This is a genomic window from Streptomyces sp. NBC_00234 (assembly GCF_036195325.1).
Classification (GTDB): domain Bacteria; phylum Actinomycetota; class Actinomycetes; order Streptomycetales; family Streptomycetaceae; genus Streptomyces.
In genome coordinates, this window is sequence record NZ_CP108101.1 from 6520103 (window position 1) to 6632838 (window position 112736).

The 112736-nt window shown below is 70.6% G+C and carries 105 protein-coding genes and 1 pseudogene (2 of these 106 running past the window's edge); 65 read left to right on the forward strand and 41 right to left on the reverse strand.

All coding sequences use genetic code 11. The features are described 5' to 3' along the window. On the forward strand, positions 1–2112 hold the 3' portion of the coding sequence (locus OG230_RS28655) for a M9 family metallopeptidase (RefSeq protein WP_328906617.1). Its footprint begins 264 nt before the window's first position; 2112 of the gene's 2376 nt are visible here — the last part of the coding sequence; the start codon falls outside the window, past its left edge; it ends in the stop codon at positions 2110–2112. A 123-nt stretch (positions 2113–2235) separates the two neighbouring features. On the opposite strand, the gene OG230_RS28660 is transcribed toward OG230_RS28655, so the two are convergent. Together OG230_RS28660 and OG230_RS28665 are read right to left on the reverse strand one after the other, a co-directional pair. Beyond that, positions 2236–2625, reverse strand: coding sequence for a barstar family protein (locus tag OG230_RS28660; protein WP_328906618.1), 390 nt, complete (start codon positions 2623–2625; stop codon positions 2236–2238). 46 nt (positions 2626–2671) lie between these two features. Next, positions 2672–3070: a ribonuclease domain-containing protein gene (locus tag OG230_RS28665; protein WP_328906619.1), complete on the reverse strand. Its 399-nt coding sequence runs from the start codon at positions 3068–3070 to the stop codon at positions 2672–2674. A gap of 288 nt (positions 3071–3358) precedes the next feature. Between OG230_RS28665 and OG230_RS28670 the strand changes: the two genes are divergently transcribed. Next, positions 3359–3718, forward strand: a complete 360-nt coding sequence (locus OG230_RS28670; RefSeq protein ID WP_328911566.1) for an ATP-binding protein — start codon at positions 3359–3361, stop codon at positions 3716–3718. A 62-nt stretch (positions 3719–3780) separates the two neighbouring features. Here the strand turns inward: OG230_RS28670 and OG230_RS28675 are convergent, their stop codons facing one another. Both OG230_RS28675 and OG230_RS28680 read right to left on the reverse strand, forming a co-directional pair. Beyond that, positions 3781–4890 (reverse strand): DUF2637 domain-containing protein, encoded by a 1110-nt coding sequence (locus OG230_RS28675; RefSeq protein ID WP_328906620.1) that lies wholly within the window; start codon positions 4888–4890, stop codon positions 3781–3783. A 192-nt stretch (positions 4891–5082) separates the two neighbouring features. Then, positions 5083–5931, reverse strand: a complete 849-nt coding sequence (locus OG230_RS28680; RefSeq protein WP_328906621.1) for a (2Fe-2S)-binding protein — start codon at positions 5929–5931, stop codon at positions 5083–5085. A gap of 146 nt (positions 5932–6077) precedes the next feature. Between OG230_RS28680 and OG230_RS28685 the strand changes: the two genes are divergently transcribed. Beyond that, positions 6078–6827 (forward strand): GntR family transcriptional regulator, encoded by a 750-nt coding sequence (locus OG230_RS28685; RefSeq protein WP_328906622.1) that lies wholly within the window; start codon positions 6078–6080, stop codon positions 6825–6827. A 130-nt stretch (positions 6828–6957) separates the two neighbouring features. Here OG230_RS28685 and OG230_RS28690 read toward each other — a convergent pair whose 3' ends face one another. Both OG230_RS28690 and OG230_RS28695 read right to left on the reverse strand, forming a co-directional pair. After that, a complete protein-coding gene (locus OG230_RS28690) occupies positions 6958–7773 on the reverse strand; it encodes a hypothetical protein (protein WP_328906623.1) in 816 nt (271 codons plus the stop codon). A 163-nt stretch (positions 7774–7936) separates the two neighbouring features. After that, positions 7937–9691, reverse strand: a complete 1755-nt coding sequence (locus OG230_RS28695; protein WP_328906624.1) for a PucR family transcriptional regulator ligand-binding domain-containing protein — start codon at positions 9689–9691, stop codon at positions 7937–7939. A 258-nt stretch (positions 9692–9949) separates the two neighbouring features. Between OG230_RS28695 and OG230_RS28700 the strand changes: the two genes are divergently transcribed. From OG230_RS28700 to OG230_RS28730, 7 genes are all read left to right on the forward strand, one after another. Beyond that, positions 9950–10840 carry an FAD binding domain-containing protein gene (locus OG230_RS28700; protein ID WP_328906625.1) on the forward strand — a complete coding sequence of 297 codons (891 nt, stop codon included), beginning with the start codon at positions 9950–9952 and terminating at the stop codon, positions 10838–10840. A 2-nt stretch (positions 10841–10842) separates the two neighbouring features. Further along, positions 10843–11439, forward strand: a complete 597-nt coding sequence (locus OG230_RS28705) for a (2Fe-2S)-binding protein (protein WP_328906626.1) — start codon at positions 10843–10845, stop codon at positions 11437–11439. 2 nt (positions 11440–11441) lie between these two features. Further along, a complete protein-coding gene (locus OG230_RS28710; protein ID WP_328906627.1) occupies positions 11442–13859 on the forward strand; it encodes a xanthine dehydrogenase family protein molybdopterin-binding subunit in 2418 nt (805 codons plus the stop codon). Positions 13860–14108: 249 nt separating this feature from the next. Beyond that, positions 14109–15566, forward strand: a complete 1458-nt coding sequence (locus OG230_RS28715; RefSeq protein ID WP_328906628.1) for an NCS2 family permease — start codon at positions 14109–14111, stop codon at positions 15564–15566. Positions 15567–15604: 38 nt separating this feature from the next. Beyond that, positions 15605–16744: an XdhC/CoxI family protein gene (locus tag OG230_RS28720; RefSeq protein WP_328906629.1), complete on the forward strand. Its 1140-nt coding sequence runs from the start codon at positions 15605–15607 to the stop codon at positions 16742–16744. A gap of 207 nt (positions 16745–16951) precedes the next feature. Continuing rightward, on the forward strand, positions 16952–20605 hold the full coding sequence (locus tag OG230_RS28725; protein WP_443051605.1) for a S8 family serine peptidase: 3654 nt from the start codon (positions 16952–16954) through the stop codon (positions 20603–20605). A gap of 166 nt (positions 20606–20771) precedes the next feature. Beyond that, positions 20772–21449 carry a hypothetical protein gene (locus OG230_RS28730; RefSeq protein ID WP_328906631.1) on the forward strand — a complete coding sequence of 226 codons (678 nt, stop codon included), beginning with the start codon at positions 20772–20774 and terminating at the stop codon, positions 21447–21449. A 70-nt stretch (positions 21450–21519) separates the two neighbouring features. On the opposite strand, the gene OG230_RS28735 is transcribed toward OG230_RS28730, so the two are convergent. The 3 genes from OG230_RS28735 to OG230_RS28745 all read right to left on the reverse strand — a co-directional run bounded on the left by OG230_RS28735 (position 21520) and on the right by OG230_RS28745 (position 24517). After that, positions 21520–23073 (reverse strand): N-acetylmuramoyl-L-alanine amidase, encoded by a 1554-nt coding sequence (locus tag OG230_RS28735; RefSeq protein ID WP_328906632.1) that lies wholly within the window; start codon positions 23071–23073, stop codon positions 21520–21522. Between the two features lie 218 nt (positions 23074–23291). Then, positions 23292–24023 (reverse strand): nitroreductase family protein, encoded by a 732-nt coding sequence (locus OG230_RS28740; protein ID WP_328906633.1) that lies wholly within the window; start codon positions 24021–24023, stop codon positions 23292–23294. A 47-nt stretch (positions 24024–24070) separates the two neighbouring features. Then, a complete protein-coding gene (locus tag OG230_RS28745) occupies positions 24071–24517 on the reverse strand; it encodes a nitroreductase family deazaflavin-dependent oxidoreductase (RefSeq protein ID WP_328906634.1) in 447 nt (148 codons plus the stop codon). Between the two features lie 231 nt (positions 24518–24748). On the opposite strand from OG230_RS28745, the gene OG230_RS28750 reads away from it, so the two are divergent. Genes OG230_RS28750 through OG230_RS28760 form a run of 3 tightly spaced genes read left to right on the forward strand, consistent with a single transcriptional unit; the run spans position 24749 to position 27185 of the window. Further along, on the forward strand, positions 24749–24982 hold the full coding sequence (locus OG230_RS28750; protein WP_328906635.1) for an acyl carrier protein: 234 nt from the start codon (positions 24749–24751) through the stop codon (positions 24980–24982). After that, complete coding sequence (locus tag OG230_RS28755; protein WP_328906636.1) at positions 24979–26247, forward strand: beta-ketoacyl-[acyl-carrier-protein] synthase family protein; 1269 nt, start codon at positions 24979–24981, stop codon at positions 26245–26247. The genes OG230_RS28750 and OG230_RS28755 overlap by 4 nt, the downstream gene beginning before the upstream one ends. Before the next feature lie 17 nt (positions 26248–26264). Continuing rightward, positions 26265–27185 (forward strand): alpha/beta fold hydrolase, encoded by a 921-nt coding sequence (locus OG230_RS28760; RefSeq protein ID WP_328906637.1) that lies wholly within the window; start codon positions 26265–26267, stop codon positions 27183–27185. Positions 27186–27197: 12 nt separating this feature from the next. Here the strand turns inward: OG230_RS28760 and OG230_RS28765 are convergent, their stop codons facing one another. Next, on the reverse strand, positions 27198–29597 hold the full coding sequence (locus OG230_RS28765; RefSeq protein ID WP_328906638.1) for an endonuclease/exonuclease/phosphatase family protein: 2400 nt from the start codon (positions 29595–29597) through the stop codon (positions 27198–27200). Positions 29598–29975: 378 nt separating this feature from the next. Here OG230_RS28765 and OG230_RS28770 point away from each other — a divergent pair, with 378 nt between their 5' ends. The 3 genes from OG230_RS28770 (at position 29976) to OG230_RS28780 (ending at position 33747) form a co-directional block, all read left to right on the forward strand. Continuing rightward, positions 29976–31484 carry an MFS transporter gene (locus OG230_RS28770; RefSeq protein ID WP_328906639.1) on the forward strand — a complete coding sequence of 503 codons (1509 nt, stop codon included), beginning with the start codon at positions 29976–29978 and terminating at the stop codon, positions 31482–31484. Then, a complete protein-coding gene (locus OG230_RS28775; protein ID WP_328906640.1) occupies positions 31481–32536 on the forward strand; it encodes a glutathione S-transferase family protein in 1056 nt (351 codons plus the stop codon). The genes OG230_RS28770 and OG230_RS28775 overlap by 4 nt, the downstream gene beginning before the upstream one ends. 77 nt (positions 32537–32613) lie before the next feature. Then, positions 32614–33747, forward strand: coding sequence for a winged helix DNA-binding domain-containing protein (locus OG230_RS28780; protein WP_328906641.1), 1134 nt, complete (start codon positions 32614–32616; stop codon positions 33745–33747). Between the two features lie 61 nt (positions 33748–33808). Here OG230_RS28780 and OG230_RS28785 read toward each other — a convergent pair whose 3' ends face one another. Further along, the gene (locus OG230_RS28785; RefSeq protein ID WP_328911567.1) at positions 33809–34651 is read right to left on the reverse strand and encodes a response regulator transcription factor; all 843 of its coding nucleotides are present in this window, start codon (positions 34649–34651) and stop codon (positions 33809–33811) included. A 110-nt stretch (positions 34652–34761) separates the two neighbouring features. Here OG230_RS28785 and OG230_RS28790 point away from each other — a divergent pair, with 110 nt between their 5' ends. Continuing rightward, positions 34762–36438, forward strand: coding sequence for an AMP-binding protein (locus OG230_RS28790; protein ID WP_328906642.1), 1677 nt, complete (start codon positions 34762–34764; stop codon positions 36436–36438). After that, on the forward strand, positions 36435–38042 hold the full coding sequence (locus OG230_RS28795) for an AMP-binding protein (RefSeq protein WP_328906643.1): 1608 nt from the start codon (positions 36435–36437) through the stop codon (positions 38040–38042). The genes OG230_RS28790 and OG230_RS28795 overlap by 4 nt, the downstream gene beginning before the upstream one ends. A gap of 137 nt (positions 38043–38179) precedes the next feature. Here the strand turns inward: OG230_RS28795 and OG230_RS28800 are convergent, their stop codons facing one another. The 6 genes from OG230_RS28800 to OG230_RS28825 all read right to left on the reverse strand — a co-directional run bounded on the left by OG230_RS28800 (position 38180) and on the right by OG230_RS28825 (position 44531). Continuing rightward, positions 38180–38842, reverse strand: a complete 663-nt coding sequence (locus tag OG230_RS28800; protein WP_328906644.1) for a response regulator transcription factor — start codon at positions 38840–38842, stop codon at positions 38180–38182. Next, positions 38839–40041 (reverse strand): sensor histidine kinase, encoded by a 1203-nt coding sequence (locus OG230_RS28805; protein WP_328906645.1) that lies wholly within the window; start codon positions 40039–40041, stop codon positions 38839–38841. The genes OG230_RS28800 and OG230_RS28805 overlap by 4 nt, the downstream gene beginning before the upstream one ends. A 292-nt stretch (positions 40042–40333) precedes the next feature. Then, positions 40334–42553 (reverse strand): MMPL family transporter, encoded by a 2220-nt coding sequence (locus tag OG230_RS28810; RefSeq protein ID WP_328906646.1) that lies wholly within the window; start codon positions 42551–42553, stop codon positions 40334–40336. A gap of 362 nt (positions 42554–42915) precedes the next feature. After that, positions 42916–43146, reverse strand: a complete 231-nt coding sequence (locus OG230_RS28815; RefSeq protein ID WP_328906647.1) for a hypothetical protein — start codon at positions 43144–43146, stop codon at positions 42916–42918. Between the two features lie 96 nt (positions 43147–43242). Then, positions 43243–43761 carry a GNAT family N-acetyltransferase gene (locus OG230_RS28820; RefSeq protein WP_328906648.1) on the reverse strand — a complete coding sequence of 173 codons (519 nt, stop codon included), beginning with the start codon at positions 43759–43761 and terminating at the stop codon, positions 43243–43245. Between the two features lie 62 nt (positions 43762–43823). Beyond that, positions 43824–44531, reverse strand: a complete 708-nt coding sequence (locus OG230_RS28825; RefSeq protein ID WP_328906649.1) for a hypothetical protein — start codon at positions 44529–44531, stop codon at positions 43824–43826. Positions 44532–44753: 222 nt separating this feature from the next. Here OG230_RS28825 and gcl point away from each other — a divergent pair, with 222 nt between their 5' ends. Further along, positions 44754–46538, forward strand: a complete 1785-nt coding sequence (gene gcl / locus OG230_RS28830; RefSeq protein ID WP_328906650.1) for a glyoxylate carboligase — start codon at positions 44754–44756, stop codon at positions 46536–46538. A 569-nt stretch (positions 46539–47107) separates the two neighbouring features. Here the strand turns inward: gcl and OG230_RS28835 are convergent. From OG230_RS28835 to OG230_RS28845, 3 genes are all read right to left on the reverse strand, one after another. Beyond that, positions 47108–48565 (reverse strand): catalase, encoded by a 1458-nt coding sequence (locus tag OG230_RS28835; protein WP_328906651.1) that lies wholly within the window; start codon positions 48563–48565, stop codon positions 47108–47110. A 189-nt stretch (positions 48566–48754) separates the two neighbouring features. Further along, positions 48755–49648, reverse strand: coding sequence for a 2-hydroxy-3-oxopropionate reductase (locus tag OG230_RS28840; protein ID WP_328906652.1), 894 nt, complete (start codon positions 49646–49648; stop codon positions 48755–48757). Between the two features lie 48 nt (positions 49649–49696). Next, complete coding sequence (locus OG230_RS28845) at positions 49697–50536, reverse strand: TIM barrel protein (RefSeq protein WP_328906653.1); 840 nt, start codon at positions 50534–50536, stop codon at positions 49697–49699. 241 nt (positions 50537–50777) lie between these two features. Here OG230_RS28845 and OG230_RS28850 point away from each other — a divergent pair, with 241 nt between their 5' ends. From OG230_RS28850 to OG230_RS28885, 8 genes are all read left to right on the forward strand, one after another. Next, positions 50778–51029: a hypothetical protein gene (locus tag OG230_RS28850; RefSeq protein WP_328906654.1), complete on the forward strand. Its 252-nt coding sequence runs from the start codon at positions 50778–50780 to the stop codon at positions 51027–51029. Beyond that, positions 51026–51403 (forward strand): helix-turn-helix domain-containing protein, encoded by a 378-nt coding sequence (locus OG230_RS28855; protein WP_328906655.1) that lies wholly within the window; start codon positions 51026–51028, stop codon positions 51401–51403. Before OG230_RS28850 ends, OG230_RS28855 begins: the two co-directional genes overlap by 4 nt. 155 nt (positions 51404–51558) lie before the next feature. Then, positions 51559–52071 carry a 2-oxo-4-hydroxy-4-carboxy-5-ureidoimidazoline decarboxylase gene (gene uraD / locus OG230_RS28860; RefSeq protein ID WP_328906656.1) on the forward strand — a complete coding sequence of 171 codons (513 nt, stop codon included), beginning with the start codon at positions 51559–51561 and terminating at the stop codon, positions 52069–52071. After that, on the forward strand, positions 52071–52478 hold the full coding sequence (gene uraH, locus OG230_RS28865) for a hydroxyisourate hydrolase (RefSeq protein ID WP_328906657.1): 408 nt from the start codon (positions 52071–52073) through the stop codon (positions 52476–52478). Before uraD ends, uraH begins: the two co-directional genes overlap by 1 nt. Positions 52479–52484: 6 nt before the next feature. After that, positions 52485–53408: a factor-independent urate hydroxylase gene (gene pucL / locus OG230_RS28870; protein WP_328906658.1), complete on the forward strand. Its 924-nt coding sequence runs from the start codon at positions 52485–52487 to the stop codon at positions 53406–53408. Between the two features lie 68 nt (positions 53409–53476). Continuing rightward, positions 53477–54868: a nucleobase:cation symporter-2 family protein gene (locus tag OG230_RS28875; RefSeq protein WP_328906659.1), complete on the forward strand. Its 1392-nt coding sequence runs from the start codon at positions 53477–53479 to the stop codon at positions 54866–54868. Between the two features lie 45 nt (positions 54869–54913). Further along, positions 54914–56302: an 8-oxoguanine deaminase gene (locus tag OG230_RS28880; protein WP_328906660.1), complete on the forward strand. Its 1389-nt coding sequence runs from the start codon at positions 54914–54916 to the stop codon at positions 56300–56302. A gap of 298 nt (positions 56303–56600) precedes the next feature. Further along, positions 56601–58028 (forward strand): nucleobase:cation symporter-2 family protein, encoded by a 1428-nt coding sequence (locus OG230_RS28885; RefSeq protein ID WP_443051397.1) that lies wholly within the window; start codon positions 56601–56603, stop codon positions 58026–58028. Positions 58029–58108: 80 nt separating this feature from the next. On the opposite strand, the gene OG230_RS28890 is transcribed toward OG230_RS28885, so the two are convergent. The 3 genes from OG230_RS28890 to OG230_RS28900 form a co-directional block, all read right to left on the reverse strand. Next, the gene (locus OG230_RS28890) at positions 58109–58981 is read right to left on the reverse strand and encodes a chitosanase (protein ID WP_328906661.1); all 873 of its coding nucleotides are present in this window, start codon (positions 58979–58981) and stop codon (positions 58109–58111) included. A gap of 173 nt (positions 58982–59154) precedes the next feature. After that, the gene (locus OG230_RS28895) at positions 59155–59451 is read right to left on the reverse strand and encodes an SH3 domain-containing protein (protein ID WP_328906662.1); all 297 of its coding nucleotides are present in this window, start codon (positions 59449–59451) and stop codon (positions 59155–59157) included. A gap of 202 nt (positions 59452–59653) precedes the next feature. Continuing rightward, complete coding sequence (locus OG230_RS28900) at positions 59654–60478, reverse strand: chitosanase (RefSeq protein ID WP_328906663.1); 825 nt, start codon at positions 60476–60478, stop codon at positions 59654–59656. A gap of 64 nt (positions 60479–60542) precedes the next feature. Here OG230_RS28900 and OG230_RS28905 point away from each other — a divergent pair, with 64 nt between their 5' ends. Beyond that, positions 60543–61226, forward strand: coding sequence for an alpha/beta fold hydrolase (locus tag OG230_RS28905; protein WP_328906664.1), 684 nt, complete (start codon positions 60543–60545; stop codon positions 61224–61226). Between the two features lie 98 nt (positions 61227–61324). Here the strand turns inward: OG230_RS28905 and OG230_RS28910 are convergent, their stop codons facing one another. Together OG230_RS28910 and OG230_RS28915 are read right to left on the reverse strand one after the other, a co-directional pair. Continuing rightward, positions 61325–61783 (reverse strand): MarR family winged helix-turn-helix transcriptional regulator, encoded by a 459-nt coding sequence (locus tag OG230_RS28910; RefSeq protein WP_328906665.1) that lies wholly within the window; start codon positions 61781–61783, stop codon positions 61325–61327. Positions 61784–61831: 48 nt separating this feature from the next. Then, positions 61832–62437 carry a TIGR03086 family metal-binding protein gene (locus tag OG230_RS28915; protein ID WP_328906666.1) on the reverse strand — a complete coding sequence of 202 codons (606 nt, stop codon included), beginning with the start codon at positions 62435–62437 and terminating at the stop codon, positions 61832–61834. Between the two features lie 163 nt (positions 62438–62600). Between OG230_RS28915 and OG230_RS28920 the strand changes: the two genes are divergently transcribed. Beyond that, positions 62601–63563 (forward strand): fibronectin type III domain-containing protein, encoded by a 963-nt coding sequence (locus OG230_RS28920; protein ID WP_328906667.1) that lies wholly within the window; start codon positions 62601–62603, stop codon positions 63561–63563. An 18-nt stretch (positions 63564–63581) separates the two neighbouring features. Here OG230_RS28920 and OG230_RS28925 read toward each other — a convergent pair. Continuing rightward, positions 63582–64211, reverse strand: a pseudogene (locus OG230_RS28925) (TetR family transcriptional regulator). A gap of 108 nt (positions 64212–64319) precedes the next feature. Between OG230_RS28925 and OG230_RS28930 the strand changes: the two are divergent. Beyond that, complete coding sequence (locus tag OG230_RS28930) at positions 64320–65597, forward strand: ABC transporter substrate-binding protein (RefSeq protein WP_328906668.1); 1278 nt, start codon at positions 64320–64322, stop codon at positions 65595–65597. A gap of 64 nt (positions 65598–65661) precedes the next feature. On the opposite strand, the gene aceB is transcribed toward OG230_RS28930, so the two are convergent. Together aceB and OG230_RS28940 are read right to left on the reverse strand one after the other, a co-directional pair. After that, positions 65662–67281, reverse strand: coding sequence for a malate synthase A (aceB, locus tag OG230_RS28935; protein WP_328906669.1), 1620 nt, complete (start codon positions 67279–67281; stop codon positions 65662–65664). 291 nt (positions 67282–67572) lie between these two features. Continuing rightward, positions 67573–68178 (reverse strand): nucleotidyltransferase family protein, encoded by a 606-nt coding sequence (locus OG230_RS28940; protein WP_328906670.1) that lies wholly within the window; start codon positions 68176–68178, stop codon positions 67573–67575. A gap of 190 nt (positions 68179–68368) precedes the next feature. Between OG230_RS28940 and OG230_RS28945 the strand changes: the two genes are divergently transcribed. Then, a complete protein-coding gene (locus OG230_RS28945; protein WP_328906671.1) occupies positions 68369–68683 on the forward strand; it encodes a DUF5955 family protein in 315 nt (104 codons plus the stop codon). 21 nt (positions 68684–68704) lie between these two features. On the opposite strand, the gene OG230_RS28950 is transcribed toward OG230_RS28945, so the two are convergent. Further along, complete coding sequence (locus OG230_RS28950) at positions 68705–69337, reverse strand: response regulator transcription factor (protein WP_328906672.1); 633 nt, start codon at positions 69335–69337, stop codon at positions 68705–68707. Further along, positions 69334–70530 (reverse strand): sensor histidine kinase, encoded by a 1197-nt coding sequence (locus OG230_RS28955; protein ID WP_328906673.1) that lies wholly within the window; start codon positions 70528–70530, stop codon positions 69334–69336. The genes OG230_RS28950 and OG230_RS28955 overlap by 4 nt, the downstream gene beginning before the upstream one ends. A gap of 110 nt (positions 70531–70640) precedes the next feature. On the opposite strand from OG230_RS28955, the gene OG230_RS28960 reads away from it, so the two are divergent. Continuing rightward, complete coding sequence (locus OG230_RS28960; RefSeq protein WP_328906674.1) at positions 70641–71729, forward strand: ABC transporter permease; 1089 nt, start codon at positions 70641–70643, stop codon at positions 71727–71729. Beyond that, positions 71726–72415: an ABC transporter ATP-binding protein gene (locus tag OG230_RS28965; RefSeq protein ID WP_328906675.1), complete on the forward strand. Its 690-nt coding sequence runs from the start codon at positions 71726–71728 to the stop codon at positions 72413–72415. The genes OG230_RS28960 and OG230_RS28965 overlap by 4 nt, the downstream gene beginning before the upstream one ends. 62 nt (positions 72416–72477) lie before the next feature. Here the strand turns inward: OG230_RS28965 and OG230_RS28970 are convergent, their stop codons facing one another. Next, the gene (locus OG230_RS28970) at positions 72478–73278 is read right to left on the reverse strand and encodes an IclR family transcriptional regulator (RefSeq protein WP_185297506.1); all 801 of its coding nucleotides are present in this window, start codon (positions 73276–73278) and stop codon (positions 72478–72480) included. 327 nt (positions 73279–73605) lie between these two features. On the opposite strand from OG230_RS28970, the gene allB reads away from it, so the two are divergent. From allB to OG230_RS28985, 3 genes are all read left to right on the forward strand, one after another. Continuing rightward, complete coding sequence (allB, locus tag OG230_RS28975; RefSeq protein WP_328906676.1) at positions 73606–74949, forward strand: allantoinase AllB; 1344 nt, start codon at positions 73606–73608, stop codon at positions 74947–74949. A gap of 2 nt (positions 74950–74951) precedes the next feature. After that, complete coding sequence (alc, locus tag OG230_RS28980) at positions 74952–76067, forward strand: allantoicase (protein WP_328906677.1); 1116 nt, start codon at positions 74952–74954, stop codon at positions 76065–76067. A gap of 94 nt (positions 76068–76161) precedes the next feature. After that, positions 76162–76491: a putative quinol monooxygenase gene (locus OG230_RS28985; RefSeq protein ID WP_328906678.1), complete on the forward strand. Its 330-nt coding sequence runs from the start codon at positions 76162–76164 to the stop codon at positions 76489–76491. Positions 76492–76582: 91 nt separating this feature from the next. Here OG230_RS28985 and OG230_RS28990 read toward each other — a convergent pair whose 3' ends face one another. Both OG230_RS28990 and OG230_RS28995 read right to left on the reverse strand, forming a co-directional pair. After that, a complete protein-coding gene (locus OG230_RS28990; protein ID WP_328906679.1) occupies positions 76583–77413 on the reverse strand; it encodes an aldo/keto reductase in 831 nt (276 codons plus the stop codon). 123 nt (positions 77414–77536) lie between these two features. Further along, a complete protein-coding gene (locus tag OG230_RS28995; RefSeq protein ID WP_328906680.1) occupies positions 77537–78274 on the reverse strand; it encodes an SDR family NAD(P)-dependent oxidoreductase in 738 nt (245 codons plus the stop codon). Positions 78275–78591: 317 nt separating this feature from the next. On the opposite strand from OG230_RS28995, the gene OG230_RS29000 reads away from it, so the two are divergent. Then, entirely contained in the window at positions 78592–79521 is a 930-nt protein-coding gene (locus tag OG230_RS29000; RefSeq protein ID WP_328906681.1) for a DMT family transporter, read from the forward strand. On the opposite strand, the gene OG230_RS29005 is transcribed toward OG230_RS29000, so the two are convergent. Next, positions 79511–79714 carry a hypothetical protein gene (locus tag OG230_RS29005; RefSeq protein WP_328906682.1) on the reverse strand — a complete coding sequence of 68 codons (204 nt, stop codon included), beginning with the start codon at positions 79712–79714 and terminating at the stop codon, positions 79511–79513. The genes OG230_RS29000 and OG230_RS29005 overlap by 11 nt on opposite strands. A gap of 146 nt (positions 79715–79860) precedes the next feature. Between OG230_RS29005 and OG230_RS29010 the strand changes: the two genes are divergently transcribed. The 5 genes from OG230_RS29010 to OG230_RS29030 are packed head-to-tail and all read left to right on the forward strand — an operon-like array spanning position 79861 to position 84657. After that, on the forward strand, positions 79861–81078 hold the full coding sequence (locus tag OG230_RS29010) for a sensor histidine kinase (protein WP_328906683.1): 1218 nt from the start codon (positions 79861–79863) through the stop codon (positions 81076–81078). After that, positions 81075–81797, forward strand: coding sequence for a response regulator transcription factor (locus OG230_RS29015; protein ID WP_328906684.1), 723 nt, complete (start codon positions 81075–81077; stop codon positions 81795–81797). The genes OG230_RS29010 and OG230_RS29015 overlap by 4 nt, the downstream gene beginning before the upstream one ends. Positions 81798–81824: 27 nt before the next feature. Then, positions 81825–82997, forward strand: coding sequence for a cytochrome P450 family protein (locus OG230_RS29020; protein WP_328906685.1), 1173 nt, complete (start codon positions 81825–81827; stop codon positions 82995–82997). Between the two features lie 14 nt (positions 82998–83011). Then, the gene (locus OG230_RS29025) at positions 83012–83431 is read left to right on the forward strand and encodes a PaaI family thioesterase (protein ID WP_328906686.1); all 420 of its coding nucleotides are present in this window, start codon (positions 83012–83014) and stop codon (positions 83429–83431) included. Positions 83432–83442: 11 nt separating this feature from the next. After that, positions 83443–84657 (forward strand): cytochrome P450 family protein, encoded by a 1215-nt coding sequence (locus OG230_RS29030; RefSeq protein ID WP_328906687.1) that lies wholly within the window; start codon positions 83443–83445, stop codon positions 84655–84657. A 24-nt stretch (positions 84658–84681) separates the two neighbouring features. Here OG230_RS29030 and OG230_RS29035 read toward each other — a convergent pair whose 3' ends face one another. Then, complete coding sequence (locus tag OG230_RS29035) at positions 84682–85683, reverse strand: Gfo/Idh/MocA family protein (RefSeq protein WP_328906688.1); 1002 nt, start codon at positions 85681–85683, stop codon at positions 84682–84684. A gap of 118 nt (positions 85684–85801) precedes the next feature. Here OG230_RS29035 and OG230_RS29040 point away from each other — a divergent pair, with 118 nt between their 5' ends. From OG230_RS29040 to OG230_RS29085, 10 genes are all read left to right on the forward strand, one after another. Beyond that, positions 85802–86560: a GntR family transcriptional regulator gene (locus OG230_RS29040; RefSeq protein ID WP_328906689.1), complete on the forward strand. Its 759-nt coding sequence runs from the start codon at positions 85802–85804 to the stop codon at positions 86558–86560. Positions 86561–86683: 123 nt separating this feature from the next. After that, the gene (locus OG230_RS29045) at positions 86684–87676 is read left to right on the forward strand and encodes a sugar ABC transporter substrate-binding protein (RefSeq protein ID WP_328906690.1); all 993 of its coding nucleotides are present in this window, start codon (positions 86684–86686) and stop codon (positions 87674–87676) included. Between the two features lie 152 nt (positions 87677–87828). Next, positions 87829–88839, forward strand: a complete 1011-nt coding sequence (locus tag OG230_RS29050; RefSeq protein ID WP_443051398.1) for a substrate-binding domain-containing protein — start codon at positions 87829–87831, stop codon at positions 88837–88839. Next, complete coding sequence (locus OG230_RS29055; RefSeq protein WP_328906691.1) at positions 88836–89894, forward strand: ABC transporter permease; 1059 nt, start codon at positions 88836–88838, stop codon at positions 89892–89894. The genes OG230_RS29050 and OG230_RS29055 overlap by 4 nt, the downstream gene beginning before the upstream one ends. Beyond that, positions 89861–90688 (forward strand): ATP-binding cassette domain-containing protein, encoded by an 828-nt coding sequence (locus OG230_RS29060; protein ID WP_328906692.1) that lies wholly within the window; start codon positions 89861–89863, stop codon positions 90686–90688. The genes OG230_RS29055 and OG230_RS29060 overlap by 34 nt, the downstream gene beginning before the upstream one ends. A gap of 112 nt (positions 90689–90800) precedes the next feature. Continuing rightward, positions 90801–91967 (forward strand): ROK family glucokinase, encoded by a 1167-nt coding sequence (locus tag OG230_RS29065; RefSeq protein ID WP_328906693.1) that lies wholly within the window; start codon positions 90801–90803, stop codon positions 91965–91967. Between the two features lie 64 nt (positions 91968–92031). Beyond that, the gene (locus OG230_RS29070; RefSeq protein WP_328906694.1) at positions 92032–92622 is read left to right on the forward strand and encodes a hypothetical protein; all 591 of its coding nucleotides are present in this window, start codon (positions 92032–92034) and stop codon (positions 92620–92622) included. A 36-nt stretch (positions 92623–92658) separates the two neighbouring features. Next, a complete protein-coding gene (gene pcaDC / locus OG230_RS29075) occupies positions 92659–94353 on the forward strand; it encodes a bifunctional 3-oxoadipate enol-lactonase/4-carboxymuconolactone decarboxylase PcaDC (RefSeq protein WP_443051399.1) in 1695 nt (564 codons plus the stop codon). 12 nt (positions 94354–94365) lie between these two features. Continuing rightward, entirely contained in the window at positions 94366–95013 is a 648-nt protein-coding gene (locus OG230_RS29080; RefSeq protein ID WP_328906695.1) for an MBL fold metallo-hydrolase, read from the forward strand. Between the two features lie 59 nt (positions 95014–95072). After that, the gene (locus tag OG230_RS29085) at positions 95073–95852 is read left to right on the forward strand and encodes an exodeoxyribonuclease III (RefSeq protein ID WP_328906696.1); all 780 of its coding nucleotides are present in this window, start codon (positions 95073–95075) and stop codon (positions 95850–95852) included. A 15-nt stretch (positions 95853–95867) separates the two neighbouring features. Here the strand turns inward: OG230_RS29085 and OG230_RS29090 are convergent, their stop codons facing one another. Then, complete coding sequence (locus OG230_RS29090; RefSeq protein ID WP_328911649.1) at positions 95868–96035, reverse strand: hypothetical protein; 168 nt, start codon at positions 96033–96035, stop codon at positions 95868–95870. 374 nt (positions 96036–96409) lie between these two features. After that, positions 96410–96793, reverse strand: a complete 384-nt coding sequence (locus OG230_RS29100) for a GntR family transcriptional regulator (RefSeq protein ID WP_328906697.1) — start codon at positions 96791–96793, stop codon at positions 96410–96412. Between the two features lie 246 nt (positions 96794–97039). Between OG230_RS29100 and OG230_RS29105 the strand changes: the two genes are divergently transcribed. After that, the gene (locus tag OG230_RS29105) at positions 97040–99202 is read left to right on the forward strand and encodes a DNA methyltransferase (protein ID WP_328906698.1); all 2163 of its coding nucleotides are present in this window, start codon (positions 97040–97042) and stop codon (positions 99200–99202) included. On the opposite strand, the gene OG230_RS29110 is transcribed toward OG230_RS29105, so the two are convergent. Then, a complete protein-coding gene (locus tag OG230_RS29110) occupies positions 99189–100109 on the reverse strand; it encodes a hypothetical protein (RefSeq protein WP_328906699.1) in 921 nt (306 codons plus the stop codon). The genes OG230_RS29105 and OG230_RS29110 overlap by 14 nt on opposite strands. Positions 100110–100670: 561 nt before the next feature. Then, a complete protein-coding gene (locus OG230_RS29115; protein ID WP_328906700.1) occupies positions 100671–101450 on the reverse strand; it encodes an SDR family NAD(P)-dependent oxidoreductase in 780 nt (259 codons plus the stop codon). Between the two features lie 151 nt (positions 101451–101601). Between OG230_RS29115 and OG230_RS29120 the strand changes: the two genes are divergently transcribed. The 5 genes from OG230_RS29120 to OG230_RS29140 all read left to right on the forward strand — a co-directional run bounded on the left by OG230_RS29120 (position 101602) and on the right by OG230_RS29140 (position 105354). Then, positions 101602–102042 carry a DUF6278 family protein gene (locus OG230_RS29120; protein ID WP_328906701.1) on the forward strand — a complete coding sequence of 147 codons (441 nt, stop codon included), beginning with the start codon at positions 101602–101604 and terminating at the stop codon, positions 102040–102042. 124 nt (positions 102043–102166) lie between these two features. Continuing rightward, on the forward strand, positions 102167–102910 hold the full coding sequence (locus OG230_RS29125; RefSeq protein WP_328906702.1) for an amino acid ABC transporter ATP-binding protein: 744 nt from the start codon (positions 102167–102169) through the stop codon (positions 102908–102910). 11 nt (positions 102911–102921) lie between these two features. Then, on the forward strand, positions 102922–103836 hold the full coding sequence (locus OG230_RS29130) for a glutamate ABC transporter substrate-binding protein (protein WP_328906703.1): 915 nt from the start codon (positions 102922–102924) through the stop codon (positions 103834–103836). A 16-nt stretch (positions 103837–103852) separates the two neighbouring features. Then, the gene (locus OG230_RS29135; RefSeq protein ID WP_328906704.1) at positions 103853–104497 is read left to right on the forward strand and encodes an amino acid ABC transporter permease; all 645 of its coding nucleotides are present in this window, start codon (positions 103853–103855) and stop codon (positions 104495–104497) included. Beyond that, positions 104494–105354: an amino acid ABC transporter permease gene (locus OG230_RS29140; RefSeq protein ID WP_328906705.1), complete on the forward strand. Its 861-nt coding sequence runs from the start codon at positions 104494–104496 to the stop codon at positions 105352–105354. Before OG230_RS29135 ends, OG230_RS29140 begins: the two co-directional genes overlap by 4 nt. 192 nt (positions 105355–105546) lie before the next feature. On the opposite strand, the gene OG230_RS29145 is transcribed toward OG230_RS29140, so the two are convergent. Continuing rightward, complete coding sequence (locus OG230_RS29145) at positions 105547–106293, reverse strand: hypothetical protein (RefSeq protein WP_328906706.1); 747 nt, start codon at positions 106291–106293, stop codon at positions 105547–105549. Positions 106294–106482: 189 nt separating this feature from the next. Here OG230_RS29145 and OG230_RS29150 point away from each other — a divergent pair, with 189 nt between their 5' ends. The 3 genes from OG230_RS29150 (at position 106483) to OG230_RS29160 (ending at position 109623) form a co-directional block, all read left to right on the forward strand. Continuing rightward, complete coding sequence (locus OG230_RS29150; RefSeq protein ID WP_328906707.1) at positions 106483–106818, forward strand: hypothetical protein; 336 nt, start codon at positions 106483–106485, stop codon at positions 106816–106818. 167 nt (positions 106819–106985) lie between these two features. Beyond that, positions 106986–108785: a gamma-glutamyltransferase gene (ggt, locus tag OG230_RS29155; protein ID WP_328906708.1), complete on the forward strand. Its 1800-nt coding sequence runs from the start codon at positions 106986–106988 to the stop codon at positions 108783–108785. Positions 108786–108927: 142 nt separating this feature from the next. Then, positions 108928–109623: a glycoside hydrolase family 75 protein gene (locus OG230_RS29160; RefSeq protein WP_328906709.1), complete on the forward strand. Its 696-nt coding sequence runs from the start codon at positions 108928–108930 to the stop codon at positions 109621–109623. Positions 109624–109635: 12 nt separating this feature from the next. Here the strand turns inward: OG230_RS29160 and map are convergent, their stop codons facing one another. After that, positions 109636–110403 (reverse strand): type I methionyl aminopeptidase, encoded by a 768-nt coding sequence (gene map / locus OG230_RS29165; protein ID WP_328906710.1) that lies wholly within the window; start codon positions 110401–110403, stop codon positions 109636–109638. 41 nt (positions 110404–110444) lie between these two features. Here map and OG230_RS29170 point away from each other — a divergent pair, with 41 nt between their 5' ends. The 4 genes from OG230_RS29170 to OG230_RS29185 form a co-directional block, all read left to right on the forward strand. Further along, positions 110445–110768 (forward strand): helix-turn-helix domain-containing protein, encoded by a 324-nt coding sequence (locus OG230_RS29170; protein WP_328906711.1) that lies wholly within the window; start codon positions 110445–110447, stop codon positions 110766–110768. 100 nt (positions 110769–110868) lie between these two features. Further along, on the forward strand, positions 110869–112101 hold the full coding sequence (locus OG230_RS29175; RefSeq protein ID WP_443051401.1) for an alginate lyase family protein: 1233 nt from the start codon (positions 110869–110871) through the stop codon (positions 112099–112101). Positions 112102–112111: 10 nt separating this feature from the next. Next, positions 112112–112492 carry a PPOX class F420-dependent oxidoreductase gene (locus OG230_RS29180; RefSeq protein WP_328906712.1) on the forward strand — a complete coding sequence of 127 codons (381 nt, stop codon included), beginning with the start codon at positions 112112–112114 and terminating at the stop codon, positions 112490–112492. A 143-nt stretch (positions 112493–112635) separates the two neighbouring features. Then, positions 112636–112736, forward strand: the beginning of a protein-coding gene (locus OG230_RS29185) for a hypothetical protein (RefSeq protein WP_328906713.1). Its footprint extends 1291 nt past the window's final position; the window shows 101 of its 1392 coding nt (coding positions 1–101); it begins with the start codon at positions 112636–112638; its stop codon lies beyond the right edge, outside the window.

Here is a 112736-nt window from a genome sequence, read left to right on the forward strand (position 1 = left end):
TCCGCGTCGAAGGACGCGCTCAGGCGGGACTACGACGAGCCCGGAAGCGCGAACCCGAGTCACCCCGCCCCCTCCATGAAGGCCGCGGCGCGCGCCAAGGCGAAGTCCGCCGGAATCGCTGCCGTTGCAGCGTGCAATGTCACCGACTTCACCAGCCGCACCGGCAGCGCCCTCGTCCAGCAGGTCAAGGCGTCGACCACCGACTGCGTCAACACCCTGTTCGGCGTGAAGGGCAACGACGGCTATCTCGCCTTCCGCGAGGCGCAGATGGTCACCATCGCCGACGCCCTGCGCGACACCTCGGCGTCGTACCCCGGCGACAGCAGCACCGGAATGCCGCAGCTGGTGCTCTTCCTCAGGGCCGGTTACTACGTCCAGTACTACGACCCGTCGACGGTGGGCAGCTACGGCCCCGCGCTGAACACCGCCATCCGCGGCGGGCTGGACGCCTTCTTCGGCTCCTCCCACGCCTTCGACGTCACCGATGCCAACGGGGAGACCCTCTCCGAGGCGGTCACGCTGATCGACAGCGCCGTGCAGAACGCCCGGTACATCCACGTGGTCAAGCGGCTGCTGGCGAGCTACAACTCCTCGTACAACAGCTCCTGGTACATGCTGAACGCGGTCAACAACGTGTACACGGTGACATTCCGCGGCCACCAGGTACCCGAGTTCGTCCAGGCGGTGGAGGCCGACCCCAGCCTGCTCACCGCACTCCACGACTTCGCCTCCGCCCATCTGGACCTGCTGGGCACCGAGCGCTCGTACCTGACCTCCAACGCGGGCCGTGAGCTCGGCCGCTTCCTCCAGGAGGCTTCACTGCGCGACAGGACCGCACCGCTGGCCGCGGCACTGCTCAAGCAGAGCTCCATCACCGGCCGCACGGCAGCCCTCTGGGTCGGCGTCGCCGAGATGACCGACTACTACGACAGGGCCAACTGCGCCTACTACGACACCTGCAACCTGGCCGAACGCCTCAAGAGCGCGGTCCTGCCCGTCGACTACACCTGTAGCGACAGCATCCGTATCCGGGCCCAGGAAGTGTCGACGACCGATCTCGCCGCCAGTTGCACGAGCCTGCGCAACCAGGATGCCTACTTCCACGACATCACCAGGGACGGCGGCCCGGTCAGCGAGGACCGCAACAGCACCATCGAGGTCGTCGTCTTCGACTCGAGCACCGACTACCAGACCTACGCCGGAGCGATCTTCGGAATCGACACCAACAACGGCGGGATGTACCTGGAGGGAGACCCCTCCGCGGCGGGGAACCAGCCGCGCTTCATCGCCTACGAGGCCGAGTGGGTCCGGCCCGTGTTCCAGATCTGGAACCTCAACCACGAGTACACGCACTACCTCGACGGCCGCTTCAACATGTACGGGGACTTCGGCGCCGGCCTCACCACGCCGACCATCTGGTGGGTCGAGGGCTTCGCGGAGTACGTCTCCTACTCGTACCGCAATGTCACCTATGACGCTGCAATATCACAGGCCGCGAAGCGCACCTACACCCTGCGCACCCTCTTCGACACCACCTACGAGAACGCCGACCAGACGCGGATCTACAACTGGGGTTATCTGGCGGTCCGATACATGCTCCAGTCGCACCGCGCGGACGTGGACAGGCTGCTCGGGTTCTACCGCACCGGGGACTGGAACGCGGCCCGCACCCTGCTCACCTCCACCATCGGCAGTCGCTACGACGCCGACTGGAACTCCTGGCTGACCGCCTGTGGGGCAGGGGACTGCGGCAGCATCGGTACTCCGCCCGTCGACCAGGGGCCGGAGTGCACGGCCGCCGACACCCGTCAGCTGGACAAGGACTGCAAGCGCAGCGGGCTGACGGCGACGGCGGGCAACTACGCCTACCTCTACATCTACGTTCCCGCGGGCACGACGGAGCTGAAGATCACCGCGGCGGGCGGCACGGGTGACGGCGACCTCTACTACAACGCCAACGGCTGGGCGATGGTCTCCAGCTACACGTCCCGGGCGTCCGGCGCCGGGAACGAGCACACCCTGACCGTGCCGAATCCGAAGGCGGGCATCAACTACATCAGCATGTACGCCGCCCAGGGCTTCGGTGGCGTGAGCGTCTCCACCCGGTACTGATCGCCGTACCGGCCCCGGAGCGACCGGGCCGGGCGACGGCGGCAGCCGGCGGATCCACCGCCGTCGCCTCCGTCGCCCGCCTGGACCGCTTCCTCCGCGAGCACCGCGCCCGGTCAGGTCAGGTCACATCAGGCGCAGCGCATCCGGGCCCGCCCGTTCCCTGATGATCTCCACCAGCCGGTCGAAGAGGGTCGGACCCCGGCCTGCCAGGGCCTCACCGAGTTCCGCCTGGAGTCGGATCCGCGAGGTGGGGTGGGCACGTTGCGCGAGGCGCCTCAGATAGCGCGCCGTCTCCGGGTGGCCCAGGGCTTCGGCGGACCGTGTGTGGTCGCGCCACTCGATGACGAAGTCCTCGTCGTCCGGGGTGCCCATTCCGCCGCTGAGGCAGTCCGCGAACGCGTCGAGGTTGCGGCCGAAATAGCCACCGGGTCCGTTCACGGCTTCGCCGATCACCTCCCAGAACCGCTCCAGGCCGGTGACCTCGGAGCCTTCGATCACATAGGTCACGGTCATGCCCGGAGCGTACAAGTCCGGACCGGGGACGGGAGGTGGCCGGTGGTCAGCAACCGTGGTCGACCAGGTCGAACGACTCGTAGTGGTCGGCGGTGTAGTAGTCCTCCCGGACCTCTTCACCGGTGACGATGCGGCGGGCGCCGCGGGTCGGGGAGCCCGGGGTGATGACGGTGTACTCGTGGTAGTAGCCGGTGCCCTGACTCGGCAGGATGCCTTCGCGGTTCTGGAAGACGGTGCCGTCCTGGTCGTACGGGAAGGGCCCGCCCGCGTCGATCAGGTCGAGGGTGTCGTGTGCCTGGGAGGGGAGGTCGGAGTAGCAGATGCTGCCGACCGACAGGGCGGCCGGCGGAGTCGCGGCCGATGCGGTGACCGGGCCGCCGACGAAGAGGGCCGACAGGATGGCGGCGCAAGCGCCGAGCGTGGTGATCCGTGGGGGGAATCGCATGCCCACCATGATGACGCGCGTAGATCGGGTCCCGTCAACGCCAACTCCTGTGAATTTTTTGGAAGTTAACGGGGAGTACGGAAATGTAACGCGTTCGCCTCCCGTCCGGGCTTGCGGATGGGCCCTGTTCACTTATTGACGAGTCGACAAGCGTGAGTGTCCGCGTGCGGGGCATGCATCCCCGTGAAGGTGTTCGAGTGGTTATGAGGTGAAGGAGGTCGATTCACTGTGCGCGCGGGGGAAGCGATGAAGCATCGAGGAGGCGAGTCGGTCCAGCTGCGTCGCAGGCTGGGGCATGCCGACCTGTCGGCGGTGGGGGATGTACGCCGTGATCTGAGGGAGTTCCTGCGGTACCGGTCGCCCGCCGAGGCGGCCGAGGTGGCGGAGCTGCTGCTGAGCGAGATCGTCACGAACGCGCTGATTCACACGCGCCACGGCGCGGTCGTCACCGTGACCGCGGGCCCGGAGAAGGTGCGCGTGGAGGTCCGGGACTTCATGTCGGATGCCCCCAGGCCGTACGTACCGAACGCCGACGACGGTACGCACGGCAGGGGTCTCGTCCTGGTACGCAGCCTGGCGGACGCCTGGGGAGTCACGGCGCAGGCGCTGGGCAAGGTGGTCTGGTTCGAGCTGAGCGGTACGGGCTGAGCCGGACGACCCGCCGAACCGGAGCGTGGGAGGCCCCGTCGGGGCCTCCCACCGGGCCGAGTTCAGCCGAACTGCTGCTCCAGATCCTTCAGTTTCTGCTCCAGCGAGTCGAGCCGGGGCAGGGTCTGGGTGTCGTCCTCGGCGGTGAGGTCGACGGTCCTGGGGTCACCGCTCGCGGTCTGGCCCGAGGGGCCCGGAGAGCCCGAGGGGTTCTTGGCCCCCTTGGCGCCCGGGCCGTTCACGGCTTGCAGGGATGGCCGGGGTCGCAGGGGCAGCTGTCCCGGCTCTGCTATGGCGGGCTCCGCGACGCCCTGCGCGGCACCCTGCGACGGCGCGATGGCCTGGACCTCGACCTGCTGTCCGCCGCGGCCACTGCGCCCCCAGACCCGGTTCTGCCGGTTCAGGGCCTTGATGTGGGCCCGGTCCAGCTTCTCCTGGCCCCTTCTGCGGAGCCGGTCCTGCTCCTTCTCCCGCCGGTCCTCGCGGACCTCGTCGACCGCCTCGTCCAGGGTGCGTACGCCTTCGAGGAGCATCAGCGACCAGGCGCCGAAGGTCTCCCGGGGCGCACGCAGCCACCGGACGATCCGGATCTGCGGCAGCGGGCGGGGCACCAGGCCCTGTTCGCGCAGTGCGGCCCTGCGGGTCTGCTTCAGCGCGCGGTCGAAGAGCACCGCGGCCGAGAGCGACATGCCCGCGAAGAAGTGCGGGGCGCCCGCGTGGTCCATGCCGCGCGGCGCGTGCACCCAGTTGAACCAGGCGGCGGCGCCGGCGAACGTCCACACCAGCAGCCGGGAGCCGAGTGCCGCGTCGCCGTGGCTGGCCTCCCGTACCGCCAGCACCGAACAGAACATCGCGGCCCCGTCGAGGCCGAACGGGACCAGGTACTCCCAGCCCCCGGAGAGGCTGAGGTTTTGCCGGCCGAAGCCGACGAGCCCGTGGAAGGAGAGTGCGGCGGCGACCGCGGCGCAGCAGAACAGGAGGACGTACGAGGCGGTGGCGTAGAGCGCCTCCTTGCGCCGGCGGCGGTCCTCGCTGCGTTCCCAGTTGTCGTCGGCCGATGCCTTGCCGGCGGCGCGCCTGCCACGTGCGACCACCGTCACCGCCGCCATGACCCCCACGAGCAGTACGGCGCCCGGAAGCAGCCAGTCAAGCGATATGTCGGTCAGTCTCATGCGCGGTCCCTTGCGTCGCGTAGGGCGTTTCGGGCGCCATCGTGACGGAAACGCCGCCCGGCTCAGGCGGTTTCGGGGCAAGAGAACGCCATTGGGGTGGCGAGGCGTGCGGATGAGCGGAATGTTCTCGAATGACCGTACGGCGAAGCGTGGTTGCGTTCGAATCCCTGTCACTGGGACGGGGGGTGTGGATCAGGGGGCGGGCGTCAGCTTCCGTACGCGGTCGGCATCGCACGTGCGGGGGCAGGTGACGCAGGTGTCCTCGGGGCGCAGCGTGTAGAAGAGGCAGCAGCTCGCCCGGTCGCGGGTCGGCAGCGACTCGCCGTCGGGGCCGGTCAGTTCGCGGAAGCCGGCGGTGCCCACGTACGGCTTGGTGGTGCCCGGCAGCAGCAGCGCCAGCTCGGCCATCGCCCGGCGCTCCTCGCCCAACAGGTGGGCGATGTACCAGAGTCCTTCGACGACCTCGTCCGTCGCCATGCCCCACAGGGCCCGCTTGCCGCGCCGCATGCGCGGTCCGAAGCCGTCCAGCACCGGGCCGAGGTGTTCCGCGACGGCGTCCAGCACCTCGGCGCGCAGGGCGGCCTCGTCGGGGACGACCCGGGCGCCCGGCAGGGAGGCCGCGGGATCGTCCGGCAGGCAGGCGAACTCCCGTACGCGGAGGGTGAGATGACCCAGCGCGCGTTGGAAGGCGACGTCCTGGACGGGGACGCGCGGCACCCGGCGGTGCAGGAACCACGGCACGGTCACCAGCAGGCAGGCGGGCCAGGAGTAGCGGTGCAGTCCGAAGCTGGCCACCACGTCGGGGCGGGCCTCCTGCCCGTAGTCCCGGAGCACCTGCGCGTTGTCCCACGCCAGGAAGGCGTCCAGGGCCGCGCCGCCCTCGGCGAGCTCCGCGGCGCCCACCCAGCCGGCGCCGGAGGGGGCGGCGGCGTCCTCGGCGAGCACCTCGGCGCGGAGCCCGGGAAAGACCTCGGCCAGACGTGCGTACGCGGGGGTCACGGAGGACGCCGCGGTACCGGTGAGCAGAGCGGAGACGGTCATGCAGGGACCACCGAATCGGGATCGTTAGCAGGTTAGCCTTACCTTACCCGACCTGATCGATGTTTGAACTGGAGCCTCCTCCGCCTATCGTGCACACGGGGGCAAGGCGCACGCGAGCCGCGCCCGCGGCAGGCCGAGGAGGTCCAGTGGAGCAGGGCAGTGCGCGTGAGGACACCTGGCTGTCGTACGCAGCCGCGGCCGTCCCGCCTTCGGTACGGGTCCCCGAACAGGCGCGGGGAGAGCACACCCACAGTGAGCCACCCGCCCCCCGTGCGGTGCAGCGGCACTCGGTGCGCGGGCAGATCCTGGACGCCCTGCGCGCCGCCCTCGTCGACGGTGAGCTGGCTCCCGGCCAGGTGTACTCTGCCCCGGCGCTCGGGGCCCGGTTCGGCGTCTCCGCGACGCCGGTGCGCGAGGCGATGCAGCAGCTGGCCATCGAGGGCGCCGTCGAGGTCGTACCGAACCGGGGTTTCCGGGTCAGTGAGCGCGGGCCGCGCGAACTCGCGGAGCTGGCGGAGGTGCGGGCCCTGATCGAGGTCCCCGTCATGCTGCGGCTCGCCCGTACCGTCCCCGCGGGCCGCTGGACGGCCCTGCGCCCGCTCGCCGACGCGACCGTCGCGGCAGCCGCTGTCGGCGACCGTGCCAGCTACGCCGAATGCGACCGGGCCTTCCACCGGGCCGTCCTGGCGCTCGCCGGCAACGAACAGCTGGTGCAGGTCGCGGACGACCTGCACCGGCGTTCCCAGTGGCCGCTGGTCAGCAACCCCGCGACCCGCCGTGCCGACCTCCTCGCGGACGCCGTGGAGCACACCGCGCTGCTCGACGCGCTGATCGCCCAGAATCTCGGCGTCGTGCAGTCGCTGGTACGGGAGCACTTCACCGGCGCGGACGGCTGACGGTTACGTCACCGGGTGACCGCACCGGTCACCCGACGACCCGACCGCCGCGTCCCCCGACGACCCGACTGCCCCGTCCCCCGACGACCCGACCGCCGCGTCTCGCGAAGACTGACGCCCCGCCCCCCCGTCACCGGACCCGCCAGCCCGCCGCTTCGTCGTCCGGTGCCGGTCTGCTCTGGCTCGGCAGGGCAGGTTCCAGTTGCGGGGCGAGCCAGGTGGGTACGCCGCCCAGCAGTCGGAAGAGCCGCCCCGCCTCGGCGCGCAGCCGAGCGGCCTCCGGCTCGGGCTCGGCGTCGGCCAGGGACATGAGCGCCGGGGCCGTACCGACCAGGTAGCCCAGTTCCTCCCTGATCCGCAGCGACTCCGTGAAGCCGTGCCGCGCCTCGGCCAGCTCGCCCTCGCGCAGGGCGAGCGAGGCGAGGTGGCGCCAGGTGAAGGAGAGCAGCAGCTCGTCCCCCTGGGCCGTGGCGCCCGCGTGGGCCCTGCGGTAGGCGGCCCGTGCGGACTGCGGGGAGTCGGCGATGTTCTGCGCGATCAGGCCCCGGCGGAAGTCCAGGAGCGGCCGGCCTGCCGCTGCGGGGGAGAGCAGGGCGGCGGCCCGGCTCAGGGCCACGCTGGCCTCGTCGGCCCGGTCCCGTACGCCCAGGAGTGTCGACGCGTAGGCGAGGTGGCCGCGCTCGCAGGCGGCGGCCCCGCGCTCGGCGTCGTCGTGGGCCAGGGCCTCGGCGTTGCGCAGGGCGTCCTCGGCGTCCGTCCAGCCGCCGCCGGTGTACAGGCACCGCTCGGTCAGCAGCGCGGTCCGCTGGAGCGCGGCTGCCGGGTCGGTGGCCGCGTGCGGTTCGAGCAGAGCGGCCGCGTCCGTCCAGCAGGCGCGTGATCGCAGTCGCCATACCGCTGTCTGGAGCGGCGGATCGTCATCTGCTGTCGTTCCGGAACCAGACATGGCGGTATGCGCCACATTGCCCTCCCCGAGCACGCCATCGAGCTGTTGAGTGTGGCCGCATCTCAGCACGGAATGGCACGCCGGGCCAAGGGGTCCGGTCAATGTCAGGTGAAAGATTTCACAATCGACCGGATCTCCGCGCCGCGGCCCGATCCCCGGGGAGTCAGCTCATACGCAGGGCGAGGAAGAAATCGAGCTTGTCCTCGAGGCGCGAAAGGTCACGCCCCGTCAACTGCTCGATTCGCCCGACGCGGTAGCGCAGTGTGTTGACGTGCAGATGCAGCCGGGCCGCGCAGCGCGTCCAGGAGCCGTCGCAGTCCAGGAACGCTTCCAGGGTCGGAATCAGCTCCGCCCGGTGGCGCGTGTCGTAGTCGCGCAGCGGGTCCAGCAGCCGTGCGGTGAACGCCCGGCGCACGTCGTCCGGGACGAACGGCAGCAGCAGGACGTGCGAGGCCAGCTCGTGGTGGCCGGCCGCGCAGACCCGGCCCGGCCGGGCGGCGGCGACCCGGCGGGCGTGCCGGGCCTCCTCCAGGGCGCCGCGCAGTCCTTCGGCGGAGTGCACGGCCGCACTGACACCCAGTGTCAGCCGGCCGTCGTCGGCGAGGCCCGCGGCGAGGGGTTCGCGGACCGCGGCGAGCAGCACGTCGGCGTGCAGCGCGGGGTCCTGCCGCTTGCCGGCGGGATCGCCGGTGGCGTCGTCGGGACCGGCGGAGTCCTCGGCGCCGGCGCCGGGCGACGGCAGGGCGGGGAGCGGTACGAGGGCGATGGCCTCGTCGCCCGTGTGCGCGACGGCGATCCGGTCCGCGGAGTCGGGGCCGGTCACCGCCGGATCGACGAGGATCTCCTCCAGCAGGGCCTGGGCGACCGGGCCGCTCGCGATGTCCGCCGCCGGGCCCGTGCCGGTGCCCGGTGCGCCCTCGGCGGCCCAGTCGACCCGGGCCACGACGACCTGCCAGTGCGGCGCCGAGCCGACACCGGGCAGGAGGACCGGGGCGGCGACCCGCAGCCGGGCCGCGATCTCGGTGGGGGCGGCGCCCGCCTGGACCAGCTCCAGGACCTCCTGGGCGAGCCTGCGGCGTACGGTACGGGCCGCGTCGCGCCGGTCCCGCTCGACGGCGATCAGCTGGGTGACGCCCTGGAGCAGATCGAGCCGGGCGGCCGGCCAGTCGCCCGCGTCGGCCTCGACGGCGAGCAGCCAGTCGGAGAGCACCGACTCGCGGACGTCGCGGGAGGCGGGTGCGGCGCCCCGCCCGGTGTTCCGGATCGGGAACAGCGAATACGTCGTACCGTCCACCGTCGTCCGGTGCGGGCCTCGGCGGCCGGTACGGGTCGCGGCCAGGTGCCGGCCGGCCAGCGCGGCGCCGACCGGGCCGGGCAGCACCTCGCCGGCCCCCGCGATCCGGCGGCCGGTGGGGGAGAGCACCCAGGCGCGTAGGTCCAGGTCGGAGGTGAGCAGGTCGAGGACGACCTCGGGTCCGCCCCCTGCCGGGCCGGACGTCATGAGTCTGCGGTGCCGGTCCACGACGGCGGCGAGGTCGCCCGCCCGCTCGCCGGAGACCTGGCGCACCACGTACTCGGTGATGGTTGCAAATGCCACGGTCTCGTTCACGGCGAAGAGTGGGAGTCGGTGGTGCAGGCACGCGTCGACCAGATCGGCCGGGATGTCGCCGAGCTCCGCCTCTCCGGCCGCGAGTCCGGCGACCCCGGCGCCCGCCAGGATCCGGACGAACGGCTCGGAGTCCGAGGCGTCACGGTGCCAGGCCAGCCCCGTGAGCACCAGTTCGCCGCCGGAGAGATAGCGGCTGGGGTCGCGGAGGTCGGTCGTCATGACACCCCGGACGGTGCGGTCCAGCTCGTCGTCGCCGCCGAGCAGCCGCAGGCCCAGCGCGTCGGTTTCCAGCAGTGCGCGCAGCCGCATCTCGTTGCCGCCGATCTTTTTCGTTGGTGAGGGGGATACCTGTGAATTGCGGTGAGGTTACTGATCCCCGCCATTCGTTCGAATCTACAAGACCAGAGAGGAGACCAGCCAACTCCTTCATGGTTTCGGTGACTGCACTGGCCGGATCCTGGCTTGTGTACTGGGTCACACACCGCGTTAACAGCAGATGAACGACCAGTCGAGGGCCGGCCGTCCCCAGCCCCAGCGAACGACCGATTGAGAAGAAGAGAGCCACTCATGGACTTCCTTCGCCCCGCCAGCTGGGAGGAGGCGCTCGCCGCCAAGGCCGAGCACCCGACGGCTGTGCCCATTGCGGGCGGCACCGATGTGATGGTCGAGATCAACTTCGACCACCGGCGGCCCGAGTACCTCCTGGACCTGAACCGCATCGGTGAGCTGGCCGAGTGGCAGGTGGGCCAGGACGACGTACGCCTCGGCGCCTCCGTCCCGTACAGCGCGATCATGGAGCACCTGCGGGCCGAGCTGCCCGGACTCGCGCTCGCCTCGCACACCGTCGCCTCGCCGCAGATCCGTAACCGCGGCGGCGTCGGCGGCAACCTGGGCACCGCGTCGCCCGCGGGAGACGCGCACCCGGCGCTGCTCGCCGCGGGAGCCGAGGTCGAGGCCGAGTCCGTACGCGGAACCCGGATGATCCCCATCGACGCCTTCTACACCGGCGTCAAGCGCAACGCCCTGGCCCCGGACGAGCTGATCCGGGCCGTGCACATCAAGAAGGCCGACGGGCCCCAGCAGTACTCCAAGGTCGGTACGCGCAACGCGATGGTCATCGCCGTCTGCGCCTTCGGCCTGGCCCTGCACCCCGAGACCCGTACGGTCCGCACCGGCATCGGATCGGCCGCCCCGACACCCGTCCGGGCGAAGGAGGCCGAGGAATTCCTGAACGCCGCGCTCGACGAGGGCGGGTTCTGGGAGAGCGGAAAGATCATCACCCCGTCGGTGGCCAAGCAGTTCGCGGAGCTCGCCTCCGGCGCCTGCAACCCCATCGACGACGTGCGCGGCACCGCGAGGTACCGCAGGCACGCGGTCGGCATCATGGCCCGCCGCACGCTGGGCTGGACCTGGGAGCAGTACCGCGGCGCCGGCCGCACCCTCGAAGGAGCTGCGTAACCATGCGAGTGAATTTCACGGTCAACGGCCGTCAGCAGGAAGCCGACGACGTCTGGGAGGGCGAGTCCCTCCTGTACGTCCTGCGTGAGCGCATGGGCCTGCCCGGTTCCAAGAACGCCTGCGAGCAGGGCGAGTGCGGTTCCTGCACGGTGCGCCTCGACGGGGTCCCCGTGTGTTCGTGTCTCGTCGCGGCAGGCCAGGTGGAGGGCCGCGAGGTCGTCACCGTGGAGGGCCTCGCCGACTACGCGAAGCACCGCGAGGACGTCCACCCCGGCGGAGGCTGTGCCTCCGGTGCCTGCGGTACGACGCTCGACGCGGCCAAGCGCTGGCAGGCCAGGCCCGCGGACGGGCAGAGCGGCGAGGCGGCCGAGCTGTCGCCGATCCAGCAGGCGTTCATCGACGCCGGCGCCGTGCAGTGCGGTTTCTGCACCCCTGGCCTCCTGGTCGCGGCCGACGAGCTGCTGGAGACCCACCCCTCGCCGTCCGACCAGGACATCCGCGAGGCGCTCTCCGGCAACCTCTGCCGCTGCACGGGTTACGAGAAGATCCTCGACGCGGTCCGCCTCGCGGCCGCCCGTCAGGAAGAGACGGTGCGATAGCCATGGCGCTGCATCCACGAGCCGCCTCCGTGCCGGCCGGTACCCCCACCAAGATCACCCAGGGCTCGAATACCAGGGGCGGCATCGGCGAGTCCACGCTGCGCCCCGACGGCACCCTGAAGGTCACCGGAGAATTCGCGTACTCCTCGGACATGTGGCACGAGGACATGCTGTGGGGCCACACGCTCCGCTCCACCGTCGCCCACGCCGAGATCCGGTCGATCGACATCGGCGAGGCCGTCGCGATGCCCGGCGTCTACGCCGTGCTCACCTACGACGACCTGCCCGCCGCGGTCAAGAACTACGGCCTGGAGATCCAGGACACCCCGGTCCTCGCCCACGGCAAGGTCAGGCACCACGGTGAGCCGGTGGCGCTCGTCGCCGCCGACCACCCGGAGACCGCCCGTCGCGCCGCCGCGAAGATCAAGATCGACTACGTCGAGCTGCCGGTCATCACGGACGAGGCGTCCGCGACCGCACCCGACGCGATCCTGGTCCACGAGGGCCGTGACGACCACCACATCGGTCACGTCCCGCACCCGAACATCGTCCACCGCCAGCCGATCGTCCGCGGTGACGCCGAAGCCGCCGCGAAGCGCGCCGACGTGATCGTCCGGGGCGAGTACACCTTCGGCATGCAGGACCAGGCGTTCCTCGGCCCGGAGTCCGGCCTCGCCGTGCCCTCCGAGGACGGCGGCGTCGAGCTGTACGTGGCCACCCAGTGGCTGCACTCCGACCTCAAGCAGATCGCCCCGGTCCTCGGACTGCCCGAGGACAAGGTCCGCATGACGCTCTCCGGCGTCGGCGGCGCCTTCGGCGGACGCGAGGACCTGTCGATGCAGATCCACGCCTGCCTGCTCGCGCTCCGCACGGGCAAGCCGGTCAAGATCGTCTACAACCGCTTCGAGTCCTTCTTCGGACACGTCCACCGGCACCCGGCGAAGCTCTCCTACGAGCACGGCGCGACGAAGGACGGCAAGCTCACGCACATGAAGTGCCGGATCGTCCTGGACGGTGGCGCCTACGCGTCGGCCTCCCCGGCGGTCGTCGGCAACGCCTCCTCGCTCTCGGTCGGTCCGTACGTCGTCGAGAACGTCGACATCGAGGCGATCGCGCTCTACTCCAACAACCCGCCCTGCGGTGCCATGCGCGGCTTCGGCGCCGTCCAGGCGTGCTTCGCGTACGAGGCGCAGATGGACAAGCTCGCGGCGAAGCTGGACATGGACCCGGTCGAGTTCCGGCAGCTCAACGCCATGGAACAGGGCACCCTCCTGCCGACCGGGCAGCCCTGCGACTCGCCGGCCCCGGTCGCCGAGCTGCTGCGCCGGGTCAAGTCCCGCCCGCTGCCGCCCGAGCGGCAGTGGCTGGCCGTCGACGCCGGAGGCAGCACCGTCGATGTGCGCGCCCTGCCCGGCGGGCTGTCGAACACCACCCACGGCGAAGGCGTCGTACGCGGTGTCGGCTACGCGGTCGGCATCAAGAACGTCGGCTTCTCCGAAGGCTTCGACGACTACTCCACCGCCCGGGTGCGGATGGAGGTCATCAACGGCGAGCCGGTCGCGACCGTGCACACCGCGATGGCCGAGGTCGGACAGGGCGGCGTCACCGTGCACGCCCAGATCGCCCGTACCGAACTCGGTGTCAACCAGGTCACCATCCAGCCGGCCGACACCAAGGTGGGCTCGGCGGGATCGACCTCCGCCTCCCGCCAGACGTACGTCACCGGCGGCGCCGTGAAGAACTCCTGCGAGGCCGTACGGGAGAAGGTGCTGGAGCTCGGCAGCCGCAAGTTCGGTACGTACCACCCGGCCTGGGCCACCGCCGAACTCCTCCTGGAGGGCGGCAAGGTCGTCACCGACGGCGGCGAGGTACTGGCCGACGTGGTCGACGTACTGGAGGACGAGGCGATCGACATCGAGCTGGAGTGGCGCCACCGGCCCACCGAGGCGTTCGATCTGCGGACCGGCCAGGGCAACGGCCACGTCCAGTACTCCTTCGCCGCCCACCGCGCGGTCGTCGAGGTCGACACCGAACTCGGCCTGGTCAAGGTCATCGAACTGGCCTGCGCCCAGGATGTCGGCAAGGCGCTCAACCCGCTCTCCGTCGTCGGGCAGATCCAGGGCGGCACCCTCCAGGGCATGGGCATCGCCGTCATGGAGGAGATCATCGTCGACCCGAAGACCGCGAAGGTGCGCAACCCGTCCTTCACGGACTACCTGCTGCCCACGATCCTCGACACGCCGACCATCCCGGTCGACGTGCTCGAACTCGCCGACGACCACGCCCCGTACGGGCTGCGCGGCGTCGGCGAGGCCCCCACCCTGTCGTCCACCCCGGCCGTCCTCGCGGCGATCCGGAACGCGACGGGCCTCGAGCTCAACAGGACGCCGGTACGACCCGAGCACCTCACCGGCAACTGAACCAGCTCCCACGAACTCTCCGGACGGTGCGTGTTGCCGTGAACGTCACACTTCCCCGCGTACCGCGCCGTCCGGAGACACCGAGTACCGCACCGCTCGCGGTTCTCGGCACTGCCTCAGTACTTCTGTACCTGCACGATCAGTTCGCCTCGGGCCGTCCCCCGGGTGTGCTGCCGACGCAGCTATCCCAAATCCCGCAATCGGTTCTCTTCACGCGGGTGCCCCTGTGAACCTTGGGAGTCAGGCAACATGACCCAGCAGTCAGTGGAGCCCAGGACCGGTGCGGAGGACGCGGGCCACGGCTCGCGCGTCCCCGCCGGACGGTCTTGGCTCGACCGGTACTTTCACATATCCGACCGGGGATCGACCGTCGCGCGTGAGCTGCGCGGAGGCGTCACCACCTTCATGGCGATGGCGTACATCCTCCTGCTCAACCCGCTGATCCTCGGCGGCAAGGACGTGGACGGCAACCTCCTCAGCCAGCCCGGCCTCATCACCGCGACGGCCCTCGCGGCAGCCGCGACGACCCTGCTCATGGGCTTCGTCGGCAAGGTCCCGCTGGCCCTCGCCGCCGGCCTCAGCGTCTCCGGCGTCCTCGCCGGGCAGGTCGCCCCGGCCATGACCTGGCCGCAGGCCATGGGCATGTGCGTGATCTACGGTGTGGTGATCTGCCTCCTGGTGGTCACCGGCCTCCGCGAGCTGATCATGAACGCGATCCCGCTCGCGCTGAAGCACGGCATCACCATGGGCATCGGCCTCTTCATCGCCCTGATCGGCCTCTACAAGGCCGGCTTCGTCCACAAGGGCACGGCGACACCCGTATCGCTCGGCCCCGCCGGTGAACTCGCCGGCTGGCCCGTCCTCATCTTCTGCGTGACCCTCCTGCTCATCTTCATGCTCCAGGCGCGCAACATCCCCGGCGCGATCCTGATCGGCATCGTGGCCGGCACCGTCCTCGCGATCGTCATCAACGCGATCGGCGACATCCCCGCCAAGTCCTGGAGCAGCGGCCCGCCGGAGCTCCACGGGAGCGCGGTCTCCGCACCGGACTTCTCGCTCTTCGGGGACGTGGAGTTCGGCGGCTGGGGCGACGTCGGCGTGATGACGGTCGGCATGATCGTCTTCACCCTCGTGCTGGCCGGCTTCTTCGACGCGATGGCCACCATCATCGGCGTCGGTACGGAGGCCGGGCTCGCCGACGACAAGGGCCGGATGCCCGGCCTCTCCAAGGCGCTGTTCATCGACGGCGCGGGCGGTGCGATCGGCGGTGTCGCCGGAGGCTCCGGCCAGACCGTCTTCGTCGAGTCGGCGACCGGCGTCGGCGAGGGTGCCAGGACCGGACTCGCGTCCGTCGTCACCGGTCTCTTCTTCGCGGCCTGCCTCTTCTTCACCCCGCTGACCGCGATCGTGCCGACCGAGGTGGCGTCCGCCGCCCTCGTCGTCATCGGCGCCATGATGATGCAGAACGCCCGGCACGTGGACTGGGGCGACCGTTCCGTCGCCATCCCGGTCTTCCTCACCGTCGTCCTGATGCCCTTCACCTACACCATCACCACCGGTGTCGCGGCAGGCGTCATCTCGTACGCCGCCATCAAGCTCGCCCAGGGCAAGGCCCGCGAGGTCGGGGCCTTCATGTGGGGTCTGACGGCGATCTTCATCGTCTACTTCGCGCTCAATCCCATCGAGAGCTGGCTGGGCGTCCACTGACGCCCGCCCCCTCCGCACTCTGTCTAAGGAGAAACGCCATGCTGGACATCGCCGAAGAGCTTCACCGGTGGGTCGGGCAGGGACGCGAGTTCGCCGTCGCCACCGTGGTGGCGGTCGGCGGCAGCGCGCCCCGGCAGCCGGGCGCCGCCCTCGCCGTCGACCGCGACGGCACGGCGATCGGATCGGTCTCCGGCGGATGTGTGGAGGGCGCGGTCTACGAGCTGTGCCAGCAGGCACTCGACGACGGCCGGACCGTCCGGGAGCAGTTCGGCTACAGCGACGAGGACGCCTTCGCGGTCGGTCTGACCTGCGGCGGCGTCATCGACATCCTGGTCACACCGGTGCGTGCGGACGATCCCGCGCGCCCGGTGTTCGCCGCCGCGCTCGCTGCCGCCGCGGAGGGGACGGCGGCAGCGGTCGCGCGGATCACCGAGGGGCCCGCCGAGCTGCTCGGCCGTCCGCTCCTCGTCCACCCCGACGGTTCGTACCAGGGCGGGCTCGGCGGTCATGCCGACCTCGACCGCACCGTGGTGGCCGAGGCCCGCGCGATGCTCGACGCGGGCCGCACCGGCTCCCTCGTCATCGGGGCCGAGGGCTCGCGGTGCGGGGAGCCCGTCACCCTGCTCGTCGAATCGAGCGTTCCGCCACCCCGCATGATCGTCTTCGGGGCCATCGACTTCGCCTCCGCACTGGTCCGGGCCGGCCGTTTCCTCGGCTACCGGGTCACCCTCTGCGACGCCCGGCCGGTCTTCGCCACCGCGGCCCGCTTCCCGGAGGCCGACGAGATCGTCGTCGAGTGGCCGCACCGCTACCTCGCGTCGACCGAGGTCGACGCGCGGACCGTCCTGTGCGTCCTCACGCACGACGCCAAATTCGATGTGCCGCTGCTCGAAGCGGCCTTGAAGCTGCCCGTCGCCTACGTCGGCGCGATGGGCTCGCGCCGTACCCACCTCGACCGCAACGAACGACTGCGCGAGGCCGGGGTCACCGAGAGCGAACTGGCCAGGCTGCACTCGCCGATCGGCCTCGACCTCGGAGCCCGTACGCCCGAGGAGACCGCCCTCTCGATCGTCGCCGAGATCGTCGCCGAGCGGCGTGGTGGCAGCGGGCGCCCGCTCACCGGTGCGCACACCCCGATCCATCACGAGAACGGGCCCCCGCTGGCCTCGGTGGCCTGAATCGCCCTCTTGTTCCCGGTCGTTCCCGGGCGGTTAACCGCCACGGCGGCTTCACGCCAGCCGTGGACCCGGCCGCAGCTGTGCTTTTACCGGTAGATCAGCTGCATGACATTTTCCCCCTCCTCCGTTTCCGGCCGGGCGAGACCCGCTCGCGCGGGACGCAGAGCCCTGCTCATAGCGACCTCGGTCGCCCTCGTGAGCGGTGTGATGCTTCCCGCGGCGGGTTCCGCTTCCGCTGTCCCCCAGCCGAAGGCCGTCGCAGACCGCCAGCAGGCGCAGCCCGAGAGCCACGACCTCACCCTGATCACCGGCGACGTCGTGCACTACGTGGACGGCGCGGGGAACCAGGACACCGTCACGGTGGACCGGCCCGACGGTGCGACCGGCGGCGTCCACGTGCAGCAGGCGGGCGACGACATCTACGTCCTGCCCGACGAGGCGACCGCGCTGCTCGCGGCGGGCAAGCTCGACCGTCGCCTCTTCAACGTCTCCGCCCTGGTGGAGATGGGCTACGACGACAAGAGCTCGGGCGCCATCCCGCTGATCGCCACGTACCCGCGGAGCACGGCGCGCGCGCTGCCCGCCGCCCCGAGCGGGAGTGAGACCGTCCGCCGGCTGGCCTCCATCAACGGCGCCGCGCTCAAGGCCGACAAGGGCGAGGCGCGGGCCTTCTGGAACGACATCGCCCGTACGGAGACGGCCCGTTCGCTGGACAACGGCCTCGCCAAGCTGTGGCTGGACGGCCGCGCCGAAGCGCTGCTCGCGGACTCGGTGCCGCAGGTCAACGCCCCGCAGGCCTGGGCCGCCGGCTACGACGGGAACGGCACCAAGGTCGCCGTGCTCGACACGGGCATCGACATGACGCACCCCGATGTCAAGGACCGCATCCTCGGCACGAAGAGCTTCGTGCCCGGCGAGGAGGTCGACGACAAGCACGGCCACGGCACGCACGTCGCCTCGACCATCGCGGGCTCGGGCGCCGCGTCGGGCGGCGCGAACAAGGGTGTGGCACCCGGCGCCGGCCTGCTCGTCGGCAAGGTCCTCAGCGACGGGGGCTCGGGCGCGGACTCCGGGATCATCGCCGCGATGGAATGGGCGAAGGCCGAAGGGGCCGACGTCGTCTCCATGAGCCTCGGCTCGCCGGTGCCGGACGGCGGCACCGACCCCATGTCGCAGGCGGTCGACGCCCTGTCGGCCGACGGCGGTCCGCTGTTCGTGATCGCCGCCGGAAACGCGTACGGCGCGGGCACCATCGGCTCGCCCGGCTCGGCGCAGAAGGCACTCACGATCGCCGCCGTCGACAAGACGGACGGCCGTGCGCCCTTCTCCTCCATGGGCCCGCTGGTCAACTCCTACGGTCTGAAGCCCGACCTGTCGGCCCCGGGCGTCGACATCAACGCGGCCGCCTCGCAGTCGATCCCCGGCATCGAGGGCATGTACCAGCAGATGTCCGGTACGTCGATGGCCACCCCGCACGTCGCGGGCGCCGCCGCCGTACTGAAGCAGCGCCACCCCGACTGGAGCGGCCAGCGCATCAAGGACGCGCTGATGAGCTCGTCGAAGGAACTGCCCGACTACACCCCGTACGAGCAGGGCACGGGCCGCCTGGACGTGAAGGCGGCGATCGACACGACGATCGAGGCCACCGGCTCCGTCGAGGTCGCGTCCTACGACTGGCCGCACGCGGCCACCGACCCGGTCGCCGAGCGGAAGATCACCTACCGCAACTCCGGTTCCGAGGACGTCACGCTGGACCTGTCGACGGGCACGGACTCGGCGGCGTACACGCTCTCCACCTCGAAGCTCACGGTCCCGGCGGGCTCCACCGCCGAAGCCGTCCTCTCGCTGGACCCCTCGAAGGTCCCGAACAACACCCTGTTCTCCGGGCAGGTCACCGCCAGGAACGCGGCGGGCACCACCGTCGCGCACACCGGCTTCGCGCTCAACAAGGAGCAGGAGCTCTACGACCTGACGCTCCGCCTCCGTGACCGTGCGGGCGAGCCGATGGACGGGTACGTCGTCTTCGCGGCACTGGGCGACCTCAACCTCGGTGTCGTCGCGGTCTCCGGCGAGACCACGCTGCGGCTGCCTCCGGGCAACTACACCGCGTGGAGCTCCGCGGACATCGACGGCGACCGCGCGGACTCGAAGGCCGTTGCCTTCCTCGCGGCTCCCGAGACGATCCTCGACAAGCCCACCACCGTCACCCTCGACGCCTCCAAGGCCCGCAAGGTCAGTGTGCGGACGCCGAAGGAGACGGAGACGCGCCAGTTGCGGTATGACATGGCACGCACCGCCCCGGACGGCACCGTCCAGCGCGACGCGTTCCAGATCCCGCTGACGTACGACCAGCTGTGGGCGAGCCCGACCGAGAAGGTCACGCAGGGCAGCTTCAGCTTCCTCACGCGCTGGCGGCAGGGCGAGGAGCTGATCGACGTGTCGACCGGCGGCCGTGACGTCCCCGTCACCGTCCAGGGCGGCTCGGTCGTCTCCGAGAACAGCGAGCGCGAACTCACCGGTGTCTTCGCCGGCAACGGCGCCGCGGCCGACTACGCCGGCCTGAACGTCAAGGGCAAGGCCGTCGTCGTCAACCGCAGCGACGCCGTCGCCCCCGCCGACCGGCTGGCCAACGCGGTCGCCGCGGGCGCCGCGGCGCTCTTCGTCGTCAACGACGGGCGCGGGGTCGCCATGGAGACCTACGTCCCCTGGGGCGAGGAAGCCGCCATCCCGGTCGCCTCCGTCCAGCGCATCGCCGGACAGACGCTGATCGACGCCGCGAAGCGCGGCAAGGACATCGACGTCGACCAGCGGAGGTTCGCGAGCTACGTCTACGACCTGGTCGACCGTCACGACGGCACCATCCCGGACCGTTCGCTGGCCTTCGCCCCGGACACCGACGAGCTGGCGAAGGTGGAGAACACCTTCTACGGCCACAAGGCCACGCTCGGCGGCGGCTTCCGCTACGACATCCCGGACTACGGCCCCGGTCTCGGCTTCGAGGAGTACGAGAAGTTCCCCGGCGTCCGCACCGAGTGGGTCAACCCGCTGCCGGGCGACTCCTTCTGGTACGAGAACCACTCGGTCCTCAACGCCGACGCCTCCGGCACGGCCGCCGAGATGCGCTCCACCGACCTGGACTACCGGGCGGGCCGCAGCTACAAGGCCGAGTGGTTCGCGCCGGTCACCCGTCCGCGGCTCGGTACCGGCTACTGGGGTCCGTTCCGCACGACGTACAACGACATCCAGTTCAACATCACACCGTGGACGGACTCCGGTGCGGGCCACTCCGGTTCGATGCCCGAGGACGAGTACGACACGACGTCGTACGGCTTCTACCAGGGCGACACACTGATCAGGAAGGGCGCGGGCCGCGCCGGATTCGCCTGGGACCTGTCGCCCGAGAAGCTTCCGTACCGGCTCGTCATCGACTCCGCCCGTGACGGCGAGCTGTGGAAGACCTCCACGCGGACCCACAGCGAGTGGAACTTCGTCTCGGGCGCCCTGGACGAGAACGGCCCGTACCAGGCCGACATCCCGATGCTCCAGCTGGACTTCGACGTCGACACCGACCTGGCCGGTGACGTCGAGGCCGGCCGGTGGACCGAGCTCGGACTCGCCTCCGGCACGCAGGAGTGGCTGGACGGCGCGGTGAAGGCCGACAAGGCCACGCTGTCGGTCAGTTACGACGACGGCAAGAACTGGGCGCCCGTGCAGCTCCGCAAGAGCGCCACGGGTGAGTGGACCGCGGTGTTCAGGACCCCGGCCAAGGCCGGCGGCTTCGTGTCGCTCAAGGCCCACGCCGAGGGGCCCGGCGGCCTCGCCGTCGACCAGGAGATCATCCGGGCCTTCGGCCTGAAGTGACCTTCTGAGCAGCCCGTCCGAGGTGGCTCCGCACCCCCGCACAACGGGGGTGCGGAGCCACCTCTTTCCTTTGCGCCGCCCCCGCGGGACCGAAGGGGTCCCGACCTGCGCCGCCCGGCCCCGGGGCCGGGCGGGGGTCCGTGGGGCCGTGCGGTTGGATGGGGCCATGAGCGTTCACGACGTTGCCCGTCACCTCCCCGGGATACCCGCCCTCCGCGACCTCTGCCGTGCCATGGCGATGCTGGACGCGATCCTGTGCCCCGAGTGGGCCGACCGGTGGCACAGCCACGACGCCCGGTGGTCGGCGTCGGAGGAACAGCCGCTGGAGATGGCCTCCATGCGCAACGGTTCGGGTGACGCGTACTCGATCGTGTTCTCGCCCGCGGGGGCGTACGCCCGCGGATTCGACCACGAGTCGCCGATGAGCCCGTACGTCGACGACGCGCTCTGGCCCGGCGTGCTCGACGACGTCCCGCCCGTCTTCCGGCCCTTCGTGGAGGAGCCGTCCTTCGCCGACGAGTCCGGGGTGCCCCTGGTGACGGCGTGCCTGTGGCGGGAGACCCCGGACAGCGCGTGGCGTACGGGAGACATCGACTTCCCCGAGGACGGGGAGACCGCGGACGGTGCGGACTACGTCTTCCAGCTCCTCGTCGCGGGCACCCCCGACGCCTATCTGGAATGGGCCGAGGACTACTACGAAGTCACCCTCGACCCGGACGCGGTGCGCCATGTGTACGGCCTGCGCCCGCTGACCGCCGAGGTGGTCGCGGCCCTGAACCCGGAGATCGCCCTCGCGGACCTGGCCGAGGACATCGAGGAGACCGGCTACCCGAAGAGCCCGTGACGGCAGCGGCGGCGCCCCTGCGGACAGGGACGCCGCCGGCGTACGGGATCACGGCCGGGACCGTCCCCGGTCAGCGCCCTGCCTGGAGCGCCGCCCAGGTGGCCGGGCCCACGCTTCCGTCGACCGTCAGGGTCCGGCTGCTCTGGTAGGAGCGCACCGCCGTGTCCGTCGCCGGGCCGAAGGCCCCGTCGGCCGCGACGGTGGAGCCGAGCGCCGCCGTCAGCGAGCGCTGGAGCCGCTTCACCGCGTCCCCGGAACTGCCCTGCGTGAGCGTCGGAGTGGTCCCGGCCGACAGCAGCGCGGTCCACGTCCTGCGGCCGACGACGCCGTCGGCGGTCAGCCCCCGGGCCTGCTGGAACGCCTGCGCGGCACTCTTCGTGCCGGGCCCGAACACCCCGTCCTCGGCGCCCGCGCCGTACCCCTGGGTGTTGAGCAGCCGCTGGACCGCCGTGACCTGCGGGCCCGTCGAGCCGGACTGCTGCGTGGAGTACGAGGTGAAACTCAGCCCGTCACTGCCGGACCCGCCGCCGGTGTCACCGCCGACGAGCTGCATGTAGTAGGTCCAGTTCCAGTTCACACCCGGGTCCGTGTGGTCGTTTCCGGGTGCCTCGCTGTGCCCGATGACGTGCGCCCGGTCCTTCGGAATCCCGTACCGGTCGCAGAGATGTCTGGTCAGCGCCGCGGACGAGCGGTACATCGAGTCGGTGAACCACGCCGGGTTGTCGACCCAGCCCTCGTGCTCGATGCCGAGCGACGAGGAGTTGGCGCTCCTCGCGTGCCAGGCGGTGTCGCTGTCGCGCACCATCTGGGTGATCTGGCCGTCCGAGGACCGGACCACGTAGTGCGCGCTGACCTGCGACGCCGGGTCCTGGAACCAGCTGATGGTGCCCGCGTACGAGCCCTGCGTGACGTGGACGACCACCTTGTCGACCGTCGCGGAGCGGCCCTTGGTGTAGTTCGCGGAGTTGGCGGGGACCCACAGGGCCGCGGGGTAGTCGGGGCTCACGGCGGTGACGCCGGCCGCGGCGAGGGCGCCCTTCTCGGGGGAGACGGGCCGGGAGGTGACGGTGACCTGTTCGCCGCCGGGGAGCGTCGTGCGCAGTCCCTCGGCCAGGAAGGTGTAGACGGTGTCCGCGTAGAGGGCGGCCGTGGCGTCACGCGCACCGCTGTAACGGGCGACGGCCGGGTACCAGGCATCGATGTCGCGGCGCTCCGCGCGGTCGAGTCCCAGCGCGTCGGCGTGGGCGCGCAACAGGGCGGCGCCGCCGAGGATGTTGGCCGAGGTGTCCCGGCGCAGGGTCGCGGCGGACTCGCCCGTCAGCGCGGCGGCCCGTTCCAGGGAGTGGTTGACGGGGTTGCTCACGAGGTGCATCACGCCGTAGCCGCCCGCCTGGCTGGGGAGCCCGGCATGGCCGTCGAGGTGGGTCTCGCCGTAGCCGACGGCGGTGAGCAGATCGCGCGGCACGCCGTACTCCGCGGCGGCCTGGGCGAAGGCCCGGTTCACGGGGTCCGCGGCGGCCGGTGCGGCGGTGGCCGGGGAGCCCGTCGCGAGGAGGGCGGTCACCGTGAGGGCCGCCAGGGCTGTTGCCCGGCTCCCCGGGTGGACGGCGGTGCGTCTGGCCATGTCTGCTCCTGCTCTGTGGGGGAGAGGAAAGGCCCTCGCACCCGAGGGGGTACCGAGGGCCGTCCAGGGCGCCCAGGCTATCGACGTGACCAGAGCATGACAATGACGCCTTGACGCTTCCGTCTCACGAACTCCCTTGACCGGTAAAGTAATTGAGCGTCGGTCGGGCCCACTGCCGGGCGGCCGACGAGTGCCGCCCGGCGTTGACGGTCCGGGGACTACCAGCGGTCCCGGTGGATGACGTCCGCCACCGGCCGCCGCCGCACGGGGCCGAAGTTGCCCTGCGGCCAGCCCACCGGAATCGCCGCGAAGGTCTGCATGTCCTCGGGGATGCCCAGCTCCCGCTTCCACTCCTGCTCCAGCATCAGGTGCCAGATGGTGATGTTCGCCGCGAGACCGAGGGCCCGCGCGGCGAGCAGGAGGTTCTGCACGCCGGGGTAGACGCACGAGCCCTCGGCGAGCGCCTGGAACCGCGTCTGCGTGTTCATCATGTGCTCGGTGCCGGCCGGGCCGAGCGCCTGCGCGGAAGCCAGCAGGCCCTCCTCGTCGAGGCGCGGCTCCGGGAAGCGGTAGCACGGGACGATCAGCGCGGGGGTGTCCGCGAAGTGGTCGCGCTGGTACTCGATGGCGGCCACCATCCGCCCGTACGCCGCGTCGTCCATGCCCTTCGGCGCGTACTTGCCGGTCGTCGCCAGATAGGCGTCCACGCACCGCTTCCACAGCGGGGCGAGGCGCGCCATCACCGCGCGGTCGGTGACGACGACGTACTCGTAACACTGCATGTTGCCGCCGCTGGGGCCCCAGACGGCCGCCTGTATCAGCTGCTCCAGCGTCTCGTCCGGCACGGCGTCCGGCTTGAGGCGGCGCATGGCGCGCATGGTGGACATCGTCGGGAAAAGGGCGGGCCCGTCGAGGGCGGACGCGTCGGAGGGAACCGTTTCGATGGTCATGATCGCGGAGTTTACGGGCCAAGCCCCGGCGCCGGGAGCCCCGTTGATCAGCTCCGCCGGAGCCTGACCACCGGGATGTCGCGGGTGGTGGCCCGCCGGTACTCCGCGTACCGGGGGAAGACCTCGACCAGGTGCGGCCACACCCGTTCCTTCTCCTCGGCCGAGAGCGTCTCGGCGACGGCGGAGAAGCGCTCCGTGCCGACCCGGAGCTCGACCTTCGGGTCGGCCCGCAGGTTCAGGTACCAGAGTGGGTGGCTGTCCGAGCCGCCGTTCGACCCCACGATCAGATAGTCCTCGCCGTCGCGCCCGTACATCAGCACCGTGCGGCGTGACACCCCACTGCGCCGGCCCACGTAGTCCATCAGCAGACAGGGGACACCGAGCTGCGTGGTGCCCTTCGTGCCGCCCGAGGACTCGTACAGTTCCGCCTGCTGGGCGACCCATCGCGTCGGGTTGACCTGAACGCCCGGGCCGTCCTTCCGTTCCGCCGTCATCTTCGTACGTCCCTTCTCGTAGGCCCCCGTCCGGATCCATCGTGCCACCCCGCTCGGACGCGGGGACGGAATAGCACACCTGGTCGTCCCCCCACCTCACGGGGGAACGCGAGGCGGACGGCGGCCCGCGAAGGCGTATAAAGGGTCCCTCCGGAGCAGCCGGCGCCCCCGATGGCATGTCCCACCCCCACGCGGCCGGCGTCACCGCGTACGACAGCGGAGGAGCGCCCCATGAGCACCTCGGAAGAGATCACCGCCCTGCTGGTGACGAAGTTCGGAACCGACCCCCTCGCCATCCGTCCCGATGTGCCCCTCCGTCAACTGCGCCTCGATTCGCTGGCGCTGGAGGAACTGCGGCTGCTGATCGAGGACCGGATGGACATCGACCTGGAGGACGTCGCGCTCACCTCGCGGGACACCGTGGGCCAGCTCGTGGCCGCCGTGCACGGCAAGGCCGCCGCGTGACGGGCCGCAGGCCCGCCGGTGCGTGGGGCAGGCCCGCCCTCGAACCGTTCAGCGCCGCGGTCACCGGCGTCGGGCTCGTCACCGCGGCGGGTGTCGGAGCGGACGCCGCCTGGCGCGGGGTCTGCGACCCCGCCGCTGTGCCGTCCGTCCACCGGCAGCCCGAACTCGACGGCCTGCCCTGCGACTTCATGTACACCATCACCGGCCTCGACACGAGGGCCCTGCTGGGCGTGGCGGCCCAGCGGCTGATGGACCGCTTCGCGCAGCTCGCGGTGATCGCCGCCCGCGAGGCCGTCGCCGACGCCGGACTCGACCCCGCGGTCTGGGACAGCGGCCGGGTCGCCGTCGTCATCGGGTCCGCGCACGGCGGGCTGCCCTTCTACGACGAACAGCACACCGCCCTCACCGAACGCGGCGCGCGGCGGGTGTCCCCGAAGCTCGCCCCGCTCACCGTCGTCAACAGCGCCGCGAGCAGCGTCGCCATGGACCTCGGTGTGCACGGCCCGAGCCAGGCCGTCTCCACGGCCTGCTCCTCCGGCACCGTCGCCATCGGCACCGCCCACCAGATGCTCCGCACCGGGGCCTGCGACATCGCCGTCGCCGGCGGAGCCGAATCGGTCCTCTCCCGGCTGCTGATCGCCAGTGCCTGCCAGATGAAGGCCGTCTCCACCCGCCGCGACGACCCGGCCGCGGCCTGCCGCCCCTTCGACACGCACCGCGACGGCTTCGTCGTCGGCGAGGGCGCCGGACTCCTCGTCATGGAGCGCCCCGAGCACGCCCGGGCCCGGGGCGCCACCGTCCGCGCCCGCGTCGCCGGTTACGGAGCCTCCAGCGACGCCCACTCCGCGGTCGCCCCCGATCCGGACGGCCTCGGTATCGAACGGGCGCTGCGCACCGCGCTGGCGGACGCGGGCCTGGGCGCCGCCGACATCGGCCACGTCAACGCCCACGGCACCTCGACCGTCGCCAACGACCTCATCGAGGCGACGATGCTCCACCGGGTCCTCGGCGAAGGCCCTCTGGTCACCTCCACCAAGGCCATGACCGGGCACACACTCGGCGCGGCGGGCGGCATCGAGACCGCGCTGACCGTCCTCGCCCTCCAACGGCAGCTGGTGCCGCCCACCGCCAACCTCGACGCCCCCGACCCCGGGATTCCCGTCGACGTGGTGAGCAAGGAGGCCAGGCGGGGCACCTTCGACTGCGCGGTCAAGACCTCGCTCGGCTTCGGCGGCCACAACGCGGCGCTCGTGCTCACCAAGTGACCGGAGGAACCCCCACCATGTCCGAGGAGATCATCCGTTCCCTGTCGGTGAACGGGCTCCGCTACGGCTACCGCGTCCTGCCGCGCACCACCCGCGACGGCGGACCGGGCACCGAACCCGTCGTCGTACTCGGCGGGGCGCTCCAGGGCATGTTCGGCTGGCCGCAGATGGACGACCACCTGGGCCCTTTCGCCGATGTCGTCACCGCCGACCTGCCCGGCATGGGCACGGCGGACCCCCTGCCGCCCGGACCCGGGGCCGGGATCCTGGTCGACGCGGTGACCGGGATCATCGACAGTCTGGACGCACCGAGGGTCAATCTCTTCGGGTTCTCGTACGGCGCCGCGATCGCCTTCGGCTGCGCGCGGCGCGACCCGGGCCGGATCGCCCGGCTGGTGCTGGGAGGCGTCCCCGCGCATATCGGCGAGGCGCAGCGCGGCTACTGGCGCCGGGCTTCGGCCCGGCTCGCCGAGGGGGACACGGAAGGGTTCGCGCGGCTCGCCGCCGACGGCCTGATGTGCCTCGACCCGGAGCGCCCGGTGCACCGCAGGGAGCTCGCCAGGCGCTATGTGCGGCGCTCCTTCCTGCACGCGCTCACCCACTCGCCGCACGCCGCGCAGACCCTGCGCCGCGCTTTGGGGGACCGCCCGGACTTCTCCGGCGGGCTGTCCGGTGTGCCCGCACTGGTCTTCGCCGGGGAGCACGACACGGTGACCTCGCCCGAACGGCAGCGGGCGTTCGCCTCGACCATCGAGGGCAGCCGCTTCCTCACGATCGACCGGTCCGACCACTGGGTGGTCCTGGAACGCGCCGACGACGTCGCCGAGCTCGTCACCCGCTTCTTCACCGACCAGCCGCTGGAACAGATCCGCCCGGTGGCCCTTCCGCACCAGGACCGGGCCGCGCGCGACGTGGCGGTGTCGCGCGCGGCCGGGTGATGTCGCCCTCGGTCAGCGCTTGTTGACCTGCATGCGGACGATCTGCGGGTCGTGGTCGCTCGCCTGGTCGGCGAACTCCGCGTTGATGTGCACCACGTCGTAGTCGAAGCGGGTCACGGCAGGGCTGGTCAGAATGTGGTCCAGCGTCTGCGAGTTGCCGTCGTACACGTAGCTGTACTGCTCCTTCGCGGGCAGCGTCGTGATGAGCGGCTTGAGCACCTCGCCGCTGGTCAGCGCGTCCATCGTCGGTGAGAACGCGAAGTCGTTGAGGTCCCCGAGCGTCACCACCCGGGCCGACTTGTCGGCTGCCAGCAGCGACTTCACGAAGGTGTTGACCTCCGCGGCCTGCTGCACGCGCTTGGTCTCGGAGCTGCGTACCGGCTCCTGGTAGCGGCCGTGCAGCGGCTGGTCGCCGCCCTTGGACGTGAAGTGGTTGGCGATGACGAAGACCGGCTTCCCGTGGAAGCGGAACTCACCCACCAGCGGCTTGCGGCTGTCGGCCCACGCGCTGCTCGCCGGGTTGATCCGGCCGGGCGACACCGAGAGCGTGGCGCCCTTCTTCGTGTCCACCACCGTCACGGGGGTGGTCGCGTCGCCGCCCGCGCGGTCCACGAACTCGACCCGCTCGGGGTTGAAGAGGAAGACGTTGCGGATGTTCCCGCCCGGCTCGCCGCCGTCCTGGCCGTCCGCGGGGGCGACGTAGCGCCACGCGTACTGCGGGCCGCCCGCCGCGACGATCGCGTCGGTGAACCGCTTCAGCGTTGCCTCGGAGCCGACCGTGCCGTCGTTGACCGCGCCGTTGTCGTCCTGGATCTCCTCCAGCGACACCACGTCGGGCGAGGAGAGGCTGACCGCGACGCCCGCGGCGAGCGTGTCGAACTTCGCCTGGTCGTCGAGCGCGTCCAGGTTCTCCACGTTGTACGTCGCCACGGCGAGCTCGTTGCCCCGCTGCCGGCGGGTGACCTCGCGCTGGAGGTTGTTGTCCGTGAGCGTGCCGAGTTCGGTGGCCTGGAGGTTGTAGCCGCCGAAGGACGCGTAGTCCATGACACCGGTCGTGGCGCCGGACAGCACGTCACCGACGTCCGCGACGGGCACGGGCTGTGCGGCGTCGAGCGACATGACCTTGATGCGGCCGGTGTTCTGGTCGGTGTACGAGGCGTAGAGCGTTCCGCCGCGGGCGGTCGGCTGCTCCTGGGGCTTGACCGTCACCCAGACCTCGTCGTACGCGGTCGTCGCCCCGGTGACCCGGGTGTCGGCGATGCGGACGCGGGTGCCTTCGAGCGACTCGTACAGATCGAGGGCGTACGTCGCCGGGGCGAGGGGCAGCGCGTCGATCGGACCGCCGTTCGCCGAGGGGGCGTAGGCGCCGGGCACGGAGGAGGCGTCGAGGACGACCGGTGCGGGCAGGGCGTTGCCGGAGGACAGCACGGTGGTCTTCGGGGCGGTGATCTGGGTGAGCGACTGGGCGGTGGCGGACGGGTAGTACTCGGCCACCTTCCCGCTGACCAGGACCGAGTCGCCCACGGCGACGGCCGGTGCGGTGCTCCCGGTGTAGACGAACAGCCCCTCGCCGGTACGGGCGTCGGCGTCGGGAGCGGTGTCCTGGATCCAGAAGCCGCGCGAACCGGTGGTCCGTACGCCGGTGACGACGCCCGGGACGCCGGCCACGCTCTGCCCGGCCAGCGGCGACAGGCGGGTCGTGCCCTGGATGTCGTGCACGCGGACGGTGCCGGGCTCGGTCGGGTTGCCGGGGTCGCCGGGGCCGGTGCCGCCGGACGTCTCGCCCGCCGCGTTGACCGGGGTCGGGGTGGCAGCCGCGAGGTCCGCGGCGTTGTCGTCGGTGTCGGCGAGGGCCGTGCCGCGCGCCACGGAGGCGGTGGCGGAGGCGCCGGTCACCGGGCTGCCCTCGCGCACGACGGCGGTGCCGTAGCCGACCAGGTCCACGATCCTGGTGTCGACGGCGCAGTCCGCGGCCGTCTTGCAGGTCAGGGGGGTGGTGCCGGAGACGAGGGCGACGGAACCACCGGACGCGGACATCGCGACCGTACCCGTGGCGTCCGCGGTGGGAAGGGCCACGGTGCCGCCCGTGCCGGCGGCCTGGGCGACGAGGTAGCGGCCACCGGGCGCGATGGACCCGGTGAGCGCGGAGACCTGCCACAGCGAACCGGCGGACGGGGTGGCCGGAAGGTACTGGACGCTGAAGCCCGACAGGCCGTAGGCCGAGGTACCGGCGTTGGCCAGCTCGATGAAGTCGCGGGTGAGCGTCGCACCCGAGTTGCCTCCGCCGCCGTAGACCTCGGAGATCACGGCGGTCGGGGACGGGGCCGCGAAGGCGGCGGGCAGGGCGGTCACCGACAGGGTTACGGCGACGGCGCCCGCGAGCAGAGCGGAACCGTGTCTGGATATGCGCACGTGAGGTGCCCCCAACTGTGTAGTGAGAGCAAAAGCTATGCGCGTAGAACGGGCGTGACAAGGCATCAGAGGTTAATTCCCCGCATCGCAGAGGTGTTCGACCCCGCTCCGGTGGGTATCGGGGGCCCCGCCGGCCCCGCCCTCCCTGCCGGAACGGCACGCTCCGCCGGGCGTCGCAAGGCGCCGGACGGGCGAGCAGCACCTAGGGCCTCTCGTTTGGATCATGCCGGGCTCGCGTGCCCTGGCGCGCGCATCTGCGGCGTTGTCGTCGGTCGCCGACGCTCCGCGTCGACTCCCTCCTCCGCCTTGCAGCTGCACGCACCGGACCCCGCTCCCTCATCCGCCCTGATCCAAACGAAAGGCCCTAGGGTGCGAGGCATGGCAGAGAGCGCTGCGCACCGGGGAACGGGCCCCGGCCCGGGGCCGGACCCGTCCGGTTCCGGTGCCCCCGACCCCCGCCGCTGGCAGGCGCTGGCCGTCTGCCTGGTGGCCGGATTCATGACCCTGCTGGACGTGTCCATCGTCAATGTGGCGCTGCCGTCCATCAAGGAGGGCCTGGACACCCCGGAGTCCGATCTCCAGTGGGTGCTGTCCGGGTACGCGCTCGCGTTCGGGCTCTTCCTCATCCCCGCCGGACGCCTCGGCGACGCCCGGGGGCGCCGGGCGGTGTTCATGGCGGGGCTGGCCCTGTTCACGCTGTCGTCCGCCGCCTGCGGCGCGGCCCAGTCCAGTCTCTGGCTGGTGATCGCCCGACTGGTCCAGGGCATCGCGGGCGGGCTGATCTCCCCGCAGATCTCCGCGCTCATCCAGCAGATGTTCTCCGGACGAGAGCGGGGCCGTGCCTTCGGCATGTTCGGCACCGTCGTCGGCATCTCGACGGCCGTCGGCCCGCTGCTCGGCGGACTGCTGATCCAGGTGGCCGGGGCGGCGGAGGGCTGGCGCTGGGTGTTCTACGTCAATCTGCCGCTCGGCGCGGTCTGCCTCGTGCTCGCCCGGCGGCTGCTCCCGGACACGCCGACGGCGACCCGGGTACGGGCACGCGACCTCGACCCGGTCGGCGTACTGCTCCTCGGCGCGGGGGTCCTGGCCCTCCTGCTGCCCTTCGTGCAGGCCCAGCAGTGGCAGGGCGACGGCAAGTGGCTCCTCCTGCTCCTGGCCGCGGCGCTCCTCGCCGCGTTCGTCGGCTGGGAGTCCCGGTGCGGTACGGGACCCACCCAACCGGTCCTGGACCTCTCGCTCTTCCGGCTGCGGTCCTACTGGCTCGGCTGTCTGCTGATCCTCCTCTACTTCGCGGGATTCACCTCGATCTTCTTCGTCACCACGCTCTACCTCCAGTCGGGCCAGCACTACACCGCCCTTCAGGCCGGCCTCGCCATCACCCCGTTCGCGCTGGGCTCGGGCGTCGCCGCGGGCATCGGCGGCCGGCTCGTCGGCCGCTTCGGCCGGCCCCTCGTGGTCGTCGGCCTCGCGATGGTGGCGGTGGGGCTCGCGCTCACCGCGCTCGCCGTGCACCTGGCGCCGGGGGCGAACGCGGGATGGGCGATGGCGGGCCCCCTGCTGCTGGCCGGTCTGGGCAGCGGCCTGGTCATCGCCCCCAACCAGACCCTCACCCTCGCCGAGGTGCCGGTGGCCACCGCCGGCAGCGCCGGGGGCACGCTGCAGACCGGCCAGCGCGTCGGGTCGGCGATCGGCATCGCCGCGGTGGGCTCGGTGTTCTTCGCCCAGGTGGGCCCCGAGGGCTGGGCCACCGCGTACGACCACGGGCTCATCGTCTCGGTCGCCTTCGTCCTGGCGGCCCTGGTCGTCGCCCTCGCCGACGTGGGGACCGCCCGGCGGGCCGGGAAACGTGCGCGGGAGTCCGTACGAGCAGAGAGGAGCGGGGCATGACCGACGACACGGGCGGGACCGCGAGCGGGGCGACGGGCGGGTCGGCGGGCGGCAACGCCTCGTACGGCCACCAGCCCTTCACCCGGTCCGCGAGCCACTTCGCCGACCGGATCACGGCCGACGGCCGGGACGGCTGGCCGGTGGAGGCGGGCCGCTACCGGCTGGTCGTCAGCCGCGCCTGCCCCTGGGCGAGCCGCGCCCTCGTGTCACGGCGCCTCCTGGGTCTGGAGGACGCCCTGTCGCTCGCCGTCGCCGACCCCGTCCAGGACGACCGCAGCTGGCGCTTCACCCTGGACGAGGACGGCAGGGACCCCGTACTCGGCATCCGCCTGCTGAGCGAGGCGTACGACGCACGGGAGCTCGGATATCCCGGCGGGGTCAGCGTGCCCGCGATCGTCGACGTACCGAGCGGCCGGCTCGTCACCAACGATTACCAGCGGATCACCCTGGACCTCGCCACCGAGTGGTCCGCGCTGCACAGGCAAGGCGCTCCGGACCTCTACCCCGAACGGCTCCGCGAGGAGATCGACGCGGTCATGGAGGACATCTACCGGGACGTCAACAACGGCGTCTACCGTGCCGGGTTCGCCGACGGCCAGGACGCGTACGAAGAGGCGTACACCGATGTGTTCCGCCGTCTCGACCTGGTGTCGGAGCGTCTCGCCGACCGGCGCTACCTGGTCGGGGACACCATCACGGAAGCGGACATCCGGCTGTTCACGACGCTGGTGCGCTTCGACGCCGTCTACCACGGCCACTTCAAGTGCAACCGCTCGAAGCTGTCGGAGGACCCCGTTCTGTGGGCCTACGCCCGCGACCTCTACCAGACCCCCGGATTCGGCGACACGGTCGACTTCGACCACATCAAGCAGCACTACTACCGGGTGCACAGCGGCATCAACCCCACGGGCATCGTGCCGCTCGGCCCCGACCTGTCCGGCTGGCCGGCCCCGCACCACCGGGAGGAGCTCGGCGGCCGTCCGTTCGGCGACGGCACCGCGCCGGGACCGGTACCCCCGGACGAAGAGGTGCCTGCGCGGGGACGTCCCTGACCCGGCCGCGTCCCGACGCCCCGTCCGTCCGGGGTTGCGGACAGTAGGTGTCCGCGAAGCCGCGTAGCGTGCCGTCCATGGCCGCGAAGACGAACCCTCCCGTGCTCTCCAGCCGCGCGCTCAACCGCGCCACTCTGGAACGCCAGTTGCTCCTGCGCCGCAGCGCCCTGCCGGCGAAGGAGGCGGTCGGGCATCTCCTCGGGCTCCAGGCGCAGAACACCAAGCCCCCGTACTACCAGCTGCACGCCCGGCTCGACGGCTTCAGGCCCGCGGACCTCTCGACGCTGATGGAGTCCCGCGAGGTGGTCCGCATCGTCACCCTGCGCTCCACCATCCACACCCACACCGCCGACGACGCCCTCACACTGCGCCCGCTCGTCCAGGCCGCGCGCGAACGGGAGCTGCGGCAGTTCCGGTCCGGGCTCGTCGGCGTGGACCTCGACCGGCTCACGGAGATCAGCAGGGAGCTCGTCGAGGAGCGGCCCCGCACGATGAAGGAACTGCGCGACTCCCTGCTCGGCCACTGGCCGGACGCCGATCCGCAGTCCCTCGCGATCGCCGCGCGCTGCCGCCTGCCCCTCGTCCAGGTCACCCCGCGCGGACTGTGGGGGCGGAGCGGGCAGGTCGCCCTGACGACGGCCGAGCACTGGCTCGGCCGCCCGTCGGAACCGGCGCCCGCACCGGACGAGACCGTCCTGCGCTATCTGGCGGCCTTCGGACCCGCCTCGGTGCAGGACATGCAGACCTGGGCCGGACTGACCCGGCTGCGCGAGGCGTTCGAACGGCTGCGGCCGGGGCTCCTCACCTTCCGCGACGAGAACGGCGTCGAACTGTTCGACCTCCCCGAGGCCCCGCGCCCCGACCCGGACACCCCGGCCCCGCCGCGCTTCCTGCCGGAGTTCGACAACGTGCTGCTCGGTCACGCCGACCGTTCCCGCGTCATCCCGCCCGCGTACAAGGGCCGCAACGGCAAGGGGAACCAGGCGTACGGGACCCTGCTCGTCGACGGCTTCCTCGCCGCGATCTGGCGCACGGAGAAGACCGCGGACCCGGCCGGGGACCCGGCCACCATCACGGTGCAGCCGCTCGGCACGCTCGGCCGCGCGCAGCGCGAGGACATCACCCGGGAGGCGGCCCTGATGCTCTCGGCGATGACGGAGGCGAGCACGTACGACATCAGGTTCGACACATTCGTCGACTTCGGGGATTAGGGCCTCACGTGTGGATCACGCCGGGCTCGCGGGGCGGGGGAGCGGGCAAGGGGGGACGCGGCTACGGCAGCAGGCCGGCCCGGCGCGCCGCCACCACGGCCTCCAGGCGTGTGTGCGCGCCCAGTTTGCGCATCGCCGAGCGCAGATACCCCTTCACCGTCTCCGGCCGCAGCCCGAGCCGCTCCGCCACCACCGCGTTCGTCGCGCCGGTCGCCACGCCGGTGATGACGTCCACCTCACGGGGCGCCAGCCGCACCTGGCGGCCCGCCGGAGTACGTGCACCGGTCGCGGAGGCCAGCCGGCCGCAGACCGCGAGCAGTTCCTCGCGCAGGGCCGGGTCGAGGATCTTCGGAGCCAGCGCCCGCAGCTCCTGGTGCGCCTCACGGACGTGTTCCCAGGCACCCGGGGCCGTGCCCGGGTCGGTGGCCTCCTCCCGGGTGGCCGTCAGGAGCCTGCGCACCTCGTCCCGTACGACCAGTGCCTGTTCCACGTCGCGGGCGGCGGAGACCGCCGCCGCGAACGTGCGGTCCCCGAGGGTGAGCGGCTCCCGCAGCGCCCCGTACAGCACGCCGCGCACCTTCCGGCGTACGACGACGGGCACCGCGACGACCGAGCGCAGACCCTCCGCCGCGACGGCCATGTCGTACTCGTGGCTGATGTGGCGCGAGGAGGGGTAGTCCGTCACGGCGCAGGGCCGCGACAGTGCGATCGCCTTGCCGCCGAGCCCGCTGCCGGCCGAGATGACGAGACCGCGCAGCGCCGCCGTCTGCGCCCCGTTCAGCTCGGCGATCCGCGCATGGCGCACATCGTGGAGCAGGCCGCCGAAGACGACGGGAAGCCCGCTGGTGCGGCGCAGGCGCAGCAGCGCCGCCTGCATCTCGACCGCCTCGCCCGGTTCCGGCACGCCGATGCCCTCCAGCCCGTCCGACTCCACCCCCGTTCGGGGGTAGTGAGATCTGGGTCACTGTTTACATGATGTTAAGCGACCGGTCCGGTCCGCAATGAGGAGAGCACATGTCGGCAACCAGCGCGACGGAAACGTTCCGGGCCGCCCGGGACTTCCTGCTTGAGCACCGTGAGGACTACACGAGGGCGTACGAGGGCTTCCGCTGGCCCAGGGCCGAGCACTTCAACTGGGCGCTGGACTGGTTCGACGTCATCGCCGAGAACAACGACCGCACCGCCCTGCACATCGTGGAGGAGGACGGCCGGCGCACCGAGGTCTCCTTCGCGGAGATGTCCGCCCGGTCCAACCGGGCCGCGAACTGGCTGAAGGCCCAGGGCGTGCGCGAGGGCGACCGCATCCTCGTCATGCTCGGCAACCAGGCAGAGCTGTGGGAGACGGCCCTCGCCGCCATGAAGCTGCGCGCCGTCGTCATCCCCGCGACCCCGCTCCTGGGCCCCGTCGATCTGCGCGACCGTGTCGAGCGCGGCCGGGTCCGGCACGTCCTCGTCCGTGCGGCGGACGCGCCGAAGTTCGACGAGGTGCCCGGCGACTACACCCGGATCGCCGTGGACGGCGAGGTCGAGGGCTGGCTCCCGTACAGCGGCGCGGACGCGTACCCCGCGAGCTTCGAGGCGGACCGGAAGACCGACGCGGACGAACCGCTGATGCTCTACTTCACCTCCGGCACCACCGCCCGGCCCAAGCTCGTCGAGCACACCCATGTCTCCTACCCCGTGGGCCACTTGTCGACGATGTACTGGATCGGACTGAAGCCGGGCGACGTCCACCTCAACATCTCCTCGCCCGGCTGGGCCAAGCACGCCTGGTCGAACCTGTTCGCCCCGTGGACGGCGGAGGCCACCGTCTTCATCTTCAACTACACCCGCTTCGACGCGGGCCGGCTGATGGCGGAGATGGACCGCTCGGGAGTCACCAGCTTCTGCGCGCCGCCCACCGTGTGGCGGATGCTCATCCAGGCCGACCTCTCGCAGCTCGCGACGCCGCCGCGCGAGGTGGTCGCGGCCGGGGAACCGCTCAACCCGGAGGTCATCGAGACCGTCCGGCGGGAATGGGGCGTCACCATCCGTGACGGCTTCGGCCAGACGGAGACCGCCGTCCAGGTGGCGAACACCCCGGGCCAGCTGCTGAAGGCCGGCTCGATGGGCCGCCCCAGCCCCGGCTTCAAGGTCGAGCTCCTCGACCCGGTCTCCGGCGAACCCGGCGCCACCGAGGGCGAGATCGCGCTCGACCTGTCGGCCGCCCCGGTCGGCCTGATGACCGGCTACCACGGCGATCCGGAGCGTACGGCCGAGGCGATGGCGGGCGGTTACTACCGGACCGGCGACATCGGTGCCCGCGACGAGGAGGGCTACATCACCTACGTCGGCCGCGCCGACGACGTCTTCAAGGCATCCGACTACAAGATCTCCCCCTTCGAGCTGGAGAGCGCACTGCTGGAGCACGAGGCGGTCGCCGAGGCCGCCGTCGTCCCCGCTCCCGACCCCGTCCGCCTCGCCGTGCCGAAGGCGTACGTCGTTCTGGCGGAGGGCTGGGAACCCGGTCCGGACACCGCGAAGGTGCTGTTCGAGCATTCCCGGGCGGTGCTCGCCCCGTACAAGCGCATCCGGCGGCTGGAGTTCGCCGAGCTGCCGAAGACCGTCTCGGGCAAGATCCGCCGGATCGAGCTCCGCGAGCGCACCGCTCAGGGGACGGGCACCGAGTTCGACGAGGGGGACCTGCGGTGAACGAGCTGTCGTACGCACACGGCACCGGGACGACGCCGCTCATCGGCGACACCATCGGGGCCAACCTGGACCGGGCGGTCCGCGCCTTCCCGGAACGTGAGGCACTGGTCGACGTGGCCTCCGGCCGGCGCTGGACGTACGCCGCGTTCGGCGCCGACGTGGACGAGCTGGCCCGCGGGCTGATGGCGGCCGGTGTGGCGAAGGGCGACCGGGTCGGCATCTGGGCCGTCAACTGCCCGGAGTGGGTGCTCGTCCAGTACGCCACGGCCCGCATCGGCGCGATCATGGTCAACATCAACCCGGCCTACCGGGCGCACGAGCTGGAGTACGTGATCAACCAGGCGGGGATCTCGCTCCTGGTCGCCTCGCTCGCCCACCGCACGAGCGACTACCGCGCCCTGGTCGGCCAGGTCCGTGCCGACTGCCCCTCGCTGCGGGCCGTCCACTACATCGGGGACCCGTCGTGGGGGGAACTGGCGGCCGCGGCTGACGCCGTCACGGACGGGCAACTGGTCTCACGTCAGGCCGAGTTGTCCTGCGACGACCCGATCAACATCCAGTACACCTCGGGCACCACCGGGTTCCCGAAAGGTGCCACGCTCTCCCATCACAACATCCTCAACAACGGATACTTCGTCGGCGAGATGATCGCCTACACGGAAGAGGACCGGATCTGTCTGCCCGTGCCCTTCTACCACTGCTTCGGCATGGTGATGGGGAACCTCGCGGCCACCTCGCACGGGGCCTGCATCGTGATCCCGGCCCCCGCCTTCGAGCCCGCGGCCGTGCTCGCCGCCGTCGAGCAGGAGCGCTGCACCTCGCTGTACGGCGTGCCCACGATGTTCATCGCGGAGCTGAATCTCCCGGACTTCGCCTCGTACGACCTCTCCTCCCTCCGTACCGGCATCATGGCCGGATCTCCCTGCCCTGTGGAGGTGATGAAGCGGGTCGTCGCCGAGATGCACATGGCGGAGGTGTCCATCTGTTACGGGATGACGGAGACCTCACCCGTCTCCACCCAGACCCGCCGCGACGACGATCTGGAGCGCCGCACGGGCACGGTCGGCCGAGTGCTGCCGCACATTGAGGTGAAGGTGGTCGACCCGGTGACGGGTGTGACCCTGGAGCGCGGCGAGGCGGGCGAACTGTGCACCCGCGGCTACGGCGTGATGCTCGGCTACTGGGAGCAGCCCGACCGGACGTCCGAGGCCGTCGACGCCGGACGCTGGATGCACACCGGTGACCTCGCCACCATGAGGGAGGACGGCTATGTCCGGATCGTCGGCCGGATCAAGGACATGATCATCCGGGGCGGCGAGAACGTGTACCCGCGGGAGATCGAGGAGTTCCTGTACGGCCATCCGAAGATCGCCGACGTCCAGGTGGTGGGCGTGCCGGACGCCAGGTACGGCGAGGAGATCCTGGCCTGCGTCATCGCCCGCGACCCGGCCGATCCGCCGACCCTCCAGGAGGTCACCGCCTACTGCCGGGAACGGCTCGCGCACTACAAGATCCCGCGGCGGCTGGAGATCCTGGACGCCTTCCCGATGACCGTCAGCGGAAAGGTCCGGAAGATCGAGCTGCGGGAGACCTACGGCGCCTGAAGCGTGGTGCAGAAGGCTGTGATCTGGGCATCTCGCTTGTATGCGTGGGGTGTTGAGGGCTGAGGCGTAGTCAGCGCCCGCAGGTCAACGGCGTTTTCGTCACAGGGCCGACCGGTCATGGCCCCGGTCCGCAGGGGTCAGGCTTGCACGAGGCCGCTCTGGTACGCGATCACGACGAGTTGTGCGCGGTCGCGGGCGTGGAGCTTCGCCATGGCGCGGTGGATGTGACTGCGGATGGTAAGGGGACTGACAACGAGTTCTTCGGCGATCTCGGTGTTGGACATTCCGTGGGCAGCCAGGGCCATCACTTCGCGTTCGCGGGCGGTGAGGTCATGGAGACGCTCTGGCGACGCCAGCTGGGCTTCGGGTTCAGGAGCGGCGAGGAAGCGGGTGATGAGTGCACGGGTCGCGAGGGGAGAGAGCAGTGACTCGCCTGCGGCTACGGTGCGAATGCCGGTCAGGAGCACGTCGGTGCTGACGTCCTTGCCCAGAAAGCCGCTCGCGCCGGCGCGGAGGGCCTCGGCAACGTATTCATCGTTTTCGAACGTGGTGAGGATGAGGACACGGGTGTCCGCGAGGTCGGGATCGGTGCAGATGGCGGCAGTTGCGGCCAGGCCGTCGGTTCCGGGCATACGGATGTCCATGAGGACGACGTCGGGGTGGTGGGCGCGTGCGAGGTCGATCGCTTCGCTTCCGTCGGCGGCTTCACCGACCACGGTCATGTCTGGGGTGGTGTCGATGAGGATACGGAAGGTGGCCCGAAGGAGGGCCTGATCGTCGGCGAGCAGGACGGTAGTCATGTCGTTCGGCTTCCTTCTGGCTGTTGGTGCAGTGGCAGGGGCAGGGTGCACGTCACCTCGAAGCCGCCTTCTGGACGGGGTCCTGCATGGAGAGTCCCGCCGGCGGAGTGGGCGCGCTCTTGCATCCCGATGAGTCCGAAGCCCCGGCCGGAGGGAGGTGCGACCGAAACCCTGAGGCCCTCGTTGCTGACCGTCAGCGTCAGGCGGTCCGCCGAGTAGGCGAGGCGGACCTGGGCTGTCGCGGTGGCGGCGTGTTTGGTGACGTTGGTCAGGGCTTCCTGCACGATCCGATACGCGCTCAGGTCCGCTCCGGGTGGCAGAGGCCGGGCCTCGCCTTCGATCTCGATCCGGACGGTGAGACCAGCGCTGGCGAACACTGCCGTCAATTCTTCGAGTTGAGCCAACCCGGGGGCAGGGCCCAAGGGTTCGGATTCGTTGTCCTGGCGCAAGAGCCCGACGGTTGCCTTCATCTCGCGCAGAGCTGACGCGGTGGTCTCCTTCAGGCTGTCGAGCATGGCGCCTGCCTGATCAGAGTGGACGCGCACCAGGTGCGCTGCGGTGCCGGCCTGGGCGTTGGCCAGGGCCAGATGGTGGGCGACCACATCATGTAGTTCACGGGCGATCCGGATGCGTTCTTGAGCGACTCTGCGGCGGGCTTCTTCTTCGCGTGTCTGTTCGGCGTCCTCGGCACGGGCACGTACCGCAGCAACGTAGTCGCGGCGGAGCTGCACGGCGGTGCCCAGGACGGCCGGAAGGAAGACCCAAGCGACGGGGTTGAGCGTGGCGAGCAGCAGATTGTGATGGCTCGGGTTGGCGACGAGGGCAGTGGCGACCAGGAGCGCGGCGGTGAGGGCGGCGCCAATGCGCGTGTTCCTACGATCGGTGAACAGGCCCAGGGAGTACAGCGCTGCCATGAGCGGGCCTTGCAGCAGGGGGGTGAGCAGATATCCCAGCGAGGCGTCGACCGCAGCGCACAGTGCGTTGACTGCCACCACCGTGCGGGGGTGGCTCCGGCGCCAGAGGAGAGCGGAGCAGCCGATCGCGGACTGCAGCACCGCGGGCCAGATCGCGAGCCGCTGGTCAAGAACGAAGCTGCTGAACACGGTCCCGGCGACGGAGAATGCCAACAGCACCAGGACGAGTGCGATGTCCACCCTTCGGGGATGCGACAGCGCGCGGACCTGCCAATGGGCGCTCATCGGACTCACTTTCCGCCTCTCGGTGCCACTGACGCGTGGTTCATCAACGGGTGCAGGGCCGTCCGCTGTCTTCACGGACGGCCCTGCACCCACAGGCATGATCTCCTGTCGCCTTCCATCGGCCCTCAGCCTCGGACAGATTCCCTGGCCAGCCATGTCGGCCTTGGGTAACAGCCTGTCCACCCTGCTCGGAATCCATCAAGCCGGCTGCCGAGCAAGTCGTTCTCCCGAGTGCCGCCGGATGGTCGACCGCCATGCCCTGGTGCAGCCGAATCGCAGGGCCCAGGGCCGGTCACATGCGGACCATTTCCTTGTCGTGCCGCAGTCCGGTGGAGGGTGGCGACTGAAGTGCTTCGCCCTCGACGTCGATGTTGGGCAGCGCCCTGTCGAGCCACCGGGGCAGCCACCAGGCCCGGTCGCCAAGCAGGGCGAGGACGGCCGGCACGAGGGCCATGCGGACGACGAACGCGTCGAAGAGCACGGCGATCGCGAGGCCGAACCCGATGGTCTTGATCATCGAATCGGCGGAGGCGATGAACGCAGAGAACACGGCGATCATGATGAGTGCGGCGGCGACGACGACGCGGGCGCTGTGCCGGAATCCCGTGACGACCGCCTGGGCAGGCCGGTCGCCATGGACGTATGCCTCTCGCATGCGCGCCACGAGGAAGACCTCGTAGTCCATCGCGAGGCCGAAGACGATGCCGACCAGGAAGATCGGCATGAGGCTCATGATCGGACCGGCCTGCTCGACGCCGAGCAGCTCCGCGCCCCAGCCCCACTGGAAGACCGCGACGACCGAGCCGAGGGCCGCCAGGACCGACAGCAGGAACCCGAGAGCCGCCTTGACGGGGACGAGTACGGACCTGAAGACGACCAGCAAGAGCACGAAGGCCAAGCCCACAATGACTGTCAGGTAAGGCACCAGGGCGCTCTGCAGCGCCTGGGCCACATCGATGTTCATCGCCGTACTGCCCGTCACCTCGAACGTTGTGCCCGTGGACGACTCGGTCGCGGACCGTTCGGCCCGGATGGTGTGAATGAGCTCCTTGGTGGCCTCGTCGTTCGGTCCGGTAGCCGGGACGGCGGAGAACATCGCCGTATCGCCCACGGAGTTGAACTGGGCCGGCGAAACGGAGACGACTCCGTCAGTGGCGCCGATCTCCCTTACGACGGTCTCGACCGCGGACCTCGGATCGGCGGCACCCTTGGCGTCCACCACGATGGTCAGCGGACCGTTGAAGCCTGCTCCGAAGCCGTCAGCGAGCGCGTCGTAGGCCCGGCGCTCGGTGGTTGACGTGGACTTGGACTCCTCGCCGGGCATGCCCATCTGCAGATCCGTCACCGGCAGGGCGAGGGCTCCCAAGCCGGCGACACCGGCGAGGAGGACCGGAATCGGGCGGCGCAGCACGAAACGCGCCCAGCGGGTCCCACCATTGTTCTGCGGAATGCCGCCGTGCTGCTCGCCGCTGCTGTCGTGCTTGCCGCTCCTGCGTGTCTTGCGCGAGAGAACGGCGTTCGGCCAGAAGCCCAGCAGTGCCGGGACCAGGGTCAGTGCGATGAGGACGGCCACCACGACCGCTCCAGCCGCGGCAAGCCCCATCTTGCTCAGCATCGGAACACCGACCACCGTGAGGCCGGCAAGCGCGATGACCACCGTGAGCCCGGCGAAGACGACCGCCGAGCCGGCGGTTCCCGCCGCGAGACCAGCTGCCTCGTGGGGGGCGTGTCCCTTGGCGCGCTCCTCGCGGTAGCGGGAGACGACGAACAGCGCGTAGTCGATACCCACTGCGAGTCCGAGCATGGTGGCCAGCGTGCCGGTCGTCATGGACAGACCGAAGGTGCTGCCCAGAGCGAGGATCGAGGCCATGCTGATGCCGACACCGATGATCGCAGTGAGCAACGGCAGACCGGCGGCTGCCATCGAACCGAACGTGATCAGCAGTACGACCGCCGCGAGGGCAATACCCATGCCCTCCGCTGCGCCGCCCGCAGCCGGCTGGGTTGCCAGTGCGGTTCCGCCCACGTCGACGGTCATGCCCTGTTCCCGAGCGACATCGATCGCGCTTTCCAGCGACTTCTTGGTGGTCTCGGTGAGGTCGTCGGCCGCCACCTTGTAGCTGACGGTCGCATATGCCGTCGAGGCGTCCTTGCTCACGGTGTCCGCCTGGAACGGGCTCACCACACGGTCAACCTGCGCACCGCCGCGAACTCCGTCCACGAGATCGTCGATGACCGCCCGATTGTCAGCCGCGGTGATTCTCTGGCCGTCAGGAGCGACGAACACGATCCGGGCGTCGGCCCCGCTGGAATGCGTCCCGGGGAAACGCTCCTCCATCAGGTCGAATGCCTTCTGCGCCTCGATCCCGGGCATGAAAGAGCCGTCATCCTTGGCTGCGGGCGCCATGGCGGCACCGGCACCTACGGCGACGAGGACGGCCGTCCACACCAGGAGCACGGACCAGCGCCGTCGGAAGGCCGTATGGCCCAGGCGATAGAGAAAGGTAGCCACGAGTCAGGAGTCTCCACATCTGAGCTTGGGTAGAACTCAAGACTGATTGACCGGCCCCCTCGCGGCATCGTGCGTCTGCGGCCACTTCGGACTACTGAGAACGCACGGGATGCGCGCGCTCACGTCCTCCTCAGGTATGACACCCATCGCCGGAACGCGACCAGATCACCGAGGACCGCCTCGCCTGGAAGCACACTCCGTCGCCGTCATGGAACGCAGCGTGCTTCCGGGCGGTAGGCATCCGAAGACGAACAGCGGGATCGAAAACGTCAAAAAAGCCAGGGACTAGGGGCTCTCGTCGAGCCTGCCGCCCGGGTCACGCCGGCGTCGCGTCGCACGGGCCGCCTGGCCCGGATTCCGGGTCAGGCGGCCTCGATGATGCCGGAGCGGAGGCTCCGGGTCGCGGCTGCCCACTCGATCAGCAGTACCTCGTACGCCGCGGACTCCACGGACGACCAGTCCTCACCCGCCCGTGCGTCCACCAGCGCGCGTATCGCCTCGTTCGCCTCGGCGGCGGACGAGGTCGTCGGCTGCGTGGCGGGCAGGGCGTGCGTGGGGCTGGAAGGGCGTGGAAGCCGAGGAGTTAAGGCCATGTGCTCACTCTACGTCCCCCCACTGACAACGCACCGAACATAAGGGCCCGTTGTGACGGACGTGACTGTTTATCGCCCCTGCCGTCCGGCGGTCGTTCAGAGCTCGCGCCGCATGCACACCCGTGGCCAGCGATCCAGGCCGTGCTCCTTCTCCAGCGACCGGATCGCGCGCAGCCCGTCGGTGAGTTCCTCGTCCGTGAGCGTCCGGAAACCGAGGCGGCCGTAATAGGGGGCGTTCCACGGGACGTCGGTGAACGTGGTCAGGGTGAGGGCCCGCAGCTCCTGGGACGCGGCCCAGTGCGCCAGGTGATCGATGAGTGCGCGGCCGATGCCGCGGCGGGCGGCCGTGGGGAGGACCGACACCTGCTCGATGTGGGCCGCGTCGTCGACCGGGTCGGCGATCAGGTAGCCGACCGGCCGCTCGGTGTCGGACGGCAGGGACTCCGCCGCCACCCAGGAGCGGCCGGCCCTGCGGTAGCTCTCCAGCAGCACGAGCGGGGGCGGATCGTCGTCCGCGACCGCCGACATGCCGAGAGTGCGGAAGGGTTCGCCTGCGGCGCGTTCGATGTCCTGGAGGAGGGGCAGTTCGGAGCGCCGTGCGGGGCGGATACGCATGGTTCCAGTATGGCGAGCGGGGCCGGTGGCGCGGAAGCGTTCGCCCGGGGGAGCGGCCGGAATCAGGCGCCTGTGCTGATCAGTTCGTCCGCCGGGCTGTTCACCGGCTGCGGTGTGCCGGTGAGGTCCATGACGAACAGGGGGAGGGCCAGGCCGTCCGCGCGCTGCCTCGCGTCCGGCGCGTATCCGGCGAGGGAGAACAGCACTCCGGCGACCGAGGCGTTCAGCGCGTTCAGCCAGAGGCACTCGACGTCGCGCAGGACGGTGGGGGTGGTGGTGGAGTCGACCTGGGCGATCAGCCCCGCGGCGCGTACGTCTATCCGGGAGGAGGGACGCTCCCGCGCCTGCACCACGTCGAGGTACCCCAGCCACGTCAGATAGAGCGCGGCGGCGCCGACCGCGTCGCGGGCGGTGCGGATCGTCATCGGCCGGAACGCGGGGCGCGGGTGCGAGGCCGTGCGCGGCAGCGGTATGTGGGACGGGCCGACCGGCCCCGCGGCGCCGCGGTTCGTCACGGGGCGGACGGGCACGCGCAGCACGGTCCCGCACGGGCAGCAGAGCTCCGGGTGCGGCCACTGGTCGCGGCGCCCGCAGCCCGCGCAGCGCACGGTGACCCAGTCGTCGTTCCACGTGCGGTGGGTGATCGGCTCCGCCGGGGCGCCGCGCAGCAGTTGCGGGGCGGTCGGGGCGCCGCACGGGCACGGATAGACCGGGGTGATGTACGCGTGGTCGCGTCGGCAGACCGGGCACCGTACCGGCACGGACTCCACGACGGTCTCCCCCTCCGGTCCCCCTGCTGCTCTCCGTACTCCCATGGTCCACCAAGAGCGAGCGTTCCGGGGGCGACTTCGCGCACTTGCCTCCCTTGACTGAGGTTCGGGCGCGCTTTACATTGATTCCGTATAGCAGAACTAAACTTCCGTAATACGGAATTGGTGCTCTCAGGTGGCGCGACAGAGCCCGACTCCACCAAATCCGAGCAGGAGCACTCAATGAGTCGTATGACCGCTGCCCGAGCGGCAGTTGAGATCCTCAAGCGCGAAGGCGTCTCGCACGCGTTCGGCGTGCCGGGTGCGGCGATCAACCCGTTCTACGCGGCCCTCAAGGCATCCGGCGGGGTGCACCACACCCTCGCCCGGCACGTCGAGGGTGCCTCCCACATGGCAGAGGGCTACACCCGCGCCACCGCGGGGAACATCGGCGTCTGCATCGGTACGTCGGGGCCCGCGGGCACCGACATGATCACCGGTCTGTACTCCGCGATCGCCGACTCCGTCCCGATCCTCTGCATCACCGGCCAGGCCCCGACCGCCGTGCTCCACAAGGAGGACTTCCAGGCCGTCGACATCGCCTCGATCGCCAAGCCGGTCACGAAGGCCGCGACGACCGTCCTGGAGGCCGCGCAGGTTCCCGGCGTCTTCCAGCAGGCGTTCCAGCTGATGCGCTCCGGCCGTCCGGGCCCCGTTCTCATCGACCTGCCGATCGACGTGCAGCTCACCGAGATCGAGTTCGACCCCGAGCTGTACGAGCCGCTGCCGGTCAACAGGCCCGCGGCCACCCGCAAGCAGATCGAGCGCGCGATCGAGATGCTGAACGCGTCCGAGCGTCCGCTGCTCGTCGCCGGCGGCGGCATCATCAACGCCGACGCGTCCGAACTCCTGGTGGAGTTCGCCGAGCTGACCGGCGTCCCGGTCGTCCCGACCCTGATGGGCTGGGGCATCATCGCCGACGACCACGAGCTCAACGCGGGCATGGTCGGCCTCCAGACCTCGCACCGCTACGGCAACGCGAACTTCCTGGAGTCCGACTTCGTCCTCGGCATCGGCAACCGCTGGGCCAACCGTCACACCGGCAAGCTGGACGTCTACACGAAGGGCCGTACGTTCGTCCACGTCGACATCGAGCCCACCCAGCTGGGCAAGATCTTCGCCCCGGACCTCGGCATCGCCTCCGACGCCAAGGCGGCGCTGGAGCTCTTCGTCGAGGTGGCGCGCGAGCTGAAGGCGGCCGGCACGCTGAAGGACCGCTCGGCCTGGGCCGCCTCCACCCAGGAGCGCAAGGCCACGCTGCAGCGCCGGACGCACTTCGACAACGTGCCGCTGAAGCCGCAGCGCGTCTACGAGGAGATGAACCGGGCGTTCGGACCCGAGACCCGGTACGTCACCACGATCGGCCTCTCGCAGATCGCGGGCGCGCAGATGCTGCACGTCTTCAAGCCCCGCCACTGGATCAACTGCGGCCAGGCCGGCCCGCTCGGCTGGACGCTCCCGGCCGCGCTGGGTGTCGCCACCGCGGACCCGGACGGCCAGGTCGTCGCGCTGTCGGGCGACTACGACTTCCAGTTCATGTTGGAGGAGCTGGCGGTGGGTGCGCAGCACAACATCCCGTACGTCCACGTCCTCGTGAACAACTCCTACCTGGGGCTGATCCGCCAGGCCCAGCGCAACTTCGACATCGACTTCCAGGTCAACCTGGAGTTCGAGAACATCAACTCGCCGGAGCTGGGCGTCTACGGTGTGGACCACGTCAAGGTCGTCGAGGGCCTGGGCTGCAAGGCGATCCGGGTCACGGAGCCCGACCAGCTGCTGCCCGCCTTCGAGGAGGCCAAGAAGCTGGCCGCCGAGTACCGGGTGCCGGTGGTGGTCGAGGCCATCCTGGAGCGCGTCACGAACATCGCGATGAGCGGTACGGACATCGCGTCGGTCAACGAGTTCGAGGACGTCGCGACGGAGCCGGGGCACGCGCCGACGGCGATCCGCGCGCTGAAGGTGTCCTGACCGGTCGGTGCGAGCGGCCCCCTCCTCGGAATCTCCGGGGAGGGGGCCGCTGCGTTGCGCTCAAGGACGTCCTCGAACGCCGGAGGGGCTGGGGTGCCGGACCGGCACCCCAGCCCCTCCGGCGCTAGGGTCTGTCGTCACACTTCCGTCTGCCGCGCGGTGTCTGGCACGCACGCTCGCGGCGTTGCCGACATGCCCTAGTAGCTCCGCTACGAGGACATCCAGGCGCCTTGCGATCGCACGCACCGGACACCGCGCGGCCCGGCCTTCGGCCGGACGACGGCAGTTTGACGACAGGCCCTGGGGGACACGAAAGAAAGGGCGCGGAGTACGGGACCGTATCCGTACTCCGCGCCCTCGTCGTGGGCGAACAGGGGCCGCGGCGGCGGCGATCGGCCCGGTGCCGGCGCCCGCTTCAGGTCAGCGGACGCGGACCGGAACCTTCACCACCGCACTGGCATCGCGCAGCCGCCGCGGCCTCGTCCTGCCCGCGCCGCGTACAACCCCTCATCCGGGTACACGGGCGCGGGCAGGGCTCATGGGGTGGAGGCCCCGAGACCCGGTGGGTCTCAGTCCTCGCGCAGGGCGCGGACGGCCTCCTCCACGCGCTTGCCGTAGTCGGCGTCGGCGGCGTGGAAGTGGGCGAGGTTCTTCTCGATCACGTCGTCGCGCGTGACCTGCGACAGGCCCCCCGCGATGTTCGCGACCAGGCGGCCCTTCTCGTCCTCGGACATGAGCCGGAACAGCTCGCCCGCCTGGAAGAAGTCGTCGTCCTTGGTGTGGGCGGGCGCCTCGTGCGTGCCCGTCCAGCCGTGGATGGCGAGCGGGGCCGCGAGGGCCGCGTCGGTCTGCGCCGGACCGGCGTACGAGTTGGGCTCGTAGTTCTTGTCGTGGCGCGAGCCGTTGCGGGTGGCCATCAGGCCGTCCCGCCCGTAGTTGTCCGCGGGCGCCGCCTTGGGGGCGTTGACCGGCAGCTGGGTGTGGTTGACGCCCAGGCGGTAGCGGTGCGCGTCCGCGTACGCGAACAGGCGGCCCTGGAGCATCTTGTCCGGGGAGGGACCGATGCCCGGCACGAAGTTGTTCGGCGAGAACGCCGCCTGCTCGACCTCGGCGAACACGTTGTCCGGGTTGCGGTCCAGGACCAGCCGGCCCACCCGCTGGAGCGGGTAGTCGCTGTGCGGCCACACCTTGGTGAGGTCGAAGGGGTTGAAGCGGTAGTCGGCCGCCTCGGCGGCCGGCATGACCTGCACGTACAGGGTCCAGGACGGGTTCACGCCGCGCTCGATGGCCTGGAGCAGGTCCGTCTGGTGCGAGTTGGCGTCCTTGCCCACGAGCTCCGCTGCCTGCTCGCCGGAGAGCGAACGGACACCCTGGTTCGTCTTGAAGTGGTACTTGACGAAGAACGCCTCGCCCTCGGCGTTCGTCCACTGGTAGGTGTGCGAGCCGTAGCCGTTCATGTGGCGGTACGAGGCGGGGATGCCGCGGTCGCCCATCAGCCACGTCACCTGGTGCGTGGCCTCGGGGGCGTGCGCCCAGAAGTCCCAGACGTTGTCCGGCTCCTGCTTGCCCGTGAACGGGTCACGCTTCTGCGAGTGGATGAAGTCGGGGAACTTGATGGGGTCCTTGATGAAGAACACCGGGGTGTTGTTGCCGACCAGGTCGTAATTGCCCTCGTCCGTATAGAACTTGAGGGCGAAGCCACGCGGGTCGCGTACGGCGTCGGCTCCGCCGAGCGAGTCGGCGACCGTCGAGAACCGGATGAACGTCTCGGTGCGGCGGCCCACTTCGGAGAGGAAGTCGGCGCGGGTGAAGCCGGTGACGTCGTCCGTCACCTCGAAGTAGCCGTACGCACCGGAACCGCGGGCGTGGACCACGCGCTCCGGGATGCGCTCACGGTTGAAGCGGGCGAGCTTCTCCAGCAGGTGCTGGTCCTGCAGGAGGATCGGCCCACCGACGCCGGCGGTGGCGGAGTTCTGGTTGTCGGCGACCGGAGCGCCTGACTCGGTCGTGAGGACACGCTTAGCCATGTGGCGGGATGACCTTCCATGCTGGAGCTGCTGACGGCTTGAGGAGCGTAGATTCGCCAGGACGGCGCGTCAACAGTTTGTTGAAATCGAAGGATGTGGTTCCGGGCCGCGGTGACGCCTGGGCGCGACAGGACAGGTGTCAGCGCCACCACGACCCGGAGTTCAGGGGCCCCGGTGAGGGGGCGGGTGTCAGACCTGCGCGCCGGAGAGTCGCTCGACGGAGCGGAGCAGGGCCGAGTGGTCCAGGCCGCCGTCGCCCTGCGCGCGCAGGGAGGCGACCAGCTGGGCCACGACGGCGCCGACGGGCAGTGCGGCGCCGACGTTGCGGGCGGCGTCGGTGACGATGCCCATGTCCTTGTGGTGCAGGTCGATCCGGAAGCCCGGTGCGAAGTCCCGCTTGAGGAAGTTGTCCTTCTTACGGGTCAGGACGGTGGAGCCGGCCAGGCCGCCGTTGAGCACGTCGAGCGCGGCGGCGAGGTCGACGCCGGACTTCTCCAGGAAGACCACGGCTTCGGCGCACGCCTGGATGTTGACCGCGACGATCAGCTGGTTGGCCGCCTTCACCGTCTGGCCGGAGCCGTGCGGACCGCAGAGCACGATGGTCCGGCCGAGGGCCTGGAGGATCGGCTGCGCGGCGTCGAAGTCCGCCTGCTCGCCGCCGACCATGATCGACAGTACGGCTTCGATGGCGCCGGCCTCGCCGCCGGACACCGGGGCGTCCAGGACGCGGATGCCCTTGTCCTTCGCGTTCTTCGCGAGGTCCACGGAGGTCTGCGGGGTGATCGAGGACATGTCGATCAGCAGCGCGCCGCTCCGGGCGTTCTCCAGGATGCCCTCGGGGCCGTAGGCGATGGCCTCGACGTGCGGGGACGCGGGCACCATCGTGATGACGACATCGGCGTCCCTGACCGCCTCGGCGATCGAGGCGGCACCCTTGCCGCCCGCCGCGACCAGTCGGTCGACCTTGTCCTGCTCCAGGGTGTAACCGGTGACGTCGTAACCGGCCTTCACCAGGTTCTCGGACATGGGGGAGCCCATGATGCCGAGCCCGATCCACGCGACCTTGGGGAGGTTGTTGCTCATGAGGGTGCCTTCCTGAAATGCGGGTGTACGAGGGGGAGTCCGGCGCCCTCAGCGGGCCGCCCGGGCCTCTGCCGGGAGCCACGCGAACGACTCGGCGCTCGGCCGGTCGCCCGGCTTGTACTCCAGGCCGACCCAGCCGTCGTAACCGGCCCCGGCCAGCTCGTCGAGGAGCTGCTCCAGGGGGAGCGAGCCGGTGCCGGGCGCGCCACGCCCCGGGTTGTCGGCGATCTGGACGTGGCCGGTCTTCCCGGCGTACGTCTTGATCACCTGGCTGAGGTCCTCGCCGTTCATGGACAGGTGGTACAGGTCGAGCAGGAACTTGGCGTTCCCGAGACCCGTCGCCGCGTTGATCCGGTCGACGACCTCGACGCCCGCCGGTGCGCTCACCAGCGGATAGCGCGGTGACTCCGGCTGGTTCAGGGTCTCGATCAGCAGGACCGCCCCGATCCGGTCCGCCGCGCGGGCGGCCAGGACCAGGTTCTCCAAGGCGAGTGCGTCCTGCACGGCCGGGTCCACGCCGTCGGCGCGGTTGCCGTACAGCGCGTTGAGCGCCGTGCAGCCGACCGAGGCGGCGAAGTCGGCCGCCACCTCGATATTGGCGCGGAAGCGGTCCGACTCCTCACCGGGCACGGAGAGCGCGCCGCGGTCGGGGCCGGGCAGCTGCCCCGCGTAGAAGTTCAGCCCCACCAACTGGGTGCCGGCTTCGTCGAGCGCCTTCTTCAGGGCGCCGAGTTCGGCCTGCTCGGGGGTGGGGGTCTCGATCCAGGGCCACCACAGCTCGACCGCGGTGAAGCCCGCCGCGGCGGCAGCCGCGGGACGCTCCAGGAGCGGGAGTTCCGTGAAGAGGATCGAAAGGTTCACATCGAAGCGCTGGTCCGGGTATCCCATGATGGGTTCGGCGCTCCTTCCGTATTGCGGAAGTTAGTTTCTGCTTAACGGAAGATTGCCCAACGGGTGGCGAGGCTGTCAAGGGGGTGCCCGAAATCCGGGCCGCGCCGGGGGTGCCGTGACCGGGGCGTACGTCGCGCGGGGCGGCGGTGCCGGCGCGGGGGTGCCGCCGTGGTGCTCGGGCTAAGGTCGTGGCCGAGCCGCGGAGCGGACGGCCGTGGCGAGGACATAGGGAGGCACCGTGCGCTTGAGGGTGGAATTCACCACCGAGCCCTTCGACCTCGACGAGACGCCCACCCACGCGGTGGTCGCCCGCGAGGTCATCCAGACGGCCGAACTGGACGCCGTGGACGTCGGCCCCTTCGGCAACACCGCGGAAGGGGGCGCGGACGAGGTGCTCACCGCGGTGGACGCCCTGCTGCGCCGGGCCCTGGCCTCCGGTGCCACCCGGGTGTCGCTCCAGGTCAATGTGATCGGGGAGGACGCGAAGTGACCGAACCGGCGGATCACCCTCTGGTCAGTGCGGTGAAACCCCTCGTGGACGCGATGGGGGCCGAGCTGCTGGCCCCCGGGCAGGCGGCGGACGACGACGTGGTGCTGGCCTGGGAGGGCGAGGACGTCATAGCCGTCCGGCTCCCGCAGCTCTCCGACTCGCTCGATCACATCCTGGCCGCGATGGAGCGACGGCACGGGATGCCGCTCTCCGACCTGGACCGCAAGACCAAGCAGTCCGTCGTGCGGGCACTGGAGGCACGCGGTGCCTTCTCCGTACGGCATGGCGTGGAGACGGTGGCGGGGGCGCTCGGGGTGTCCCGCTTCACCGTCTACAACTACCTGAACCGGGAAAATGCCGCCAAGGGTGAGTAGTTGATCCAAGCCTGGGGAAAGCCGCCGTCCGGATGCCGGGACGGCGGCTTTCCTTGTTCGCGAGATTTCAACAAAGTGTTGACGTCGTGTTGTGGAGGGCGTTAGCTATCCGCAGCCCGAACAACGCACAGCGAAAAACAGCCACGGAGGCTCCCGTGACTTCGAGCTCCACACCGGGCCTCGCCCGGTTCAACACCCTGGCGGGCAGCGAGGCCACCGCCGCGCTGCACGAGGTGTGTGCCAGTGCGGCCTGGGGAAGCTCCATCCTCTCCCGGCGCCCGTACGCCTCAGTGGAAGCCCTTCTCTCCGCGAGTGACGCCGCCACGGCCGAACTCTCCGCGGAGGATCTGGCCGAAGCGATGGCCGGTCACCCCCCGATCGGCCGCCCGAAGCCCGGGGACCCGACCTCCTCCCGCGAACAGCGGGGCATGGCCGGCGCCTCCGAGGAACTCAGGAACGAGATGCTCGAACTGAACCTGGCCTACCAGGAGCGGTTCGGACATGTCTTCCTGATCTGCGCCACCGGTGCCACTGGTGAGCAGATGCGCGACGCGGTGAAGGCACGGACCGAGAACACGCCCGAGCAGGAGCGCGCGATCGTGCGCACCGAACTGGGCAAGATCAATCGCATCCGGCTGACCCGTCTCGTGGAAGAGGACAAGGACTGATGAGCACCGCCACCACGGCTTCGGTGTCCACGCACATCCTGGACACCAGCGTCGGACGCCCCGCCGAGGGTGTCGCCATCTCGCTCGCGGCCCGCAGGGGCCGCGACGCCGAGTGGGCGGCGCTGGGCGGGTCCGCCACCGACGCGGACGGGCGCTGCAAGGACCTGCCGGCGCTGCCGGAAGGTACGACCCACGTACGGCTCGACTTCGAGGTCGAGGCGTACTTCGTCAAGAACGACACTGCGGACAACCAGCAAGCCGAGGCGCAGCAGGACGCCCCCCGCGTAAGGGACAGCGGTGCGTTCTTCCCGGAAGTGGCGATCACCTTCGCCGTCGTACCGGGCGAGCACTACCACGTACCGCTGCTGCTCAACCCGTTCGGCTACTCCGTTTACCGAGGGAGCTAGCAGACAATGCCCACGATTCTCGGCCAGAACCAGTACGGCAAAGCAGAGAACCGCGTCGTCAGGATCACGCGGGACGGCGACACCCACCACATCAAGGACCTGAACGTCTCCGTCGCCCTCTCCGGCGACATGGACGACGTCCACTACTCCGGCTCCAACGCCAACGTCCTGCCGACGGACACCACCAAGAACACGGTGTACGCGTTCGCCAAGGAGTACGGCATCGAGTCCGCCGAGCAGTTCGGCATCCACCTCGCCCGGCACTTCGTGACCTCGCAGGAGCCGATCAAGGTCGCGCGGATCCGGATCGAGGAGTACGCCTGGGAGCGCATCGCGAGCTCGGACAACAACTCGAAGTTCATCGGTGCCGACGAGGTCAACCACTCCTTCGCCCGCAAGGGCCAGGAGCTGCGCACCACCCAGATCACCTTCGACGGCGAGAACTGGGAGATCATCTCCGGCCTCAAGGACCTCACGGTTATGAACTCCACCAACTCGGAGTTCTGGGGTTACGTCAAGGACAAGTACACGACTCTCAAGGAGGCGTACGACCGCGTCCTGTGCACCGACGTGTCGGCCGCCTGGCGTTACAACTGGACCGGCGACGACCAGCGGATGCCCAACTGGGAGAAGTCGTACGAGCAGGCGAAGAAGCACATCCTGCAGGCGTTCGCCGAGACGTACTCCCTCTCGCTCCAGCAGACCCTCTACCAGATGGGTTCGCGGGTCATCAACAGCCGCAGCGAGATCGACGAGATCCGCTTCTCGCTGCCGAACAACCACCACTTCCTGGTGGACCTGGAGCCGTTCGGGCTCAAGAACGACAACGAGGTCTACTTCGCGGCGGACCGCCCCTACGGCCTCATCGAGGCGACCGTGCTCCGGGACGGCGTCGAGCCGAAGATCCCCGTCGACATGACCAACCTCTGACGCGGCACTGAACCGGCCCCCGCCCGTCCACAGCGGGCGCGGGCCGGTCATCCCGGAGGGAACATCCCATGGCACAGCCCGCAACGGGGCCGGCAGAAGGCCCGTGTTCCGCACCGCCGGAGAGCTCCGTGCATCCGGTCGACGAAAAGCTCCCCGCCTCGCGGCTCGTCCCGGCCGCACTCCAGCACATCGCCGCCATGTACGCGGGCGTGGTCACCCCTCCACTGATCATCGGCCAGGCCGTGGGCCTCGACACCATCGGCATGACCCGGCTGATCGCGGCGAGCCTGCTGATCGCCGGACTCGCCACCCTCCTGCAGACGCTCGGCGTCGGCGGCTTCGCCGGGAACCGGCTGCCGTTCGTCAACGCCGCCTCCTCCGCCGGGATCGCCCCGATGCTCGCCATCGCCGAGACCAGTGCCCCCGGCCACCAACTCCCCCAGATCTACGGGGCGGTGCTCGTCGCCGGCGGCTTCTGTCTGGCCCTCGGACCCTTCTTCGGACGGCTGCTGCGCTTCTTCCCGCCACTTGTCACCGGCGTCGTCATCACCCTCATCGGCGTCACCCTGATGCCCGTCCCGGTCTCCTGGGCCCAGGGCGGCGACAAGAACGCCCCCGACTTCGGCGCCATGAAGTACCTCGCGCTGGCCGCCTTCACCCTCGCCGTCATCCTGCTCATCCAGCGCTTCGGACGCGGATTCGTGAAGCAGGTCGCGCTGCTCATGGGCATGTTCATCGGCACCCTGGCCGCGATCCCGTTCGGACTCGCCGACTTCTCCGCGCTGAGGTCCGCGCCCCTCGCCGCCCTGCCCACCCCCTTCGCCTTCGGAGCCCCCGAGTTCCAGCCCGCCGCGATCCTCTCCCTCTGCATCGTCATGCTGGTGCTGATGACGGAGTCGTCCGCCGGGATGCTGGCCCTCGGCGAGATCTGCGACCGCCGCACCGACGGCCGCACCATCACCCGCGGACTGCGCACCGACGGCATCGCCACCCTGCTCGGCCCGGTGTTCGGCGGCTTCCCGACCAGCGCCTTCGCCCAGAACGTGGGCGTCGTGTCGCTGACGAAGGTACGAAGCCGCTATGTCGTCGCGGCAGCGGGCGGAGCCCTGCTGGTCCTCGGGGCGTTCCCGGTCCTCGGCGCCGTCGTCTCGCTCGTCCCGATGCCCGTCCTCGGCGGCGCCGGCATCGTCCTCTTCGGCTCCATCGCGGTGAGCGGCATCCGCACGCTCTCCGAAGCCGGCCTCGACGACAGCTCCAACATCATCCTGGTCGCGGTGGCGCTCGGCGCGGGCATCATCCCGCTCGCCGCGCCCGCCTTCTACGCGGGATTCCCCTCCTGGGCACAGACGGTGCTCGGCTCCGGAATCAGTGCGGGAGCGCTCGTGGCGGTCCTGCTCAACCTGTTCTTCCACCACCTCGGCACCCACGGCCGCACCGCTGTGGCACTCAAATCCTCCTAGGGTCCTGCCGTGCCCACATCGCCGATGAGAGAAGAAGGAAGCACCATGGCAGCTTCGGCAGACCCTCAGCGCATCGTCATCGAGAACTGTTCGATCGCGACCGTCGACGCGCACGACACCGAGTACGCCTCGGGGCACGTCGTCGTGGCGGGCAACCGCATCGAATCCGTCGGCGCGGGCAAGGCACCGGAGGGCCTCGCCGACGTCGTACGCCGCATCGACGGCACCGGACACCTCGTCACACCCGGCCTGGTCAACACTCATCACCACTTCTACCAGTGGATCACCCGCGGGATCGCCACCGACCACAACCTCTTCGACTGGCTGGTCGCCCTCTACCCGACCTGGGCGCGCATCGACGAGCCGATGGTCCGCGCCGCGGCGCAGGGTTCGCTCGCCATGATGGCGCGCGGCGGTGTCACCACGGCGATGGACCACCACTACGTCTACCCGAAGGGCTCCGGCGACCTCTCCGGCGCGATCATCGGGGCGGCGCGCGACATGGGCGTACGGTTCACCCTCGCCCGCGGTTCCATGGACCGCAGCGAGAAGGACGGCGGACTGCCGCCGGACTTCGCCGTCGAGACCCTCGAAGGCGCCCTCGCGGGCACCGAGGCGACCGTCGACGCGCACCACGACGCCTCGTTCGACTCGATGACCCAGATCGCGGTCGCACCCTGCTCCCCGTTCTCCATCTCGACCGAACTGCTCAAGCAGGGCGCCGAGCTGGCGCGCCGCAAGGGCGTCAGGCTGCACACCCACGGCTCGGAGACCGTCGAGGAGGAGCAGTTCTGCAAGGAACTGTTCGGCATGGGCCCCACGGACTACTTCGAGTCGACCGGCTGGCTCGGCGACGACGTGTGGATGGCGCACTGCGTCCACATGAACGACTCCGACATCGCCGCCTTCGCCCGTACGGGAACGGGCGTCGCGCACTGCCCGTCCTCCAACGCCCGCCTCGCCGCGGGCATCGCCCGGGTGCCCGACATGCTCGCCGCCGGCATCCCGGTCGGCCTCGGCGTCGACGGCACGGCCTCCAACGAGTCGGGTGAACTCCACACCGAACTGCGCAACGCCCTCCTCATCAACCGCCTCGGCGCCCACCGCGAGAAGGCCCTGAACGCCCGCCAGGCGCTCCGGCTCGGTACGTACGGCGGCGCCCAGGTCCTCGGCCGCGCCGACCAGATCGGCTCCCTGGAGCCCGGCAAGCTCGCCGACCTCGTCCTGTGGAAGCTGGACACCCTCGCCCACGCCTCCATCGCCGACCCGGTGACCGCGCTCGTCTTCGGTGCCGCGGCCCCCGTCACCCTCTCCCTCGTCGACGGCAAGCCGGTCGTCGAGGGCAACCACCTGACCACGGTGGACGAGGACGCCATCGCACGTGTCACCCGCGACGAGGCCCGCCGCCTCGCGCAGATCGCCGCCGGAGGCTGAGGCCCCGCGGCACCACCCCCTGAACCGGCCGGCCGAGGGGGACGGCCCTCGTCCGGCCGCCGTGGACCCGAGCGGGGTCCACGGCAGTCGGTCCGGTGGGCGCACACCCGAATGTGCGCGCCCGCCGGACCGGTGATGAACGCTGCCCGGGCATCCCCAGCTTCGTCACGAAGCACCCGTGACGAAGCACCTGCATCACAGAGCACTCGTAACGAAGTCCCTGCACCAACGCACCACTCCGCACCACCTCCCCGACACCCTCGTCGCTGACGACGTGTAACCGACCGGAGGAACCGCCGTGGCCGCTAAGCCCAGGTTTCGCAATGAAGCACATGAAGCAGTCGTAGTCGCAGGAAACGGCCGGAAGCATCCGGTCGACGAAACCCTCCCACCCCTGAAGATGTTCACCAGCGGCCTCCAGCACGTGGCCGCGATGTACGCCGGTGTCGTCGCCCCGCCCATGATCGTGGGACCCGCTGTGGGCCTCACCGCCAAGGAGACCGCCTTCCTGATGGGGGCGAGCCTCTTCACCGCGGGCATAGCCACCCTTCTCCAGACCCTCGGCTTCTGGCGCATCGGCGCCCGGCTGCCGTTCGTCAACGGCGTGTCGTTCGCCGGTGTGACGCCGATGGTGGCGATAGGCAAGGACCGCGGTCACGAAGGCATCGCCGTCATCTTCGGCGCGATCATCGTCGCGAGCCTCCTAGGATTCGTACTCGCCCCGTACTTCTGCAAGCTGGTCCGCTTCTTCCCGCCCGTGGTCACCGGCACCGTGATCACCCTGATCGGTGTCTCGCTCCTGCCGGTCGCCTTCAACTGGTCCCAGGGCGGCAACGGCGCGGCGGACGACTACGGTTCGATGACCAACATCACCATGGCCGCCGTCACCCTCGTGATCGTGCTGGCGCTCCGCAAACTGCTGCGCGGCTTCCTCCAGCAGATCGCGATCCTCCTCGGCCTGGTCATCGGCACCCTGATCGCCATCCCGGTCGGCATCACCGACTTCGGCCCCATCAAGGACGCCGATGTGGTCGGCTTCCCCACCCCGTTCCACTTCGGTGCCCCGCAGTTCGAGATCGCCGCCATCGTCTCGATGTGCATCGTGATGCTGGTCTGCATGACCGAGTCCACCGCGGACATGCTCGCTCTCGGCCGGATCGTCGACCGTCCGGCGGACGAGAAGACCATCGAGGGCGGACTGCGCGCCGACACCCTCGGCAGCGCCATCAGCCCGCTGTTCAACGGCTTCATGTGCAGCGCCTTCGCACAGAACATCGGTCTGGTCGCCATGACCAAGGTCCGCAGCCGGTTCGTCGTCGCCGCGGGCGGCGGCATCCTGATCGTGCTCGGACTGGTCCCGGTCGCGGCTTCGGTCATCGCGATCGTGCCGCTGCCCGTGCTCGGCGGCGCCGGCATCGTGCTCTTCGGCTCGGTCGCGGCGAGCGGCATCCAGACCCTGGCCACCGCCGCCCTGGAGAAGGGCGAGAACGCCCTGATCGTCGCGGCGGCCGTCGGAATCGGCCTGATACCGATCGCAGCGCCGGAGTTCTACCACGCGTTCCCGGAGGACATGCTCGTCGTCCTCGACTCGGGCATCTCCACGGGCTGTGTGGTGGCGATCCTCCTGAACCTGGCCTTCAACCACCTGGGCCGGAAGCCGGACGCGGACCAGGACCCGGCTCCGGAGCAGGCGCCGGAGAGTGCGGCCCCGGTGGCCGTGCACTGATCACCGGGCGCCTGCCGCTCGGCACCGCGCTGTGGCGCGTACGGCAACTGCCGTACGCGCCACAGGTGGTGCGGGGGGCGTCAGCCGATGCGATAGCTGTCGCCGTAGACCTGCCAGGCGAGTGGCGGGTCCAGGTTCAGATTGCCGTTCCGGAGGAAGACGCGCTGGGCGGTGTCCACCCGGCTGGTGTCCGAGTGGGCCTCCTCCTGTCGCATCGCCCAGACCCTGGCGTCCAGGAACGCGTCGAGGTACGCCACTTCGTCGCCGCCCTGCGACGGCGGCTCGGCGTTCGCGAGGGCCCTCCTGCGGATGGAGCCGAAGCTCGCGCTGTCGCCGCCGTCGCCGTGCATGACGAGGGCGTCGTAGTACGCGAACTGTCCGAGGGTGCCGAGCCCGTCGGCCTTGGCCTGCCTGACGGCCGGGTCGAAGTAGACCCGGTCGCGCTCGTCGTCCTGCGCCTGCCGGAAAGCGGGGTCGGACGCGGCCCGCGCCCAGTCCGTCGTGAAGCCCGGATCGAGCCCCTCGTGCGAGTCGCTGCCGTCCACCGCGCGCAGGGCGGGCAGATACGCCGCGAGTACGTTGCCGGGCTTGCGCTGTGTGTACAGCTCCACCAGGCCGAGCATGTCGCCGGTGCCCGAGCAGAAGCCGATGATGCCCGCGGTGTAGCCGCGGCCGTCGCCGATGTCCTCGATGTACCGGTACTGCGCCTTCCAGTCCAGCGAGGAGTTCTCCGCGCTGGACACCAGCTGCATGGCGATGTCCTTCTTCGCGGGATCGTCGAGCCCGTTCGCGGCGGCCTCCTGGTGGTGCGGGGCCGACGCGGTGGGGGCGCCGTCGGCATGGGCGGTCGTGGGGGTCGCCGTGAGGGCAAGGCCGAGCGCCAGGGCGGCGAAGCCGATGGGGCGGGTGAGTCGGGTGGTGCGACGTACGGTGCCTTTATGGGGGTTGTGCACCTGTCCTCCAGAGGGAGTTCGTCGTGCCCTTGTTCTATTAGGAAGCTTTACTATCAGACTCGGATGCGGTCGTACAGCCTTTCGCCACCGGCGGGCCGGGGTCCCGCTCCACGCACGAAGAGGCCCCGCACGGTGCCGGGGAAGCACCGTGCGGGGCCGAGGTGTCGTTACTCTCAGCAGTCGAGATAGGCCACGTGGATCCAGACGCCCGTACGGCCGCCCCACAGGTCGCCCATCACCCAGTTGCCCTGCTGCCCGCGGTAGTCGAGGTTCTGGCCGCGGTCCACCTGTCCGAGCACGGGGTAGTCCGTGCCCGGACCGCCCCGGAAGTTCACCCCGTTGTCGTTGACCGTGCACACCAGCTGCGGCGCCAGGGCCGGCGCCGCGGCGGGCGCGTTCCCGACGGCCACCGCGGAGGGGCCGGCGGCCAGACCGAGACCGGCGGCAAGAACCATTGCGGTCAGCAACATCTTCTTCATCATCTCTGAACTCTCCCTGAGCTCCGGGGCACGCACCCGCGTGCACCTCCGCCTTCCCCAACGGGTCCCGCGGTGGTCGGGTCACGGGTGGGAACGGGGGTCGCCGGAGGAATGAAAGTGCAGGTCATCACGGACATGGACCGGCGCACACGGCTTCCCGGCCCGGTGCTCCGCGCGCCCACCGGCAGGGGGTTTAGAGACGGTCGACGTGGTAGCTCTCGCCGTACACCCGCCACCGCAGAGGAGTCTCCAACTGGAGTTTGCCTTCGCGTACGAACACCCGCTGTGCGGTCTCCACGCGGCTGGTGTCGGTGTGGGACGGCTCCTTGCGGATCGCTGCCACGCGGGCGTCGAGGAAGGCGTGGAGGTAGGTCTCCTCGTCGCCTCCCCGTGCGGGCGGATCGGCCTTCGCGAGCGCCTCGCGCCGGATCGTGGCGAAGCCGACCGAGCCGTCCGTGTCACCGTGACCGTGCATCACATAGGCGTCGTAGTAGATGAACTGGCCCAGGGCGCTGAGGCCGTCGTTCCGGGCCCGCTCGACCGCCGGGTCGAAGTAGGAGTGGTCACGCTCCGCATCCTGTGCCGACCGGAAGACCGGGTCCGCGGCGGCCTTCGCCCAGGCCCGGGTGAACGGGCGGCCGAGCCCCGTGTGCGCGTCGCTGCCTTCGACGGCGCGCAGCGCGGGCAGGTACCGCTCCAGCGGGTTGCCGGGCCGGGCCGCCGCGTACCGCTCGACGACGGAGAGCATGTCGCCGGTGCCCGAGCAGAAGCCGATGATGCCCGCGGTGTAGCCGCGGCCGTCGCCGATGTCCTCGATGTACCGGTACTGCGCCTTCCAGTCCAGCGAGGAGTTCTCCGCGCTGGACACCAGCTGCATGGCGAGCTGTTTCTTCGCCGGATCGTCGAGGTCGGTCTCCGGGGCGGGGCCGCCGGATCCGGAGCAGCCGGTCAGTACGGCGACCGCCAGGAGCGCGGTGGCGGCGGCGGACACGAGCAGGGGGCGAACGGTGTGCTTCACGCGTCAAGCGTGCCAGGCCGGGGGCGGGGATCCGGGGGCGTCCCGGCGCTGTAGCGTCAGGGGCATGGAAGATCAGTCTGTTGTGGATGTCGGCGATGTGCGGCTGGCGTACCGGACCTGGGGTGACCCGTTCGGCTCGCCGGTCGTCCTGCTGCACGGGCTCGGCGGCTCCGCCGCGAACTGGGAGGCGCTCGGCGGCCTGCTCGGCGCCGACTGGCGTGTGTACGCCCTGGACCTGCGGGGGCACGGGGAGAGCGACTGGCCGGACGAGTACGGCTTCGAGCAGATGAGTGAGGACGTCGTCGGGTTCCTCGACGAGTGCGAGCTCGACCGGGTCGGCCTGGTCGGCCACTCGATGGGCGGTGTGGTGGCCCAGCTGCTGGCCCACGAGCACTCGGACCGTGTGGAACGGCTGGTCCTGGTGGAGACCCCTGCGCCGTTCCCCGGCGAGGAGAGCCCGCTGCCGCTGCCCGAGGGGCCGGTGGACTACGACGAGAACGTGGTCCCGGCGGTGCTGGCCCAGCTCACCGACCCGGATCCGGAGTGGGCGGAGGGGCTGGGGGAGATCGTGGCCCAGACCATGATCATCTCGGGTGGTCCGACGAGCACGATGCCGCAGGAGCGGCTGTCCGAGGTGGCGTCCATGATCCCGGACTGCCGGCTGATCACGATCGCCGGCGGCCACCGGGTGCACGAGACGCGTGCGGACCAGGTCGCCCAGGAGATCACCGAGTTCTTCACGAGCTGAGCGGTACGGGCTGAGCCGTACGGGGCGGGCGGTACGGGCCTCCGGTGCGGGGCCTCGCGCCGGAGGCCCGGCCCTCGTACGCGTACCCCGGCCCGCCCTCACGCGCCGGATTCGGGCTTCAGGCGTGCGCTCAGTTCCCCCAGCAGTTCGCGCAGCTGCCCTGCGGCCTCCGCCGTCAGCCCGTACTTCCGGCCCATGGAACCGGGCACCCGCGCCGCGCGCCCGTACAGCTCCGCACCCTTCTCCGTGACCGACACGGTGAGCAGGCGCTCGTCACCGCTCTCCCGCTCGCGGCGCAGCAGCCCTGCCGCCTCCAGCCGTTTCAGCAGGGGCGACAGGGTGCCGTAGTCCATGCCGAGTACGGTGCCGAGCTCCTTCATCGGGATCTCGGTCCGTTCCCAGAGGGCGAGCATGACCAGGTACTGCGGGTAGGTCAGGTCCAGCTCGGCGAGCACCGGACGGTACGCGGCCGTCACGGCCCGCGAGGCGGAGTAGAGCGCGAAGCACAGTTGGTCGTCGAGCGTCATGGACACGGCCGGAGTCCTGTTCTCACCCATGCGCCCATTCTGCGTCGCCCGGGTCCCGGGGCCGGGCCGACGCAGCGGTCAGTCGCCCGGCCGCCAGTCCGGCCTCCGGCCGCTCAGGCCGATCACCCGGTCGAGCAGCGGGGCGTCGGCCGGTACGGGGACCGGCGGTCCGAAGATGTCCGACCCGCCGGCCTCGCCCTCCGCGGGGGTCAGCATCGCCTCCGACGAACGCAGGTCCGCCTCGTCGGCCCCGAACTCCTGCCCGGTGGAGCGGGCGAGGTCCCAGCCGTGGATGACGAGTTCGTTGAGCGCGACGTGGCCGGCGACCTCGGCAGGCAGGTCCACGCCGCCCGCCCGGGTCATGCCTTCGAGGGCGGCGGGGGAGCGCCACGCGGCCACCAGTTCGTCGAGTACGGCCGGCAGCGCCTCGCGCCAGTCGGGTCCGAGCACCGGGAGCGCCGCACCCGGAGAGGTGTCGGTCGTCGGTCCGAGATCCTTCCGCCCCGCGTCGCGGAAGGCCGTGGCCAGCCCGACGAGATGGGCGATCAGCTCCCGTACCGCGTAGTCCGGACAGGGGGTCGGGCCGTCGAGCTGTCCGTCCTTGACGGGGCCGAGCAGGGCGCGGATCCGGCGTGCGGTCGGCGCCAGGTCGAGGGCGGGTGGGGTCGTGCTGTGGGTGTCCATACTTCTCAGACCCCCGCGGCGCCCGGAACTCATCGGAGGCGCCCCACACCGGCACATTGCGGAACGTTCCGCTCGGACCCCTTGTCGGCGACCCCCGCACCATGGCATACAGGTCTGGACCATTGCTCCCGAAGGGGAAGGCAGGACCGTGCAACGCCCCCACATGCACGCTGTGTTGACCTGTTCCACCGCCCTGCTCCTGGCCTCGCTCACCGCCTGCGGCGGTACCGCGAGCGCCGACACGCAGAAACCGACGACTCCCCGCGGGGTGACGGCCCAGGCGGGCAGCGCCACCTCGGTGCACGTCATGTGGGAGCGCGCCTCCGACAACAAGGCGATCACGGGGTACGAGGTCTACCGCGAGGGCAGGAAGGTCGGCTCCGTACCCGCGGCGAAGCGGATGACCGACATCGACGGTCTGACCGCCTCGACGGCCTACACCTTCACCGTCCGGGCCCGCGACGGCGCCGGAAACCTCTCCCGGCCCAGCTCCGCCGCCCGGGTCACGACCCCCGCACCGGCGCCCTCCGACAGCGAGGCGCCCACTGCCCCGGTGAAGCTGCGCGGCACGGCCGACGGCAGCCGCACGGTCACCCTGTCCTGGGGCGGCTCGACGGACGACGTGGCCGTCACCTCGTACGACATCTACCAGGAGGACTCCCGTATCCACAGCGTGCCGGGCACCGGGACCACGGCCCGGCTGACCGGGCTGCGCCCCGGCACCGTCTACACCTTCACGGTCCGGGCCCGCGACGCCTCGGAGAAGTCCTCGCCGGACAGCAACACCGTCGACCTCACCACCGCGTCCGCTCCGGACGCGCCCGCGAGCACCGCCCCCACCGGTCTGCGGACGTCCATGAGCGCGGAGGGCGGCGAGTCCGTCGTCGACCTGTCCTGGGACCAGCCCGACACGGGCGGTGTGATCCCCGCGTACCAGCTCTTCCTCAACGGGAAGATGACGACGACGATCGTCTGGGGCGGCACACCGCCCAAGGGGCGCGCGACGTACCGCCTGACCCTCGGTGACCCGGCGGGAACCCGCTACTCCCTGAAGATCCGCGCCAAGCTGCCGGACGGCACCTGGGGCGACTTCTCCGCCCAGCGCACGGTCGTACTGCCCGGCTGACCGGCGTGTCGGGCGCGGTCAGAGCCCGTCCAGCGCATTTCCGGCGGACGTCAGACAGCGCTCGGCCAGCGCGGCGGGGCCCAGTGGTCCCGCCGCGGGCGCGTCGCCGGCCGCCCAGGTCTCCACGGCCACCCGTACCGCCGCGCCGGCGACCGCGGCGGCCAGCCGGACGTCCAGCCGGCCCGCGCCCTACGTGAGCCCGGCCCGTTCGGCGAGCACCGTCGCCAGGGTCGCTTCCGACGCGCGGCAGGCGTCGTTCCACTCCGACTGCAGGGCCGGGCTGTCCGCGGCCATCCGCAGCAGCGAACGCACCCACTCCAGCGACTCCGAGGCCGTCGTGTCCCCGGGGCCGGGAGTCAGCGCACGCACCGCCGCGTGCCGGAGCGCGGCGGGCAGCGGCAGGTCGCCCGGGGCCTCCCGCACCGCCTCCGCCCACTGCCCGGCACCGGCCGCCAGCAGGGGTGCGACGGCCTCCTCCTTCGTGGCGAAGTACCGGTAGAACGTCCGCGGCGCGACGCCCGCGGCCCGCGCGATGTCCTCGGCGCGCGTGCTGCGCAGGCCGTTCTCCGCGAAGAGGGCCGCGGCCGTCCGTGCGATATCCAACCTGGTGGCGGCCTTGCGCCGCTCCGTGAGTGAGCCACCGTGCATGCCGGTCAGGTTATGCCCTCGGGTGCCGGTCCTCACCGGCACTGATCGGCGCAACGTGCCTGTGTGGCACAATCTGCCAAGATCGTGGATGTCGGGATGACCCAGGGGATGGCAAGAGCAGTGCGTCGGCGTCAGTTTCTTCTCAGGACGGCCGGCCTCGCCGGCACCACCGCCGCCTTCGGGCTCACCGGCTGCAGCACCGGATCGGACCGGAAACTCGCCGTCCTCGTGGCCAGTTACGACGAGAGCGTGGGTGCCTCGCTCGGCGATCAGTGGGACAGCGTCGTCGAGGCGTTCGGGAAGAAGCACCCCGACATCACCGTCACCCTCGAACGCGTTCCGTTCAACAGGATCGACAAGGTGCTCGCCAAGCGGGTCGCGGCGGGGAACCCGCCCGACATCGCCCAGTCGAACATCTTCGCCCCCTACGCCGAGGACGACCTGCTCTACTCCGGGTCCCAGATCTTCAACATCGCCACCCAGGCGGACTTCATCCAGTCCTTCGCCGACGCGGGCACCGTCGACTCGACCCCGTACGGCGTCCCCTTCCTGGCCAGTACGCCCCGGCTCTTCTACAACAAGGAGCTCTTCCGGCGGGCGGGCATCGAAGCGGCCCCCACCTCCTGGGGCGAACTGCGCTCGGCGGCACGGGCGTTGAAGGCGATCGGCGTCAAGACGCCCTACGGCCTCCAGCTGGGCCCCGAGGCGGCCGAGGACGAGGCCCTCTCCTGGCTGCTGGCAGCCGGCGGCGGTTACACGGACTTCACCGGGTACGACTTCGAGGCGCCGGCCAACACCGAGGCCCTGACCTGGATACGCGACGAACTGGTCGCCGAGGGGCTGGCCGGACCGGCCCCCGCGGAGCTCAACAGGACGACCGCGTACGGCCAGTTCCTGGCCGGTGGGATCGGCATGCTGATCGCCCACCCGCTGCTGATGGGCGCCGCGGACCAGGCCCGGATCCCCTACGCGCACGCCGCGTTCCCCGCGAAGGACGGCGGGACCCCCGCCCCGATCGGGCTGAGCGACTGGCTGATGGCGTTCAGGAAGAACGAGCGCCGTGAGGAGTGCGGCGCCTTCCTCGACTTCCTCTACAGCGGCACGTCGGCACTCACCTACGGCGGCAGCCAGTCCGCGCTCCCGGTGACGTACTCCGCCTCCGACGCGGCACGCGAGATCCCCGCCCAGCGCCCGCTCCGGAAGTTCATCGACCAGTTGGCCGAGGCCAGGTTCGCCCCGGTGAACATGCGCTCCTGGCCGGCGGTCAGGGACACGATCCGCACGGACATGGGCCGCGCCGTCCTGCCGAACGGCGACCCCGCCGCCGTACTCAAGGGGCTGAACGAGGCGGCGGCCAAGGCGGAGATGGACGCCGCGGCCGGCTGACGGACGCGCGAATCCGCCCCCGGCGCCGTACGGCACCGGGGGCGGTCGTGTACACGAGCGGAGGTCAGCGCAGCTGCTCGTACGCCGGCAGCGTCAGGAAGTCCGCGTAGTCCTGGTCCAGGGAGACCTGGAGCAGGAGGTCGTGGGCCTGCTGCCACTTGCCCGCGGTGAACGCCTCGTCGCCGATCTCGGCGCGGATGGTCGTCAGTTCCTCGGCCGCGACCTTGCGGGCCAGCTCCGCCGTGGCGTGCTCGCCGTTCTCGAAGACCACGTCCGCGTTGATCCACTGCCAGATCTGCGAGCGCGAGATCTCTGCGGTGGCGGCGTCCTCCATCAGGTTGAAGATGGCGACGGCGCCCAGGCCGCGCAGCCATGCCTCGATGTAGCGGATGCCGACCGCGACGGCGTTCTGCAGGCCCTCGTACGTGGGCCTGGCATCCAGCGTGTCGATGGCGATCAGGTCGCCGGGCGCCACGGAGACGTCCTCGCGCAGGCGTTCCTTCTGGTTCGGCTTCTCGCCGAGGACCGCGTCGAAGGAGGCCATGGCGATCGGGACCAGGTCGGGGTGGGCGACCCAGGAGCCGTCGAAGCCGTCGTGCGCCTCGCGGTCCTTGTCCGCCTTGACCTTCTCGAAGGCGACCTTGTTCACCTCGGCGTCGCGGCGCGAGGGGATGAAGGCCGCCATGCCGCCGATCGCGTGGGCGCCGCGCTTGTGGCACGTGCGGACCAGGAGTTCGGTGTAGGCGCGCATGAACGGGGCCGTCATGGTGACGAGGTTGCGGTCCGGGAGCACGAACTTGGACCCGCCGTCACGGAAGTTCTTGACGATGGAGAAAAGGTAGTCCCAGCGGCCCGCGTTCAGCCCGGAGGCGTGGTCGCGGAGCTCGTAGAGGATCTCCTCCATCTCGTACGCGGCGGTGATCGTCTCGATCAGGACGGTCGCGCGGACCGTGCCCTGCGGGATGCCGACGTAGTCCTGGGCGAAGACGAAGATGTCGTTCCAGAGGCGGGCCTCCAGGTGCGACTCCGTCTTCGGGAGGTAGAAGTACGGGCCCTTGCCGAGCTCGATCAGGCGCTCGGCGTTGTGGAAGAAGTAGAGGCCGAAGTCGACCAGCGCGCCGGGCACCGGGGTGCCGTCCAGCTGGAGGTGGCGCTCGTTCAGGTGCCAGCCGCGCGGGCGCATGACGACCGTCGCGAGTTCGGCTGCGGGCTTCAGGGCGTAGGACTTGCCCGAGCCGGGGTCGGTGAAGTCGATGGTCCGGTTGTAGGCGGCGGTCAGATTGAGCTGGCCGAGGATCACGTTCTCCCACGTGGGGGCGGACGCGTCCTCGAAGTCGGCGAGCCAGACCCTGGCGCCCGAGTTCAGGGCGTTGATGGTCATCTTGCGGTCGGTCGGACCGGTGATCTCCACCCGGCGGTCGTTGAGCGCGGCCGGGGCCGGCGCGACCTTCCAGGAGTCGTCCTCGCGGATCTGTGCGGTCTCCGGGAGGAAGTCGAGGGTGGAGGTACGGGCGATCTCGGCGCGGCGCTCGCCCCGGCGGGCGAGCAGCTCGTCACGGCGGGGCGTGAACTGCCGGTGCAGCTCGGCCACGAACGCGAGGGCCGCGGGGGTCAGGACCTCATCCTGCCGGGGCAGGGGCTCGGCATCGACGATGGCCAGCGTGGACGGCGCTGGTGCGGACATGAGCTGTCACTCCTTCAGCGGGTGGTGCGAGCGGCCTCTCACGGCCGCCGGGTCGCCTGAACGGCACGGCGTGCCAGGGCTCCGAGATACGGCAGTGGGCGCCGTCTGGGGTTCAGAGCGCTTCTGACCAGTGGATAGTAGTTTCCTCATGGTGGAAGTTCAATGGTTTGTTGATGTCGAGATTCTCCGGGTCGACAGATGTGGGCGGCTGCTGGCGCAGCGTGCCAGGGCGGGTACGGCCCGTTCATCCGGACGGCCTTCATCCGCACGGTCTTCATCCGGACGGCCCCATCATTCGAGGTGCGTCAGATCCTCCGCCGTGTCGATGTCGTACGCCTGAGCCACATCCGAACACTCGACGAGCGTGATCGCATCGCGGTGCGCCCGCAGATACGCCCGCGCCCCCTGATCGCCGACGGCGCTCTCCGCGACGCCCGCCCAGTGCCCGGCGCCGAACAGCACCGGATGGCCGCGCTCACCGTCGTACGCGGCGGCGGCGATGCTCGCCCGGGAGCGGTACGCCGACCGCACGCGGGCCACCGCCTCCGCCCCGATCCCCGGCTGATCGACCAGGAGCACCAGCGCCGCGTCCGCCCCGGTGCCGGCGAGCGAGCCGAGGCCCGTCCGGAGCGAGGAGCCCATGCCCTGCTCCCACTCCGGATTGACGGTCACCACGCACCCGGACAGATCCGCCCTCGCCGCGGCCTCCCCGGCCGCCGCGCCCAGCACCACGTGGACCGGGCCGCAGCCCCCTTCGCGCAGCACCCGGACGGCGTGCTCGACCAGTGGACGGCCGCGGTGTTCCAGGAGCGCCTTCGGCCGTCCGCCGAGCCGACGGCCGCCACCTGCGGCAAGCAGTACGCCCGCGATCACCGGGTTCTCTGAGGTAGGAGACATGGGCCCTGGATACCACTGAGTCGTTCGCACAGGCGAAACACATGTCACCCGCAGGGGTAACTTCGAATTCTGTCCACGGAGTGGCGCGCGCCACCTTTCATGGCGTTAACTTGCGGACAACCCCGGGCACTTGACCACGGTTCGGGGTCTGGTCGATACACCGGCACAAAGGCGTGCGAGGGGGAGTGCTTTGTTGCGAAGCGTGGGGCAGAAGCGGGTGACCGGTAGCGGTGAGGACCCGAGAGTGACGGAGTTGCGTACGGCCGTCTCCCGGCTCCGCCGCGAACTGGCCGGACATCCCGCGGAGTTCCCGGACCGCGGGATCGCCGAGGACGAGCTGGCGGCCCTGGACGCCATGGCGATCAGCGGCGCCCCGGAGATTCCCCGGCTGCGCCGCTCGCTGCTGCTGATCGCGGGGGCGATCGGCTCGGTCAGCGCGCTGGCTCCCGGGCTCCGTGAGGTACGGATCGCGGTGGATCTGTTCGGGGAGCCGCCGCACCGCTGAACCGCGCACCAGGGGGAGGGGTCAGCGGCGGATCAGGCGGCGTGCGGTCGCCGCGGCCACCGCCGAGGTCCGTGAATCCACGCCCAGCTTGGCGTAGATGTGCACCAGATGGGACTTCACCGTCGCCTGGCTCAGGAACAGCCGCTTGCTGATCTGCTGGTTCGACAGTCCCTCGCCCACGAGCTGGAGCACCTCCAGCTCGCGCTTGGTCAGCGCCTCCGAAGGCGTCCTCATCCGGTCCATCAGCCGGTGGGCGACCGCCGGGGCGAGCGCCGAGCGGCCGGCCGCTGCCGTACGGACCGCCGCGGCCAGTTCCTCCGGCGGCGCGTCCTTGAGCAGATAGCCGCTCGCGCCCGCCTCCACGGCGGCCAGGATGTCGGCGTCGGAGTCGTACGTGGTGAGGATCAGCACCCGGGGGGCGCCCGGTGACGCGGTGATCGCGGCCGTCGCCTCCGAGCCGTGCATCCCCGCACCGAACTGCAGGTCCATCAGGACCACGTCGAACGAGCCGGTGGCGGCCAGGGCCACGGCCTCCTCGGCGGTCGCCGCCTCGGCCGCGACCCGGAAGTCCGGTTCCGTGTCGAGGACGGCGCGCAGCCCCGCCCGTACGACCGGATGGTCGTCGGCCAGCAGCAGACGGATCGGTGTGCTCATGCGGCGTCCTCCGTGGGGTGGGGGAGCGGCAGCGTCAGCGCGACCGCGGTGCCCTGGCCCGGTGCCGACTCGACACTCAGGGTGCCGCCCAGCGAACGGGCCCGGGACCGCATGGCAGGCAGTCCGAAGCCGCCGTTCCCCGAGGCCGGGCCGGGCCGGGCGCCGGGTTCGAAGCCGCAGCCGTCGTCCACGACGTCCAGGGACACCGAGGTGTCCATGAAGCTGAGGGTGATCTCCGCGCGTTCCGCCCCGGCGTGCTGCACCGCGTTGGCCAGCGCCGACTGCGCGGTACGGAGCAGCGCCACCTCGTACGGCGTGGGCAGCTCCACCGGGGTGCCGCTCACCGCGAAGTGGACACCGAGGGCGGGGGACGTGGTGCGGGCGCGGAGGCGTTCCAGGGCGGCGGCCAGCGAGCCCTGCTCCAGGTCGGGCGGGGTCAGGGCGCGGACGAAACGGCGGGCCTCGGCCAGATTGTCCTGGGCGGCCTCGCGGGCCTGGCGGACGTGGGCGGTGGCGGTGCCGTCGGCGGGCAGCGAGCGCTCGGCCGCCCGCAGCAGCAGCTGAATGCTGGACAGGCCCTGCGCCAGGGTGTCGTGGATCTCGCGGGCCAGCCGCTCCCGTTCGGCGAGTGTCCCGGCCGTGCGTTCCGCGACGGCCAGTTCCTCCCGGGTGGCCACCAGCTCCTCGATCAGTTCGCGGCGCCGCTCGCTCTCCCGGAACAGCGCGTCGTAACCGAGCACCGTCGCGACGGCGACGGCCGCGCCGAGCAGCGGGCCTATGAACGTGCCGGGCGTGACCTCCTGGCCGTGCAGGAGAAAACTGGCGATCGCGGCAGCCGCGGTCGTCGCCACGGCGGGCAGCGCCCAGCGCATCGGCAGCAGGTGCAGCTGGAGGAAGTAGAGGGGGAACGCCACCCACAGGGCGTCCGGAGAGAGCGCGAGCAGGGCCAGCCAGATCGCGCCCAGCGCACCGAGCCAGATCGCGGCGGCCCGGTTCAGCGGCTGTACGGCGGGGGCGAGGGCGCCCGCCGCGTACACGGCTGCCATCAGGCCGGACAGGACGAGGACGGCCGTGCCGTGCGGGGCGCCGTCGCCGGACGCACGCAGCGCGACGAGCCCCAGCAGGCCGGCCAGCAGGCCGTGCAGGCACAGGCGCAGCGCGGTGGTGACGGGCATGTGCGAACGCGAATCCATGGTCCGTCCAGCGTAGACGCGCCGGACGGGCGGCCGGTCAATCGAAAGGTTGATGTCTCGCCCCTCCACCGCGCGATGTTTCCGCAGGTCCCCGGCGCGAGGCTGGAGCCATGTTCGTCGCATGGAGAGATCTGGGATTCGCCAAGGGGCGGTTCGCGCTCATGGGCACGGTCGTGGTGCTGATCACGTTGCTCGTCGGTCTGCTGTCGGGGCTCACGGCCGGTCTGGCCAGGGAGAACACCTCGGCCATCACCGGGCTGGACGCCGACCGCCTCGCCTTCGCGGCGCCACCCGACGGCCAGTCGGTGTCCTTCACGGACTCGGCCGTCGAGGAGCGCGCCTGGCAGACGTGGGCCGCACAGCCCGGAGTGGGTGCCGCCGAGCCGCTCGGCATACGGACGGTGAACGCCGCCGCGCTCACCGGCGGGGCCACCGCGGCCGTGGCGGCGTTCGGCGTCGAGGCGGACGGGGGACTCGGGCCCCGGGGCGTACGGCCGGAGGCGGGGGAGGTGGTGCTGTCCGAGCAGGCCGCGCAGGACCTGGGGGCCGCGCCGGGCGACCGGGTGCGGCTCGGTGGCGACGCGCTGACCGTCGCCGCCGTCGGCGCGGACGCCTCCTACAGCCATACGCCGGTCGTGTGGACGTCGCTCGCCGACTGGCAGCGGCTGGGCGGTGAGAGCGGTGGTACGGAACGGGCCACGGTGATCGCGCTGAGCACCACCGGCGACGTGGACGTCGCGGCGGGGGACAGGGCGGCGGGCACCAGCACGCTCGCCCTCGACGACTCGCTCACCGCGATCGGCTCCTACCAGGCCGAGAACGGCTCGCTCCAGCTGATGCGCGGTTTCCTCTTCGCCATCTCGGCGCTGGTCATCGGCGCCTTCTTCACCGTATGGACGATCCAGCGCTCCGGTGATGTCGCCGTCCTCAAGGCGCTGGGCGCCTCCACGCCGTATCTGCTGCGCGACGCGCTCGGCCAGGCCGTGGTCATGCTCGTCATCGGTACGGGCCTGGGGGCCGGGATCGCCGCGGGCATCGGAGCCCTGATCAGCGGTGGAGCCGTGCCGTTCGTCCTCGACCCGGCGACCGTCCTGGTGCCGGCCGCCGTCATGATCGCCCTCGGCGCGCTCGGGGCCGCCCTGTCCATCAGGCGGATCACCGCCGTCGATCCCCTCACCGCGCTCGGGAGTGCCCGATGACCCTCACCCTTGCCGACGTCACCCTCACCTACCCCGACGGGGAGGGCCGGCTCACGGCGCTCGACCGGGTCTCGCTGGACGTCCCCGCCGGTTCGCTCACCGCGGTCGTCGGACCGTCCGGTTCCGGGAAGTCCAGCCTCCTCGCGGTGGCGGCCACCCTGGTCACCCCCGACAGCGGGACAGCGGTCGTGGCCGGTACGGAGACGGCCGGACTCTCCTCGGCGGACAAGGCGGTCCTGCGACGCGAGCGCATCGGCATCGTCTTCCAGCAGCCGAACCTGCTTCCCTCGCTGACCGCGGCCGAGCAGCTCCAGGTGATGGCCCACCTGTCGCGCGGGTCCGCGCGCACGGCCCGGGGCCGGGCCCTGGAACTCCTCGACGCGGTGGGTCTCGCCGACAAGGCGGACCGCCGGCCGCACCAGCTGTCGGGCGGCCAGCGTCAGCGGGTCAACATCGCACGGGCCCTGATGAACGAGCCGGCGCTCCTGCTCGTCGACGAGCCGACGAGTGCGCTCGACCACGACCGGGGGGCGGCGGTGCTGGATCTGCTGGTCGCCCTGACCAGGGAACGGTCGACGGCGACGGTGCTGGTCACGCACGACCGGGCCCATCTGGAGCGGATGGACCGGGTGATGGTGATGCGGGACGGCTCCCTGTCCGCGTTCGCCGGGCAGGTCCGAACCTGACGCCCGTCCGGCGGCCGGACGGGTCCGAACGTCAGACCCGTCCGGCCGCCGGGGGCGCGGCCTCAGCTCGTGGCGCCGCTGCTGGCCAGCGCCTCGGAGAGCTCCTTCGCGACCTGCTGGAGGATCGGCACGATCCGTTCCGTCGCCGCCTCCGTCACCCGCCCCGCGGGACCCGAGATCGAAATCGCGGCGGAGGTGGGGGAGTTGGGTACGGAGACCGCCAGGCAGCGGACCCCGATCTCCTGCTCGTTGTCGTCCACCGCGTAGCCCGCCCTGCGCACCAGGTCGAGGGCGTCGAGGAAGCCGTCCGGGGTGGTGATCGTCTTCTCGGTCGCCGCCGGCATGCCCGTACGGGCGAGCAGGGCGCGCACCTCGTCGGCCGGGGTGTTCGCGAGGAGTGCCTTGCCCACGCCCGTGGAGTGGGGGAGGACCCGGCGGCCCACCTCGGTGAACATGCGCATCGAGTGCTTCGACGGCACCTGGGCGACGTACACGATCTCGTCGCCGTCCAGCAGCGCCATGTTCGCCGTCTCGCCGGTCTCCTCGACCAGACGCTGGAGATATGGGCGGGCCCAGGTGCCGAGCAGGCGGGACGCGGACTCGCCGAGCCGGATGAGGCGCGGCCCCAGCGCGTAGCGGCGGTTGGGCTGCTGGCGGACGTAGCCGCAGACGACCAGCGTGCGCATCAGCCGGTGGATGGTCGGCAGGGGCAGTCCGCTGCTCGCGGAGAGCTCACTCAGCCCGACCTCGCCCCCGGCGTCCGCCATCCGTTCCAGCAGATCGAAGGCGCGTTCAAGGGACTGCACACCGCCGCTGGGGCCGGCGGGCTTGGAGTCGGATGTGCTGGCGTGGGACGGCGGCACGTCAACGGTCCTTTCGAAGCGGAACAGCAAGGCAGCAGCCTACCGGGCGGTTCCCGATCGGCCCACTGTTCCCGGGGCGGCGTCCTTGCCGGTCAGGGGCTGTTCCGGCCCGCTGTCGCAGGTCGGCGCGGCGGCCCCCCGGGGTCCCTCCTGGTCCATGCTACATTCCGCTGTACGAAATTACTCTTTTACTTCGTGGAAACATCCAATCGCCTTCGCGGGTGGTCGGCTTGCTGTCCGAGGAGGACAGTGAGGGTCTTGACGAGGAAGAATCCCCGATGAAGACTCCTTCAACAGTTCGTTGAAACCACGAAGTGAGGAGCACGGGTGTCCGGTGCGGACGTGAACCTGGTACTGCGCTCGACGCGCGTCGTCACTCCCGGAGGGACGCGCCCCGCGACGGTCGCCGTCGCCGACGGGACGATCGACGCCGTCCTTCCGTACGACGCCGAGGTACCCGCGGGCGCCCGCCTGGTGGACTTCGGCGACGACGTCCTGCTCCCCGGCCTCGTGGACACCCACGTCCATGTGAACGACCCGGGCCGCACCGAGTGGGAGGGCTTCCACACCGCCACCCGCGCCGCCGCGGCGGGCGGCATCACCACCCTCCTCGACATGCCGCTCAACTCCCTCCCGCCGACCACGACCGTCGCCCACCTGCGTACCAAGCAGGAGGTCGCCGCACCCAAGGTGCACGTGGACACCGGCTTCTGGGGCGGCGCCGTCCCGACCAACACCAAGGACCTGCGTCCGCTGTACGAGGCCGGGGTCTTCGGCTTCAAGTGCTTCCTGTCGCCCTCGGGCGTCGAGGAGTTCCCGGAGCTGGACCAGGAGCAGCTGGCCCGCTCCATGGCCGAGATCTCGGACCTCGGCGGTCTCCTGATCGTGCACGCCGAGGACCCGCACCACCTGGAGTCCGCCCCGCAGCGCGGCGGACCCGCGTACGCCGACTTCCTCGCCTCCCGCCCGCGCGACGCGGAGAACACCGCGATCGTCGGGCTCATCGCCCAGGCCAAGCGGCTGAACGCCCGCGTCCACGTGCTCCATCTGTCGTCCAGCGACGCACTGGAGCCGATCGCCGCCGCCAAGCGGGAGGGCGTCCGCGTCACCGTCGAGTCCTGCCCGCACTTCCTCACCCTCACCGCCGAGGAAGTCCCGGACGGGGCGACCGAGTTCAAGTGCTGCCCGCCCATCCGGGAGGCCGCCAACCAGGACGCGCTGTGGCAGGGCCTCGCCGACGGCACGATCGACTGCGTCGTCTCCGACCACTCGCCCTGCACCACCGACCTCAAGACACCGGACTTCGCGTCCGCGTGGGGCGGCATCTCCTCCCTCCAGCTCGGCCTGTCCGCGATCTGGACCGAGGCCCGCAGGCGCGGCCACTCGCTCGACGACGTGGTCCGCTGGATGTCCGCGGCCCCCGCCGAACTGGCCGGACTGGCCCGCAAGGGCGCCATCGAGCACGGGCGCGACGCCGACTTCGCCGTCCTCGCCCCGGACGAGACCTTCACCGTCGACCCGGCCGGACTCTTCCACCGCAACCAGGTCACCGCCTACGCCGGCAAGACCCTGCACGGCGTCGTGAAGTCCACCTGGCTGCGCGGCGTACGGATCGCGGAGGACGGCGTCCTCGCCGAACCCACCGGCCGGCTCCTCGAAAGGAACTCCTGACCATGACGGCGATCCCGCACTTCACCGGTGACGCGAGCCCGTACGGCGGCGGCGACCCGTACGCGGACTACCGCACCGCGGACTTCCCCTTCACCCACCTCGTCGACCTCGCCGACCGCCGGCTCGGCGCCGGGGTGATCGCCGCGAACGACGAGTTCTTCGCCGAGCGCGAGAACCTTCTCAAGCCCGGGCCCGCCGAGTTCGACCCCGAGCACTTCGGCCACAAGGGCAAGATCATGGACGGCTGGGAGACCCGGCGCCGCCGCGGCGCGAGCGCCGCGCAGCCGCACCCCACGGACGAGGACCACGACTGGGCGCTCGTCCGGCTCGGGGCGCCCGGCGTCGTGCGCGGACTCGTCGTCGACACCGCGCACTTCCGCGGGAACTACCCGCAGGCGGTCTCCGTCCAGGCGGTCGCCCTGCCCGGCTCCCCGTCGCCCGAGGACCTCCTCGCGCCGGACGTGAAGTGGACGACGCTCGTCCCCCGTACGGCCGTCGGCGGCCACGCGGCCAACGGCTTCGCCGTCGATGCCGAGCAGCGCTTCACCCACCTGCGGGTCAGCCAGCACCCGGACGGCGGGATAGCCCGGCTGCGCGTGTACGGAGAAGTGGCCCCCGACCCGGCCTGGCTGGCCGCGCTCGGCACCTTCGACCTCGCCGCCCTGGAGAACGGCACGCAGGTCGAGGACGCCTCCGACCGCTTCTACTCCCCGGCCACCCACACCATCCAGCCCGGCCGCTCCCACAAGATGGACGACGGCTGGGAGACCCGGCGCCGCCGAGACAAGGGCAACGACTGGATTCGCTACCGTCTGGCCGCGCAGTCGCAGATCAGGGCCGTCGAGATCGACACCGCCTACCTCAAGGGCAACGCGGCCGGCTGGGCCACCCTCTCGGTGCGGGACGGGGACACCGGCGACTGGTCCGAGATCCTGCCCAGGACCCGGCTCCAGCCCGACACCAACCACCGCTTCGTCCTGCCGGAGGCGGTCGTCGGCACCCATGTCCGGATCGACATCTTCCCGGACGGCGGGATCTCACGGCTGCGGCTCTTCGGCTCGCTGACCGGGGAGGGAACGGCGGCGCTCGCCGCACGCCACCGCGAACTCGGAGGCTGAGCAACGTCCGGCGCGTCCCTCGGGTGCCGTTTTGTCCTCGATCGCCGAACGGGCTTGAATGGGGACCCGCCGGACGTACCGACCAGGAGTTGCCATGATCTTCATCGCCGTCAAATTCACCGTGCGCAGCGCCGAGCGGGACAACTGGCTCCCGGCCGTCGACGACTTCACGCTGGCCACCCGCAAGGAGCCCGGCAACGTCTTCTTCGAGTGGTCGTACAGCGTCGAGAACCCGGACCAGTTCGTCCTGCTCGAAGCCTTCGCCTCGCAGGAGGCGGGCGAGGCGCACGTGAAGTCCGCCCACTTCGCCGCGGCGATGGAGACGATGTCCGAGCTGGTGTCCGAGGTGCCCGAGATCATCAACGTCGAGGTGCCGGGCGAGGGCTGGGGCCGCATGGCCGAGGTCACGCCCCGCAACCGCTGACGGAGCCCGTACGGCCGTACCGGCTCGTGCGCCCGGACCGCGGGGCGGGCGCGCGGGGCCGGACCGTCCTACGGAACGGGGTTCCGCCCGGTCAGAACTCCTCGTGGGCCTCGGGATCGCCGCCGAACCGGTGCTGCCGGCCCGGCGAGATCCGCGTGAGCTCCTCGGGCGTCAGCTCGAACCCGAACAGGTCCAGATTCTCCCGCTGCCGCCCCGGGTCGGCGGACTTCGGGATCGGCACCGCGCCGAGCTGCGTGTGCCAGCGCAGCACCACCTGACCGGGCGTCACCCCGTGCGCCTCGGCGACCGCCACGACGCCCGGGGCCGTCAGGACCTGGCGGCCACGGGCCAGCGGGCTCCAGCTCTCCGTGACGATGCCCTTCGCACGGTGCACGGACCGCAACTCCTCCTGGGGGAGCAGCGGATGCATCTCGATCTGGTTCACCGCGGGCACCACTCCCGTCTCCTGTTCGAGACGGTCGAGGTGCGTCGCGGTGAAGTTGGAGACGCCGATGGAGCGGACGAGCCCCTCCTCGCGGAGCCTGATCATGGCCTTCCAGGTGTCCACGTACCTGCCGACCCGGGGCAGCGGCCAGTGGATGAGGTACAGATCCACGTAGTCGAGCCCCAGATTGCTCCTGGACTCCTCGAACGACGCGAGCGTCTCCTCGTAGCCGTGATGCCGTCCCGGCACCTTGGTCGTGACGAAGACGTCCTCGCGCGGCACACCGCTGCGGGCGATCCCGCGCCCCGTACCCGTCTCGTTGCCGTAGTGCAGCGCGGTGTCCACGAGCCGGTAGCCGAGGCCCAGCGCCCCGGCCACCGCCTTCTCGGCGCCGGCGTCGTCCAGCGGCCAGGTTCCGAGACCGACCGCGGGGACCGTACGGCCGTCGTTGAGGGTGTGTACGGGAATCCCGGACATGATCTCCCTTTCCGTTCGCGTGGCTGTCCGGCCAGCGTAGGACCGCCCGCGGTCGGGGGCAGTCCGGGAGCCGGCTCCGCGCGGACCCGGGGCTCTCGTCCGGCCTGATGCGAACGGAGGACCCTACGCCGCGTGGCCGCCGTCCACGACCACCTCCGTACCGGTGATGAACGCCGCGTCGCCGCTCGCCAGGTAGGCGACCAGGGACGCGATCTCGTCCGTCGTACCGAACCGGTCCAGTGCGGTGGCCGAGCGCTGCCCCGCGGCGAACGGGCCGTCGGCCGGGTTGAGGTCGGTGTCCACGGGACCGGGCTGGATCAGGTTCACCGTGATGCCGCGCGGGCCGAGCTCGCGGGCGAGCGGCTTCGTGAGACCCGCGAGCGCGGACTTGCTCATCGCGTAGAGCGTGCCGCCGGGGCCGCCCGCGTACCTGCTCAGGGCCGTACCGACGGAGATGATGCGCCCTCCGTCGCTCATCCGCTCAGCCGCCGCGCGGCAGGCCAGGAAGACGGCCCGCACGTTCACGGCCAGGACCCGGTCGATCTCGGCGTCGGAGAGCGAGGAGATGGGGCCCAGGACGCCGATTCCGGCGTTGTTGACGAGGATGTCGAGGCGGCCCAGGGCATCGGCGGCGCCGTTCACGGCAGCCGCGGGCGACGCGGCGTCGGCTGCGTCCGCACGCAGGGCGACGGCCCGGCGGCCGTACCCCTCGATCGTGCGGACGACGGCCTGGGCGCCCGCCTCGTCCCGCACGTAGGTGAGGGCCACGTCCACGCCCTCCTGCGCCAGCCGGACGGCGGTCGCCGCGCCGATGCCCCGGCTGCCGCCGGTGACGAGTGCGGTCCTGTTGCTGCTGGTCATCTCGGGATCCCTGTCGCTCGGTAGGTGCCGCCGTTGCGGCGACGAGGTCAAGGAAAGTCGTTCGGAGCCGCGGGCACCGGCGGGAAACGGACGCCCACCACGCACACCGGGTGGGCCGCGGTCGCCCCGCCGTCGGCCGGCGCGCGCCGCGACCTCGGTGGTGAGGCGCACAGGGCCGAAACCCCTGGCCCGCGCGGGGAGCCGGTCCGTGAGACGGGTGTTCCCGCAGGCCGCGCGCGGCCGGTACGGTGATCGCTCCGCGTGCGAGCCGGTGATGTCTCCACACCCCGTTCCGCTGTGGAGAACCAGGAGAACCCGTGTCCGCTGTTGCCGTGCCCGCCCTCGCGCCCCCGCGCCGTGCGTGGCTCACCGATCTGCCCGTGCTGGTCGTCGCCGCCGTCTGGGGCTCCAGCTATCTCGCGGCCAAGGGCATCACGACGACGCACACGGTCGTCGCCGTCCTCGTCCTGCGCTTCGCGATCGTGCTGCCCGTGCTGGTGGCCGCCGGGTGGCGCAGGCTCCGTGCGCTGAGCGCGGCGCAGTGGCGCGGTGCCGGACTGCTCGGGCTCGTGCTCAGCGGGATCTTCCTGCTGGAGACGTACGGCGTCGTCCACACCTCGGCGACCAACGCCGGGCTCATCATCAGCCTCACGATGATCTTCACCCCGCTCGCCGAGGCCGCCGTGACCCGGATCAGGCCGCCCGCGGCCTTCCTCGCCGCTGCCGGGCTCTCGGTGGCCGGGGTGCTCCTCCTCACCCAGGGCGGCGGCTTCACCAGCCCCTCGGCGGGCGACGTCCTGATGCTGCTGGCCGCCCTCGCCCGTACGGTCCACGTCCTGCTGATGGCCCGGATCAGGTCCGTCCAGGAGGCCGACTCGCTGTCCCTGACGACGGTCCAGCTCGGCAGCGCCGTCGCCGTCTTCGCCGTCCTCGCGGCCCTGCCCGGCACCGGGGCGTCGCCCTGGACCGTCGCCGCGGACTTCGGGGCACGGGAGTGGGCCGGCCTGGTCTTCCTCTCCGTCTTCTGCACGCTGTTCGCCTTCTTCGTGCAGATGTGGTCCGTACGCCGCACCTCGCCGTCCCGGGTCAGCCTGCTGCTCGGAACGGAACCCCTGTGGGCCGCCGCGGTGGGCATCTCGATCGGCGGGGAGCGGCTCGGTGTCCTCGGCGTGCTGGGCGCCGGGCTCGTGCTGGCGGGCACCGCGTGGGGGCGTCGCAGCGCGGACAGGACCGCCGTCACGTCCTGATCGCGTCCGCCGCGATCATCACCGCGACGCCCGTCACCACCAGCGCGATGTTGGCGAGCATCCCGTACCCCTCCAGGACATCGAACCGCCGCACCACGGCCCACAGCCGGAACCATCCCGTCCACTCGTGCAGGAGCCCGGCGGCACCCTGCAGGAAGACGACGAACCCGACCGACTCGACGAATTTCTTCATGCGCCGAGCCTGCCGCGCACCCGCCCGCGCCCGCGTCGGCCGCCGGTCTGCGAGGCTGCGCCGAAAGTCTTCGCGCTGTACGACTTTGGTCGCTTCCCCGCGCCCGCGACCCGTTCCGGGCCCTGCACCTGCGTAGCTTTGTCGACATGACGCGTACGGAGTACCGCTGGCTGCTGCCCTCGGCGATGGCCGACCCCGAGCTGCCCGGCGACACGGGCCGCTCGCGCCGCACCGTACGGGACTGGGTCGTCGACATCACGGCCTTCCTCTGTGCCGTGGGCTTCGGCATGCTCGCCGCCGCCGCGATCGACGCCGACCACACCACGCCGGACGGGGTCGTCTTCGTCGACTCGCTGGTCGGCGCCGCGGCCTGCTGTGCGCTCTGGGTTCGCAGGCGATGGCCCACCGGGCTCGCCGTGGCGCTCACCCTCGTCGGCATCGTCGAGCCGGTGGCGGCCGGTGCCCTGCTGGTCGCGCTCTTCAGCCTGGCCGTGCACCGGCCGTTCAGGCCGGTCGCGCTCGTCGGGGCCGGCGCCCTGGCCGTCGCCCCCCTGCAACCGTGGCTGCGTCCCGACCCGGCCACCTCGTTCGTCGCCTCCACGGTCATCGGGGCGCTGCTCGTCCTCCTGGTCCTCAGCTGGGGCATGGTCGTGCGGTCCGGACGCCAGCTCGTCCTCAGCCTCCGCGAACGGGCCCGCCGCGCCGAGGCCGAGGCCGAGCTCCGCGCGGAACAGGCCCAGCGGCTGGCCCGTGAGGCCATCGCCCGCGAGATGCACGACGTCCTCGCCCACCGGCTGACGCTCCTCAGCGTCCACGCCGGGGCCCTGGAGTTCCGCCCCGACGCACCCCCGGCCGAGGTAGCCCGGGCCGCCGGAGTCATCCGGGACAGCGCGCACGAGGCGCTCCAGGACCTCCGGGAGATCATCGGTGTCCTGCGCGCCCCCGGCGACGGCGACGAGAGCGACCGTCCGCAGCCCACCCTCCTCAGCCTGGACGCCCTGATCGCCGAGTCCCGGCTCGCCGGCATGAAGGTCACCCTCGACAACCGCGTCGCCGACCCCGCAGCCGCCCCCGCCGCCCTCGGCCGCACCGTCTACCGCATCGCCCAGGAGTGCCTCACCAACGCCCGTAAGCACGCACCGGGCACCGAGATCACCCTGACCCTGACCGGCGGGCCGGGCGACGGACTCACGATCGAGGCCGGCAACCCCGCGCCCGTCGAACCCTTCGAGCCGGTCCCCGGCTCGGGACAGGGCCTCATCGGCCTCACCGAACGCGCCACGCTCGCGGGAGGCCAGCTCGGCCACGGCCCGGCACCCGACGGCGGCTTCCGCGTCCGGGCCTGGCTACCGTGGGCCGCATGAACACCCCGACGCCCCCGGTGGCGCAACCGGTCCGGCTGCTCATCGTCGACGACGACCCGCTCGTACGGGCCGGGCTCACCCTGATGCTCGGCGGCGCCGACTCCATCGACATCGTGGGGGAGGGCGCCGACGGCACCGAGGTCGAGGGGCTCGTCGAGCGGCTGCGTCCCGACGTGGTGCTGATGGACATCCGTATGCCGGGCATGGACGGGCTCACCGCGACCGAGGCCGTACGGCGTCGCCCCGGCGCCCCCGAAGTCGTCGTCCTCACCACCTTCCACGCCGACGAGCAGGTGCTGCGCGCGATCCGGGCCGGGGCCGCGGGCTTTGTCCTGAAAGACACCCCGCCCGCCCGGATCGTCGAGTCGGTGCGACGCGTCGCCGCCGGTGACCCCGTCCTCTCGCCCGCTGTCACCCGGCAGCTCATGGACCGCGCGGCGGGCGAAGCACCGGACGACCGGTCGGGCCGCTCGGGCCGGGCGCGCCAACGCTTCGCCGAACTGGCCGAGCGCGAAAGGGCGGTGGCGCTGGCGGTCGGACGCGGCGCCTCCAACGCGGAGATCGCCGCCGAGCTGTATCTGAGCGTGGCGACCGTGAAGACGCACGTCTCCCGCATCCTGGCCAAGCTGGGGCTCAACAATCGTGTCCAGATCGCGTTGTTGGTCCACGACGCGGGGCTGCTCGACGAGGACGCGGCCGAGGGCGGCGGCATACGCTGACCTGATCGGACCGGGAGGGGGCCGGCCATGACCATGGTCGATCTGAACGACGTACACGATTTCAGGGCGAATCCGTATCCGCTCTACGCCGAGTTGCGCGCCGAGGGGCCGGTGCACACCATCCGCGCCGAGGGCTTCGACCGCATCTGGCTGATCGTCGGGTACGAGGAGGCCAGAGCGGCCCTTGCCGACCAGCGCTTCAGCAAGGACTGGCGGACGGGCGCCAACTGGTCGGCCTCCGGCGGCTCGATCAACGCGAACATGTTGGAGATGGACGCGCCGCACCACACCCGGCTGCGCAAGCTCGTCGCCCGCGAGTTCACCGCGCGCCGTGTCGAGGCGCTGCGCCCCCGGGTCCAGCAGGTCACCGACCACCTGCTCGACGAGATGCTCCCCGCGGGGCGCGCCGACCTCGTGGACTCCCTGGCCTTCCCCCTGCCGATGACCGTCATCTGCGAACTCATCGGTGTCCCGGACCTGGACCGGGACGCCTTCCGCCAGATGTCGGGCGGCATCGTCGCGCCGTCGTCGGCCGAGCAGGAGGGCGAGGCGGTCCGCGCCATGAGCGCGTACCTCGTCGAGCTGATCGAGGACAAGCGCTGCGCACCCGGCAAGGACCTGATGAGCGCCCTCATCGAGGCGCGCGACGACGGCGGCGACCGGCTGTCGCCCGACGAACTCGTGGGCATGGCCTTCCTGTTGCTGGTGGCCGGCCACGAGACGACCGTCAACCTCATCTCCAACGGGGTACGGGCTCTGCTCGACCACCCGGAGCAACTGGCCCTGCTGCGGGCCGATCCCGGGCTGACCGACGGCGCGGTCGAGGAGATGCTCCGCTACGACGGGCCGGTGGAGACCGCCACCTTCCGCTTCACCCGGGAGGACGTGCGGATCGGCGAGACCGTCGTTCCGGCCGGTGAGGCGGTGCTGGTCGCCCTGGCCTCCGCCGACCGCGACCCGGGCCGCTACCCGGATCCGGACACCTTCGACATCCGGCGCGAGGCCAAGGGGCATCTGGCCTTCGGCCACGGCATGCACTTCTGCCTGGGCGCGCCGCTCGCCCGGATGGAGGGACGCATCGCCATCCGCACGCTGCTGGAACGCTGCCCCGAACTGGCACGGGACCCGGACGGCGGCGAACCCGACTGGCTGCCGGGCCTGCTGATGCGAGGGGTCCGGCGGCTGCCGGTCCGCTGGTGAGGGAGGAACCGGAGATGAGCTCACTCGATCTGGAGTCCGCACAGAAGGTCCTCGACAGTCAGCCCTTCAGCGTCCTCGTGGGAGCACGCGTCACGGCCTTCGGGGACGGCGGCGCGACCCTGGAGGTCGCTGTCCGGCCGGAACTCCAGCAGCAGAACGGCTTCCTGCACGGTGGGGTCATCGCGTACGCGGCCGACAACGCGATCACCTTCGCCGCCGGGACCACGCTCGGGCCCGCCGTGCTGACCGGCGGGTTCTCCATCCAGTACGTCCGCCCGGCCACCGGGAGGACCCTCTCCGCCCGCGCCGTCGTCGTGCACTCCGGCCGCCGTCAGGCCGTGGTCCGCTGCGATCTGTTCACCCTCGGGGACGACGGCGAAGAGAACCTCTGCGCCGTCGCGCAGGGGACCGTCCTCTCCACCAGGACGTCCTGAAGGGAACCGAGTTGACCACGGAACCGCTCATCGACCTCGCCTCGCTCGGCGAGGACTTCACCCGCGACCCCTACCCCTTCTACGCACGCCTGCGGGCCCTCGGGCCCGTCCACCGGGTCCGGATACCCGAGGGCGCACCCGCCTGGCTCGTCGTCGGGTACGAGGCGGGGCGTGAACTGCTCGCCGACCAGCGGCTGTCCAAGGAATGGCGCAGGGCGTCACCCGCGCTGGGCGTCGGCAAGGTATCGGCGGGGACGTCGATGCTCAGCTCGGACGCCCCCGCCCACACCCGCCTGCGCAAGCTGGTGACCCGGGAGTTCACCCCGCGCCGGATGGAGCAACTCGCTCCGCGCATCCAGGAGCTGACCGACGAACTGCTCGACGCGATGGAGGCGGGACCCGGCCGGGGCACCGACCTGGTGGAGGCGCTGGCCTTCCCGCTGCCGATGTCCGTGATCTGCGAGCTCCTCGGCGTGCCGTTCCTGGACCGGCAGGCGTTCCGCCAGTGGTCCAACACCGCCGTCTCCTCGCTCGACGCGGACGAACGCCTCGCGGCGACGACCTCGATGAGTGCCTACCTGGCCGGACTTGTCGCCGAGAAGCGCACCCGGCCCGGCGACGACCTGATGAGCGCGCTGATCCACACGGCGGACGAGGAGGGCGACCGGCTCTCCGGTGACGAGCTGATGGGGATGGCCTGGCTGCTGCTGGTCGCGGGCCACGAGACCACGGTCAACCTGATCTCCAACGGTGTCCTGGCCCTCCTCACCCACCCGGAACAACTGGCCGCACTGCGGGACGACTTCGGTCTGATCGACGGCGCCGTGGAGGAGACCCTGCGCTACGAGGGCCCGGTCGAGACCCCGACCTACCGCTTCACCACCGAACCGCTCGACGTGGGCGGCACGGTCATACCGGGCGGTGGCGAGCTGGTGCTCGTGGCGATGGCCGACGCCAACCGCGACCCCGCCCGCTACGCGGAGCCCGACCGCTTCGACATCACGCGCGACGCCCGGGGGCATGTCGCCTTCGGCCACGGCATCCACTACTGCCTGGGCGCGCCGCTGGCCCGGATCGAGGCCCGGATCGCGATCAGGTCGCTGCTCCAGCGGTTCCCCGAGCTGCGGCTGGACGCGGACCCGGCGGAGCTCAAGTGGCGTACGGGGATGCTGATCCGGGGCCCGCAGAGCCTTCCGGTGACGTGGTCGCCGGGCTCGTCCGGCTGAGGGCGACGGGGCCCCGGGCGCGGTTCAGGCGCCCGGGACCTCGCTCAGGTCCACCGGCCGGTGCTCGCGCCGCGACCACTCGCACGCCTCGGCGATCCGCAGCGCGTGGAGGGCCTCGCGGCCGTCGCACGGGTTCGCCAGCTCGCCCCGGACCACCCGGACGAACGCGTCCAGCTCGGCTTCGTACGCCGGGGCGAACCGCTCCAGGAAGCCGGGCCACGGCTTCGCCGGCGCTCCGGGCCCCTGCGGCTCCGCCGAGGTGAGCGGCGTACGGTCGTCCAGGCCGACCGCGATCTGGTCCAGCTCGCCGGCCAGCTCCATGCGGACGTCGTACCCGGCGCCGTTGCACCGGGTCGCCGTCGCCGTCGCGAGGGTCCCGTCGTCCAGGGTCAGCAGGGCCGCCGCCGTGTCGACGTCTCCCGCCTCGCGGAACATCGGGGGTCCGGCGTCCGAACCCGTCGCGTACACCTGTGTCACCTCGCGGCCGGTCACCCACCGCAGCATGTCGAAGTCGTGGACCAGGCAGTCCCGGTACAGGCCCCCGGAGAGCGGGAGATAGGCGGCGGGCGGCGGCGCGGGGTCCGAGGTGATCGCGCGGACCGTGTGCAGCCGGCCCAGCCGCCCGTCGCGTACGGCGGCGCGGGCCGCACCGTATCCGGCGTCGAAGCGGCGCATGAAGCCCAGTTGCAGGAGGGTGCCCGCCGACTCGACCTCCGTCAGCGCGCTCAGCGTGCCCGGCAGGTCGACGGCGATCGGCTTCTCGCAGAAGGCGGGGAGACCGGCCCGGGCGGCCCGGGCGATGAGTCCGGCGTGGGCGGCGGTCGCCGAGGCGATCACCAGGGCGTCGACGCCGCTCGCGAACAGCTCGTCCACCGAGGCGGCGGTCGCACCCGTCCGGGCGGCGGTCAGGGCCGCGCGTTCCGGGTCCGCGTCGGCCACCACCAGTGAATCCACGGCGGGGTGACGGCTGAGCACCTCCGAGTGGAAGGTGCCGATACGTCCCGTTCCGATGAGTCCGATGCGCATGGCCCCAAGGTGGCGTTCACCCTTCGTCATGTCAAGCTTTTGTCCTGACAAATGAACGACTCGTGCACCCGTTCGGAACGGCATGGCTTTGTCAGGACAATCGAACTAAGCTCGTTCCGTGCCCACACAAGGAACCGACCAGGCGCTCCCGCTGAGCGTGGACCGCACCAGCCCGGTGCCGCTCTACTTCCAGCTGTCGCAGCAGCTGGAGGCGGCCGTCGAACAGGGCCGGCTGGCCCCCGGCAGCCTCCTCGGCAACGAGATCGAGCTCGCGGCCCGGCTCGGCCTGTCCCGTCCCACCGTCCGCCAGGCGATCCAGTCGCTCGTGGACAAGGGGCTCATGGTCCGCCGCCGTGGCGTCGGTACGCAGGTCGTGCACAGCCAGGTCAGGCGCCCGCTCGAACTGAGTTCGCTCTACGACGACCTGGAGAAGGCCGGTCAGCGCCCCGCCACGCGCGTCCTGCGCAACACCGTCGAACCGGCCACCGCCGAGGTCGCCGCCGCGCTCGGCGTGGCGGAGGGCAGCGAGGTCCACCTCGTCGAGCGCCTGCGCTCCGCGCACGACGAGCCCATGGCCCTCCTGCGCAACCATCTGCCGCCGGGCCTGCTGGGCCTTCCCACCGAACAGCTGGAATCCACCGGGCTCTACCGGATGATGCGGGCCTCGGGTATCACCCTGCACAGCGCCCGGCAGTCCGTGGGGGCGCGGGCCGCCACGGCGGGGGAGGCGGCGCAGCTCGCCGAGCCCGAGGGGGCGCCGCTCCTGACGATGGAGCGCACCACCTTCGACGACACCGGGCGGGCGGTCGAATTCGGCTCGCACGTCTACCGGGCCTCGCGCTACTCGTTCGAGTTCCAGCTGCTCGTACGTCCCTGAGCGACCGCTCCCGCACCGGGGCTGCGTAAGAATGTTCGGACAAACTATTGACGGTGGTCATACAACGCCGCTAGAACTCCCCCAGCCGCACTCGGGCGGCCGGGGAGAGAAGGCGGGCCCACCATGCGCACGATCCGCACGGCAACAGTCCTGATCGCCATAGGCGTTCTCACCCTCGCAGGATGCAGCGGGTCGGGCGGCAAGGACTCCGAGGACCCGTCCGGCGGCGGGGGAGGAGGCAAGGCGGTCTCCACCCCGCGTATGAAGATCGCGATGGTCACGCACTCCGGGCAGGGCGACACCTTCTGGGACATCGTGCAGAGCGGCGCGGAGCAGGCCGCGGCCAAGGACAACGTCGAGTTCCTCTACTCCGCCGACAAGGAGGGCAAGGAGCAGGCCCAGCTCGTCCAGGCCGCCATCGACCAGAAGGTCGACGGCATCGTCGTCACCCTCGCCAAGCCGGACGCGGTCAAGGCGGTCGTGGCCAAGGCGGTCGCGGCCGGCATCCCCGTCGTGACCATCAACTCGGGCGCGCAGCACTCCGCCGAGGTCGGCGCGCTCAGCCACATCGGCCAGGACGAGGCGGTCGCGGGCGAGGCCGTCGGCGAGGAGCTCAACGGCCGGGGCCGCAAGAAGGCGCTCTGCGTGATCCACGAACAGGGCAACGTGTCACTCGAAGAGCGCTGCGCCGGGGTGAAGAAGACCTTCGAGGGCGAGGTCGAGAACCTCAACGTCGAAGGCACCAACATGCCGGCCTCCACCTCCTCCATCGAGGCGAAGCTCCAGGCCGACCGGGACATCGACGCGATCGTCACCCTCGGAGCCCCGTTCGCCGCCGCCTCCGTCAAGGCCAAGGAGGGCTCCGGATCCACCGCCGAGGTCGACACCTTCGACCTCAACGCCGAGGTGGTCAAGCGGCTCAAGGCCGAGGAGGTCGGCTTCGCCGTCGACCAGCAGCCCTACCTCCAGGGCTATCTCGCCGTCGACGAACTCTGGCTCAACAAGACCAACGGCAACGTCATCGGCGGCGGGAAGCCGGTCCTCACCGGACCCGCGATCGTCACCGCGAAGGACGTACCGCAGCTGGAGAAATACACCGCGCGCGGCACCCGGTGACCGCCCCGTGCAGTGCCGTGCCGCCGCACCGCCTCGCCCCTGCCGGGCGGCGCGGACACCCCCTCGGGGATACTTGGGCAGCCGGGCCGGGAGTGCACTCTCCCCGGCTCCACCAAGCAGCACAGCGAGCAGCACTAGAAGGGCACGGCGTCGTGGCAAGGGTTCGGACAGGGGTACGCGCGATGGGCGCCGTGCTGGCAGCGGTGCTCGGGGCGTCCCTCATGGGATGCAGCAGCACCGGCGGCAAGCGGGCGGAAGAGCGCGCGGCGCAGGCCGCGGAGGGCCGGTCCGCGGTGAACACACCGCGCTGGACCTTCGCCATGGTCACCCACTCGGGCGACGGCGACACCTTCTGGGACATCGTCCAGAGCGGCGCCGAGCAGGCGGCGGTCAAGGACAACATCAACTTCCTCTACTCGCACCACGACGAGGCGCAGCAGCAGGCCCAGCTCGTCCAGGCGGCCATCGACAAGAAGGTCGACGGGCTGATCGTCTCGCTCGCCAAGCCCGACGCCATGAAGGCCGTCGTCGCCAAGGCCACCGCGGCCGGCATCCCGGTGATCACCGTCAACTCCGGCTCCGCGGAGTCCAAGGAGTTCGGCGCCCTCACCCACATCGGCCAGGACGAGGCCATCGCCGGTGAGGCCGTGGGCGACGAGCTCGACCAGCGGGGCCGCAAGAAGGCCCTGTGCATCCTGCACGAGCAGGGCAACGTGGGCCACGAGCAGCGCTGCGAGGGCGCCAAGAAGTCCTTCGGCGGCACGATGCAGAACCTCTACGTCGACGGCACCAACATGCCCGACGTCCAGGCGTCCATCGAGGCGAAGCTCCAGTCCGACAAGGGCATCGACGCGGTGGTCACCCTCGGCGCACCGTTCGCCGACGCCGCCGTGAAGGCGAAGGAGACCGCGGGCAGCAAGGCCGAGGTCGACACCTTCGACCTGAACGCCAAGGTCGCCACCGCGCTCAAGGACGGCACGCTCGGCTTCGCCGTCGACCAGCAGCCCTACCTCCAGGGGTACGAGGCCGTCGACCTGCTCTGGCTCTACCGCTACAACCGCAACGTGCTCGGCGGCGGCCTGCCCGTCCTGACCGGCCCCCAGATCATCACCTCCGACGACGCGTCCGAGCTCGCCGAGTACACGAAGCGGGGGACCCGATGACAGCGACCGGGCAACCAGCGGCTCCGGCGCCCGGCCGGCCCGACGAGCGGCTGCTTCGCGTCTCGCCGCTGCGCAGACTCCTCGGCCGCCCGGAACTCGGCTCCGTCGTCGGTGCGGCGGCGGTCTTCCTGTTCTTCGCGGTCGTCGCCGACAGCTTCCTGCAGGTGTCCAGCTTCGGCACGGTCCTGTACGCCGCCTCCACCATCGGGATCATGGCCGCGCCGGTGGCGCTCCTGATGATCGGCGGCGAGTTCGACCTTTCCGCCGGCGTCATGGTGACCAGCTCCGCGCTGATCTCCTCGATGTTCAGCTACCAGATGACGGCCAACGTCTGGGTCGGCGTGTTCGTCTCCCTGCTGGTCACGCTGTGCATCGGCGCGTTCAACGGCTTCATGCTGACCCGCACCAAACTGCCGAGCTTCATCATCACGCTCGGCACGTTCCTGATGCTGACCGGTCTCAACCTCGGCTTCACCAAGCTGATCAGCGGAACCGTCTCGACGAAGTCCATCGGCGACATGGAGGGCTTCGACTCGGCCCGCAAGGTCTTCGCCTCCCAGCTGACCATCGGCGACATCGAGCTGAAGATCACCATCCTGTGGTGGGCCGTGCTCGTCGCGATCGCCACCTGGATCCTGCTCCGCACCCGCTTCGGCAACTGGATCTTCGCGGTCGGCGGCGAGGCCGACGCCGCGCGGGCCGTCGGTGTGCCGGTGATCCGTACGAAGATCGGTCTCTACCTCGGAGTGGCCTTCGCCGCCTGGGTCTCCGGACAGCACCTGCTGTTCAGCTACGACGTCGTGCAGTCCGGCGAAGGCGTCGGCAACGAGCTGATCTACATCATCGCGGCCGTCATCGGCGGCTGCCTGATCACCGGCGGCTACGGCTCCGCGATCGGCTCGGCGGTCGGTGCGTTCATCTTCGGCATGACCAGCAAGGGCATCGTGTACGCGGAGTGGAACCCCGACTGGTTCAAGTTCTTCCTCGGAGCGATGCTGCTCCTGGCCACCCTGCTCAACGCATGGGTTCGCAAGCGCGCGGAGGCGACGACATGACCGCGACCCAGGCACTCGTCGAGCTGGACGACGTCAGCAAGTTCTACGGCAGCATCAAGGCGCTCGAACACGTCTCGCTGGAGGTCCACGCGGGGGAGATCACCTGCGTGCTCGGCGACAACGGCGCCGGCAAGTCCACCCTCATCAAGATCGTCGCGGGGCTGCACCGGCACGACGCCGGCACCTTCCTGATCGACGGCGAGGAGACCACGCTCGCCAACCCGCGCGACGCCCTGGACCGGGGCATCGCCACGGTCTACCAGGACCTCGCGGTCGTGCCGCTCATGCCGGTCTGGCGGAACTTCTTCCTCGGCTCCGAGCCGACGAAGGGAGCCGGCCCCTTCCGGCGTCTCGACGTACCGCTGATGCGCGAGACGACGCGCGCGGCGCTGCTGCGCATGGGAATCGACCTGCGGGACGTCGACCAGCCCATCGGCACCCTGTCCGGCGGTGAGCGCCAGTGCGTGGCGATCGCCCGCGCCGTCCACTTCGGCGCCAAGGTCCTCGTCCTCGACGAACCCACGGCGGCGCTCGGCGTCAAGCAGTCCGGTGTCGTGCTGAAGTACGTCGCGGCGGCCCGCGACGCCGGCCTCGGCGTGGTCCTGATCACTCACAACCCGCACCACGCCTACCTCGTGGGCGACCGGTTCGTCCTGCTCAAGCGCGGCACCATGTCGGGCAGCCACACCCGGGACAGCATCACGCTGGACGAGCTGACCCGGCAGATGGCGGGCGGCAGCGAACTGGAGGAGCTGAGCCACGAGCTGGGCAAAACGAACCGGTCCGAGGACTGAGGAGGAATCGGTTGCCGGACGGACCGGGGCGGGCAATGGCAGAATCGACCATGGCGGGCGCAGTCCGCTGCCGGCGGCAGCACGCACCGGCCCCCCGACCGACGCAGGGACGATGAGCACGTACCGCGACTTCGCACACCGCGGCTCCGCCCGCGCCACCGTCCTCAAGACCGTCGGCACCCGGGAGCGGCGCTCGCACCTCACGGCCCCCCGCGTCCCCACGGTCGGCATCGACATCGGCGGCACGAAGGTGATGGCCGGGGTCGTCGACGCGGACGGCAACATCCTGGAACAGCTGCGCACCGAGACGCCCGACAAGTCCAAGAGCCCGAAGGTCGTCGAGGACACCATCGTCGAGCTGGTCCTCGACCTCTCCGACCGCCACGACGTGCACGCCGTCGGCATCGGCGCGGCGGGCTGGGTCGACGCCGACCGCTCCAAGGTCCTGTTCGCCCCCCACCTCGCCTGGCGCGACGAGCCCCTCCGGGACGCCATCGCCTCCCGCCTCGTCGTCCCCGTCATGGTCGACAACGACGCCAACACCGCGGCCTGGGCGGAATGGCGCTTCGGTGCCGGCCGAGGCGAGGACCATCTCGTCATGATCACGCTCGGTACGGGCATCGGCGGCGCGATCCTGGAGGACGGGCACGTCAAGCGTGGCAAGTACGGCGTCGCGGGTGAGTTCGGCCACATGCAGGTGGTGCCCGGCGGGCACCGCTGCCCGTGCGGGAACCGCGGCTGCTGGGAGCAGTACAGCTCCGGCAACGCCCTCGTGCGCGAGGCCAGGGAGCTGGCCGCCGCCGACTCCCCGGTGGCCCACAGCATCATCGAGCGGGTCAAGGGCAACATCCCGGAGATCACCGGACCGCTCATCACCGAACTCGCCCGCGAGGGCGACGCGATGTGCATCGAGCTCCTCCAGGACATCGGCCAGTGGCTCGGTGTGGGGATCGCCAATCTCGCCGCCGCGCTCGACCCGTCCTGCTTCGTCATCGGAGGCGGCGTCAGCGCCGCTGACGACCTGCTGATCGGCCCCGCCCGCGACGCCTTCAAGCGGCACCTCACCGGCCGCGGCTACCGCCCCGAGGCGCGGATCGCGAAAGCGCAGCTCGGCCCGGAGGCGGGTATGGTCGGCGCCGCGGACCTGGCCCGTCTGGTCGCCCGCAGATTCCGCCGCGCCAACCGGCGCCGGGTCGAACGGTACGAGCGGTACGCGCAGATCTACGACCAGGCGGCGAGCACCATCCGCAGCACCCGGAGCGCCCGCACCGTCGACTGATCCGCGCCGCTCCGCCGCCGCTTTCCGTACTCCGTATCCGCAGCACCTGGGGAAACCTCCGATCATGATCGCAGCCGAGCACGCCGCCGAGCCGCGCCCGACGTCGCCGTCCGGCGACGGCCCGCCCCCGCAGGACCGGCGCCGGATGATCCGCCGCCGGCTGATCACGGCGACCACCATCGTGCTGCTGATCGGCATCCCGGCCGGCTACCTGGTGATCTCCGCCGCGCAGAGCCGCCGCTCGGGCAAGGACAAGGAGGCCGAGGCCGCCGCGCAGGGACTGCGTGAGGACTGGCCGTCCGGCATGCAGCGGCGGATCTTCGAGATCCCGATCCCCGGCAACGCGACGGGCGTCCAGTACTACGAGACCAACAACTGGAAAGCCAGCCGGATGTACGTGAAGTTCCGTACGACGTCCGCCGGCCTCGACCGCTTCCTGAGCAACACCGGAACGGGCCGGGCCGCGCTGAAGCCCGGTGCCGTCACCATCAGCCCGCGGGACATAAAGATCACGGGCTGGTACTTCGGTCCGGGCGTGTACTGGGCGGGTGTGACGCACACCAACAAGGACCCGCGCCCCACGCAGAACATCACCGTCAACATGACCGATCCGGCCAGTCCTGTCGTCTATGTCGTCTCCGCGGCGACCCCCTGACCGCGGCCCGACGGACGGCTCACTAACCTGGAGCGAGTGAGCGAAGTGACTGAGACGACCCCGCAGCCCGCGCAGAACCCGCAGCAGCAGCCCGTGGCGGGCCAGGTGCCGCAGCAGCCGACGCAGAGCCAGGTGCCGCCGCAGCCGGAGGTGACCATGCAGGTCATACCGCCTGCACCGGCCCAGCAGCCACCCCTTCACATGGACCCGGTCCAGGCGCAGCACCACCTGCAGCCGGTCCAGGCCCAGCAGGTCCCGCACCCCGTGCAGCCGGTCCAGGCCCAGCGGGCCGCCCTCCAGCCCGCCCAGCCGCCGCACGCCGCGCAGACCGCCCACACCCCGCACGGGGCCCACGCCGCTCCGGCCACTCACAACGCCGCCCACGCCGCTCCGGCCACCCACAACGCCGCCCACGCCGCGCCGGGCCCGCAGCCCCGGCAGGCCACCCAGCCAGCCGCGCCGCAGGCCCCGCAGCTCCTTCAGTACCGCTTCGACGGGCCCGAGGACGCCCCGGTTCTCGTCATCGGCCCTTCCCTGGGTACGACCTGGCACATGTGGGACCGGCAGATACCCGAGCTCTCCCAGCACTGGAGGATCTTCCGGTACGACCTCCCGGGCCACGGCGGCGCCCCCGCGCACCCCGCCACCGGCGTCGGCGAGCTCGCCGACCGGCTGCTCGCCACCCTCGACAGCCTCGGTGTCCAGCGCTTCGGTTACGCGGGCTGCTCCATCGGCGGCGCGATCGGTGCCGAACTGGCGCTGCGCCACCCGGACCGGGTCGCCTCGCTGGCCCTCGTGGCGGCCTCGCCCCGGTTCGGCAGCGCCGACGAGTTCCGCCAGCGCGGCGTCATCGTCCGCACCAACGGCCTGGAACCGATGGCACGCACCGCCCCGGAGGCGTGGTTCACCCCCGGCTTCGCCGCGGCCCAGCCGGCCATCGTCGAATGGGCCGTCCAGATGGTCCGCACGACCGACCCCGGCTGCTACATCGCCGCGTGCGAGGCGCTGGCCGCCTTCGACATGCGGACGGAACTCGGCCGCATCAGCGTCCCCACCCTCGTCCTGGTCGGCGCCGAGGACCACGTCACCGGGCCCGCCGAGGCGCGCACGCTCGTCGCCGGGATACCCGACGCCCGGCTCGCCCTCGTCCCCGGTGCCTCCCACCTGGCCCCCGTCGAGCAGCCCGGAGCCGTCACGGACCTGCTCCTCATGCACTTCTCCACGGCCTGGCAGGACACCCTGGGGCCCATCCCCGTGCCGCCCGTCGTCCCGGCGCTCTCCGTCCCCTTCATGCCCGTCGCCGAGATCGCGGCGGCCCCCGCCGGCCCCGGGAGCACGGGAGGGGCCGGGCACGACGGCTACGACCGCGGAATGAAGGTCCGCCGCGAGGTGCTGGGCGACGCCCATGTGGACGGTGCGACCGCCGCGACCGACGCCTTCACCGAGGACTTCGAGGAGCTGGTCACCCGCTACGCCTGGGGCGAGGTCTGGAACCGCGAGGGCCTCGACCGCCGCACCCGCAGCTGCGTCACGCTCACGGCACTCGTCGCCTCGGGCCACCTGGAGGGCCTCGCCGCCCACACGAGAGCGGCGCTGCGCAACGGGCTCACACCGAACGAGATCAAGGAAGTGCTGCTGCAGTCCGCCGTGTACTGCGGCATCCCGGCCGCGGGCGCCGCGTTCGCCATCGCCAGGTCGGTGATCCAGGAGGAAACCAGGCCGCCCGCGTAGCAAGATGGGCGCATGGACGCATCGCCTCTCACGCTCACGAAGAAGACCCACTCCTGCATCCGGCTCGAGAGGGAAGGGCGGGCGATCGTCATCGATCCCGGCGGATTCTCCGAGGGCGACGCGGCCATCGGCGCCGACGCGATCCTGGTGACGCACGAGCACCCGGACCACTTCGACGAGGCGCGGCTGCGCGCGGGTCTGGAGGCCAGTCCGGCGGCCGAGATCTGGACCCTGCGCAGCGTGGCCGACCAGCTCTCCGCCGCCTTTCCCGGCCGGGTCCACACCGTGGGCCACGGAGACACGTTCACCGTCGCGGGCTTCGACGTCGAGGTGCACGGCGAGCTGCACGCCGTGATCCACCCGGACATCCCGAGGGTCACCAACATCGGCTTCCTGATCGACGGTTCGGTCTTCCACCCCGGCGACGCGCTGACGGTGCCGGACCGTCCCGTCGACACGCTGATGCTGCCGGTGATGGCCCCGTGGAACAAGATCTCCGAGGTCATCGACTACGTGCGCGAGGTCCGGCCGCGGCGCGCCATCGACATCCACGACGCCCTGCTCACCGACCTCGCGCGGCCGATCTACGACAACCAGATCGGCAGGCTGGGCGGCACCGACCACAGCCGGCTGGCCCCCGGCGGCGCCGCCGAACTCTGACCGGCGCCGGCAGGCCGGGAGCCGGGCGACTGTCAGTGGGAGGGGCTAGGTTTACTGCCATGCGCATCGCCACCTGGAACGTCAATTCGATCACCGCCCGTCTTCCGAGGCTGCTGGCCTGGCTGGAGAGCACCGGCACCGACGTGCTGTGCCTCCAGGAGACCAAATGCTCCGCCGAACAGTTCCCGGCCGAAGCGCTGCGCGAGCTGGGCTACGAGTCCGCGGTCAACGCCACGGGCCGGTGGAACGGGGTCGCGCTGATCTCCCGCGTGGGCCTCGCCGACGTCGTCTCCGGCCTGCCCGACGGCCCTGACTACGAGGGCGTGCAGGAACCGCGCGCGATCTCCGCGACCTGCGGCCCGGTCCGCCTCTGGTCGGTGTACGTGCCGAACGGCCGCGAGGTCGCGCACGACCACTACGCGTACAAGCTGGCCTGGTTCGAGGCCCTGCAGAAGGCCGTCGCGGCGGACGCGGCGGGCGCGCAGCCGTTCGCCGTCCTCGGTGACTTCAACGTCGCCCCGACGGACGAGGACGTCTGGGACCCGGCGCTCTTCGAAGGGGCCACGCACGTCACCCCGGCCGAGCGCGCCGCGCTCGCGAGTCTGCGCCAGGAGGGGCTGTCGGACGTGATGCCGCGCCCCCTCAAGTACGACCGCCCGTACACCTTCTGGGACTACCGCGAGCTCCGCTTCCCGAAGAACAAGGGCATGCGGATCGACCTGGTCTACGGCAACGCCCCGTTCACGGCCGTGGTCAAGGACAGCTACGTGGACCGTGAGGAGCGCAAGGGCAAGGGCGCGTCGGACCACGCCCCGGTCGTCGTCGACCTCGATCTCTGAGCGCGGTCGCGGACCTCAGCCGTGCGATGAGGCGTTCCTCGCCGCGCGCAGCAGGTGCGGGGCACGGGACCGCACGGCGTCGGTGACCTGCCGCTTGGACGGATTCACCATCGCGTGGCCGGCGACGGTCACGGTCGGCACCGTCTCATTCTCGAGGTTCGTCGCGGCGATGCCGGCGAACATCGTGTCGAGGTGGGGGACGCGCTGCCGGTCGAGGCGGATGTGCCTGAAAAGCGCGCGCAGCGTGGGGGATCGCTGTGCGCATCCTCAAGCGGTCGAGGACAGTCTCCAGGGGTGTCTGTACCGCCTACCAGCGCCGAGCGAGGACTTCCCCCGGCTGCATAACGGTGCGTACGTGGCCACCGTGAGGACCGGCCACTGCTTCTACTTGCTCAACGGGGGGCACGCCGTCAACTTCCTGTACCGCGCCAGCGTGGGGCCGTTCATCTTCCTTGTACAGGCCGAGATACTCGCCGCTTCCACTGCACTCGCCTGTGGCGGTCTCGTCCCCGGAATGCGCGAGATCAGCCCGACCGGCCGCGCCACCATCGCCGCGATCAGCGGGAGACTTCACCGCTGCCATCGGCCTGGGCTTCGAGGCGGGCAAGCCGGTCGTTGACTCGCCGGAGTTCGCCGCGGATGGCCTCCAGTTCCTGGCTGAGTGACAGAGATACGGGGTTAGCCTCCTTCGCGGAGGCGGGGGACATTGAGGGATCCCGGACGAAGACACCGCGACCCTGGTGGGAGATCACCGCACCTTCCTCCCGAAGTACCCGGAGCGCGCTTTGCGCGGTCATCAGCGCAATGTCGAACTCCTTCGCCAGTTTCCTCCCCGAAGGCAGCCGGCTTCCTGGCCGGTATTTCCCACTGCCGATGCCGTCGCGCAGTGCCGCGGCGACTTGCAGGTACACCGGGCGAGGGTCGTCAGGGCTCAGCTCCATGTCCACGAGCGTAGCTGACCTAGTCCACCGATTGGCTTCTGTCGGTTCGATGGACGGCAGGAGGGCGTCGGGGTAATTTTGCGACATAGGTCGACCTATGTCAGTGGAGTCTGAGTCGGTGGCCTGACTTGAGCTGCTCAAGTCTTGACGGCCCACGGCTGCGGCTTCTGTTGAACAGGGCGTGAGGGTGTACGGAGCGGACCCCAGCCGCGAGCGTGGATACTTGTCCAGAATCTGGAGGACCAAGTGACGATCTTCGAACCGGAGAGCATGTTCGACGCCGTGGAGGACGGGCCGCAACGCATTAGTCGCAGTGCAGTGCCACCCGTGTCGGCACTGGAGGCTGGATTCCCTGCCGAGATGATCTCCGCAGCTGCTGAGCGAGAGTCGTGGCGCAAGGAAATTCACCGTCCTGCCACGCACACTCACAAGTGGTGGGCGCAGCGTCTCGGATCTGTATTCCGTGGGATCTTGGCAGCTGCTGTTGCTGAAGGTGAGCAGGATGCGATGGACTGCTACAGCAGTGCGCTGCGGCTCCCCGGTCTGGTCGTTTGTGATCCCTTTGCCGGCTCAGGTACGACGCTGGCGGAGGCTGCCAAGCTTGGCGCCAAAGTTGTCGGCAGGGATATCAACCCTGTTGCCACCCTTGTTCAAAGGCAAGCTTTGGCGCCCTGGGACCGAACCCTCTTGGATGCGGCTTTCAAGAAGATCGAGTCGCAGGTCCGAGAGCGGATCGACGCGCTCCATCGGAACAAGGATGGGCTTCCCGTCCTCTACTACTTCTGGGTTGCGTTGGCCTCTTGCCCGCAGTGTCCGGCCGATGCCGCGCCAGTCGAGTTGTTCAGTCGCTATGTCTTCGCCCAGCACGCGTATCCGAAGAAACACCCGACGAGTCGCGCAACCTGCCCGCATTGTCATGCTGTCGTCGTTGTTAACGTCGTCGAGGACAGCAAGCTCACATGTCACGAGTGCGGTGAGACCTCAGGCATCTCGGGGCCTGTGAATCGCGCCACGATGACATGCCCGAGTGGTCACGCGTCGAAGGTGCTCGATGCGCTCGGTGATCAACCGCCCGCGCTGCGCATGTATGCCAAGCAAGTCCTATACCCAGACGGTACGCGGCGATATGAGTCCATCGACGAATTCGACCGTGCTCTGTACGCGCAGGCTGAACGATGCCTTGCTGATGGGAGGGGGGAGCTGGTCTTGCCAGCTGGTGGGCTGGATGACGGCCACAATACCCGGCAGGCCATCAGGTGGAACTATCGAGATTGGGCTCAGTTCTTCAATGCGCGCCAGCTCTACAGCCTGGGCCTGCTCGGAGCTGCGATCCGCGATCTGGACCCGAGCCCAGAACGGGAGGCCCTGGCTGCCCTCTTTTCGGGTGTACTGGAGTTCAATAATCTCTTCTGCTCGTTCAAGGGAGAGGGTACGGGCGCTGTTCGCCATATGTTCTCCAATCATGTACTGAAGCCTGAGCGAACTCCGCTCGAGGCTCACCCTTGGGGAACGCCTTCATCATCGGGAGCCTTCTCTACGCTGTACCAATCGCGGATTATCCGGGCATGGGACTATAAACAGAATCCGCATGACTTGATCCCATCGCAGGGGAGTGCCGAACGGCGATTCGGATTGTCGGAAGCCTTGAAGCGTGATCTCGGTAGTGCGCAGGAGTTCATCGACGGTATGGCGACGGCGTACATCAGCCATGGGTCCTCGGCGTCGTTCGACTTGCCGGATGCCTCGGTGGACCTTGTGATTACTGACCCGCCGTATATGGACAACGTCCACTACAGCGAACTCGCGGACTTCTTCCACGCCTGGTTGCGCGAGATCAAGCCGTTCGACGGCTACCCAACCGCCTCCACTACGACGCGGCATGCTGCAGAGGTACAGTCTGCCAACCCTGCCGACTTCGGTGAGGCAATCCGTGCCGTTTGGAAGGAGTGCGCCCGTCTCCTCAAACCCCAAGGGCTCCTGGCCTTCACCTTCCACCAGGCCCGGATCACCGGCTGGGCGGAACTGGTCAAGGCGCTCGAGTCGGCGGGATTGGTGGTCACCGCGGTCCAGCCAGTCAAAGCCGAGATGAGCACGAGCACGGTCAAGTCCAGTGCTGCGGACCCCTCCAACTTGGATTCGATTGTGGTCTGCCGCCTCGTTGGCCACAGTGCACCAACAGCGACAACGATCGCAGATGTGGAGTTGCGCGCAGTAGCTGGCCTTCGTGAGTGCCAAGAGGCAGGCGCAAAGGTCGGCTTTGCAGATGTGGAGTCGGTGGTGCGGGGCTCGGTGCTGGCCTTGCACACGCTCCCGGGCAACTCAATGTCGATGGACTCCCTGGCAGCGGCTGCCGATGAGGCTGTGACTCGCGCTGCTGCTGCCCTGGAAGTGCGCTCTAACCGATCGTGAGTGTCCTCAGATCGATTTCGAAACGGCCTCGCTGGGATGTCTCCTCCTTGCGCTTGGCTGGCTGAGGAAAGGGATCTTCAGCCAACTCCTCCCGCTCGGGGGACAGCTTTGCGAGCCGGTAGCAGTGGAAGATTTCCCAGACCCCATCGGATACGGATCGGGTCATCTCACGTACGTAGGCAAGAGGGTGCTCGCTGGAGAGGTCGCCGCGCTCGCTGATTAGGGTCGCCGATCCGGTAAGCCACTCCCAGCCGAGAGGATTCGGGAACACCAACATGGGGCGCTGGCGATCTGCTCCGTCTCCATACGTACCGAGGCCAATCTGCTTCTTGCGGGTACCGGTGATGCGCTCGTAGAGCACGACATCCTTGTTGAGGGCAGCACCGGCTACCAGGACAAGAGAGTGGACGTAAACGGTCCCTGTGTCCACGCCCTCTGCCAGAGTCACAAAGAGGTAGTAGGAAGGGATCCGCAACGCCGATCCAGTTGCGGAGTAGACCCGGATCGTCTCGCATGGCGGCGTGCTGTTGTAGTCGAGACCGCTTGCACGTGCAGGCTTCCCGTTCTTGCCGAGATCCACCTTCTTCACTTCGAGGCCGAAGATCGCACGGGTGTCGTAGTCCGCGCCGCCAGTCTCCAGGAGGTAGTACTCCTCGGGCCGAGCAACGATCACGTCAGGGCTCACGAGCGGTTTGTCGGCCCTGAGGACGAGTGTGTCGTCCTGGAACTCTTCCTTGAGGATTTCTGCTACGTACTCGTCGAACGGATCATCCTGGGTGTTCCGCTTTTCGCGAAGACGGAACGGGACGGGCTTGCCGGCCTCGTCGAAGAACCTCTCGGACAGGATGATGAAGGCCAGTCCTGGCAGATCCGTTGGTCGCACTCGATCGGTCGCATCGTAAGTCATGCCGCATAGCTAACACGTTGGGCCTGCAGCGCGCTGAGACTTGATCGCATGTGCAGTCACCGCTCGGCAGCGCGGAGGCTCTCTACCGTGCCCCGATCTCGGATTCTGATGGGGCGCCATGCCGCGGTTCGGACTGGACCCTTGTTGCTATGGAGGGAGTGGACGGCCAGCAGCTTCGCCAGCCGTTCCTCAGGGCCCGCTTGCGGGCGAAGTGTCGAGTACCCGAAGACCAGACCTTCACCAGGTGAGCCCGGTGTGAGCCCGCACGGCTTCGACGGACTGTTACAACCTGATCGTCAACACACTGCCGCCCGGCGCTGACCTGCATGGACAGCAACCGGGCGGCAGGGCTATGCCCCCTGTCGTGATCAGTCTCGACTCGGTGTACGTCAGTCCGGAGAAGCAGAGCCGGAGCCGCAGCTTCGCGCCGTACCGTCGTCGGCCATCGCGATTCACTCGTTCCCGTTGCCCGCAAGCCTGTTGACCGTGCGGCACCACAGTAGAGGCACTGTCAACGGCGGGTTGATGCGCCCATCGTGGCAGGAACGGTGTGAGGAGCGGTCAGTGGACCGAGAATCCGCCGTCGACGAAGAGTGACTGTCCGGTGACGTAGGCGGAGGCGCCGCTCGCCAGGAACACGGCCGCGCCCGCGAAGTCCTCCGCCAGCCCGTTGCGCTTGACCATCGTGCGCGCGGCCAGCGCCGCCACCTTCTCCGGGTCGGACGACAGCCGTGTGTTGAGCGGCGTCATCACGAAGCCGGGCACCAGGGTGTTGCAGGTGACCCCGTGCGGCGACCATGCTTCCGCCTGCGAGCGGGCCAGCGACTCCAGGGCGCCCTTGGAGACCCCGTAGGCGCCGCTGTTGACGAACGCCCGGTGCGCCTGCTGCGAGGTGATGTGGATGATCCGGCCGAAGCCCCGCTCCGCCATGCCGGGGCCGAAGCGCTCACCGAGCAGATAGGGCGCCTTCAGATTCACCGCCATCGTGGTGTCCCAGACGTCCTCGCCGAGCTCGCCCATCGGCGGTCGCAGGTTGATCCCGGCGCAGTTGACGAGGATGTCCGGCTCTCCGAACACCGCGGCAGCCTCCTCGGCAGCCGCGCGGACGCCCTCGGAGGTGCCCAGGTCGGCGCTCACCCAGGCCGCGCGGCAGCCGTCGGCCTTCAGTTCGTCGACCGCGACGGTCAGTTCGGCCTCCCTGCGTGCCACGATCACGACGCTCGCGCCCGCGTGGGCGAGGGCACCGGCGATGGACCTGCCGATGCCCGAGCTGCCGCCGGTCACGACGGCGACGCGGCCGTCCAGGGAGAAGAGTTCGGAGAGATACGCCTGGGTGATCATGGCCAAACCCTAATCGTGGGCCCGCTCGGGGGCGCGACCGGTCACCGCGCAAGTCGGTACGGCCCGGTCCGTCTTGAGATCTCCGGGCTCGGGAGGGAATCCGCCGCGCGCCCTGTGGTGCGGAACACGGCAGGGATGGGACCCTAGTGGTATGAACATCCCTTTCTTGGACAACTGGCGTAAGCGTCAGGGTGGTACGCGGGGGGTCGCTCTCGCCGCGGCCGTCGAGGCCGACCCGGACGGTGTGGCCGAGTTGCTCGCCGAATGCGAGTTGCTGCGTGTCCGAGCGGAGCAGAACGGACTCGAACTGGACGACAGTCCCGCCTCGTTGACCGCCCTCGACCAGCTGCCGCCCCGCTGGCGCGACGACCCCGAGGAGCTGCCCTGGCTCGGCAACGACGCGGGCCTGTACCTCGGCACGGTCCTCGTGCGTACCGTGCCCGGTGCCGTGTGGCACATCAGGCCCAGCGGCCAGCCCGTGGTGTGCCTGGATTCCGGGCGCGAGATCGACGTGGTCGAGGCCGGCCTGGACTGGGCGATGTCGGGCAGTCCGGAGCTCTCCCAGGTGTACGCGGAGTCCGCCGAGGGCTGACGCCGTCACCAAATCGAGATAAACAGCCTTATCGTGCCCCCATGCGTGTCGCCTGCTAAGTCCCTTACCCGGACGGATAGTTTGCGCAGACTTCGACACAAGCGACATATGGGTAGGGCAGTGTATGGCCGTCGATCCGTTGATCGAGCTGCGGGGCGTCAACAAGCACTTCGGGGCGTTGCACGTACTGCAGGACATCAATCTCACCGTCGGCCGCGGGGAGGTGGTGGTGGTCATCGGCCCCTCGGGCTCCGGGAAGTCGACACTGTGCCGGACGATCAACAGACTTGAAACGATCGAGTCCGGTCACATCGCCCTCGACGGCAAGCCACTCCCCGAGGAGGGGAAGGGGCTGGCGCAGCTCAGGGCCGAGGTCGGGATGGTCTTCCAGTCCTTCAACCTGTTCGCGCACAAGACCGTCCTGGCCAATGTCTCCCTCGCGCAGATCAAGGTCCGCAAGCGCAAGAGGGACGAGGCGGACAAGCGCTCGCGGGAGCTCCTGGACCGTGTGGGGCTCGCCGCGCACGCGGACAAGTACCCGGCTCAGCTCTCCGGCGGCCAGCAGCAGCGCGTGGCCATCGCCCGCGCCCTGGCCATGGACCCCAAGGCCCTCCTCTTCGACGAGCCCACATCGGCGCTCGACCCGGAGATGATCAACGAGGTCCTCGAGGTCATGCAGCAGCTCGCCCGCGAGGGCATGACGATGGTCGTCGTCACCCACGAGATGGGCTTCGCGCGGTCCGCCGCCAACCGTGTCGTCTTCATGGCCGACGGAGCCGTCGTCGAGGACCGCAATCCGGAGGAGTTCTTCACCGCTCCGTCGAGTGACCGCGCCAAGGACTTCCTGTCCAAGATCCTCAAGCACTGACGGGGGGATTCATGGTGCGTACGAGAAGAGCCCTGGCCGCCCTGGTCTGCCTGCTGCTCGCCGTTCTCGCCGCGGGCTGCGGCAAGGAGGGCAGCCCGCCGGTCAAGGGGCCCAAGCCCGGGGCGCTGCCCCAGTACGAGGTCGACACCGGCTTCGAGCTGCCCGAGTCCAGCACGTGGCGCAAGGCCAAGAGCCGGGGATACCTGGTGGTCGGAGCCAAGGAGGACCAGCCGTACCTGGGTGAGAAGGACCCGGCCAGCGGCATCTACTCCGGCTTCGACATCGAGATCGCCCGCATGATGGCGGCCTCCCTCGGCTTCGAGCCGGACACCATCCGCTTCAAGACCATCGCGTCCGCCAACCGCGAGACCGCCCTCCAGAACGGGCAGATCGACTACTACGTCGGCACCTACACCATCAACGACATGCGCAAGAAGCTCGTGGGCTTCGCCGGGCCGTACTACATGGCCGGTCAGGGTCTGCTGGTGCGCAGCGACGAGGACGACATCAACGGGCCTCAGGACCTGGCCGGCAAGACCGTCTGCTCCGCCGCCGGGTCGACGCCGTACCAGCGGATCGCCGAGGACTATCCCGAAGCGGACCTCGTCGCCTACGACACGTACTCGATCTGCGTCGACAACCTGCTGACCTTCCAGGTCGACGCCGTCACGACCGACGACGCCATCCTGCTGGGCTTCGCCGCCAAGGCACCCGACGAGATGAAGGTGGTCGGGAAGCCGTTCTCCGAGGAGCCGTACGGCATCGGCGTCCCGCGCGGCGACAACGCGCTGCGCTTCGCGCTGGACGACGCCCTGGAGGCCAACGAGAAGAACGGCAACTGGAAGAAGGCGTTCGAAGCGACGCTGGGGCTCTCCGGAGTGCCCGCGCCGACGCCGCCGCCCATCGACCGCTACCCGGCGAACTGAGGGGACCGGCCCGCACATGGATGTACTCACGGAGAACTTCTCCCTCTACGGCAAGGGGTTCCTCGGCACCGTCGAACTCACCGTCTACTCCTCGGCCCTCGCCCTGGTCCTCGGCTTCCTCATGGCCTCGTGCCGGGTCGCGCCCGTCGGTTCCTTCCGGGTCCTCGGCACGGTCTGGGTGACGGTCCTGCGCAACACCCCGCTCACCCTGCTCTTCTTCGCGGTGCTGCTCGGGCTGCCGCGCTTCGGGCTCGTCCTGCCGTTCGAGGTCTTCGCCGTCCTCGCGCTCGGGTGCTACACCTCCGCGTTCATCTGCGAAGTCCTGCGCTCCGGCATCAACACCGTGCCCACGGGCCAGGGCGAAGCGGCGCGCAGCCTCGGGATGACCTTCGGGCAGACCCTCAACACGGTCGTCCTTCCGCAGGCGTTCCGCTCGGTGATCCCACCCGTCGGCTCGACCCTCATCGCGCTCGCCAAGAACTCGGCGATCGCCGGCGCCTTCAGCGTCACGGAGCTGCTCGGCACCTACAAGCCCCTCAACGAGATGGGCTACAGCATCGTCTGGTCCTTCGTGTGGATCGCCGTCGGCTACCTGATCATCACCCTGTCCATCAGCGCGCTCTTCCACGTGATGGAGAAGCGCTGGGGAGTCGCCCGATGACCCATTCCGCGCCCTCGGCCACCGCGCTCTACGACATCCCGGGACCGCTGACACGCAAACGGCACCGTGTGTACGGCATCGTGTCCACGGTCCTGATCCTCGCGCTGCTCGGCTGGATCATCTATCTGCTCTTCGACACCGAGCAGTTCACCAGCGAGAAGTGGGCGCCCTTCCAGTACAAGGGCATCCAGGAACTCCTGCTGCGCGGACTCGGCAACACCCTCAAGGCGTTCGCGTACGCCGCGGTGCTCTCGCTCGCGCTCGGCGCCGTCCTCGCGGTCGGGCGGCTCTCCGTCCACCGGTCGGTCCGCTGGATCTCGACCCTGCTCGTCGAGTTCTTCCGGGCGATGCCCGTCCTGGTGATGATCTTCTTCATCTTCGTGGCACTCAAGGTGCAGCCGCTGCCCGCCCTGGTGGCGGGGCTGACCCTCTACAACGGTTCCGTGCTCGCCGAGGTGTTCCGTACCGGAATCCACTCGGTGGACCGCGGCCAGCGGGAAGCCGCGTACGCGCTCGGAATGCGCAAGACACAGGTCACGACCTATGTGCTGGCGCCGCAGGCGGTGCGGGCCATGCTGCCCACCATCATCAGCCAGTTGGTGGTGGCACTGAAGGACACCTCGCTCGGATACCTGATCACCTACGAGGAGTTCCTCCACGCGGGGAAGCTGATCGCGTCGAACCTCGACTACGATCTCCCTTTCATCCCTGTGGTGATGGTGATCTCGCCCATTTACATCGGGCTCTGCATGCTGCTCTCATGGTTCGCCACGTGGGTGGCCAAGCGGGAGCGGCGCAACGTCAAGACCAAGGCCGTCGAGATCGCTCCCGCGGAACCGGGAACGCTGCTGCCCTGAGGGCAGTGGCCGAGCAGTACCCGTCCGGCAGCAGCCGGTGATCACTTCACGCGCGGCGGAACCGGGACATGATCCGGTTCCGTGCCGGGCGAGGAGAAGGTCAGCTGCGCGCCGGTCGGGTTGTGCTCGACATGCCGAGCGGCCCCACGTCGTGCAGTACGCGACGAGGGTGCCGCTCTTCCCGTTCTCCGGTCAGCTCGTGGCCCGGTGCGAGGTGCGCGGGGCGGCCGGCAGGGGTGCCTGCGCGGCCCGGGTCACATCGGCGACCTGCTCCACGACATCGGGGCCGTACGCCTGCGAGTTCACGACCTTCAGGAGCAGGCAGAAGGTGCTGTTGCCGTGCTTGCGGTGCAGCTTCTCGTAGTTGCGGCTCAAGTAGCGGGACGCCGCCTGGTTGGTGATCGCCTGCTGCCCGCAGAAGAGGAAGACCGGCCGGGTGTCCTGGCCGGCCGTCAGCCGGGCGAGGAGCACGTACTCGGAGACGCCCTTCTCGGCCAGGTACCGCTCCGAACCGATCTGGAAGGCGCCCCGTTCGGGCCCGGGCTCCGCATCCGTGTTCACCCGCACGCCGGGCAGCAGCGAATGCAGATGGGCGGCCATTCTGCGGTTGGAGCCCGGTCCGCCGACACAGAACTCCGTACGCTCACCGAACCCCTGCTGGGCGACGTCGTGGGAAATGATCTGCGCGTGCGCCTGGCAGTCCTTGATCAGCGCGGAGAGTTCGAGCAGGGCGAAGACGTCGTAGCGATGGACGGCCCCGTTGCCACCCGCGTCGCGGTTGACGACCAGCAGGCACTCGGAGTTGCCGGGCAGGCCGAAGAATGCCTGCTTGCGGCGGAGCCTGCGCCGCCAGAGGTAGGTGCGGGCGAGCCAGCCGAGGGCGGCGCTGATGGCAGCCGCTATGACACCCAGCACGATGTTGCGTACGTCGTCGGTCATGGGCGGGCATGTTAGCGGTCGTCCGGGCTCTTGTTCGAGGCGGTCCAGAGGGCGGGGGCGGTGCGGAGCTGCCCTGCGCGGTGCGTGCGTCGTTCCGTCGGGCGGTTCGGTGACCAGTAAATCCGAACAACCGCGGGGGCAGGTATGATCCGCCGCCTGCCCCACCGCCGACTCTGCGAGGCAGGCCATATGGAGATACTTCTCGGCCCTGTGCTGTTCACATCGCTCGGGCTGCTGTACATGACCAACCCCCGGGGACTCGGCGACGCGGCGTTCCGGCACATGAACAAGTACCCCAAGACCGACTGGTCCCCCGAAGGGGCGCGACGGCAGGCTTTCGTGATGGGCAGAACAGCCTTCGCCATCGGCGGCGGTGCGCTGATCTGGGTGCTTCTCCTGGAGTTCGAGGCAAGCCGGCCCGTCAAGGTGGTCTTCCTGGCAGCCGCGATTCCCTGCGCTCTCGCTCTCGTACTCTTCACGATCATCGACACCCACACGCGCGCGTCGGAGCAGCGCCGGCCGTAGACAGCCTGCCGTTCCGGCGGCAGGCCCCGGGTTGTCCGACGCGACATCCGTTCTCGGGCATCTTCGCTCCGTGGGCAACCGTCGTCCGGGTTCTTGTCCGAGGCGGTCCTGACGATCGGGGCGGGGCGGAGTTACCCTGCGCGGACGATCCTTCAGTGGAGGTGCGCATGCGTCGTTCCGTCGGGCGGAATGTCTCGTTCTTAGGTGTTCTCGTCGTCATCGCCTCGGTCGGGGCAGCCGCCCCCGCCGGTTCCGCGACACCGGCCGGGCCGCCGGCCAAGTCGCCGGTGGCGGTGGGGTACGGAGGCGCGGTGGCGAGCGTCGACGCGGATGCCTCGGCCGCCGGTATCGAGGTACTCCGCAGCGGGGGCAACGCGGTCGACGCGGCCGTGGCGACCGCGGCGGCGCTCGGGGTCACCGAGCCGTACTCTGCGGGCATCGGCGGTGGTGGTTACTTCGTCTACTACGACGCCGCGCGGCGCACCGTGCAGACCGTCGACGGCCGCGAGACCGCCCCGCGCAGCGCGGACTCCTCGCTCTTCCTGGAGGACGGGAAGCCGATCGCGTTCAGCGAGGCCATGACCAGCGGGCTCGGCGTCGGAACGCCCGGCACCCCGGCCACCTGGGACAGTGCGCTCGACGCGTGGGGGAGCAAGTCCCTGCGCCAGTTGCTGAAACCCGCCCAGCGGCTCGCCCGGGACGGCTTCGTCGTGGACGGCACGTTCCGTTCGCAGACCGAGGGCAACCAGGCCAGGTTCGCGGACTTCCCGGCCTCGGCGAAGCTCTTCCTGCCGGACGGGCAACTCCCCCAGACCGGCTCGGTGTTCAAGAACCCCGATCTCGCGCGCACCTACGAGAAGCTGGGCCGCGAAGGTGTCGACGCCCTGTACCGGGGCGAGCTGGCCGAGGACATCGTGTCGACGGTCCGGAATCCGCCCGTCGATCCGAAGGCGACCCGGGTGGTGCGGTCCGGTGATCTGACGGCCAAGGACCTGAAGCGGTACCGCACGCTGCGCCAGGCCCCGACCAGGGTCGGCTACCGGGGGCTGGACGTGTACGGCATGGCGCCGTCCTCCTCCGGCGGTACGAGCGTCGGCGAGGCGCTCAACATCCTGGAGTCCACGGACCTGTCGAAGGCGGGCCCGGAGCAGTATCTGCACCGCCTGATCGAGTCGAGCCGGATCGCGTTCGCCGACCGCGGACGCTGGGTCGGCGACCCCGCGTTCGAGGACGTACCCGTGCGGGAACTGCTCAGCCAGCGGTTCGCGGACGCCCGGGAGTGCCTGATCCAGGACGACAAGGCGCTGACCAGCCCGCTCGCCCCCGGTGACCCGCGTGACCCGGCCGCCTGCGCGAGCAGCGGCGAGGCCGCCCCGACGACGTACGAGGGGGAGAACACCACGCATCTGACCGCGGCCGACAAGTGGGGCAACGTCGTGGCGTACACCCTGACCATCGAGTCGACCGGCGGCAGCGGCATCACGGTGCCGGGGCGTGGCTTCCTGCTCAACAACGAGCTGACCGACTTCTCCTTCGCGCCCGCGAGTCCGGCGGTCCACGACCCCAATCTGCCGGGTCCGGGCAAGCGGCCCCGGTCGTCGATCTCGCCGACCATCGTGCTGAAGGACGGCGAACCGGTTCTGGCGCTGGGCTCGCCCGGTGGCGCGACCATCATCACGACCGTCCTGCAGACCCTGACCGGGCACCTCGACCGCGGGCTCCCGCTCGTCGAGGCGATCGCGGCGCCGCGCGCCAGCCAGCGCAACTCGCCGACGACGGAGATCGAGCCCGGACTGTGGGACAGCCCGGTCCGCGCCCAGCTCGAATCGCTCGGGCACGTCTTCAAGCTGAACCCGGAGATCGGGGCGGCGACCGGTGTGCAGCGGCTGCCCGACGGGCGCTGGGTCGCGGCGGCGGAAAAGGTGCGCCGGGGCGGGGGCTCGGCCATGGTGGTGCATCCGGGCTGACGATCATGATCGAACGGTTGTGGCCCCGGGGCCGGTACGACGCGTCGCGTCGTACCGGCCCCGGGGTCTTGATGCGGGCATGCCCGCATTCATCAGGGAGGCCCGCGAGGGACCTCCGGATCCAGCGAAAGGCATCCCCACGGTGCGCACACGCATGCTTGCCCTGTCCGCCGCCTCCGGCGCCGCTCTGATCGCCGCCGCGGCCATGCCCGCCACGGCTGGCGGCCGTGCCGCTCCCCACGAGGCCGCGGAGGGCTCGGTGAGCGCCGCCGCGCTCCTGGCCGAAGTGCGGTCCTGCACGCGGATCTCGAAGGGGAAGTACCGGACGGACCAGGGGCGCCGGGCGACCGTGCCGGTCTGCGGGAAGAACGGTGCCGTGTTCTGGAAGGCGGACATGGACATCGACTGCGACGGCCGGTCGACGAAGGCCTGCAACAAGAAGACGGACCCGTACTTCCTGCCGGAGACGGCGTTCCAGAGCTCACGCGGGAAGCCCCTGGACTCCGCCGCTCTGCCGTTCGTCGTCGTGCCGGGTCCTGGGCCGCTCTGGGACTACCGCGCGTCGGGCATCAAGGGCGGCGGCGTGGTCGCCGTCATCCACCGGAACCGGGTGCGGTACGCGGTCGTCGGGGACACCGGGCCCGCCGGGGTCATCGGCGAGGCGTCGTACGCCTCCGCCAAGGCCCTCGGTATCGACCCCGATCCGACGAGCGGCGGCGTCGCGTCAGGGGTGACGTACATCCTGTTCAAGAACTCGCGGGTGTCGCCCATCGAGAGCCACCGCGCGGCTGTCACCGCCGGCACCGCGCTGGCCAGGGAGTTCATCGGGAAGAACTGACGGCGGCGGGTGTCAGAGCGCGGTGAGGATGCGGGGGCCCTCGTCCGTGATCGCCACCGTGTGCTCGGCGTGGGCCGCCCGGCTGCCGTCGGTCGTACGGAGCGTCCAGCCGTCCCGGTCCGGATGGAAGGTGTCGACTCCGCCGGCGATCAGCATCGGCTCGATCGCGAGCACCATCCCGTGCCGCAGGGGCATGCCGCGGCCGGGGCGTCCCTCGTTCGGGACGCCCGGGTCCTCGTGCATCGACCGGCCCACGCCGTGGCCGCCGAAGCCCTCCGGGATGCCGTACCCGGCACGGCGGCACACGGTGCCGATCGCGTGCGCGATGTCGCCGATCCGGTTGCCGACGACCGCCGCCGCGATGCCCGCGTCGAGCGCGGCGAACGCCGTGTCGATCAGCCTGGTGTCCGCGGGGCGGGCCCGGCCGACGGTGAAGCTGATGGCCGAGTCGCCCACCCAGCCGTTCAGGGTCGCGCCCGCGTCGATGCTCACCAGGTCGCCGTCCCGGAGCCGCTCCGCCGTGGGGATGCCGTGCACGATCGCGTCGTTCACGGACACGCAGATCACCGCGGGGAACGGGGTGGGGGCGAAGTGCGGCCGGTAGTTCAGGAACGGCGAGGTGGCTCCCGCCTCGCGCAGCACCTCGCGGGCCGCCTCGTCGAGCTCGCGCGGCGATACGCCGACGGCCGCCGCTTCCCGTGTGGTGGTCAGAATCTGTGCGACGACCCGGCCGGCCTCGCGCATCGCCTCGATGGATGTGTCTGTCTTGAGTTGCACCATGCCAATTACTATACCGGTCCCGGCGGTATTAGAATGACGGCATGGTACGAACTCCTCTGACCCCGGAAGAACGCGCTCGCGGCGAACGGCTCGGCCGACTGCTGCGCGAGGCGCGCGAGGACCGCAGCATGGTCGCGGTCGCGGCGAGCGCCGGAATCTCCGCCGAGACCCTCCGCAAGATCGAGACGGGCCGGGCCCCCACCCCCGCCTTCTTCACGGTCGCCGCCCTCGCCGGTGCCCTCGGCCTCTCGATGGACGAGCTGCTCGCCCACTGCGCGGCCGGGCCCGCGGACGGCGCCACGCGGCCCGGACCGCAGGAACAGGAGGCTCCGCCCACGCTGCTCCCGCTCCCGCTCACCGCCTGACCCCGCCCGTACGGACGTCCCGCACCCGTCGTCCCGGAAGGCGGCCCGGTCGGCGCAACAGATCCTGCGCCGCCGCGCCCCCCGGGCCACCGTGGGACACGTGTCCGTAAGAAGAAGCGTCACCGCCGCCCTGCTCAGCTCCCTCTTCCTGCTCCCTGCCTGCGCGCCCGCCGCGCGCGACTCGGCCGCGCCGGGCGACACGGCGGGGCCGGTGGCCTTCCGTCACCCGGGCGTGGTGGTGAGCGGCTCCCAGCTCAAGGCCGTACGCGCGCACGTGGCGGCCGGTCAGGAGCCGTGGAAGTCCGCCTTCGCGGCGATGCGCGTCAGCCGGTACGCCTCGCTCGGCTACCGCCCCGCGCCGGCCGCGGTGGTGGCCTGCCCGCCGAACTCCGGGCCGCCCGCCTGCCTCGCGGAGCGCGAGGACGCCGTCGCCGCGTACACCCAGGCCCTGCTGTGGCAGCTCACCGGGAAGCCCGCGCACGCGGCGAAGGCCGTCGAGATCATGGACGCCTGGTCCGCCGTCGTCAAGAAGCACACCGAGGGCAACGCGGACCTCCAGACCGCCTGGGCGGGTTCCTCCTGGGCGAGGGCGGCCGACCTCGTGCACGCCACCTATCCGCAATGGGGAGGGCCTGCGGTCCAGCGCTTCAAGTGGATGCTCCGCAAGGCGTATCTGCCGGCCGTGACCGCCAAGGTCCCCGACTACAACGGCAATTGGGAACTGGCGATGACGGACGCGGCCATGAGCATGAGCGTCTTCCTGGAGGACCGCACCGTCTTCGAAGCCGCCCTGCGCCGCTACCGGGACCGGGTCCCCGCCTACTTCTACCTCGCCTCCGACGGCGACCTGCCCAAGGCGCCCGCCGCCGGCACCATCGACACCGCGGACGAGCTCGGCACGTACTGGTTCGGGCAACGGAAGTACGTCGACGGACTCGGCCAGGAGACCTGCCGCAACTTCATGCACGTCGGCTACTCCCTCGCGGCGACCGCGCACATCGCCGAGACCGCCTGGCACCAGGGCATCGACCTCTACACGGAGGAGGCCGACCGGCTCACCGCCGCGCTGGAATTCCATGCCCGCTACCAGCTGGGTGAGGCCCCTCCCGGGTGGCTGTGCGGCGGCAAGGTCGAGCGGACCATGGGCCCGGACGTCGAGGTGGCGCTCAACCACCTGGGCAACCGGATGCACCGGGAACTCCCGTACACCGAGAAGCTCGCCGCGCGGCAGCGGCCGGCGGGGACCGACGACCTCTTCGTCGCCTGGGAGACCCTGACCCATGCCGGGAACCCGGGCACCACCGGTGACCGCGGGGAGGACGGGGACGCGTAAGGTCGCGCCCGTGACTCTTCAGGACTTCGCGCGCAGTGAGTACGTCAGCCTGACCACCTACCGGAAGGACGGCACGCCCGTCGCCACGCCCGTCTGGGCCGCGGCCGACGGAGAGGTGCTGTACGTCTGGACCCGCTCCGACTCGTGGAAGGTGAAGCGGCTGCGCAACGACGGCCGCGTCACCGTCACGGTCTGCGATGTGCGGGGCCGGATCGCCGAGGGCGCCCCGAGCGCCGAGGGTACGGGGCAGCTGCTGGACGAGGTCGGGACCCGGAAGGTCCGTAAGGTCATCGGCCGCAAGTACACCTGGAAGTACTGGCTCCTCGACTGGCCCGCGACGGTCGCGCGGCTCGGCAAGCGCCCGCACACGGGCATCGCGATCACTTTCTGAGACCCTCGCCCGAGGGGGCGTGCGGCGTCGCGGCGAGCGTCGACCGCAGCCTGCGCGAAAAGCCCGCGTAGCCGTCCCGTAACACGCCTGCGATCGAATACCGCGGACTGGAAGGTTCCAGTCGACGGTCGGCGAGGGCGACGATGACGGTGCATCAACTTGCGGTGGAAGTCAGCACGTTCGCACACTACCTGCGGGACCTGACGGCCCTGCTCGACCCCGGACGCGGTTGGTACGGGGTGTT

What these genes read in the sequence shown, in the direction of transcription:
- OG230_RS29045 (WP_328906690.1), top strand. Translation starts at nt 86,684, where the DNA reads ATGCGCACGATCCGCACGGCAACAGTCCTGATCGCCATAGGCGTTCTC.
- OG230_RS28720 (WP_328906629.1), top strand. Translation starts at nt 15,605, where the DNA reads ATGCTGGACATCGCCGAAGAGCTTCACCGGTGGGTCGGGCAGGGACGC.
- OG230_RS28680 (WP_328906621.1), bottom strand. Translation starts at nt 5,931, where the DNA reads ATGACCGTCTCCGCTCTGCTCACCGGTACCGCGGCGTCCTCCGTGACC.
- OG230_RS29015 (WP_328906684.1), top strand. Translation starts at nt 81,075, where the DNA reads ATGAACACCCCGACGCCCCCGGTGGCGCAACCGGTCCGGCTGCTCATC.
- OG230_RS29140 (WP_328906705.1), top strand. Translation starts at nt 104,494, where the DNA reads ATGACCCATTCCGCGCCCTCGGCCACCGCGCTCTACGACATCCCGGGA.
- OG230_RS29085 (WP_328906696.1), top strand. Translation starts at nt 95,073, where the DNA reads ATGCGCATCGCCACCTGGAACGTCAATTCGATCACCGCCCGTCTTCCG.
- OG230_RS28820 (WP_328906648.1), bottom strand. Translation starts at nt 43,761, where the DNA reads ATGCGTATCCGCCCCGCACGGCGCTCCGAACTGCCCCTCCTCCAGGAC.
- OG230_RS28880 (WP_328906660.1), top strand. Translation starts at nt 54,914, where the DNA reads ATGGCAGCTTCGGCAGACCCTCAGCGCATCGTCATCGAGAACTGTTCG.
- OG230_RS28770 (WP_328906639.1), top strand. Translation starts at nt 29,976, where the DNA reads ATGGCAGAGAGCGCTGCGCACCGGGGAACGGGCCCCGGCCCGGGGCCG.
- OG230_RS29035 (WP_328906688.1), bottom strand. Translation starts at nt 85,683, where the DNA reads ATGCGCATCGGACTCATCGGAACGGGACGTATCGGCACCTTCCACTCG.
- OG230_RS29145 (WP_328906706.1), bottom strand. Translation starts at nt 106,293, where the DNA reads ATGACCGACGACGTACGCAACATCGTGCTGGGTGTCATAGCGGCTGCC.
- OG230_RS29020 (WP_328906685.1), top strand. Translation starts at nt 81,825, where the DNA reads ATGACCATGGTCGATCTGAACGACGTACACGATTTCAGGGCGAATCCG.
- OG230_RS29065 (WP_328906693.1), top strand. Translation starts at nt 90,801, where the DNA reads ATGAGCACGTACCGCGACTTCGCACACCGCGGCTCCGCCCGCGCCACC.
- OG230_RS29055 (WP_328906691.1), top strand. Translation starts at nt 88,836, where the DNA reads ATGACAGCGACCGGGCAACCAGCGGCTCCGGCGCCCGGCCGGCCCGAC.
- OG230_RS28735 (WP_328906632.1), bottom strand. Translation starts at nt 23,073, where the DNA reads ATGGCCAGACGCACCGCCGTCCACCCGGGGAGCCGGGCAACAGCCCTG.
- pucL (WP_328906658.1), top strand. Translation starts at nt 52,485, where the DNA reads ATGCCCACGATTCTCGGCCAGAACCAGTACGGCAAAGCAGAGAACCGC.
- OG230_RS28940 (WP_328906670.1), bottom strand. Translation starts at nt 68,178, where the DNA reads ATGTCTCCTACCTCAGAGAACCCGGTGATCGCGGGCGTACTGCTTGCC.
- OG230_RS28845 (WP_328906653.1), bottom strand. Translation starts at nt 50,536, where the DNA reads ATGGGATACCCGGACCAGCGCTTCGATGTGAACCTTTCGATCCTCTTC.
- OG230_RS28965 (WP_328906675.1), top strand. Translation starts at nt 71,726, where the DNA reads ATGACCCTCACCCTTGCCGACGTCACCCTCACCTACCCCGACGGGGAG.
- OG230_RS28705 (WP_328906626.1), top strand. Translation starts at nt 10,843, where the DNA reads ATGCGAGTGAATTTCACGGTCAACGGCCGTCAGCAGGAAGCCGACGAC.
- OG230_RS28745 (WP_328906634.1), bottom strand. Translation starts at nt 24,517, where the DNA reads ATGACGGCGGAACGGAAGGACGGCCCGGGCGTTCAGGTCAACCCGACG.
- OG230_RS29005 (WP_328906682.1), bottom strand. Translation starts at nt 79,714, where the DNA reads ATGAAGAAATTCGTCGAGTCGGTCGGGTTCGTCGTCTTCCTGCAGGGT.
- OG230_RS29150 (WP_328906707.1), top strand. Translation starts at nt 106,483, where the DNA reads ATGGAGATACTTCTCGGCCCTGTGCTGTTCACATCGCTCGGGCTGCTG.
- OG230_RS29130 (WP_328906703.1), top strand. Translation starts at nt 102,922, where the DNA reads ATGGTGCGTACGAGAAGAGCCCTGGCCGCCCTGGTCTGCCTGCTGCTC.
- OG230_RS28715 (WP_328906628.1), top strand. Translation starts at nt 14,109, where the DNA reads ATGACCCAGCAGTCAGTGGAGCCCAGGACCGGTGCGGAGGACGCGGGC.
- OG230_RS29170 (WP_328906711.1), top strand. Translation starts at nt 110,445, where the DNA reads ATGGTACGAACTCCTCTGACCCCGGAAGAACGCGCTCGCGGCGAACGG.
- OG230_RS28905 (WP_328906664.1), top strand. Translation starts at nt 60,543, where the DNA reads ATGGAAGATCAGTCTGTTGTGGATGTCGGCGATGTGCGGCTGGCGTAC.
- OG230_RS29120 (WP_328906701.1), top strand. Translation starts at nt 101,602, where the DNA reads ATGAACATCCCTTTCTTGGACAACTGGCGTAAGCGTCAGGGTGGTACG.
- OG230_RS28950 (WP_328906672.1), bottom strand. Translation starts at nt 69,337, where the DNA reads ATGAGCACACCGATCCGTCTGCTGCTGGCCGACGACCATCCGGTCGTA.
- OG230_RS28955 (WP_328906673.1), bottom strand. Translation starts at nt 70,530, where the DNA reads ATGGATTCGCGTTCGCACATGCCCGTCACCACCGCGCTGCGCCTGTGC.
- OG230_RS28920 (WP_328906667.1), top strand. Translation starts at nt 62,601, where the DNA reads ATGCACGCTGTGTTGACCTGTTCCACCGCCCTGCTCCTGGCCTCGCTC.
- OG230_RS28895 (WP_328906662.1), bottom strand. Translation starts at nt 59,451, where the DNA reads ATGTTGCTGACCGCAATGGTTCTTGCCGCCGGTCTCGGTCTGGCCGCC.
- ggt (WP_328906708.1), top strand. Translation starts at nt 106,986, where the DNA reads ATGCGTCGTTCCGTCGGGCGGAATGTCTCGTTCTTAGGTGTTCTCGTC.
- OG230_RS28960 (WP_328906674.1), top strand. Translation starts at nt 70,641, where the DNA reads ATGTTCGTCGCATGGAGAGATCTGGGATTCGCCAAGGGGCGGTTCGCG.
- OG230_RS28790 (WP_328906642.1), top strand. Translation starts at nt 34,762, where the DNA reads ATGTCGGCAACCAGCGCGACGGAAACGTTCCGGGCCGCCCGGGACTTC.
- OG230_RS28725 (WP_443051605.1), top strand. Translation starts at nt 16,952, where the DNA reads ATGCTTCCCGCGGCGGGTTCCGCTTCCGCTGTCCCCCAGCCGAAGGCC.
- OG230_RS28930 (WP_328906668.1), top strand. Translation starts at nt 64,320, where the DNA reads ATGGCAAGAGCAGTGCGTCGGCGTCAGTTTCTTCTCAGGACGGCCGGC.
- OG230_RS28665 (WP_328906619.1), bottom strand. Translation starts at nt 3,070, where the DNA reads ATGCGATTCCCCCCACGGATCACCACGCTCGGCGCTTGCGCCGCCATC.
- OG230_RS28730 (WP_328906631.1), top strand. Translation starts at nt 20,772, where the DNA reads ATGAGCGTTCACGACGTTGCCCGTCACCTCCCCGGGATACCCGCCCTC.
- alc (WP_328906677.1), top strand. Translation starts at nt 74,952, where the DNA reads ATGACGGCGATCCCGCACTTCACCGGTGACGCGAGCCCGTACGGCGGC.
- OG230_RS28740 (WP_328906633.1), bottom strand. Translation starts at nt 24,023, where the DNA reads ATGACCATCGAAACGGTTCCCTCCGACGCGTCCGCCCTCGACGGGCCC.
- OG230_RS28915 (WP_328906666.1), bottom strand. Translation starts at nt 62,437, where the DNA reads ATGGACACCCACAGCACGACCCCACCCGCCCTCGACCTGGCGCCGACC.
- OG230_RS28695 (WP_328906624.1), bottom strand. Translation starts at nt 9,691, where the DNA reads ATGCGGCTGCGCGCACTGCTGGAAACCGACGCGCTGGGCCTGCGGCTG.
- OG230_RS28750 (WP_328906635.1), top strand. Translation starts at nt 24,749, where the DNA reads ATGAGCACCTCGGAAGAGATCACCGCCCTGCTGGTGACGAAGTTCGGA.
- OG230_RS28690 (WP_328906623.1), bottom strand. Translation starts at nt 7,773, where the DNA reads ATGTCTGGTTCCGGAACGACAGCAGATGACGATCCGCCGCTCCAGACA.
- OG230_RS28660 (WP_328906618.1), bottom strand. Translation starts at nt 2,625, where the DNA reads ATGACCGTGACCTATGTGATCGAAGGCTCCGAGGTCACCGGCCTGGAG.
- aceB (WP_328906669.1), bottom strand. Translation starts at nt 67,281, where the DNA reads ATGTCCGCACCAGCGCCGTCCACGCTGGCCATCGTCGATGCCGAGCCC.
- OG230_RS29100 (WP_328906697.1), bottom strand. Translation starts at nt 96,793, where the DNA reads ATGGAGCTGAGCCCTGACGACCCTCGCCCGGTGTACCTGCAAGTCGCC.
- OG230_RS28760 (WP_328906637.1), top strand. Translation starts at nt 26,265, where the DNA reads ATGTCCGAGGAGATCATCCGTTCCCTGTCGGTGAACGGGCTCCGCTAC.
- OG230_RS28910 (WP_328906665.1), bottom strand. Translation starts at nt 61,783, where the DNA reads ATGGGTGAGAACAGGACTCCGGCCGTGTCCATGACGCTCGACGACCAA.
- OG230_RS28875 (WP_328906659.1), top strand. Translation starts at nt 53,477, where the DNA reads ATGGCACAGCCCGCAACGGGGCCGGCAGAAGGCCCGTGTTCCGCACCG.
- OG230_RS28780 (WP_328906641.1), top strand. Translation starts at nt 32,614, where the DNA reads ATGGCCGCGAAGACGAACCCTCCCGTGCTCTCCAGCCGCGCGCTCAAC.
- OG230_RS29115 (WP_328906700.1), bottom strand. Translation starts at nt 101,450, where the DNA reads ATGATCACCCAGGCGTATCTCTCCGAACTCTTCTCCCTGGACGGCCGC.
- OG230_RS29070 (WP_328906694.1), top strand. Translation starts at nt 92,032, where the DNA reads ATGATCGCAGCCGAGCACGCCGCCGAGCCGCGCCCGACGTCGCCGTCC.
- OG230_RS29025 (WP_328906686.1), top strand. Translation starts at nt 83,012, where the DNA reads ATGAGCTCACTCGATCTGGAGTCCGCACAGAAGGTCCTCGACAGTCAG.
- OG230_RS28710 (WP_328906627.1), top strand. Translation starts at nt 11,442, where the DNA reads ATGGCGCTGCATCCACGAGCCGCCTCCGTGCCGGCCGGTACCCCCACC.
- OG230_RS28995 (WP_328906680.1), bottom strand. Translation starts at nt 78,274, where the DNA reads ATGACCAGCAGCAACAGGACCGCACTCGTCACCGGCGGCAGCCGGGGC.
- OG230_RS29080 (WP_328906695.1), top strand. Translation starts at nt 94,366, where the DNA reads ATGGACGCATCGCCTCTCACGCTCACGAAGAAGACCCACTCCTGCATC.
- OG230_RS28835 (WP_328906651.1), bottom strand. Translation starts at nt 48,565, where the DNA reads ATGGCTAAGCGTGTCCTCACGACCGAGTCAGGCGCTCCGGTCGCCGAC.
- OG230_RS28675 (WP_328906620.1), bottom strand. Translation starts at nt 4,890, where the DNA reads ATGAGACTGACCGACATATCGCTTGACTGGCTGCTTCCGGGCGCCGTA.
- OG230_RS29060 (WP_328906692.1), top strand. Translation starts at nt 89,861, where the DNA reads ATGGGTTCGCAAGCGCGCGGAGGCGACGACATGACCGCGACCCAGGCA.
- OG230_RS28775 (WP_328906640.1), top strand. Translation starts at nt 31,481, where the DNA reads ATGACCGACGACACGGGCGGGACCGCGAGCGGGGCGACGGGCGGGTCG.
- map (WP_328906710.1), bottom strand. Translation starts at nt 110,403, where the DNA reads ATGGTGCAACTCAAGACAGACACATCCATCGAGGCGATGCGCGAGGCC.
- OG230_RS29110 (WP_328906699.1), bottom strand. Translation starts at nt 100,109, where the DNA reads ATGACTTACGATGCGACCGATCGAGTGCGACCAACGGATCTGCCAGGA.
- OG230_RS28805 (WP_328906645.1), bottom strand. Translation starts at nt 40,041, where the DNA reads ATGAGCGCCCATTGGCAGGTCCGCGCGCTGTCGCATCCCCGAAGGGTG.
- OG230_RS29135 (WP_328906704.1), top strand. Translation starts at nt 103,853, where the DNA reads ATGGATGTACTCACGGAGAACTTCTCCCTCTACGGCAAGGGGTTCCTC.
- OG230_RS28700 (WP_328906625.1), top strand. Translation starts at nt 9,950, where the DNA reads ATGGACTTCCTTCGCCCCGCCAGCTGGGAGGAGGCGCTCGCCGCCAAG.
- OG230_RS28985 (WP_328906678.1), top strand. Translation starts at nt 76,162, where the DNA reads ATGATCTTCATCGCCGTCAAATTCACCGTGCGCAGCGCCGAGCGGGAC.
- OG230_RS28990 (WP_328906679.1), bottom strand. Translation starts at nt 77,413, where the DNA reads ATGTCCGGGATTCCCGTACACACCCTCAACGACGGCCGTACGGTCCCC.
- OG230_RS29125 (WP_328906702.1), top strand. Translation starts at nt 102,167, where the DNA reads ATGGCCGTCGATCCGTTGATCGAGCTGCGGGGCGTCAACAAGCACTTC.
- gcl (WP_328906650.1), top strand. Translation starts at nt 44,754, where the DNA reads ATGAGTCGTATGACCGCTGCCCGAGCGGCAGTTGAGATCCTCAAGCGC.
- OG230_RS29010 (WP_328906683.1), top strand. Translation starts at nt 79,861, where the DNA reads ATGACGCGTACGGAGTACCGCTGGCTGCTGCCCTCGGCGATGGCCGAC.
- uraH (WP_328906657.1), top strand. Translation starts at nt 52,071, where the DNA reads ATGAGCACCGCCACCACGGCTTCGGTGTCCACGCACATCCTGGACACC.
- OG230_RS29090 (WP_328911649.1), bottom strand. Translation starts at nt 96,035, where the DNA reads ATGTTCGCCGGCATCGCCGCGACGAACCTCGAGAATGAGACGGTGCCG.
- OG230_RS28840 (WP_328906652.1), bottom strand. Translation starts at nt 49,648, where the DNA reads ATGAGCAACAACCTCCCCAAGGTCGCGTGGATCGGGCTCGGCATCATG.
- OG230_RS28800 (WP_328906644.1), bottom strand. Translation starts at nt 38,842, where the DNA reads ATGACTACCGTCCTGCTCGCCGACGATCAGGCCCTCCTTCGGGCCACC.
- OG230_RS28815 (WP_328906647.1), bottom strand. Translation starts at nt 43,146, where the DNA reads ATGGCCTTAACTCCTCGGCTTCCACGCCCTTCCAGCCCCACGCACGCC.